The following is a 94200-nucleotide window of genomic DNA, read 5'->3' as shown; positions in this document are numbered from 1 at the left end:
TCGAGGTAGCGCTGGCCGCCGGAGACGGTGACGGACTGGGTCAGACCGGTGGTCGGGTCGGCGTCGGAGTCCTTGGTGGGGTCGTTGCCGGAGCCGCGGGAGGTGACCTTGGCGCCCTGCGGCAGCGTGGTGAGGTCGAACTGGACCTGGTAGGTGCCGTCGGGCAGCTTGTCGAACAGGTACTTGCCGTCCGCGTCGGTCGTGGTGCTGACCGGCTGGCCGTCCTTGTCGCGCACCGGCTGGCCGTTACCGTCCAGCAGGTTGACCTTGACGCCCGCGACGCCGGTGTCGCCGGGCTTCTGGACGCCGGAGCCGTCCTTGTCGACCCAGACGAAGTCACCGATGGCGTTGTTCGGCTCGGTGACCCGCTTCACCGCCACGCCGACCTTGGCCGGCTCGGCGGGCAGCAACTGCCGGCCCTCGTTGTCGGTGGCGGTGAAGGCGAAGCTGTTCCAGGCGTACTCGGTGTCCGGCGCGTCGAACGGGGCGACCATCGGCCAGGTCAGGGTGAACGACTCCCCCGAGGCCATGGCGCCGGCGCGGTGGATGCGGAACCAGGTTGCCGTCCCCGGGGCGGGGAAGGTGGTGCTCCAGACCGCGTCCGCGTTGCAGCCGGTCCGGTCGACGAGCGCGCTCTCGACACAGGGGTTGGGGTCGGTGGTGTACTCGATCACCACGGTCGGGTCGCTGCTGACGATCGCCTCGCTCAGCGACGGCGTCCAGGTGCTGCCGCGCTGCGCGTCCTGGGTGAGGACGTAGTTGTCGCCCGGGGCGGGCAGCTTGTCGTAGGCGATGAAGTCGGTGACCGGGTCCGGCGAGTCGTTGCGGACGGTCATCCGGTACGAGATGCGGCCGCCGGGGGTGGCGGTCCCGATGCTCAGGTAGTCGGAGTCGAGGTCGCCCTTCACCTCCTTGAACGAGCGCAGCACGCTCGGCACGTCCACCTGGATCTTGGAGGAGGCGTGGCAGAGCAGCTCGGTGGTGTTGCCGTTGCCGTTGAGGTCCAGGACGTCCGGGGTGCTGCCGCTGTCGGAGCCGGAGAACATGCAGGCGACCGGGTTGGTCGGCTGGTCGACGGTCACGTAGACGTCGTTGGTCAGCTCACCGGAGCGGATGCTGCTGGCGACCTGGACGTCGAAGAGCATCCGGTAGGCCAGCGGGTCGTGCAGGTAGGTCGAGTCGGGAGTGCCGGCCGGCCACTGCATCCTCAGCAGCTGGCGGCCGTCGGGGCCGGGGGTGACGGTGATCGACTCGGGGGCCTTGGCGTCCGGGTAGTTCGGGTCCGGCCGGGCGGAGCCGTCGATGTAGACGACGCCGGGCGGCAGCAGGTCGAGCAGGACGAGCGGGCGGTCCAGGTCGCGGGCGCTGCGGTTGTAGGGGATGACCTGGAAGGTGGCCTTGCCGCCGGGGGCGGACAGCTCACCGGCGACGGTGGTCTTGGCCGCGCCGAGGTTGGTCGCCTCGGTGATGGTGGTGCTGGCGCAGGCGTTGGCGTTGGCGTTGTTGGTGCCGTCGGTCGCCGAGGTGTCGACACAGTTGGTCAGCGGGACGGGGGCGGCGCGTCCGTCGTGGCCGGGGGTGGCGACCTGGGTGACCAGCTGCACCGCGTTGCCGGGGCTCCAGCCGGTGGGGATGGGGCCGTTCCAGGTGAACCGGAGGCCGTCGAGCCAGCGGCCGGCGGGGATGCCGAGGATGTCGTTGGCCGGGTCGCCCGCGCCCTCGGCGAAGGTGATCCGGCGGTTGACGGCGCCGTTGAAGGGGCTGCCGGGGTTGAAGGTCAGCCAGGTCGGGTCACCGTTGAGCCGGTACTGGAGGGTGAGCTGAATGCTGGTGGGGTTCCAGGGCTCCAGCTGGATCGACTGCGGGTAGATCCAGTTGTAGAGGCCCTCGGTGGTGCCGGCGCCCGGGTCGGTGATGGTCAGGCTGGTGGCCGGACCCGAGGTGTTGGTGGCCGACAGGCTGAAGCTGTTGATGTCGCCGGAGGTGACGGTGTCGCGCCACACCTTGCTGGCGGTCACCGCCACACCGGTGGCCGGGGGCTGGAACTGGCCGGTGGTGGTGCTGGAGGAGTCCAGCTGGGTCTCGGGGTCGGGGCCGAGCGGGTCACCCAGCAGGTCCACGTTGTTGGTGGAGGTGCTACCGGTGGGGAAGTCGGCCTCCGGGTAGTACACGACCAGCGCGCCGGGGTTGCGGCAGCCGCCGCGGCCGTTGCCGGAGACGAACGGGCCGATGTCGAAGCCCCAGGTGTTGGGACCGGGGGCGACCTGGCTCCAGCCGGGGGAGCGGCCGGTGTCGACCACCGCGCCGGGCGGCAGGGTGTCGAACAGGCGGCTGGTGTCCAGGTCGACGTTGGGCACGTTGTCGGTGGCGCAGGTACTGAACTGGTAGGTGACGGTGCGCCCGTCCTGGCTGCTGGTCTGGATGCCCTTGGTCACCGTGTACTTGGGCTCGACCTCGGCCTTGGTGTCGGCGCTCGCGTTCTGCGAGGTCTCACCGGTGGCGCTCATGGTCGCCGAGTTGGTGGAGGTGGCGCCGTTGGGGGTGGTGAAGTTGGGGTACTTCATCACCACCGTGATGGTGGCGGTGGTGCCGGGGCTGAGGTTCTGCAGCTTGATGTCCATCGTGCCGCCCATCGCGCCCGTCGCGGGCACGGTGGAGGCGGCCTGGTCGACCGAGGAGGGGTCGGGGGTCCAGCCGACGAACTGCATGTTCGCGGGCAGGGTGTCGAGAATCTGGCCGCCGGTGCACTCATTGATCGAACAGGTGTACCGGAGGGTGTAGGTGACGTTCTCCCCCGGGGAGACGGTCGCCTTGTCCACGCTCTTGGTGAAGGAGATCGCGGCCTGCGCCGGTGGGGCGATCAGGCCGCTGCCCAGGAGGGTTCCTCCTAGGAGGGCGAGAACCGAGGCGATCCGCCCGGTCCGGAAGGGAATACGCATAGCGGACAGTTGATCCGACCGCCCGCCACCCGACCGGGCGGCGCGAGCGCGGCTGACGGTGTTTCACCTTGTCAGACGAGCGTCAAATCCCACGGCCCGGTTCGGACGGGATCGGAACCGGGGCCGAGCCGGTGTGGAGGACGTCGCGGGCCTGCTCGGCGGCACGGCTGATGCTCTCGCCGACGAAGTCCATGAAGCGTGCGATGTTCTCCAGACGAACGGCCGCCGGGGTGCCGGTGCCGAGGACGCCGACCCCCTCCCGGGCGGTCTCGGCGAACCGGGCGTGGGCCTGGGCGGCGGAGATCATCGACTGGTACCAGACGTCGCCGTCGACGACGTAGCGCTCGCGGCGGCGCTCGTCGCGTTCGCGGCGGACGAGCCCCTGGGCCTCCAGGAAGGTGATCGCCTTGGAGACGGACGCCGGGCTCACCTGGAGGCGCCGGACGAGCTCGGCCGCGGTGACGCTGCCCTCGTCGGTGGTGAACAGGCAGGTCAGGACCCGGGCCATCATCCTCGGCAGGCCCTGCTGCATCACCAGGGCGGTGAACACCTCCTCGTACGCGCGCACGGCCTCGGTGTCGCGTCCGTGGGCGGTCGGCTCGGGCGGCTGAGGCCCGCGGGGGGCGGCCTGGCGGCTCCGGTGGGCGCGGCGCTCGGTGGCGCGGTGGGCCAGGTCGGCGCGGTAGGCGGTGGGGCCGCCGTTGCGCATCACCTCGCGGGTGACGGTCGAGGTGGGGCGGTCCAGGCGTCTGGCGATCTCCGCGTAGGCGAGTCCGTCGGCCACCCCGAGTGCGATCTGCTGGCGTTCCTGCTGGGTGAGTCTGCCTCCCGGCACCGCGGTCTCCCTTCGTGTGGCATCCGGCCCCCGCAGCATAGCGTTCAGTCGCCTTCAATGCAACGAATGATCGGATTGACGTTGCATTGAAAAGAGATCGGTTGCAACGATATCAGGGCATTGACCTGCCGTGATAGGCATTCTGTGCAACGTAACTGTTGAGAGATTGGCGAACGCAACGTAGCGTTCGTGATGTCGGAAACAGAAGCGGGACCAGAGGAGAGCAGCACCGTGAAGAGCTTCGCCACCACCGCCCCGATCACCGCCGTCATCGATCTGCCGGCCGGGCGGGTCCAGGTGATCGCCGCCGACCGCGCCGACGCCACCGTCGAGGTGCGGCCCGCCGAGCCCGGCCGCGGCCGGGACATCCGGACCGCGGAGCGGACCGCCGTCGAGTTCCAGGACGGCGTCCTGCGGATCGCCGCCGTGCCCGACGGCCGGCTGAGCGGCGCCGGCGCCGTGGAGGTCACCGTCCAGGTGCCCGTCGGCTCCCGGATCGAGGTGACCTCGGAGAGCACCGAGCTCCGGGCCGTCGGTCGGCTCGGTGACGTCGTCGTCGAGGGCGCCTACCGTCGGATCAAGATCGACGAGGCCGACAGCGTGCGGCTGACCGCGGTCGACGGCGACGTCGAGATCGGCCGGCTCAACGGCCCGGCCGGGATCAGCACCTCCCGGGGCGCCATCCGGATCGCCGAGGCGGTGCGCGGCGCTGTGGTGCTCCGCACCGAGTCCGGGGACATCGAGGTGGCCGTCGCGGCCGGGGTCCCCGCCGCCCTGGACGCCGGCACCGGCCACGGCCGGATCAGCAACAGCCTGCGCAACGACGGTGCCGCGGTGGTCGACATCCGCGCCACCACCTCCCACGGCGACATCGCCGCCCGGAGCCTGTGACCGGCCGGGCGCCCGGTGCCCGGCACCGGGGGCCGCGCCGCCGGCGGTGCCGGTGGTGCCCCACCCGCCCCCCGGCGGGCGGGGCGGGTCAGGACGCGGCCGGAACCGCCGCGGCGGCCGGTACCAGCCGGCCGTCGGCGAGGGTGAGCACCTCGTCGACGGCGTCGAGGGCGGCGTGGTCGTGGGTGACCAGCAGCGTGGTGCGGCCGCGGGTCGCGTCCAGGACGTCGGCGAGGACGGCGGTGGCGGTGTCCGGGTCGAGCCCCTCGGTCGGCTCGTCCAGGACCAGTACCGGCGGGTCCGCGAGCAGGGCGCGGGCGAGCAGCAGCCGTCGGCGCTGGCCGCCCGAGACGGTGGCGCCGTCCCCGCCGAGCATGGTCTCCCAGCCCTCGGGGAGGGAGTCGATCCAGTCGAGCAGCCGGGCCCGGCGGGCCGCGTCGCACAGCTCCTCGTCGGTGGCGTCGGGGCGGGCCAGCCGCAGATTGGCCCGAATGGTGGTGTGGAAGACATGGGCGTCCTGGGTCATGCCGGTGATCGCCCGGCGGACGTCGGCGCCCGCGCAGTCCCGCAGCTCGCGGCCACCGAGGCGGATGCTGCCGCCCTCGTACGGGACGAACCGCATCAGGGCCGCGATCAGGGTGGACTTGCCGGAGCCGCTGGCACCGACCAGGGCGACCCGGTGGCCGGGCGGCAGCCGCAGGCTGACACCGTCCAGGACGGCCGGGCCGTCGGGACGGTGACGCACCCGCAGGCCGGTGACCTCCACGCCGAGCGGCCCGTCGAGCGGGAGCGGGGTCGGGTCGACCGGGTCGGTGACCGGGGCCGGGGTGTCCATCAGGTCGGCGAGGCGGCGGGCGGAGGCCCAGACGTCGGCCAGCCTGCGGGCGGCGGTCGGCAGGCCGGCGAGGGCGTCGAAGGAGACCAGGGCCAGCACCGCGAGCACGGTGAGCTGGACGGCGGGCAGCCGGCCGTCCGCGTGCGCGCGCAGGCCGAGCCAGGTGACCCCGACCGTGGCCGCGGCCTGGAGCAGCAGCACCACGGCGGAGGCGAGCGAGGTGGTGAGCGCCCGGCGGTCCTCCAGGGCGGCGATCCTGGCGGTGGCCGCCGAGGTCCGGGCGTGGGCGCGCCCCCGGGCGCCGTACGCGGCGAGGTCGGCCGCGCCCCGGGTCAGGTCGACGGTGAGCGCGGCGAGTTCGGCGCGCGCGGCCTTCTCCGTCCGCCCGGTCCGGCGGGTCAGCGTGAGCACCAGGGCGGGTACCACGAGCCCGGCGAGGATCAGCAGCAGGGCGAGCAGCAGCCCGGCCGGCGGGAGCAGCGCCAGCGCGGTGCCGGCGGCGGCCGCGGCGACCAGGACGGCGGCGGTGACCGGGATCAGCACCCGGAGCAGCAGGTCCTGCGCGGCGTCGACGTCGTCGACCAGGCGGGTCAGCAGGTCGCCGCCGCGGAAGGCGGGGGTGCCGGCCGGGGCGAGCGGGACGAGCGCCTCGTACACCCGGGCCCGGAAGCCGGCCACGGCGCGGAGCGTGCCGTCGTGCCCGAGCAGGCGGTCGGCGTAGCGCAGGGTGCCCCGGCCGAGGGCGAGGGCGCGGACGGCGACGATCGCGACGGCGACGGCGGCGATCGGCGGCTGTTCGGCGGCGCGGGTGATCAGCCAGGCGGCGGTGGCCATCAGCGCGGCGCCGCTGAGTTCGCTGCCGGCGGCGGCGAGGACGGCGGGCAGCAGCCGGCGCCAGTGCGGCAGCAGGTGGCGCAGCAGGCGGAGAGTGGGGTGGGAGCCGGGGGCGGTGAGGTCGGGCATCGGAGCTCCGGGGGCGTGCGGGTGGGGCGCGGGGGTTGCGGTGCCGGGGAGAGGCGTGTCGGCCAGAGGCATGCCGGGGAGGGCGGCCGGGGCGGGGCGGGTCATGAGCGGACCAGCCCGGTGAGGTCCGCGGCGGCCCGGTGGGACGGCGCGGGCCCGACGGTGCCGGCCCGGACGGTGAGGATCCGGTCGGCGTGCGGCAGCAGGCCGGTCCGGTGGGCGACCACGATCGCGGTGCGCCCGCGCATCAGCTCGGCGGTGGCCCGGGTCACGGCGGCCTCGCTCTCCGGGTCCAGGTGGGCGGTGGGCTCGTCGAGGAGCAGCACGGGCGCGTCCTTGAGGAAGGCGCGGGCCAGGGCGGTGCGCTGGCGCTGGCCGGCCGAGAGCCCGGCGCCGTGCTCGCCGAGCACGGTGTCGTAGCCCTGCGGCAGTGCCGCTATGAAGCCGTCGGCGCAGGCGGCCCGGGCGGCGGCCCGGACCTCGGCGTCGGAGGCGTCCGGGCGGCCCAGGCGGATGTTGTCGGCGACGGAGGTGGCGAACAGGTGCGGACGCTGCGGCACCCACGCCACCTGGGCGAGCCAGGCGTCGGGGTCGAGCGCGGCGAGGTCGGTGCCGTCGACCAGGACCCGGCCGGCGCCGGGGGTGACGAAGCCGAGCAGGAGGGCGAGCAGGGTGGACTTGCCGGCGCCGCTCGGGCCGACCAGGGCCAGGTGCTCGCCGGGGTGGACGGTGAGCGAGACGTCGGTGAGGGCGGGGTCGGCGCGGTCGGGGTGGTGGACGGTGACACCGTCGAGGCGCAGCCGCGCGGTGCCGGCCTCGGGGACCGGGACCGGGGCCTTGAGCCGGAGCGGGGCGGTCGGGGCTCCGGCCTTCGGGTCGCCCGCGCTGCCGGTGCCGGTCGCGCTGTCCGTGGCGTTCGCGTTGTCCGTGCTGTTCGCGTCGGCGTCGGCGTCGTCGTCCAGGAGGGCGAAGACCCGCTCGGCCACCGCGATGCCCTCGGCACTGTCGTGGAAGGCCGCGCCCGCCGCGCGCAGCGGCAGGTATGCCTCCGGGGCGAGGAAGAGCACGACCAGGGCGGTGCGCAGGTCGAGCGCGCCGTCCAGCAGTCGCAGGCCGACCGGGACGGCGACCAGCGCCACGGACAGGGTGGCGACCGTCTCCAGGACGAGCGAGGAGAGGAAGGCGACCCGCAGCGTCCGCATGGTGGCCCGCCGGTGCGCCTCGGCCATCTCCCGCACCACCACGGTCTGGTGGCGTTCGCGGCCGAACGCGCGCAGGGTGGGCAGTCCGGCGACGACGTCCAGGAAGTGGCCGCCCAGCCGGGCCAGCAGCCGCCACTGCCGGGCGGTGCGCTGGGCGGTGTGCAGGCCGACGAGCGCGCCGAACACCGGGATCAGCGGCAGGGTGATCACGATGATCAGCGCGGAGGTCCAGTCGGCGAGGCCGAGCCGGACGACCACCACCAGCGGGACGACGGCGGTGGCCGCCATGGTGGGCAGGTAGCCGGTGAGGTAGGGGTCCAGGGCGTCGAGGCCGCGGGTGAGCAGGGTCGCGGTCTCGCCGTGCCGGCCGGCGGTCAGCCGCCGGGGGGCGGTGTCCCGCAGATGACCGGCCAGGCGGTCGCGCAGGGCCCGCTTGGTCGCGGCGGCGGCGCGCTGGGCGAGGGCGCCCCGGGTCCAGGCCAGCAGGGCGCGCAGGGCGAGGACGGCGCCGAGCGCGACCAGCGGGCCGGTCCACCGGCCGCGTCCGGCGAAGCCGTCGGCGAGCAGGCCGGCCAGCAGCTCGGCCTGGCCGACGACGAGTCCGGCGCCGAGCATGGCGAGTCCGGTGGAGATGGTCAAGTGGCGCCGGAGCGCCGGGATCTCGCGCCGCAGGCGGCGTTCGGCCGGCTTCATCCCGTGGTCCCTCCGTGGTCCGCCAGGCGGTCGGACGCCGTCGGCCGGCCGCCGCGGTGGGCTGCCGGCCGACGGCGGTCGGTCAGAAGTAGCTGGGGTGGCGCCGGCCGGTGCGGCCGCGGAACGCCCACCAGCTCCAGCCCTGGTAGAGCAGGATCAGCGGGACGACCACCACGCCGAACCCGATCAGCACCTTCAGCGTGGCCCCGTCGGCGACGGCCTCGTCGACGGTGATCCCGCCGCCGGCGGAGGCCGACAGCAGGTAGGGGTACTGGCCGGCCCCGATCAGCAGCACCGGCAGCGCGGTGGCCAGGCAGGTGGCGGTGAAGGCGAGCGCGTCGCGGCCCCGGTTCAGGTACCACCACCCGGCCGCGAGGGCCGCCACGACCAGGGCGAACAGGACCGCGGAGGTCCCCGTCCTGGTCATCGAGGCGCCGGCGCCGAACAGCGAGAGCAGCAGCGCCAGGGCTCCGGCGGCGCCCGCCGCGGCGAGCAGGGTGGCGCCGACCCGCCGGGCGGCGGCGGCGGTCCCGGGCTCCGAGCGGAGCGCGACGAAGGCCGCGCCGTGCCCGGCGAAGAGCAGCGCGGTGGCCACCCCGCAGGTCAGCGCGAACGGTCCGAACACCTCGCCGGCGCCGATGTGGAAGGAACCGTCGGCCCGGCGGGGCACGCCGTGCAGCAGCAGGCCGACCACGATGCCCCAGCACACGGCGGGCAGCGCGCCGCCGAGGACCACCAGGGCGTTCCACACCTTGGCCGCCCGCGGGCCGCGGGAGCGGCCGCGCAGCTGGATCGCGGCGTTGCCGAGCACCAGACCGGCCAGGATCGCCACGATCAGCGGGTAGAGGCCGGAGAGCAGGCTGCCCTCCAGGTGCGGGAAGGCGCCGAACATCACGCCGGCGAAGGCGACCAGCCAGACCTCGTTGCCGAGGAAGAACGGCGCGATCGCGTCGAGCGCGGCGTTCCGTCCGCCGGGTCCGGTGCCGGTCCCGGCACCCGCTCCGGTGGCCGGGACGTCGTCCGGCCGGGGACCCGCGTCGGCGGAGCCGAGGAACGGGGACAGCATCTGGGCGCCGTAGTCGTAGCCGCCCAGTACGAAGTAGCCGGCGAGCAGCAGGCCGAGGAGGGCCAGCCAGAGGGTCTCCAGGCTCATTTAGCCCAACCTTCCGTCACATCAGAGGAGTTCGTCTCGGTGCGGGAGCGGTCGGCCCGCTCAGAAGGCCGGGACCGGCTGCTTCTCGTCGGCGCCGCCGGAACCGGGCAGGTCGTCCGGGAGCGGTTCGCCGGCGCCGAGCTGGGCTCCGTCCGGGCCGCGGCGGGCGAAGCGGGTGATCAGCGTCCAGTTGGTCACCGCGAGGGCGAGGAAGATGGCGATGAACACCGTGCAGGACACGATCAGGGAGCCCTTGCTCACGTTCGAGACGGCGTCGTCCACGGTCAACTGGCCGTACACGAGCCACGGCTGGCGGCCGATCTCGCGCACCACCCAGCCGCCGACGGAGGCGATGAAGGGCAGCGGGACGATCGCGGTCATCAGGTAGGCGAGCCAGCGCTTGCGCACCAGCAGGTCCTTCAGCAGCAGGAAGACGGCGATGAAGGTGATGGTCGAGACCGTGTTGCCGAGGATGGTCATCAGGTCCATCGAGTTCTTCACCCAGCCCGTCCAGGGCAGGTAGTCCCCGGGGCCGTGCGCGGCGACCTCCTGGGCCTGCGCCGCGGCGAGGTCGCCGCCGTTCAGGATCGCGGCCTTGACCGGCTGGGTCTTCTCGATGACCGGCACCTGGAGGTTGCCCACGATGATGACGAAGAAGGAGGAGAGCATGCTCACCCAGACGCCCAGGCGCAGCGAGCTCCGGAAGAGCTCGGTCTCCTCGGTTCCCCTGGCGAAGTGCCAGGCGCTGACGCCGGCCACGAAGATGCCGCCGGTGGTGAGCGCGGCGAGCGCGATGTGGGCCAGGGCCACCTGGGCGTTGGCGTTGGTGACCAGGGCCCAGAAGTCGGTCAGATAGGCGACGCCGTCGCGGACCTCGTAGCCCACCGGGTGCTGGAGGAAGCCGTTGGCGACCAGGATCCAGAACGCGGACAGGTAGGCGGTCAGCGCGACCAGCCAGATCAGCGCGACGTGCACGCCGCGCCGCATCCGGCCCCAGCCGAAGATCCACATGCCGAGGAAGGTCGACTCGGCGAAGAAGGCGATCAGGGTCTCCAGGGCCAGCGGCGCGCCGAAGACGTTGCCCGCGAACTTGCTGAGTCCGCTCCAGCTGAGCCCGAACTGGAACTCCATGACGATGCCGGTCACGATGCCGACCGCGTAGTTGATGACGTAGAGCTGGCCCCAGAAGCGAGTCATGCGCTCCCGGACCGCGCGTTTGGCGAGGTCGCGGGTGTACGCGGCCCGGGTGTGCATGATCGCCACGATGGGGACCAGCCCCATGGTGAGGATGACGAACAGCCAGTGCACGCTGGTGGTGGCCGCGAACTGGAGTCGGGCCAGATCCGCAGCGCTCATGATGCGACCTTCCTGGGGGGCGGTTGGCCTCCGGGTCGGCGGACGGATGAGGGGTCGGGGAGGCGCCCGGGGGAAGCGGACGCGGGGAGGGGGAGGGTTCCTCGCTCGCGTGTGCAGGTGGCGGGCATCGCTGCCCGCCACCTGCGCGACGAACCCCACCGCTGACGTTAGGCGAGGATTGCTTATGCCTTCCAAGACCGGTTTTGCTATGTATGGATGACCCGTCAGGCATGAACAGAGGTGAACCGTGGATTTGCTGCAGCTGCGCCACTTCCAGACCGTCGCCCGTTTCGAGCACATCAGCCGGGCCGCGGAGGAGCTGAACGTCGCCCAGCCCTCGCTCAGCCGCACCATCGCCCGGCTGGAGGCCGAGCTGGGCTCGCCGCTCTTCGACCGGCAGGGCCGGCGGATCCGGCTCAACCAGTACGGCGTGGTGTTCCTGCGGCACGTCGACCGGGCGCTGAGCGAGCTCGACGACGGGCGCCGGGCGCTGCGCGAGGCCAGGGAGACCGGGCTCGGCCGGGTCGGTGTGGCCTCGGAGACGCTGCTGACCGTCGCCCATCTGATGGGCAGCTTCCGGGCCGCGTTCCCCGGGGCCGAGGTGCGGCTCTTCCAGTCCGACGTGGAGGAGATGGACCGGCAACTGAGGGCCGGGGAGGTCGACTTCTGCGTCGCCTCGCAGCCGCTGACCGCCGCCAATCTGGACTCGGTGGAGCTGCTGCGGGAGGAGGTGCTGCTGGCCGTCCCGCGCGGGCACTGGCTGGACGGCCGGGAGAGTGTGACGATCGCCGAGATCGCCGACGAGCCGTTCGTCACCACCCGCCGGGGCAACTGGCAACGCGCCCTGCTGGAGCGGCTCTTCGCCACCGAGGGGCTGACCCCGAGGCTGTCCTGCGAGGGCGACGAGCCGGGGGCCAGCCAGGACATGATCAGCACCGGGCTCGGCATCGGCCTGATCCCGGCGATGTCCCGGCTGGCGGGCACCGACTCGCACGTCCCGGTGGCCTGGGTGCACGTGGCCGCGCCGAACTGCTACCGGGTGCTGACCCTGGTCTGGAACCGGGACGCGTACCAGTCCGAGGCGGCCCGCCGGTTCCGTGAATTCACGGTCAGCAGGCCGCTCATGACGCATCGTCGGCCGGATCCGCGGACGGGTCGGGAGTCGGTCTGAGCGGTTCCGCCACCCGGATGATCGATCCTGGCGTGCCCCGGACTCCTTTGCTACGCTCAAAAGCGCTGCCGTGTCCTGGCCGAGGGCTTCGCGTGTCCGAATGGCCGGTATGAGATGGCGGGTTGGCAGGATCGACGATTCCTGCGGCAACCACCGGCGGCGCCGTCCTCCCTCCATTCACCCACTTGACCGGTGCCGTGTGTCGGCGTGCCCCTGTGCGCGCGCCCGGGCGCCATCGAGGAGTTCCGTCATGCCCAAGATCACGTATGTCGCCGTGGATGCGGCCGAGCGCACGATCGACGTCCCGGCCGGCACCAGCGTCATGCGCGGGGCCGTCTTCAACGACATCGACGGCATCGTCGCCCAGTGCGGCGGGAACCTGCAGTGCGCCACCTGCCACGTCTACGTCGACGAGTCGACGCTCGACAAGCCGGAGCCGGTCCAGCCGAACGAGAACGAGATGCTGGACTTCACCGCCTGCCCGCGGCGCCCCAACAGCCGCCTCAGCTGCCAGCTCACGGTGACCGAGGCGCTGGACGGCCTGATCGTGCACCTGCCCGAGCGGCAGAAGTGATGGCCGGGGAACCGCACCCCGCCTCGGTCGTCGTCGTCGGCGCCGGCCAGGGCGGCTACCAGACGGCGGCCTCGCTGCGTGAGCACGGCTACCGCGGACGGCTGGTCCTCATCGACGCCGAGGACGAACTCCCCTACGAAAAACCGCCCCTGTCCAAGGCGTACCTCAAGGGGGAGGCGGACGAGGCACAGCTCTGGCTGCGGCCGGTGAGCTACTACGCGCGGCAGTCGATCGAACTGGTCGCGGGATCGGTGACGGCGGTCGACCCGGCCGCCCGGACGGTCCGGCTGGCCGACGGTTCGGTGTACGAGTACGACCACCTGGTACTGGCCACCGGCGCGACCCCGCGCACCCTCGGCGTGCCGGGGGCCGGACTGCGCGGCGTGCACACCCTGCGCACCGCGCAGGACGCCGCCGCGCTGCGCTCCTCGCTGGGGGCGGCCCGGCACGCGGTAGTGGTCGGGGCCGGGTTCATCGGCCTGGAGTTCGCCGCGGCGGCCCGCCGGGCGGGGTGCGAGGTGACGGTGGTCGAGGCCCTCGACCGCCCGCTGGCCCGGGTGGTCTCGGCCCGCACCGCCGAGCACTTCACCCGGCTGCACCGGCGGGAGGGATCCCGGCTGGTCTTCGGCCAGGGGGTCACCGCCCTGCACGGCGACGACCGGGGCGCGGTCACCGCGGTGGAACTGGCCGACGGCGCCCGGCTGCCGGCCGACCTGGTGCTGGCGGGGATCGGGGTGATCCCGCGCACCGGTCTCGCGGCCGCGGCCGGGCTGCGGGTGAGCGGCGGCATCGTGGTCGACGCCCACCTGCTGACGAGCGACCCGCACATCTCGGCCATCGGCGACTGCGCGGCGTTCCCGCAGGTGCGTTCGGGCAACCGGCTGCGGCTGGAGTCGGTGCAGAACGCGGTCGGGCACGCCGAACTGGTGGCCGCGCGGCTGACCGGCGAGAGCCGGGGCTACCGCGAGCTGCCGTGGTTCTGGAGCGACCAGTTCGCGACGACCGTGCAGATCGCCGGCCTGGACGAGGGTCACGACACGCAGGTGGTCGTCGGCGAGGACCCGGACGCGTTCTCGGTGCTGCTGTTCCGGGGCGGTGAGCTGCAGGCGGTGGAGTCGGTCAACCGGCCCACGGACCACCTCGCGGCCCGGCAACTGCTGGACCGGGGGGTGGCGCTGAATCCGGTCGAGGCGGCCGCGCCCGGCTTCACGCTCCGGGGCCACCTGGCGAGCCGTCGGGGGGAGCCCGCCGTGCCCGTGGGCTGACCGGACGTCCGGTTGGCCGATACTCGCCCGGTCGGGCCCGTGCCGCGCCCGCGCCGCCGTACCGCGGCGCGGGCCTCCGGCAGCGGAACAAGGGATTCCGAAAACATTGGCCCCACCCCTTTCAAAAGTACGGCCGAAGAACAACCGTTTTTTTATGCCCGGACGGTTTTCGGCCATGCCGGGGGCGGGCCCGCCGGGTCCGAACCTTCACAGTTAGTTCATAAGCCGCTGTTGCGGAAACATCTGCCGGTGAGGCAGGATTCAAACAAGATCGCTTGCTTGCTCATTCACTCGTCCGAATAACAAACAGGGGATGCCACCGTGCCTGAATCCGTCAGCCCGCAGGGATTCACCGACGAGGCCGAGCTGCGCCGCCTCAACCGGGCCGTCGTAGAGCGGTACATGAAGACCCTCGGCCAGGACCGGCTGCGCCGGCACGAGCTCTTCACCGAGGACGGCGTGGGCGGCCTGTGGACCACCGACACCGGTTCCCCGGTGGCCACGCACGGCCGGGACCGGCTCGGCGAGCACGCCGTCTGGTCGCTCAAGTGCTTCCCGGACTGGGAGTGGTACAACGTCGAGATCTTCGAGACCCAGGATCCGAACCGCTTCTGGGTCGAGTGCGACGGCCGCGGAAAGATCCTCTTCGGGGACTACCCCGAGGGCTGGTACGAGAATCACTTCATCCACTCGTTCGAGCTGGAGAACGGGCGGATCACACTGCAGCGGGAATTCATGAACCCGTTCCAGCAACTGCGTGCCCTGGGTATTCCGGTGCCGGAGGTCAAGCGGACCGGAATACCGACCTGAGAAATCAATAAATAGACCGCCGGATCGGAGTACGTCGTGGAAGACGTTATACGGGAGATTCGTATCCGCGGGGCGTTGCAACAACCCGAATGGAGCGACCTACCCCAGGTCAATCGGGTGGGCGAGGCACTGGCCTCGCGTCCCACCCTGGTCCAGCCGGACGACCTTGCCACCTTGCGAACCCTGTTGGGAAAGGTCGCGCTCGGAGAAGCGCTCGTGCTGCAGTCCGGGGACTGCGCCGAGGACCCGCAGGAATGCACACGTCAACATGTGGCGCGCAAGTCCGCGCTGCTCGATCTGCTCGCGGGGACCCTCGGTCTGCGGACCGGAAAGCCGGTCATTCGCGCGGGCCGAATCGCGGGGCAGTTCGCCAAGCCCCGCTCCAAGCCCACCGAAATCGTGGACGGGGTCGAACTCCCGGTCTTCCGTGGGCACATGGTGAACGGACCGGAGCCGGACCCGGAGGTCCGCCGGCCCGATCCACTGCGCATCCTCACCGGCTACATGGCGGCCGGTGACATCGTCGAGCACCTCGGCTGGCGCGACCGCGCGGCCGGTCGCGACGTCGTCGAGCCCCTCGTGTGGACCAGCCACGAGGCGCTGCTGCTGGACTACGAGGCGCCGATGCTGCGCGTCGACGACAAGGGCCGGATGTTCCTCGGCTCCACCCACTGGCCGTGGATCGGCGAGCGCACCCGGCAGGTCGAGGGCGCCCACGTCGCACTGCTGTCGCAGGTGGCCAACCCGGTGGCGTGCAAGGTCGGCCCCGGCATGGAGCCCGACGAACTGCTGGCGCTGTGCGAGAAGCTCGACCCGTGGCGCGATCCGGGCCGGCTCACGCTCATCGCGCGGATGGGCGCCGAGAACGTGTCGGACCGGCTGCCGAAGCTCGTCGACGCGGTCCGCGGCGCGGGCCACCCCGTGGTCTGGCTCAGCGACCCGATGCACGGCAACACCGTCTCGGCGCCCGGCGGGTACAAGACGCGCCTGGTGGAGACGGTGGCGCTGGAGGTGTCGCGGTTCGTCGAGGCCGTGCGCGGCGCGGGCGGCGTGGCCGGCGGGCTGCACCTGGAGACCACTCCGGACGACGTGACCGAGTGCGCCTCGACCGAGGCCGGGCTCGGCTCCGTCGGAGACCGGTACACCTCGTGCTGCGACCCCCGGCTCAACCCGGCCCAGGCCGTCGCCGTGGTGTCGGCCTGGACCGTCTGACCGGTTCCCGCCGTGGTGTCGGCCCGGCCCTTCCGACGGCCGGCCGCCACCGCACCACCTCCTCCGCCCCGCTCTGCGCGCCCCACACCCGCCCGCGCATCAAGCAAAGAACCGGAGCCATGACCGGCATACCCCCGATCCAGTCGTACCCGTTACCGGCCGAGGGCGAGCTGCCGCCGGCCACCGTGTCCTGGACCGCCGAGGCGGACCGCGCCGTCCTCCTCGTCCACGACATGCAGCGGTACTTCCTCGACTCCATCCCCGAGAACACCAGGAACGAACTCGTCGGCAACGCGGCGCGGCTGCGCGACCGCTGCGCCGGCCTGGGCGTCCCGGTCGCCTACACCGCCCAGCCGGGCGGCATGACCGACGAGCAGCGCGGTCTGCTCAAGGACTTCTGGGGCCCGGGCATGCGTCCGGCCCCCGAGGACCGCCAGGTGGTCGACGCCCTGGCACCGGCCCCGCAGGACTGGCTGCTCACCAAGTGGCGCTACAGCGCCTTCTTCCGGACCGACCTGCTGGAGCGGATGCGCGACACCCGCCGCGACCAGCTGGTGCTCTGCGGCGTCTACGCCCACGTGGGCGTGCTGGCCACCGCGATCGAGGCGTTCACCAACGACATCCAGGTGTTCTTCGTCGCCGACGCCACGGCGGACTTCTCCGCCGAGTACCACCACTCCGCGCTGAAGTACGCCGCCGAGCGCTGCGCCCGGGTCACCACCGTCAAGGGACTGTTCGGATGAGCGGCGGCCTGCCCGGGGCTCCCGGGCCCGCCGCCGGTCCCGACCTGCCCGCCTCCGGTCCCGACCTGCTCGACGAGGTGCTGGCCGGCCGGTCGGGGGCGTTCGCGCTGCTGCACCGGCCCGGCGCGGCCGGGGGCACCGGCCCGGTGGTGGAGGTGCTGACCGGCTCGGTCGCGCTGCCCGCCACGCTGGCCGACATCCCGCTGCCCGGTGCGGAGGCGGCCGCCGCCGCGGCGCCCGTCGTCGGGGACCGGCACGAGGTGCTCGTGGTGGTCCCGTACCGGCAGCTCGCCGAGCGCGGCTTCGAGGCCGCCGACGACGGGACCCCGCTGGTCGCGATGACCGTCACCGGCCAGCAGCGGCTGCCGCTGGACCGGGCGCTGGCCCGGATCCCGGACGTGCCGACCCCGCTGGCCGGCGGTGCCTTCGACGTCGACGACGAGGCGTACGGCGAGGTCGTGGGCCGCATCGTCAAGGAGATGATCGGCACCGGCGAGGGCGCGAACTTCGTCATCAAGCGCACCTTCGTCGCCGACATCACCGACTTCGGGCCGCTGAGCGCGCCGGCGCTGTTCCGCCGGCTGCTGGAGCACGAGAGCGGCGCCTACTGGACCTTCCTGGTGCACACCGGGGAACGGACCCTGGTCGGCGCCTCGCCGGAGCGGCACGTCAGTCTCCGCGACGGCACGGCGGTGATGAACCCGATCAGCGGCACCTACCGCTACCCGCCGTCCGGGCCGACCCTCACCGGTGTGCTGGACTTCCTGGCGGACCGCAAGGAGACCGACGAGCTCTACATGGTGCTCGACGAGGAACTCAAGATGATGGCCCGGATCTGCCCGGACGGCGGCCGGGCGGTGGGCCCGTACCTCAAGGAGATGGCCCGGCTCGCGCACACCGAGTACCTGATCGAGGGCCGGACCGACCGCGATGTGCGGGACATCCTGCGCGAGACGATGTTCGCGCCCACCGTGACGGGCAGCCCGGTGGAGAGCGCCTGCCGGATCATCCACCGGTACGAGCCGGGCGGCCGCGGCTACTACAGCGGGGTGGCCGCGCTGATCGGGCGGGACGCGGCGGGGGAGCGGGTGATGGACACCGCGATCCTGATCCGCACCGCCGACATCTCCGCGCGGGGCCGGATCGGCATCGCCGTGGGCTCCACCATCGTGCGTCACTCCGACCCGGCGTCGGAGGCGGCGGAGACCCGGGCCAAGGCGGCCGGGCTGGTCGCCGCGCTCGACGGCGGGGAGCAGAAGCGCTTCGCCGGCCATCCGAGCGTGCTCAGCGCCCTGCGGTCGCGCAACGACTCCATCGCCGACTTCTGGCTCGCCGACACCGCGTCGCGCTTCCGCGCCCGGCCCGAACTGGCCGGCCGCAGTGTGCTGGTGGTCGACGCCGAGGACACCTTCACCTCGATGATCGACCAGGAGCTGCGCTCCCTGGGCCTGCGGGTCACGGTCCGCCGGTTCGACGAGGAGTACGCCTTCGAGGGCCACGACCTGGTCGTGATGGGGCCGGGGCCGGGCGACCCGCAGGAGGCCGCGCATCCCAAGATGCGCCATCTGCGGTCCGCGATCGACACCCTGCTGGCCGAGCGACGGCCGTTCCTCGCGGTGTGCCTCAGCCACCAGGTGCTCGGACTGCGGCTCGGGCTGCCGATCCGCCGCCGTGCCGTGCCCAACCAGGGTGTGCAGAAGGAGATCGACCTCTTCGGCGGCGCCGAGCGGGTCGGGTTCTACAACACCTTCGCCCTGGTCGCCGAGGCGGAGGAGTTCGCCGCCGAGGGCGTGGGCCCGGTCCTGGTGAGCCGGGACCGGGAGAGCGGAGAGGTCCACGCGCTGCGCGGGCCCGGCTTCGCCTCGCTCCAGTTCCACCCCGAGTCCGTCCTCACCAGGGAGGGGCCGCGGATCGTGGCCACCGTCCTGTCCGGACTGCTCGGTCCGGCGCGGGTCCCCGACCCCGCCTGAGCCGCCCGCCGCCCGGCACCCCCGGGCGGCCGGGCCGCCCCCAGGACCGCCGGACCGGCGCTCTCCCCCGTGAGTGCCGGTCCGGCTCCCCCTGCCCGTGGCCGCGTCGCGATCGGTCGCTCCGGCCCGGCGCACCGCGCTGTCCGCACGAGGCGCACCCGCGTCGTCCGCACGAGGCGCACCCGCGCGCTCCGGCCGGGCCGCGTCCGCGCGCCCGGCGCCGCGATGCGGCACACCCCGCCGCCGAGCCGCGGCCCGCAGTCCCAATGACGAGAAACGACGAGAGCGGGAGGACCCATGCACAAGTACGTCGTCGTCGACGCGTTCGCGCGCCGGCCCCTCACCGGCAATCCGGTGGCGGTCTTCTTCGGGGCCGACGACCTGTCCGGTGAACAGATGCAGCGCATCGCCCGGGAGATGAACCTCTCCGAGAGCACCTTCGTCCTCACCCCCAAGCAGGGCGGGGACCACCATGTCCGGATCTTCACCCCGGTGAACGAACTCCCCTTCGCCGGGCACCCGTTGCTCGGCACGGCGATCGCGCTGGGCGGGCACACCGAGGCCGACACCCTGCGGATCGAGACCGCGATGGGCGTCATCCCGTTCGACCTGGAGCGGGTGGACGGCCGGACCGTCGCCACCCGGATGCGCCAGCCGGTGCCGGTCTGGGAGCCGTTCGAGCGGGCCGAGGAACTGTTGTGGGCGCTCGGGGTGAGCGCCTCGACGCTCCCGGTGGAGATCTACCGCAACGGCCCGCGGCACGTCCTGGTCGGCTTCGAGAGCGTCGAGGCGCTGTCCAAGGTCGACCCGGACCACCGCGCGCTGGCCCGGTTCCCGGACATGGCGACCAACTGCATCGCGGGCTCCGGGACCACCTGGCGCAACCGCATGTTCTCGCCCGCGTACGGGGTCGTGGAGGACGCCGCGACCGGCTCCGCCGCCGGCCCGATCGCCATCCACCTGGCCCGGCACGGCCTGGGCGTCTACGGCCGGCGGATCGAGATCACCCAGGGCGTCGAGATCGGCCGCCCCTCGCCGATGGGCGCGCTGGTGCACGGCGAGGGCGACCGCGTCGACAGCGTCGAGGTCTCGGGCCACGGTGTCGTCACCATCGAAGGAGTGCTGCATGTCTGACCGTTCCGTCCAGTCCCACCGGCCCGACCAGCCCGACCGGAAGCGGTCCGAGTCGTTGACCGGGACGGTCGCGCTCGACTTCCCGGAGTTCCGCACCCCGCCGGCCGAGCCGATGGGCCTGCTGAACTCCTGGCTGGCGGCCGCGGCCGGGCACGGCGTGCGGGAGCCCCGCGCGCTCGCGCTGGCCACCGCCGACGCCCGGGGCCGCAGCTCGTCCCGGATCCTGGTGATCAACCGGATCACCGAGGCCGGAATCGTTTTCGCCACCCACGCCGACAGCCAGAAGGGCCGGGAGCTGCTGGAGAACCCGTGGGCGTCCGGCGTCCTGTACTGGCGGGAGACCAGCCAGCAGATCGTGCTGGCCGGGCCGGTCCGGCAGCTGTCCGACGCCGCGGCGGAGGAGCTGTGGGCGGCCCGGGCGGTGTTCACCCACCCGATGACCACGGTGTCCCGGCAGAGCCGCCCGGTGGAGGACCTCGACCACTTCGAGGAACTGCGGGCGAAGGCGCTGGAGCTGGGCCGGCCGGGGCAGCCGCTGCCCCGCCCCGCCTCCTACGTGGCCTTCGAACTCGTCCCGGACGCGCTGGAGTTCTGGGCCGACGGCACCGACCGGCTGCACGAGCGGCTGCGCTACGACCGCACCGCCGACGGCTGGGGGATCAGCCGGCTCCAGCCCTGACCGCCGCGCGGCCCGCCGCGCACCCCGACCGGCCCCGACCCCCCCGAGGAGAAGCCATGACCTCGCCACAGATCTTCACCGACCACCACGACCTGCGGGCCCGCAACCGCCGGGCCGTCGAGCAGTACCTGGAGACCGGCCCGGAGGCCCGGCTGCGCCGCTACACCCTCTACACCGAGGACGGCACCGCCGCGCTCTTCTACACCGACATCGGCCGGCCGATCGTCGTCACCGGCCGGGAGAAGCTCAGGCGGCACAACGAGCTCTCGCTCGAAGTCCTGCCCGACTGGCGGTGGTTCGACATCCACGTGTTCCAGACCCAGGACCCGGACACGGTCATGGTCGAGTGCGACGGCGAGGGCACCATCCGCTTCCCCGGCTATCCGGAGGGCCACTACCGCAACCACTTCATCCACGGATTCACGCTCCGGGACGGCCTCATCGCCGCCAGCCGCGAGTACACCAACCCGATCGAGCACATGAAGTCGCTCGGCATCGAGACCCCGCACATCAGGCGGGACTGGATTCCCACCGACTGACCCGTCGGGCAGGGAGTCCGGGCGCCGGACGCGCGCACGAAGGAGATTCGATGGAGTTCCACTCGTGTCCCAGGAAGCACGGACGGGAGGTCCCCGCGGCCGCGGGGTCCGTCCTCTGCGGCCCGTGCATCAGACAGTTGGAACGCACCCTGCGGGCCCTCCCGGAGCTGCACCGGGAGTGCCTGCACCACATCCAGACCGAGCCCCGGCGGCGCAACCCGACCCGGGTCTCCGGGAGCCGTCGCCGGGACCGGCTGAACCTGTCCGCGATCGACGCCCGCAACAACATCGTGGCGATCCTGGAGTCCTGGTCGCACTTCGCCGCCGAGCGGCTCGGCACCACTGCGGTGATCCGCTCGGTGCCGCACCTGGCCCGGTTCCTCGACCGCCATCTGGACTGGCTCACCGCACAGCCGCCGGCCGCCGACTTCGCCGACGAGATCGAGGACCTGCGGCTGGAACTGCTCAACGCGATCGACCCCGAGTCCGGCGACCCCGCGGTGCCCACCCGGGCCTGCGTGGTGGACGGCTGCCCCGGGACGATCGACGCCTCACCGCAGCACCACACCGGGGGACGGACCAGCGTCGGCTGCTCGTCCGGACATTCATGGGGGATACGCGAATGGCTCACGCTACGGCACCTCTTGGACCAACGGCGAACGGCGGCCGTCTGAGCCGGCCGCCCAGACACCGGCTCGTGCCGACGAACGTGGCCGCGCTCGCCGCGGGCGTCTCGGAGGCGACCATCCGCAAGTGGGTCAGCCGCGGCAAGATCACCCGCTACGGCACACCGGGCCGCTCGGAGTTCGACATCCAGGAACTCACCGAGATCGCCCTGCGCCGCCGGTCCTGACCGGCCACCGGCCACCGGGCCGGTTCTGAACGGCCACCGGCCACCGGGCCGGGGACACCACCCCGCGGATCCATTGCCGGGCGGGCGGGAACACCGCCCGTCAACGGATCCGCGGGTGCTCCGGGACCGGCCGCGCACGGCGGCCGGGGCGCCCGACGAGGGGCCGGGGACTCTCCGCGGAGAGTCCCCGGCCCCTTCGCCGTCAGCGCTTCTGGTAGATCCGCTTGTGCCCGGCGATGCCCGCCAGCCGGAACGGCCCGCTGGTCCCGGCCGGGGTCGGGTGGTCGCCGCCGTCGGTCGGGAAGGCCCACTCGTGCAGCTCGCGGTAGCGGTCGTGGCCGATCGGCTGCCGGCGCTCCACCGCCGCCCGGTGCGCCTCCGTCCGCAGGTGCTCCCGGTAGCCGGGCACCACCGTCCCGGCGAAGAACTCCGCGACGCTGCCCGAGCCGTAGCTGAGGAAGCCCACGGCCTGTCCGTCGAGGTCCTCCGCCCCGTCGAGCAGCGCGGCCAGCCCCAGGTACACCGACGCGGTGTAGCTGTTGCCGATCACCGCGTTGTACCCGGTGGTGCGTCCGAGGGCCCGCTCGACGGCGGCCTCGTCGGTGTCGTGCCCGGCGGAGTTCAGCAGGTGGCGGTGCGCCTTGTAGGCCATCCTGGTGAACGGCTGGTGGTAGCAGAAGGCGCCGAAGTCCTCCAGCGGCCGGCCGCCCTGCTCGGAGTAGTCCTTCCAGGTGCCCTGCACCGCCTGGAGATAGGCGCCGATGGACTCCTGGCCGTCGACCAGCGCCGCGTCCCGGTAGTTCGGCCGCCAGAAGTCCATCACGTCGGCGGTGAACAGGCCCGAGGGGTCCTCGATCCGCACCAGCGCCGGGTCCGCGGTCACCAGCATCGCCACGGCGGCCGCGCCCTGGGTCGCCTCGCCGGGACTGTCCAGCTCGTACTTGGAGACGTCGCTCGCCACCACCAGGACCTTCTGGGACGGGTCGCGGTGGATCAGGCCGAGGGCGAACTGCAGGGCGGCGGTGGCCCCGTAGCAAGCCTGCTTGAGCTCGACCACCCGGGTCGCCGACGGCAGGCCGAGCAGCGAGTGGACGTACACGCCCGCCGCCTTCGCCTGGTCGATCGAGGACTCGGTGGCGAACACCAGGGTCCGGATCCCGTCCGTGCCGTGCCGGGCGACGATCGGCGCGGCGGCCGCCGCGCCCAGGGTGACGATGTCCTCGTCGGCGGCCGGCACGCTCATCGACCGCTGGCCGATGCCCGTGTGGTACTTGCCGATCGGGGTGCCGTTGTACTCCGCGAGCGCGGTGTGCGGCAGGACGAACTCGGTGGTCGCGAACGACAGATCGTGAATTCCGGCAGTGGCCCCGTTGGACATTCCCTACACCCCGACCTTCTCGGTGTTGCCGCGTTCCAGGTGGACGTGGGCGCGCATCAGCTCGCCCGGGTTGGTCTGCGCCGCGAGCAGCGAGAGTTCGCCGCACAGCACGGTCGCCGCCGCGATCACGGCGAGCCGGCGGGCGTTCTCGCCGGGCTCGCGGTCGGCCCGGCAGCCGAGCCGGGCCAGGTTGGTCTCCACGAAGGCCAGCCCCTTGCCGTTGCCGACCGTGCCGACGATCAGGTTCGGCAGGGTGCAGGCGAAGTACAGGTCGCCGTCGCGGTCCTCGGCCATCACGACGCCCTGCGAGCCCTCGACGATGTTGGCCGCGTCCTGGCCGGTGGCCAGGTAGAAGCCGAGCAGCATGTTCGCGAAGTGGGCGTTCGCCGAGCGGATGCCGCCGGCGAGCAGGGTGCCGAGCATGTTCTTGCGGATGTTCAGCTGGACGATCTTCGCCGCGGTGGTGTGCAGCACCCCGGTGACGACCTCCCGCGGCACCAGCAGCTCGGTCACCACGTTCTTGCCCCGGCCCAGGATGCCGTTGACCGCGGTGGCCTTCTTGTCGGTGCAGTAGTTGCCCGAGATCGACCCGTAGGAGATGCCGGGGACGGTCCGCAGCAGGTGCTGCAGCAGCACGTCCGAGGCCAGGGTGGCCATGTTGTGCCCGGAGGCGTCGCCGGTGGTGAACTCGAACCGGACGAACAGCAGGTTGGCGTTGATCTCGTGCCGGACGCCGACGAGTTCGGCGAACCGGCTGCAGCCGCGCACCACCTCCTTCAGCTCCTCGAACCGGGACTGGATGCTCCGGGCGGCGGCCAGCGCCGTCCCCGCGTCGGTCGCCTCGACCAGTACCGAGCGGGTCATCCGCTCGTCCACCAGGGTGGCGACGATGCCGTGCTCGGCGAGCATCGAGACCTTGGCGCCCCGGCCCACCGAGGGCCACAGCGGCGATTCGTAGGTGGCCAGCGGGACATGGGTCTCGGTGGTGGTGACGTTGCCCGAGATGCGCACCGGACCCACCCAGCGCATCGGGACGCCGGCGATGGCGTGGTCCTCGGTCATCGGGTGCCTCCGGTGGTGGTGGTCCCGGCGGCGGAGCGCCGGGCGAACTGCGCGGGATCGATGCCGCGGTCGGCGCAGAACTCGCGCAGGGTGCCCTGGATCAGCAGGTCCCGGCCGGCCAGCGCGGCCGGGTCGGCCGCGCCGAGCATGGTCATCAGCGCCGCCAACTGGTCCAGCCAGCTCTTCAGTTGGGTGACCAGCGCCTCCACGCCCTCGTCCATCAGGGTGCGCAGGAAGGTGCCGGACGCCCCGACGCCGTTCGCGCCGAGCGCCAGGGCGCGGGCCACGTCGAGCGGGTGGCGCACGCCGCCGGAGGCCAGCACCGGCAGGTCCACGCCCCGGCTGTCGAGCAGGCAGGCGGCGGTGGACAGGCCCCAGCCCTCCAGGAAGGTGTAGTCGCGCAGGTCGCGCCGGCCGTTCTCGATCCGGGCGAAGTCGGTGCCGCCCCGGCCGCCGAGGTCGGCCACCCGCACGCCCAGGTCGCGCAGGACCAGGACGGTCTCCCGGCTGAGCCCGAAGCCGACCTCCTTGACGATGACCGGGACGTCCACGCCCTCCACGATCCGGCCGATCTGCGGCACCCAGGCGGAGAAGGAGCGGTCGCCCTCCGGCATCACCGTCTCCTGGACGGTGTTGATGTGGATCTGCAGCGCGTCGGCCTTCAGCAGGTCGACGGCGCGCCGCGCCTTGTCGACGGAGGCGGTGGCGTTGACGTTGGCCAGGACGAAGCCGTCGGGGTTCTCCTCGCGCAGCACGCTGAAGGTGCCGGCGCAGGACTCGTCCTTGAAGTAGGCGCTCATCGAACCGGAGGCGATCGGTACCCCGGTCTCCCGGGCGGCGATCGCGAGGTCCCGGTTGATCCTGCCGGTCATCTCGCTGCCGCCGGTCATCGCGTTGATGTACAGCGGGACCGGCCAGGAGAAGCCGGCGAACTCCGTGGCCAGCGACACGTCCGGGCGGTCGATCCCGGCCAGGGCGTGGTGGACGAACGTCACCTCGTCGAACTGGTTGCGCCCGACGTGGCCGTGCTGCTGCTCGACCGCGAGCCGGACGTGGTCGTCCTTGCGTTGAGAGATCATTCCTCGTTCCCTTCCGTGGCGGGACGCAGGTCCAGGGGTCGCACCCCGGCCGCGGTCCAGCGTTCGCGTAGGTGGTCGATGTCCGGCGGGGCTCCGGTGGCCCCGGCGCGGGAGGTGTGCGGGGCACGCGGGGCGTGCGGGGCGTCGGAGGTGTGCGGGGTGCGCGGGGCGTCGGGCAGCGCCAGCAGGGCGATGCCGCAGTCACCGCCCCCCGCGCCGGAGGGCTTGGCCGCGCCGCCGACGGCCTCGGCGGCGTCGCACAGCGCCGTCAGGGCGGGCGTGAAGACGCCGAGCCCGGCCTCCTCGTCGAGCCGGGCCAGCTCCCGGCGGGCGCGCCGGACGCCGTCCAGCAGCGCGGGCCGGTCGCCGTGGCCGAGCGCGTCGGCGACGGCCCGCACGCACTCGGCGCTGGCGGCCACGAACCGGCGGTGCGGCGCGGTGCCGCGCCAGGCCCCGCGGTGCAGCCCGGACACCAGCTCCGTGGTGGAGGCGGGGGTGCCGGTCCAGCCGACCTCCAGGGCCACCCCCGGGGGCGGCGGCAGCCGGCGCAGTTCGAAGCCCGGCCAGGGTTCCGCCAGCGCCCCGGCCACACCCCGGCGGCGGACCAGGTCGAGCACGGCGGCCCGGTCGGGCGCCCGGTAGGCGATCCAGCCGCCCCAGGTGCTGGCGGCCAGGTCGCCGCCGGAGCCCTTGGGGTCGAGTTCGGCCGAGGCCAGCAGCGCCAGCCGGTACCGCTCCTCGGCCGACAGCGTCAGACCGCAGTGGGCGGCCACCGCCCAGACCGTCGCCACGGTCACCGCGCCGCTCGACCCGAGGCCGAACTTGACGCCGTCCTCGTGCAGTTCGCTGCTGATGGCGATGTCCAGTTCCGGCGCCGGACGGCCGTGTTCGGCCAGCAGCCGGGTGACGGTCCGGAGCGCGGCGAGCACATGGGCCAGCTCCCGGCGGGCCCGGTCGGGGTCCTCGACCCCGACCGGATCGAGCCGGTCCCCCCGGCGGAGCCAGCGGACCGGCGCCGCGAGGAGGTCGGAGGAGACCAGCGTCCCCTCCCCGGCGGGCTCGGTGACGGTGGCGGTGACCCGTCGGTCGACCGCCACCAGGACCGCCGGGTTGCCCGGCTCCACCACCGCGTACTCGCCCGCGACGAACAGCTTGCCCGGCGCGCTCCGCACCACCGGCGGGCGGCCGGCGCTCACGCGTCCGGGTCCAGCAGCCGGGCGCCGGGACCGGGCCCGGCGAGATGCACCGAACCGCCGCCGACGGCCTCGCGGACCACCGCGGCCACCCGGTCCGCCCCGGACCGGCGGCAGAGCACCTTGACGTTGGGTCCGGCGTCCATGGTCGCCCAGGCCGACACCCCGGCGCGGCGCAGCTCCAGCACCGCGTCCAGCACGGTCAGGGAGGCCGCCGAGAGGTAGCGCACCGCCGGGCGGGCGGCCAGCATGGTGGCGTGCATCCCGAGCGCGTTCCGCTCGGCCACCTCGCCCACCGCGTCCAGGTCGGCCCGGTGCAGCGCCTCCCGCATCTCGGCCAGGTCGGCCTGGCTGGAGGCGGCCCACGGCAGGTACAGCGGTGAGGTGGCGACGGTGCGCCGCATGGCCTCGCGGCTGGACACCGCCTTCGGGCCGGCGTCGACCACCGCGACCACCAGCGCCGGGTCCAGCGCGGCCACCGGCACCGGGACCGGCTCGGCGTAGGAGCCGAGGTCGGGGTCGCCACCGTCGTCCGGCTGCCCGGCGTGCCAGACGGCGAAGCCGCCGAAGACCGAGCGCGAGGCCGAGCCGGAGCCGCGCCGGGCCAGCCGGGACAGCCCGGTGGCGTCCAGGCCGAGTCCGTACGCGGCGGCGGCGGCGGTGGCCAGCGCGGCGAAGCCGCTCGCGGAGGAGGCCAGTCCGGCGCCGGTGGGGACGGTGTTGCGGGTCTCCACGACGGCCCGCAGCGGGCTTCCGGCGCGTTCCCGGACCAGGTCCAGGAAGGCCGTCACCCGGCGGCGGGGCTCGCCCGCCAGGGGCGCTCCGTCGAGGGTCACCGCGTCCTCCCCGGCCCCGGGGGCGAGCCGGACCCGGGTGGTGGTCGGGAAGACGTCGAGGGTCATCGAGAGGCTGTCGGTCCAGGGGAGGACGAGCCGCTCGTCCCGCTTGCCCCAGTACTTGACCAGCGCGATGTTCGGGTGGGCGACGGCGGTGGCGTCCCCGGGGGCGCTCCCGGTGGCGGGGCGCGGGCGGGTGGTGGTCGGCTGCTCAGCGGCCATGGCCGGGGTGCTCCCTCAGCGGTACGGACCAGGTCTGGACGGCGCCGGCGGCGAGCAGCGCGCGGGTGACCTCCGCGGCCCGCTCCTCGGACGCCAGCGCGATCACGCAGCCGCCCATACCGCCGCCGGTGATCTTGGCGCCGAGACCGCCGGCGGCCAGCGCCGCGGCGACCATCCCGTCGATCCGGTCGGTGCTCAGGCCGCCCGCGCGGAGCAGCTCGTGGTACTCGGTGAGCTGGGCGCCGAGCTGCTCGGGGCGGTTCCCGGCGAGTGCCAGCCGGGCGGTCGCGGTCAGTTCGGAGGCGCGCCGGACGAAGGTCTCCTGGGTGCCGGGCCGTTGCCGGAAGCCCTCGCGGAGCAGTTCGACGGCGTCCTTGGTGCGGCCCGCGACGCCGCTGTCGGCGACGATGAACAGGCCGTCGCAGCCGATCGCCAGCTCCTCCGCCCGGCCGGCCCGGAACAGCAGCGGGGCGGCCGCGCCGACGGCCATCGCGTCGACGCCGCTGGCCCGGCCGTGCGCCACGTTCTCGGCGGTCTGCACCAGGTCGAACGCCTGCTGCGGGGTGACCTCGCGCTCGAACAGGTCGGCCAGCGCGTGCACCACGGCCAGCGCGCAGGCGGCGCTGGAGCCGAGGCCGCGGCCGACCGGGATCGCGCAGTCGATGATCACGTCGAGGTGCAGGCGGTCGGGCACGCCCATGGCGGCCCGGAACTCGGTGGTCAGCCGGTGCAGTCCGCCGGACGCCTGGGCGGCCTTCGGACGGGACTCGGCGCCGGTCATGGTGAGGGAGAAGTCGGCCGGGTCGGCCGGGGACTGCGCGGAGTACCCGGCGGTGGCGGTGACGCCCAGTTGCGGCAGCGGGAGGGCGAGCGCCGGGGCTCCGTAGACGACCGCGTGCTCACCCAGCACGATCGCCTTGGCCCGGGCCCGGCCGGTGCCGACCGGCCGGGCGCCGCGGTTCTCCGACAACCCCTCGGGTGCGGCGGGTAGGGACAACGAACTCAGCTCCCCGTTTCGTTTCTGCATGGAGATCGCTCATCCAGAGTTCTCGGAAGGAAGGAATCCGGTGGCGGTACGGAAAAGGGCCTGCCGGGGACCCTGTTCGGGTCCCCGGCAGGCCCGGGTGCTGCGGGCGCCGCCTGCTACGACTCGGCGACGAGCATCTTCTCGACCGGCCGCCGCCACTGGTAGTACGACTGGATCTTGTGGTACTCGCCCTTGGGCGTGACCGTCACGCCGTAGACGAAGTTGCGGCCCTCGGTGCTGTACGGGGCGTCCTGCACCAGCCGGGTGATCTGCGGGGCGACGGTCACCGGCAGCGCCAGCGGCTCGGGCGTCATGACGGAGTAGGTGATCCGCGAGATCTTCGGCGAGTCCCAGCTCAGCGTGGCGTACATGACGAACGCCTTCTCGTTGAACGTCAGCAGCTCCTCGCTCGGGGCCGGCAGGCCCAGTTCGGCGAGCAGCGAGCGGACGCCCTCGGGGGCGAAGGTCTCCCGCGGCACCCGGCCGGAGGCGCCGCCGCCGAAGTAGAGGTTCACCGTCCGGCTGCCGTAGTCGATGCCGACGGTGCTGACGATGTCCGACAGGCCGTAGCGGTCGAACAGGTCGAGGTTGGCGGTGATGCCCTCCGGCGCCGACGGCAGCGCGGCCACCTCACGGACCGTCAGCAGCCTCTCGATGGTGGGGAAGGACCAGGTCTTGGTGAACCCGGCCCGGACGCCGAAGTCGACGCCGCAGCTGTCGATCGGGAGTTCGCCGTGGACCTCGGCCAGCAGCTTGCCGACCGGGTGGTCGGTCTTCTCGGCCAGGCCGTTCGCCAGCGCGACGGCGTAGGGGTCGAGGCCCCGGGGGAGCATGGTGAACCGGCAGTCGAGGTCATCGGCACCGAGCGGGCTGTTCTGCACCCGGAAGGAGATCACCGACTCCGGCAGCACGTCCTGGTACGCGGTCAGGATCGGCCACACCGTCTCGCGCTCGAAGGGCACGTCGACCACGCGTGCGGTGCCCTCGACGGCCGCGTAGAAGTTCTCCAGGAAGGCGCTTTCCGACATTCTTCTTCCACCTGTCCAATCGTGGCGTCTGTGTGGATCGGGGGTTCGTCGCGGGCCGTGCACGGCGCGACGTCGCGCAGCCGCCAGCCGCGGGCCGGGCACCCGCGCCGGACGCGGGGCGGGTGCGTACGCCGAGGCGCACGCGGGTGGCGGACGAACCGAGGGGAACCAGTACCGTGCCGACCGAAGACCTGGTCCGACCTGCGGGGACCGGCGGTTCTGGCACTCAACACCCGCCCCCGGAACGGGTTTTGGGCAGGGTGGGCGTGCAGAAATAGTGACACGCTCCCCGGCCCGGGGCCAGGGCTCCCGGAAGTGACCTGGGTCACGCTCCCCGGGGCCGGTCCCGGGACCCCGGACGCGGGGTGGTATTCGGCGGCACGGGGCGGCCCGGTCTGGCATGATGTCCACGGTGTCGGGGTGCTAGCTCAATGGGTAGAGCAGCGGACTTTTAATCCGTAGGTTCAGGGTTCGAGCCCCTGGCGCCCCACCGACACGAAGTGCCAGGTCAGTCCTCACTGACCTGGCACTTCCCGCTTGTGGCCGGATCGCGACGCGCGGAGCGGACCCGGAACCGGGCACCGACGGGCGGGCTACTCGGTGTGCAGCACCGAGGCGATGGTCGTCCGGGCCGCCGCCCGGGCCGGGACGAGGGCGCCGAGGACGGCGATGGCCACACCCGCCAGGAGCATCGCGACCAGCTGCGGCGCGTGCCACACGTCCTTCATGTACTCGGGGAAGTCGACCACCCCGATGTGGTCCACCACGACGCGGTGCGCCACGATCCCGAGCGGGATGCCGAGCAGCCCGCCGACCGCGCCCAGCCCGGCGACCGAGGTCACCGTCATCACCACCACCTGCCGGGGGGTCATCCCGATCGACTTGAGCATGCCGAGGTCCCGGCGCCGTTCGCGGGTGTTGAGGAGGACGGTGTTGAAGACACCGAGCGAAGCGACGAGGGTCAGCAGCGCCGTGAACACCGTCGAGAAGGTGATGACGGTGGCGGTGCCGGCGTTCCCCGCGTCCAGCACCGAGGCGCTCAGACCCGGGTCGATCGCCCCGACCGCCTCGGCGTAGGCGCGCGCGTCCGCCCCGGGGGCGAGCCGTACCGTGTACTCGGTGGCGCGGGCCTCCGGTGCGAGCTGGCCGAGGGTCGGCCACGAGGCTTCCAGGGCGCGGGCGTTGCCCTCGATGAGCCGGCCCACGACGGTCACCCGGACCTGCCTGCCGTTCAGCTCCAGGGTGACCCGGTCGCCGACATCCAACCCGCGCTGGGTCAGGAACGACGGCCCGGCCACGGCCTCGCCCGCCGCGGTCGGCGCACGGCCCTCGACGATCACCCGGGAGTACGAGGAGTCGTCCCCGCGGTAGAAGTCGGCGAAGACGGGCTGGCTCTGCCCGGTCATGCCCGCCTGGGCCAGCGCGCGGGCCCGCACCCCCTCCGCGCCCGGGAGGGAGCGCAGCCGTTCCTCGATCTGCCGGTCGTCGAGCACCGGGGCGGGCCGGCCGTCGCCAGGCCCCCCGGTGTGCACCTGGATCCTGGCGCCGCCGTCCTCCTTCCCGACGTTGCCGAAGGCCACCATGGTGCTGGTCAGTCCGGTCGACAGGGTCACCGTGGTGACCCCGAGCACGATGGCCGCCAGGGTCAGCAGCGTGCGGGCGGGGCGGGCGAACGGCTGGCCCAGCCCCAGGCTGACCGGGCGCGGCAGCCGGGTGCCACCGAGCATCCGCTGGACGCGCAGCCCGCGTCCGGTCCTCGGCGCGGCGCCCGCGCTGATCGCCCGCGCGGCGGGCAGCCGGTGGGCCCGCAGGGCGGGGACCAGCGCGGCCGCCAGGACGAGGGCGGGCATGCCCAGCAGGCAGGCCACGGACACCCACGGGCTGACGCCGCCGACCGAGGCCCGGCCGACGTCGATACCGGTGAACACGACCTTCAGGATCGGCCCGGCCAGCGCGTTGCCGGCCACGGTGCCCAGCACGCAGCCCGCCACGGCCGGCACCGAGAGCATCGTCAGGTAGACGGCGACGACCTGGTTCGGAGTGAAGCCCAGGGCCTTGAGCACCCCGATGTGCCGGTACCCGGAGACGACCGCGCCGCTGACCACGTTGCCGACGATCAGGGCGGAGACCAGGAGGCCGAGGACGCCGAAGAGGGTCATGAAGGGGAGGTAGGAGTCGACCAGCGCCGAGAACGCCTGCTTGAGGTCGAGCCAGGTCTGCGCGCCGGTCAGCGACTCCGCGGGCAGTCCCGCGGTCGCCCCGGCCAGTCCGGCGCTCAGCCGGGCCTGCGTCGAGGACTCCGTGAAGCGGTAGAGCATCTGGGCCGCGGAAGGGCGCAGTCCGGCCATCTGCTCGGGGGTGACCCAGGCGCTCGCCGACCTGCTCATGCTGTTGGCGAAGCCGACGACGGTCAGCGCCGGTCCTCCGGGTGTCTCCAGCCGGGTGCCCAGCAGTTCCGTTCCTGGGGACCCCTGGACGGACCAGTTGACGACGATCTCCCCGGGTGCGGTGGCCCAGCGGCCCTCCAACAGCTCGATCCGGTCCACCGGTCCCGCCGGATCGGCCCGGCCCACCACCGTGAGGGTGCCGCCGGCCATCCAGAGCCAGTCCTCGGGGATGTCGACGACGGCCTGCCCGAAGGGTCCGGCCGCGGCCTCCACCCCGGCCTGCCGGGCGGTCCGCTCCAGTTGCTCCGGCGAGACCTTCGTGGTGTCGAAGGTCGCCACCGTATGGGCCCCGCGCTGCCCGGCGAAGGCTTTGTCGAAGGGGCTCGACGCGACGCCGATCAGGGCCAGCGCGAGCAGGACGGTCGTGGTGGAGCAGAACACGACGAGCCCGATGACGAAGGTCTGGAGCCGACGGCGCTTCACGGCCGCGCGGGAGGCACTCCACACGGCACTCACGCGCTCGCCTCCAGCACGCTCTCGCGACCGACCCGGCCGTCGGCCACTTCGATCAACCGGCTGGCACAGCGGGTGGCCAGCTGCGGGTCGTGGGTGACGATCAGCAGGGTCTGGCCGATCTGGTTCAGGTCGATCAGCAGGTCCATCACCTGCTCGCCCGACCGGCTGTCGAGGGCGCCGGTCGGCTCGTCGGCGAGCAGCAGCGCGGGACGGTTCATCAGGGACCTCGCCACGGCCACCCGCTGCCGCTCGCCGCCGCTCAGGGTGGCCGGATAGTTGTTCCGGCGTTCGGCGACACCGAGTTCGTCGAGGAGCTCCAGGGCGCGACGGCGGGCCTGCCGGGCCGGGGTGCCGGTCAGCTGCGCGGCGAGCGCCACGTTGTCCAGCACGGGCAGATCGTCGATGAGGTTGAAGAACTGGAAGATCATGCCGACGTCGCGCCGCCGGAACAGTGCCAGGCCGGTCTCGTTCAGCTTCCCGAGGTCGTGGCCCTGCACCTCGACCGTGCCGGAGGTCGGCCGGTCCAGCCCGGCCACCATGTTGAGCAGGGTGGACTTCCCGCAGCCCGAGGGGCCCATCACGGCCACCGCGTCCCCCGCCCTGATCTCCAGGGACAGGCCGTCCAGGGCCTTCGCGTCGCCGTACTCCTTGTGCACGTTGTCCAGCCGCACCACCACGGGCCGGTCGTTGTCATGATCAGTCGTCATGGCTCGAAACCTATGGCGGTGCCGGTGGACGGGGCGTCACCCACCGGATGTATCCGTCCGGGCAGGTCATCCCGGGGATGTACGGAGACCGCGTCCCCGGGATGGCGCGGAGCCCCGTGCGGCTGCGAAGATGATCACGTGGGGGAATCCTGGACGATCGGGCTGGTCATCGCCCTGGTGGCGGCGGTCGGCGCCGCCGGGTGGCTCGGCGCGGCGGCGGTACGGGCGCGGCGGCTGCACCGGACGGCCATCGAGGAGCGCGGCTGGCTGCTGGAGCGGGAGCGCGAGAGCGCGACGCGGACGGCGGTCGACGCCGAGCGGGCCAGGATCGCCGCCGAGCTCCACGACATCGTCAGCCACAACGTGAGCCTCATGGTGGTCCAGGCCGGGGCCGCCCGCGAGGTGCTGGCCACGATGCCCGCGGAGGCCGCGGCGGCGATGAGCGCCGTCGAGACCGCCGGCCGCAACACGATGACCGAGCTGCGGCACCTGCTCGGTCTGCTCGCACCCGCGCAGAACGGCGATGACGAGCCCTACGACGTCGACCTGTCGCCGCAGCCGAGCCTGAGCCGGATCGGCCCGCTGATCGACCGGATCGCCTTCGCCGGCCTGCCCGTCGAGATGCGCGTCTCGGGCGAGCCGCGCCCGCTGCCGACCGGGATCGACGTCACCGCCTATCGGATCATCCAGGAGGCCCTGACCAATGCCCTCAAGCACGGGGACGGGGCGAAGGCCGAAGTGACGGTGCGTTACGCGGACAGCCACCTGCGGGTCGAGGTGCTGAACAGCGGGCCGAGCGTCCTCTCGGGCGGCCCGGCGGCGACGGAGCCGGCCCGTGGCAAGGCGGACGGGGCGGGCCGCGGGCTGCTCGGCCTGCGGGAGCGGGTCGCCGTCTACGGCGGCGATCTGGACGCCCGCCGCCGCCTCGGCGGGGGCTACCGCGTCCGCGCCCGGATCCCGCTGGACCGGCCGTGACGACGCCCACCGCCCCGGCGCCCCGCGTCGTGATCGCCGACGACCAGGAGCTGGTCCGCACCGGTTTCCGTCTGATCCTCACCGCGCGCGGCATCGACGTGGTGGGCGAGGCCGGCGACGGCGCCGAGGCCGTGGCCGCCGCGCGCGGGCTGCGGCCCGACGTCGTCCTGATGGACATCCGCATGCCCGTCATGGACGGCCTGGAGGCCGCCCGCCGCATACTCGCCCAGTCCCCGGACTGTCGGGTGATCATGCTGACCACCTTCGACCTCGACCACTACGTCTACGCCGCGCTCGCCGCCGGAGCCAGTGGATTCCTGCTCAAGGACGTCACTCCCGCGCACCTGGCCGCCGCCGTCCACCTGGTCAACACCGGTGACGCCCTGCTCGCGCCCTCGATCACCCGTCGTCTGGTGGAGCGCTTCGCCCTCGGCGCCCCCGGAGCCGGCCCGGGCCCCGCGGCCCCGGCCGTCCACCGGGACCTGGCCGTGCTGACGCCGCGCGAGCGCGAGGTGCTCGCGCTCATGGGCCGGGGTCTTTCCAACGCCGAACTGGCCCAGGAGCTGACGCTCAGTGAGGCCACGGTGAAGACCCACGTGGCCCGGATCTTCGCCAAACTGGGCCTGCGGGACCGGGCCCAGGCTGTCGTCCTCGCCTACGAGACGGGAATCGTCTCACCGGGCGGGTCCGCCGGCACCGCCGACCCCCGCGGATAGCTCTCCGCTGTCGGGGGCCATGAAATCGGTGCGGGAGGCGGCCCCGCGGAGTTGCCCGAGCGGTTTGCGGAACAACGTACCCTGACGATCGGTTTGTATGATCCAAATCGGGTTCGTTGGGGGACATCGGACCCGCGTGGAGGGCCGGGGGCGCCGCGGCCGGGGGAGTTCGTCGGTTATTGCGACCGTCGTACGTGCAACCCGGGGGCGGTCTCGACCGTCTCTCTGTGTGCAGCGCGTCCGGTCGTAGCGGGCGCGGCGTCCGCCGGTGAAAGGTTCAGGCATGTCAGGTCAGTGGGGCGAGGGTCCGGCTCGCGGTGACGACGCGCCCGGTGCGCTCACGGCCGACGGTGCCGGCGGAACCCCGGGTGCGTCGGTGCCCGGCCCCCGGCCCGGTGGCCGCGCCGAGGCCCGTCGGGCCGCCCAGGGCAGGCCGGGAGCGGCCAAGGCCGGACCGCCCGCCCCCACGGCCACCGGCGGCGGACGGGCCGCGGCCAGGGCCGCCGCCCGCAAGCCGAAACGGGACGTCAAGAAGATCGTCGCCTGGTCCGCGGCCGGTGTGCTCGTGCTGCTGGCGGGCACCGGCGGGCTCATCTACTACCAACTCAACGGCAACATCAAGTCCTTCGACGCGGACGCGATAGCCAAGGAGCGGCCGCCGGAGGCGCAGGCCGACGCGGACGGCAACAAGCCCGTCAACCTGCTGCTGATCGGCTCCGACAGCCGGGGCAAGAACAACTCCGACCTCGGCGGCGGCGAGGACGGCGGCGCCCGCTCGGACACCACGATCCTGCTGCACGTCTACGCCGACCACAAGCACGCGGTGGGGATCTCGATACCGCGCAACGCGATGGTGCCCATCCCGTCCTGCAAGCTGCCCAACGGCAAGTGGACCAAGGGGTCGACCAGCGACCTGTTCAACGCGGCCTTCTCCACCGGCGGCACCGACGACGGCAACCCCGCCTGCACCCAGAACACGGTGGAGAAGCTCACCGGGATCCGGGTCGACCACACCATGGTGGTGGACTTCCAGGGCTTCTCGGCGATGACCAAGGCCGTGGACGGCGTGGACGTCTGCCTGCCGGAGGACATCCACGAGAAGGACCTCAACGACAAGCTGCCCAGCAAGGGCGCCGTGGTCCTGAAGAAGGGCCCGCAGAAGGTGGAGGGCCAGCAGGCGCTCGACTACGTGCGGCTGCGGCACGGCATCGGCGACGGCTCCGACATCGGCCGGATGAAGCGCCAGCAGGCGTTCATCAGCTCCCTGGCCTCCAAGATCAAGAAGCAGGGGCTCAACCCGACCACCCTGCTGCCGCTGGCCAACGCCGCCACCAGCTCGCTCACCGTCGACCCCGGCCTCGACAGCGCCGACAAGCTGATGTCCTTCGGGCTCTCGCTGCGCAACATCGACCTGCACGACCTGAAGTTCGTCACCCTGCCCTGGCGCTACCGCACCGTGGACGCGAACATCGACATCGTCCAGGCGGACGCCAAGAAGCTCTGGGACACCCTCAAGGCCGATCAGACCATCGACGGCCAGAACGCCACCGGCGAGCAGCCGGCCGAGACCCCCTCCCCGACCGTCCCGGCGTCCGCCGCGGGGACCACCCCGGCGGCAGCGGCGCACGCCGCCGCGGCGGGCTCCCCGCTGGCCTCCGAGACCGCCAGGAGCGTCAAGGTGTCGGTCTACACCGGCACCAGCGCCACCGGCATGGCGGGCAAGGCGGCCGAGCAGCTCAAGGCGGCCAAGTTCACCGCCACCGCGGTCGGCCGGGCGGACAACCTCAAGTACACGACCACGATGGTCCAGTACGGCTCCGGCCAGAAGGCGAACGCGGAGAAGGTCGCGGAGGTGTTCCCCGGCGCGGTCGTCGAGCCCGGCACCTCGCCCGGTGTCACCGTGATCGTGGGCAAGGACTTCGCGGCGGCCAACGGCGCCGCCGTCCCGGGCGCCTCCGGCAGCGCCTCGGCGGCCCCGTCCGTCCCCGCCGGGCCGCAGCCGCTGCCCAGCAGCATCGTCGCCGACGCCCGCTCGGCGGACGACAACATCTGCGACAACACCACCTACGGCTCCGGCGGCTGACCGGCGGCTGACCGGCGGCGGAACGCCCGGGCCTCCCGCCGCCCGTGCGGCTCCGCGTCGGCCGGAGGTCCACCGGGGCGCCGTCCGGTGGCGGGATCGCGGAGGCACGGCGATGGTGGGCGGTGTACGGCCGTCCGGCCGCACGGCCCGAGGCGGCCGGCGCCCGGTGGCCCGTCCGGCGGAGGACCATCGCTTGGAGGCCCAGGAATGCCCGTAGTCACCGCACCGTACAAGCCCGGCACCCCGTGCTGGGTGGACCTGATGGCGAGCGACCAGCAGGCCGCGCTCGACTTCTACCGCGACCTGTTCGGCTGGCAGGGCGAAGTCGGCCCGCCCGAGTTCGGCGGCTACGCCGTGTGCTCGCTCAACGGCAGGCCGGTCGCCGGGATCATGGCCCGCTCCGGCCCGGAGGGGCAGCCGCCGCCCCCGGTCTCCTGGACCACCTATCTGGCCGCCGACGACGCCGACGCCGCCGGGCAGGCCGTCTCCGCCGCCGGCGGCACCATCGTGTACCCCGTGACGGAGGTGGGCGACACCGGCCGGATGCTGGTCGCGGCGGACCCGACCGGTGCGGTCTTCGGCGTCTGGCAGAAGCTGGGGTTCATCGGCGCGGGTGTCGTCAACGAGCCCGGCGCGCTGGTCTGGAACGAGCTCAACACCACGGACACCGGGGCGGCCGGACGGTTCTACCAGCAGGCGCTGGGCCTGCGCCCGGCCACCGTCCAGGGCATGGACGGCTTCTTCTCGCTCAACGTCGGCGACCACACCGTGGGCGGCATGCAGCCGGTCGCGGAGTACCTGCCGCCGGGCACCCCCTCGCACTGGATGACCTACTTCTCGGTGGACGACACCGACTCCACGGTGGACGCCCTGGTGAAGGCGGGCGGCTCGGTGGTGCAGCCGCCGTTCGACATGCAGGCCGGGCGGATGGCGGTGGTGCGGGACCCGCAGGGCGCGGTCTTCGCCCTCACCTCCACCCCGGACTCCCCCTGAGTCCCGGACTCCCCCCGCGTCCCGGAGTCCCCCCGAACCCCGGAGTCCCCCCGGGCCCCGGGCGGCCCGCCCGTGCCGGCCGGGCCGCCCGTTCCCGCGACGCGCCGCCCGGAATGGGCGGTCGAACGCGCTCCGGCGGGTAAGACTGCACCCATGCTGGGGCTACCGGACGACATCCGCGCTTTCCTGTTCGACCTCGACGGGGTGCTCACCCAGACCGCCACGGTGCACGCCGCGGCCTGGAAGGACACCTTCGACGCCTTCCTGCGGGCCGAAGCCGCCCGCACCGACGGGCCGTTCACCCCGTTCGACGCCGTCGCCGACTACGACGCCTTCGTGGACGGGCGGCCCAGACTCGACGGCACCCGCGCCTTCCTCGGGAGCCGGGGGATCGAGCTGCCCGAGGGCACCGACGCCGACCCGCCGGGCGCCCGCACCGTGCACGGCGTCAGCCGGGCCAAGAACGACACCGTGCTGCGGATGATCCGCGAGCAGGGCGTCGCCCCGTACCAGGGCTCGGTCGACTACGTGCGCCGGCTGCGCGCGCTCGGCCTGCCCGCCGCCGTCGTCTCGTCCAGCGCCAACTGCCGGGACGTGCTGCGCGCCGCGGGCATCGAGGGGTACTTCGACGTGATCGTCGACGGCCTGGTCGCGGCCCGGGACGGCCTGCCGGGCAAGCCCGCGCCGGACACCTATCTGGCCGCCGCCCGGGCGCTGGGCGTGGAGCCCGCGCACGCCGCCGTGTTCGAGGACGCGCTGGCCGGGGTCGCCTCCGGCCGGGCCGGCGGCTTCGGCGCGGTGGTCGGGGTGGACCGGGTCGGCCAGGCCGCCGAACTGCGCCGCGACGGCGCCACCGTGGTGGTCCGGGACCTCGCCGAACTGATCCCCGACCCCGGTCCGCAGGCCCCCGACAAGCCCGAGGAGACACCGGCATGACCGGTCAGGAGCAGCCCTTCGTCGTCGACCCGTGGCAGGTCGTCGAACCGGGCCTCGACCTCACCTCGATGGCCCGCGCCGAATCCGTGTTCGCGCTCTCCAACGGCCACATCGGCCTGCGCGCCAACCTCGACGAGGGCGAGCCGCACGGCCTGCCCGGTACCTACCTCAACGGTGTCTTCGAGCTGCGCCCGATGCCGTACGGGGAGGGCGGCTACGGCTACCCGGAGTCCAGTCAGAGCGTCATCAACGTGACCAACGGCAAGATCGTCCGACTGCTGGTCGACGACGAGCCCTTCGACCTCCGCTACGGCGAACTGGTCAGCCACCGACGCTGGTTGGACTTCCGCGACGGCCTGCTGCGACGGTCCGCCGAATGGACCTCCCCGGCCGGCCGGACGGTCCGGGTCGACTCCACCCGGCTGGTCTCGCTCACCCAGCGGGCGGTCGCCGCGGTCGAGTACACCGTGGAGGCGGTGGACGCCCCGGTGCGGATCGTGCTGCAGAGCGAGCTGGTGGCCAACGAGCAGCTGCCCGGCGGCGCCGACGGCGACCCGAGGGCGGCCGCCGTCCTGGAGGCCCCGCTGGTGGCCGAGGCCAGCCACGCCGGCGGGACCAAGGCGGTGCTGGTGCACCGCACCCGCTACAGCGGCATCCGGGTCGCCGCCGGCATGGACCACGTGATCGAGGGGCCGGACCGGCTGGACACCGTCGCCGAGGCGGAGGAGGACCACTGCCGGATCAGCGTCACCACGGTGCTCCGCCCCGGCGAGCGGCTGCGGCTGGTGAAGTTCATGGCCTACGGCTGGTCCGCGACCCGCTCGCTGCCCGCCGTCCGGGACCAGGTGGAGGCGGCGCTGACCGCCGCCCGTTACACCGGCTGGGACGCCCTGGTCGCCGAACAGGCCGACTTCCTCAGGGAGTTCTGGGAGACCAGCGACGTCGAGATCGAGGGCGACGTCGAACTCCAGCAGGCCGTCCGGTTCGCCCTCTTCCACGTGCTCCAGGCCGGGGCCCGGAGCGAGGAGCGCGCCATCCCGGCCAAGGGCCTGACCGGCCCCGGCTACGACGGGCACAGCTTCTGGGACACCGAGGCGTTCGTCCTGCCGGTACTCACCTACTGCCTGCCGTCCGCCGTCGCACAGGCCCTGCGCTGGCGGCACACCACCCTGCCGATGGCCCGCGAGCGCGCGGTCCAGCTGGGCCTCGCCGGGGCGGTGTTCCCCTGGCGGACGATCCGCGGCGAGGAGTGCTCCGGCTACTGGCCGGCCGGCACCGCCGCGTTCCACATCGGCGCGGACATCGCGGTCGCCGTCGCCCGCTACGTCCGGACCACCGGGGACGTCGAGTTCGAGCGCGAGTACGGGCTCGAACTCCTGGTCGAGACGGCCCGGATGTGGCGCTCGCTCGGCCACCACGACGCCGCCGGCCGGTTCCGGATCGAGGGCGTGACCGGCCCCGACGAGTACAGCGCCGTCGCCGACAACAACGTCTACACCAACCTGATGGCGCAGACGAACCTGCGCGCGGCAGCCGAGTCCGCCGCCCGGCACCCGCGCGAGGCCGCCGCGCTCGGTGTCGACACCGAGGAGACGGCGGCCTGGCGGGACGCGGCCGCGGCGATGTTCGTCCCCTACGACGAGGACCTCGGCGTCCACCCGCAGGCCGACGGCTTCACCGACCACCAGGTCTGGGACTTCGAGAACACCCCGGCCGACAGCTACCCGCTGCTGCTGCACTACCCGTACTTCGACCTGTACCGGAAGCAGGTGGTCAAGCAGGCCGACCTGGTGCTCGCCATGCAGGTCCGCGGCGACGCTTTCACCGACGAGCAGAAGGCCCGCAACTTCGCCTACTACGAGCGGCTGACCGTCCGCGACTCCTCGCTCTCCGCGTGCACCCAGGCCGTGATCGCCGCCGAGGTCGGGCAGCTCGACCTCGCGTACGACTACACCGCCGAGGCCGCCCTGATGGACCTCCACGACCTCGGCGGCAACACCCGGGACGGACTGCACATGGCCTCCCTCGCCGGGGCCTGCATCGCGCTGGTGGCGGGGTTCGGCGGGCTGCGGGACCACGGCGAGGCGCTGTGGTTCCGGCCGAGGCTGCCGGCCGGGCTGACCCGGATCGGCTTCTCGCTGCTGATCCGGGACAAGCTGCTGGCGGTGCGGATCGACCACGAGGAGACCACGTACACGCTGCGCCGGGGCGACGTGATCCAGCTCCGGCACGACGGGGTGCCGGTGCAGGTGAAGGCCGGCGACCCGGTCTCGCTGCCGACCACCGCGCCGCCGGCCCAGGAGCGCTGCGCCCAGCCGCCCGGCCGTGAACCGGCCCGCCGCCAGCCCCAGGCGGGCGTGCCCGGGGGCCGGATCTCCTCCGGCCCGGAGCACCTCGCCGCCGAGTAGGCCCCGCCGCCCCGGCCGCCGCCCCCGCGTCCCCTCACTCCGACGGGTCTCCCCCGGGTGCGGGGCGCGGCGGGGCGGCGGAGGGTGCTGGTGGCGTGCGCCTCCGGCGCGCGTTCCCCGTACGTGTGTCGTCCCGGGCATGTGCCGCCCCCGGCAGCAGGAGGTCCCCCGTGGTGAGTGTGGCCGAGCAGATGGTGGCGGTGCTCCGGCAGGCCGGCGTGGAGCGGGTCTACGGCGTGGTCGGCGACAGCCTCAACCCCGTGGTGGACGCCATCCGCCGGACCGACGGCATCGCCTGGGTGCACGTCCGCAACGAGGAGGCCGGAGCCTTCGCGGCCGCCGCCGAGGCCGAGCTCACCGGCCGCCTCGCGGTCTGCGCCGGCTCCTGCGGCCCCGGCAACACCCACCTCGTCCAGGGCCTCTACGACGCGCAGCGCAGCGGCGTCCCCGTGCTCGCCCTGGCCTCGCACATCCCCTCCGGCCAGATCGGCACCGGCTTCTTCCAGGAGACCCACCCCGAGCGGGTGTTCACCGACTGCAGCGGCTGGTGCGAGATGCTCTCCACCGCCGCCCAGATGCCCCGGCTGCTGCGGATCGCGATCCAGCACGCCCTCGGCGCCCGGGAGGTCTCGGTGCTGGCCTTCCCCGGCGACGTGGCGGCGCTGTCCGCCGCCGCCCCGACCGGCACCGGCCACTTCCTCACCGAGCGGGCCGTCGCCGCCCCGCCCTGGTCCCAGGTGCAGGAACTGGCCCGGATGCTCGACGCCGCGCCCCGGGTGGCGCTGTTCTGCGGCGCGGGCGTCCGCGGGGCGCACGCCGAGGTGATGGAGCTCGCGGCCGCCCTGAACGCGCCGGTCGGGCACTCCCTGCGCGGCAAGGAGTGGATCCAGTACGACAACCCGTACGACGTCGGGATGAGCGGGCTGCTCGGCTACGGCGCCTGCCACGAGGCCCTGCACTCCGCCGACCTGGTGCTGCTGCTGGGCACCGACTTCCCGTACGACTCCTTCCTGCCCCAGGCCCGCACCGTCCAGGTGGACCACGACGCCACCCGGCTCGGCCGCAGGACGGCCCTGGAGCTCGCCGTGCACGGCGACGTCCCGGCCACCCTGCGGGCGGTCCTGCCGCTGCTGGAGCGCAGGACCGACCGGTCCTTCCTGGACGACATGCTGCGCCGCCACTGCCGGGCGCTGGAGGACGTGGTCGGCGCCTACACCCGGGACATCGGGAACCACCTGCCGATCCACCCCGAGTACGTGGCCTCGGTGCTGGACGAGGTGGCCGCCGACGACGCGGTCTTCACCGTCGACACCGGCATGAACAACGTCTGGGCCGCCCGCTACCTGCGGCCCAACGGGCGCCGCCGGGTGATCGGCTCCTTCCTGCACGGGTCGATGGCCAACGCGCTCCCGCACGCGATCGGCGCCCAACTCGCCTTCCCCGGCCGCCAGGTGGTGGCGATGTCGGGCGACGGCGGGCTGTCGATGCTGCTCGGCGAGCTGCTCACGGTGGCCAGGCACCGGCTGCCGGTGAAGACCGTGGTCTTCAACAACGGCGCGCTCGGCATGATCAAGCTGGAGATGCTGGTCTCCGGCTACCCGGAGTCGGAGGTCGACAACGGGGACGTCGACTACGCCGGGATCGCCCGGGCGATGGGCATCCCGGCCAAGCGGGTCACCGATCCGGAGCGGGTGCGGGAGGTGCTGGCGGAGGCGCTGGAACGGCCCGGTCCGGCCCTGGTCGACGTGGTCACCGACCCGAACGCGCTGTCCGTCCCGCCGCACATCACCGCGGCCCAGCTGAAGGGCTTCGCACTGGCCGCCGGCCGGACGGTGCTGTCGGGCGGGGTCGGGCGCATGATCGACCTGGCCCGGTCCAACCTGCGGAACATCCCCCGGCCGTAGGCCCCGTCCCGGCGCCACCGTTCCGTGGGCGTCGTTCTCCGGGCGCCGCCCGCCCCGGGGTGATTTGCCTCTCGGGCAAAAAGTTTGCCCGGGCGGCACAAGAGGTGTCCACTGGGCACATGACCACCAGCCCAGCCGGTCCGCCCGCCGACCTCGGCGCTCCCGGCCCCGAAGCCCCCGCCGCCGCTCCCGCGGACGACCACGGGACGCCGGAGGTGGCCGGCCTCGCCGCGAGGCTGCGCGAGCACCGGCTCGGCAGCCGCCTCACCCTGGAGGTCGCCGCCGCCCGGGTCGGTCTCTCCCCAGCCTACTTGTCCCGACTGGAAACCGGGCGCCGACAGCCCTCCCTGCCCGTCCTGCTCGGCCTCGCCCGCGCGTACGGCACCTCCGTCTCCGGTCTGCTCGGCGAGGCGTTCACCGAACCCGACCCGGTGGTGCGCGGCGGTGCGATCGAACCGGGCCGGGCCGGCGGCTGGGGCTACCGGCGGGCCGGCGCGCCCGGCCGGGCGATGCAGGCGCTGCGGGTGCACGTCCCCCCGGGCGTGCAGGACACGGTGGTCCGGGTCCACCCCGGCGAGGAGTGGTTGTACGTCCTGCGGGGCCGGCTCCGGCTGACCCTCGGCGAGCGGGTCCACCTGCTGGACGAGGGCGACTCGGCGCACTTCGACTCGCTCACCCCGCACTGCATCGCCGCCGACTCCTCGTCCGGGGTCGAGCTGCTCTTCATGCACACCCTGCTGCAGAGCCCCGGCGGGGAACTCTGCCTCGGCGGCGGCCCCGCCGCCCCGCACCACTGACCCGACGTCAGGACATCCGGAGGAGATCACCATGGCCGATCCCACCACCACCGAGACCGTGAGCCCGACCGCGACCGCGACCGCGGCCGCGACCGTGCCGGGGGTCGTTCCCGCCCCCGCCGCAGCCCCCGCCGCCGCCGCAGCCCCCGCCGCCGTGCGCGCGAAGCCGGCCAAGACCATCGACGCGGGCAAGCAGGCCAACCGCCGCATCGGCGTCCGCCTGGTGATCTACACCGTCGCCACCCATGCCTTCGCCGGCTTCATCCTGCTCCTCTTCGAGCTGGGCAACCGCAACAAGTAGCCCGCCGCCGGGGGTGGTTCAGCTCTCCCGGAGGATCCCGCAGAGGGCGTCCACGGCGGCCGGGAAGGCGTGCTCGGACGGGGTCGCGTAACCGACGACCAGGGCCGGCGGCGCGTCCGGCGGAGCGTCCGACCGGGCCGCCGAGGCGGCGGGCAGGCCGAGGGGCCGGTCGGCCGACAGTCCGGCCCGGTACCAGTCGAGCCCGGTGAGGACCAGTCCGGCCGCGCGGGCCCGCTCCAGCAGCTCCGCCTCCGGGCGGGAGCCCGGCGGCAACTGCAGGACGGCGTGCAGCCCGGCGGCGATACCGGTGACCCGGACCTGCGGGGCCCGCTCGGCCAGCGCCGCGACCAGCAGGTCCCGGCGGCGCCGGTAGTGCAGCCGGCAGCGCCGCACATGCCGGTCGTAGCGGCCCGAGGTGATCAGCTCGGCGAACGTGAGCTGGTCGGTCACCGGGCTCATGGTGTCCGCCAGGGACTTGAGCCGGGCGACGGGTTCCACCAGTTCGTCCGGGAGGGCCAGCCAGGCCAGCCGCAGACCGGGAGCCAGGCTCTTGGCGGCGGTGCCGCCGTACACCACGCGGTCCGGGTCGAGCGCCTGCATCGCCCCGAGCGGCTGCCGGTCGTAGCGGAACTCGCCGTCGTAGTCGTCCTCGATCACGTACCCGTCCTGCTCCCGGGCCCAGCGGACGGCCGCCGCCCGGCGGTCGGCGGCCAGCGCGGCGCCGGTCGGGAACTGGTGGGCCGGGGTGAGCAGCACCGCCCCGGTCCGCTCCGCGGGGCCGCCGGCCCCCAGCCCGTCCAACAGGTCGGTGCGGGCCCCGGCGCCGTCCAGCGGCAACGGGACGAGGCCGAGCCCGGCCGCCCGCAGCACCTCGCGCTGCGGCGGCAGCCCGTAGCCCTCGACCGCGATCCGGTCCGCCCCGCGCCGGCGCAGCGCGGCGGCCAGCAGGCCGAGACCCTGGCCGAAGCCGGCGCACACCAGCAGCCGGTCCGGATCGGTGCGCACGCCCCGGACCCGGGCCAGGTAGTCGCTGAGCGCCCGCCGCAGCTCGATCCGCCCGAGCGGCGAGCCGTAGTCGAAGGCGTCGTGCGGGGCGACGGCCAGGGCCCGGCGGGCGCTCGCCAGCCAGGCGCTGCGCGGGAACAGCGAGAGGTCGGGCCGTCCGGCGAGCAGGTCGTACCGCCCGGTGGGTCGGCCGCCGCCGCGGACCCCGGCCGGGCGGCCGGCGGGCCGGGGCGCGTCGCGTTCGGCGACCGTGGTGCCGGAACCCTGCCGCGAGTCGAGCCAGCCCTCGGCGGTCAGCTGCCCGTACGCCTCGACCACGGTGTTGCGGGCGATGCCGAGGTCCTGGCCGAGCGCCCGCGAGGACGGCAGCCTGGTGCCGGGGGCGAGCCGCCCGTCCTGGACCGCCTCGCGCAGCGCGTCCTCCAGGGCCGCGCGCAGTCCGGCCCCGGCGGCCCGGCGCCCGGTGAGGTCGAGGTGCAGATCGCCGCCGAACGCCGTCCACGGGGCGTGGGCGCGGGCCCCGCCGCCGGCCTCCCGGGGGGTGTCCCGCGGGGCGTCGGGAAGGGCGTCGTGCGGGGCGTCGGGGGAGTCCCGGGGGGCGCTCCGGGGGGTGTCGGGAGCGTTCCGGGGGGCGCTCGGCGCGGGGCCGGGGGTCGTTCGGGGGCGGCTCATGGCGGGATTATCGCCGCACCCCCCGCGGCCGGCCGATCTCCGATACATTGCGCCGGACGCACGACCGCGGTGGGGGTGGCGAACATGGCTGGCCGGTACGGGAGTTCGGCGGTTCCGCGGCGAAGAAGGAGGCCGGGCGGCGGGGGCTGCCTCGGCGCCTTCCTGCTGCTGCTGTGCTGCGGGGCACTGGGCTACCCGCTGGCCGCGCCGGTGCTGGTGCCGGCCCTGATGCGGGCCCAGAGCCCGCCGCTGCACGTCACCCCCGGCCAGATCGCGCTCCTGGCCGGCGTCTCCTACGCGGTCGCCCTGCTGCTGGATCGGCAGGCGGCCCGGCGCCGCCGCCGGGTCGCGCCCTGGGTGGTGCCCGCCCGGGCCGCCGTGCTGGCCGGCGCCTGCTCGCTGATCGCCCACCTGGTCGGCGCCCACGCGGTGCCGAAGGTCCTCGGCGCCCAGGACCCGGCCTCGGCGAACGGCTACGCCCTGCAGTGCCTCGCCGTCGGCGCGTTCGCCTGGGGGTGGCGGACCTGGCTCCGCTCCTGGTCCGGCGAGCTGCTGGAGCGGCCGCCGGTCCGTCCGGCCCGCACCGGCGACGGGCGCGGGTCCGCGCGCACCATCACCGTCTCCCGGCCGTCGGCGGGTGAGGTGTGGGTGGCGATGGTGCCGTTCCGGGACCGGCCGGAGGCCGCCCGGCACTACTGCGTCGTGGTGGGCGCCCGGGCCGGCTACGCCGAGGTGCTGCAGATCACCAGCAAGGACAAGGGCCACCGGGACGACTACATCCGGATGGAGAACGAGGGCTGGGACCGCACGGGCAAAGCCTCCTGGGTGGAGATCGGGATGGCGCCGCGGCGGGTGCCGTACGAGAGCTTCCTCGCCGACCACCCGCAGGGCCCGTGCCCGCCGCGGATCTGGCGGGAGATCCAGCGTCGCCAGGCCGCCCTCGGCGCCGACCGGCCGGCGCGGCCGCGCCCGGTCGGCGGCCCGGCCCCGTCCGCCCGCGGCCCGCGGCCGCCGGCCCCCGACCGCGGCCGCCGGCCCTGACCGGGATCAGCTCCAGCTGGTGCCGGCGGGCTCCTGGACGGTCGCGTTGATCCGGTTGAAGAAGTTCGTCAGCCCGATCATCAGGATGATCGCCGACAACTGCTCCTCGTCGAAGTGGTCCGCCGCCGCGTCCCAGACCGCGTCCGGCACGGCCTGGCCGGAGCGGTCGGCGATCCGGGTCGCGGCCTCGGTGAGCGCGAGCGCGGCCCGCTCCTCCTCGTCGAAGAACGGGGTCTCCCGCCAGGCGGCGACGGCGTGCAGCCGCTCGTCCGTCTCGCCGGCCTTCTTCGCCCCGGTGACGCCGGCGAAGACGCAGGCGCTGCACCCGTTGATCTGGCTGGCCCGCAGGTGCACCAGCTCCAGGATCCGGGGCGGGACGCCGCCCTGGTGCATCGCCTTGTAGATGTTCTGGATGCCCTTCATGGCGTCCGGCAGGACCATGGCGGGGTTCTTCATGCGGGCGGCGTGGCCGGTGCGGGCGGTGGCCGGGGCGGCGGAGGCGGTCGCGGTGGTCTCGGTGGCGGTGGTGGTCTCGGTGCTCATCGGTGGGTCCTCCGGTCTGGGTCGTCCGCGTCGGCGTCGGTATCGGCGTCACGCGGAGCGGTTAACGTCCGTCAAGGAACTGACGGATCCCGACGCGAGGATGTGACAGGTGGACGGGGAAGATTTTCTGGCGGAGCGGTTCGAGGAGCACCGACCCCATCTCCGGGCGGTGGCCTACCGGATGCTGGGCTCGCTGAGCGAGGCCGAGGACGCGGTGCAGGAAGCCTGGTTCAAGCTGAGCCGCTCCGACGTGAGCGAGGTGGCCAACCTGGCCGGCTGGCTGACCACCGTGGTCGGACGGGTCTGCCTGGACCTGCTGCGCTCACGGGTGGCCCGGCGCGAGGACCCGCTGGAGCACCAGGACGGGCGGGAGGTCCGGCTGCCCGATCCGGTCATCGACGGAGTCCTGGCCCTGGACCCCGAACAGGAGATACTGACGGCCGACTCGGTCGGCATCGCGCTGATGATCGTCCTGGAGACACTGGCCCCGGCGGAGCGGCTCTCCTTCGTCCTGCACGACATGTTCTCGGTGCCGTTCGACGAGATCGCCCCCATCCTCGGCCGCACCTCCGCCTCCACCCGGCAGCTCGCCAGCCGCGCCCGCCGCCGGGTCCAGGGCGCCGCCCCCGCGCCGGACGCCGACCTGGCGCTGCGCCGCGAGGTGGTGCAGGCGTTCCTGGCCGCGGCCCGGGGCGGGGACTTCGAGGCGCTGCTCACCGTCCTGGACCCGGACGTGGTGGCCAGGACCGACGCGGGCGCGCTGCGTCCGGCGGTGCTGCGGCGCGGCGCGCGCAACGTGGCGGCCGGGGCGAGCGCGTTCGGCTCGCGGTTCGTCGGACAGTCGCTGCTGCTGCTGGTCAACGGCGAACCGGCGGTGGCCACCTTCACGGACGGCCGCCCGGCCTCGCTCGCGGTGTTCACCGTGCGTGGCGGCAAGGTCGTCGCGATGCACATCTTCGCCGACCCGGAGCGCCTGGAGCGGCTCGGTCTGTCGGTCGGCTGACGCGTCCGCCGTCACCCGCCGGCCGTCACCCGCCGGCCGTGACCCGCAGGCCGTGACCCGCAGGCCGTGACCCGCGAACCGCCGACGGTTCGCGGGTCACGGCCTGCGCGCGAGGGCCGGCGGCCCCTACCCTGCCGCGGACCCGTGCGGCAGGATGTCGAAGAGATCCCGCCCGTCGATGTCGAGGCCCCGCACCCCGCTCCGACCGAAGGGTGAGAGCGCGCCGGACCGGGCGCGCGGAACGGGAGGACACCCGCGATGAAGTACCTCGCCATGATCTACGGCAACCAGGCGAAGTGGGACGCGTTCCCGGCCGATGAGTGGCCGGCGGCGATCGCCAAGCAGGAGGCGTTCAACACCAAGTACCGGGAGACCGGCGAACTCCTCGGCGCCTACGGCCTCGCCGACGCGGCCGCCGCCCAGCTGGTCCGCCGTGCCGAGGGCCTCCCGGTCGTCACCGACGGCCCCTACCTGGAGACCAAGGAGTACATGGCCAGCTTCTACCTCTTCGACTGCGAGAGCCCGGAGCGCGCCCGGACGATCGCCGCCGACATGCCGTTCGCGGACGTCGACCCGGTGGAGCTGTGGCCCGTCCTGCACGAGTCGCCGTCCCCCGACGCGGCGGACATGTGAGCGGCGGCGCACTCCCGGCACCGGGCGGCCCCGAGGGCCTGCTGCGCGAACTCGCGCCGCAGGCCCTCGGGGCGTTGGTGCGCCGCTACGGCCGGGGCCTGTTCGACGCCTGCGAGGACGCCGTGCAGGAGGCGCTGCTGGCCGCCGCCACCCAGTGGCCGGCCGAGGGCGTGCCGGAGAACCCGCGCGGCTGGCTGGTCACGGTCGCCTCCCGGCGGCTGGTCGACACCGTCCGCAGCGAGACGGCCCGGCGCCGCCGCGAGGACGCCCTCGCCCTCGCCACCCCGCAGTCGGCCCTGCTCGGCCCCGCCCCGGACGCGGCGGCCGACGCCGACCGGGACGACTCCCTGCAGCTGTTGTTCCTCTGCTGCCGTCCCGAACTGTCCGCGCCCAGCCGGATCGCCCTCACCCTGCGCGCCGTCGGTGGTCTGACGACGGCCCAGATCGCGGCCGCGTTCCTGGTGCCCGAGTCGACGATGGCCCAGCGGATCAGCCGCGCGAAGCAGACCGTCCGCACCACCGGCCTGCCCGCCGGGGAGCCGGCCGAGCGCCTCGCCGACGTTCGTCAGGTCCTCTACCTGATCTTCAACGAGGGCTACACCGCGAGCGGCGGCGAGGACCTCACCGCCCCCGAGCTGTCCACCGAGGCGATCCGACTGGCCCGGCTCCTGCTCCGGCTGGTCCCGGACGACCCCGAGACGGCCGGCCTGCTCGCCCTGATGCTGCTCACGGACGCCCGCCGCCCGGCCCGCACCGGCCCGGGCGGAATGCCGGTGCCGCTGGCGGAGCAGGACCGTTCACGGTGGAACCGGCCCCTGCTGGAGGAGGGGGTGGCCCTGATCGGCCGGACCCTGCCGCGCGGCCCGGTCGGCCCGTACCAGGTCCAGGCGGCGATCGCCGCCGTCCACAACGAGGCACCGGACGCGGAGTCGACGGACTGGCCGCAGATCCTGGCCCTCTACGACGTGCTGGAGGGCTTCGGCGCGAACCCCTTCGTCACCCTCAACCGCGCCGTCGCCCTCGCCCTGGTGGACGGTCCGGCGGCCGGCCTGGCCGCGCTCGCCCCGCTCGCGGAGGACCGGCGGTTCGCCCGCCACCACCGCCTCCTCGCCACCCGGGCCCACCTGCTGGAACTGCTCGGCGACCCGACCGCCGCCGCCGAGTACCGCGAGGCCGCCCGCCGCGCCACCAGCGCCCCCGAACGCCGCCACCTCACCGAGCGGGCCCGCCGACTGGAGACCGAGCAGTGACGACCCGAGCAGTGACGACCCGAGCAGAGATGACCCGTGCGGCGCCGACCCCAGCGGCGCCGACCGAACGCGTCGTGGAGCGCGAGGACGTCACCCTCGTCTGCCACGACCGGGGCGGCGACGGCCCGCCGCTGCTCCTGCTGCACGGACTGGCCGGGTACGGGGGCGAGTGGGACGCCGTGGCGCGTCGGCTCGCCCCGCGCTTCCGCGTGATCACCGTCGACCAGCGCGGCCACGGAGCGAGCACCCGCCGGCCCGCCGACGTCTCCCGGGCCGCCCATGTCGCCGACGTCGTCGCCGTGATCGACCGGCTGGCCCCCGGACCGGTGACCCTGCTGGGCCAGTCCTACGGAGGGCACGCCGCGATGTTGGTCGCGGCCGCCCACCCGGAGCTCGTCGAGCGCCTGGTGATGGTCGAGGCCGGACCGGCGGCCGGGGAGGCCGGGACCGTGGCCGGGATCGCCGAGTGGTTCGACTCCTGGCCCACCCCGTTCGCCGACCGGGCGGACGCGGTCGAATTCCTGGGCGGCGGTCCGGTCGGCGAGGGCTGGGCGGGCGGCCTCGAACGGCGGGCCGACGGCTGGTACCCGCGCTTCGACCCGGACGTCATGGTCGCGTCCCTGGCCGACAACACCCACCGCGCCCGGTGGCCGGAGTGGAACCGGATCACCTGCCCCACCCTGGTCGTCCTCGCCCGGTCCACCATCATCGACGCCGAGCAGCTCGACCGGATGCACCGCGACCGCCCCGACGCCGTCCTGCTGAGCGTCCCCGGCACCACCCACGACCTGCACCTCGAACGCCCGGAGGCCCTGGCGGAACTGGTCGACGGCTTCGCCCGACGGTAGGCGTTCCCACCGACGGCATCCCCCGCGTGGGAAGTCGTGGCCGCCGACTTCCTGTGCGGCTGGTGGTGGGGTGCTGGGCTGGTCATGGCTCGCCCGAGGCGTGAAGAAAGGTTTCTTCTTTGCTTGTTCTCGGCGGACTGGCGCGGGAAGTCGGTGTCGTCGACTTCCCGCGCGGCGGGGGTTCGTTGTCGCGTCTTGGGTGGGGGAGGTGTGGAGCGGCGTGGGAAGTCGTGCCCGCCGACTTCTCGCGCCGCTGGCGATCCCGCCCTTCGGGAGTGTGGCAGAAGCGATTCCGACTCTGTGTTGTGCGGCGTCAGCGTCCCGCGTGTGAAGTCGTGGCCGCCGACTTCCTGTGCGGCTGGTGGTGGGGTGCTGGGCTCGTTATGGCTCGCCCGAGGCGTGAAGAAAGGTTTCTTCTTTGCTTGCCCTCGGCGGACTGGCGCGGGAAGTCGGTGTCGTCGACTTCCCGCGCGGCGGGCGTTCGTTGTCCCGTCTCGGGCGGGGGAGGTGCGGGGTGGCGTGGGAAGTCGTGCCCGCCGACTTCCCAGGCGGTCGGAGCCGGGCGGCGGTTGGCGCTGTCACAACTGTTCGGGGGCCGGGTGCAGCCGGGTGTGGAGGTGGCCGGCGAGCGGGTACTCGGGCGGGGTGGCCGGCACGATCCGGTCGAGGCGGTACCCGCTCTTCTCGGCGACCCGGCAGGAAGCGGTGTTGTCCTCCTGGTGCAGCAGTTCGAGCCGCTGGAGTCCGCCCGGGCCCAGGGTGTCGAAGGCCCAGGCGGTGAGCGCTTCCAGCGCGCGCGGGGCCACGCCCCGGCCGCGGGCTTGGGCAGCCGTCCAATAACCGACTTCGGCGACCGGTTCGCCGGGCGAGACCCGCTTGACCACGAGGTTGCCCACCAGCGGCCCCGGCACCGCACCGGGCCCGGCCTCCAGGACGGCGAAGGCGAGCCGGTGGCCGGCCGCCCAGGCCGCCTGCTGTGTGTCGACCCAGCGCAGCGCGTCGGCCTCGTCGTCGACGACCGAGCTCGTCCAGCGGCGCAGCACCGGGTCCCGGTACGCCTCGACCAGCGCGGACGCGTCCTCACGCCGCCAGGGCCGGAGCAGCAGGGCGGGGGCGGACGAGGTGGCGTCGATGCGCAGGAGCACGGTGTCGTTCATCGGGTGATCGTATCCGCAGGGCGGTCCGACGCCTGGTCAACAGCCTTGTGACCGGCGGCCGATGGGGGTGCCGTCGGCCGATGGACGCGTGGCAGACTGGGCGGCCGACGGACAGTTCGTTCGAGTAGGACACGGGGGCGGGGATGAGCGGTCGGGGGACGGTGCTCGGCGGGCGCTACACGCTGACCGAGCGCATCGGCGGCGGTGGGATGGGTGCGGTCTGGCGGGCCGAGGACGCGGTGCTCGGGCGTTCGGTGGCGGTGAAGATCCTCCACCCGGCGCTGCTGGCGGACGTGACCTTCGCCGAACGTTTCCGCCGCGAGGCGCGCCTGCTCGCCGTGCTGGACCACCCCGGCATCGTCGATGTGCACGACTACGGCGAGGAGGAGCCGCCGGACGACGACAGCGACCGGCACGCCTACCTGGTGATGGAGTTGATCGACGGCCGTCCGCTGGACCGGGTCCTGGCGGCTGACGGCGCCTTCCCGCCCGCCCGGGCGCTCGGTCTGCTCGCCGAGGCACTGGACGCCCTGCACGCCGCCCACCGGCGCGGGGTCGTGCACCGTGACGTCAAGCCGTCCAACCTCATGCTCCGGGCCGACGGCCGGGTGACGGTCACCGACTTCGGCATCGCCAGGTCCATGGCCGGGACCAGGCTCACGGCCTCGCACGCGGTGATCGGCACCGCGCTCTACATGGCCCCGGAGCAGGCCGAGGGAAAGGCGCTCACCCCGGCCGTCGATCTCTACGCCATCGGCGTGGTCTGCTACGAACTTCTGGTCGGCAGACCGCCGTTCACCGGCGGGGGGATGCTGGAGGTGGCGCTCAAGCACCTGCGCGAGCCCGCGCCCGAGCTGCCGGGGGACATCCCGCCGGCGGTGCGCGCGTTCGTCGCGACGGCGTTGGCGAAGGACCCGGGCGAGCGGTTCGCCGACGCCGCCGCGATGGCGGCCGCGGCCCGGGCGGCGGCGGACGGCGAACGGCCGCCGGTGCTCCCGGCGCCCGCCGCCGTGAAACCCGCGGCCGTGAAGCCCACCGCCGCGCGGCCCGCCGCTGCGGAGGCCCCCGCCGAGGAGCCCGCCGCTGCCGCCCGACCCGTGGTCGCCGCCACCGAACCGGCCGGGCGGTCCCGCCGGCGGGGCTTCCTGGTGCCGGTGGTGCTGCCGATCGTGATCTCGGTCGGCACGGCCACCGTGCTGCTGGTCGACCGGGCGCCGTTCACCTCGCAGGCCCAGGAGCCGAGTTCGCCGCCGGGGGTCACGGTGACCCTGACCGCCTGGCCGGCGGGCGCGTCGCCGTCCGGGGTCCTGCCCTCGGGCCCGTCCGCGGTCCAGACCCCACCCACGACCCCGCCCACGACCGCGCCCGCGGCTCCGTCCGGCACCCCGTCCGCCGCGACCGCGAAGCCCACGACACCGTCTGCGGCCCTGTCGCCGACCGCGTCCACCACCCTGCCGTCGGCCGCCGCGTCGCGGCCGGGCGGGTCTCCGTCCGCGGCCCCGAACGCTCCGCAGCCGCCCCAGCAGTCGCCCGCCCAGGTCCAACAGCCGGCCCCGTCCGCCACCGGGGCGACCGCGCCCCAGGCCACGGCGCCCCCGGCGGCCACCGCCCCCGGTGCCGCCCCGGCGAGCGGTTGTGGCGGCACCAACTGGGGCTACATCACCAATGTCGGCGACGGCCTCCGGATGGGCCTCTCGCAGGACGGTCTCGCCGGTGGCCAGGCCGTGGTCATGGGCGGTGCGACCGCCTACGGCTGGGTGCACACCGTCCCCAGCAGTTGGCACCAGTTCAACGCCTGCAAGTTGAGCGCTCCCGTGCTGGTGCAGGAGATGGACGGCCGGGTGACGCTGTCCAACGGCTTCAGCTTCCTCACCAACTGGACGGTCACGGCCGCGACCACCCCGGGGGCCTTCTACCTGAAGGACTACATGGGCCAGAACTGCCTGACCGACAACGGCGTCGGCGCCCCACTCACCATGACCACCTGCACCCCCGGCAACAAGTCCCAGGAGTTCCGGATCCCCTAGTGGCTGCTAAGAGCTATTAGGAGCCGTTAAGGGGTGGACGCAGGTGCTGACGATGTGCCAGGATCGTGCTGCGGCCGACCGCAGGGGTCGGCCGCAGCAGGGGAGGAGCCCAGTCATGTCCCAGGAGAACCCCGAGTACGTCTCGGTGCCGGTGCCGGCCCATCTCGTCCCGGCCGTGTACGCCTTCATCGCCGAGCGCAGCGGCGTCATCGCAGGCCAGAGTGCCGGTGCGGCTGCCGTGGACCCTGTCCTCAGGTTGCCGCAGGGCGAGCAGCAGCGCCGCCGCGACGAATGGACCGTCGAGGACCTCCGCACGCTGATCAGTGACCGCCGCGACTCCGTCCAGGTGGTCGTGGCCATCCTCGACATCCTCGCGGAGCGACCCGGCACCAGGGTGGGCTACGGCGACCTGGCCGAGGCGCTGAAGCTGGACCGTACCCGACTGCGGGGCGCGCTCTCCGGCTTCACCCGCGTCCTGAAGGCCCACTACGAGCGGGAGTTCTGGCCGATGTGGTGGACCGAGGTGCCCGCGGGCGAGGGTCGGGGCAGCGAGTTCGTGTACTACGTCAGCGACGTGGTCGCGAAGCGCTGGCGCGAGGCCCGCACCGAGGTGTGAGTGGCGGCGAACGGCGTCGAGCGGCTGTCAATGCCACTCGGCGCCCGCCGTTCGCCCGGCACCGTCCGCCCCCTACCGGTCCGCGCGTCGCTCACAGCTCCACCCGCCGCCAGTCCTCGCCGCCCGGTCCCACCGGGGCCGGGGCGAAGTCGTAGCGGACGCCCGCCGGTCCGAGGGCGAGCAGGGAGACCGAGGAGGAGCCCCAGATCCGGCCGTCCCCGAACTCGCGCCGCTGGACCAGGGCGGCGGACGCGTCCAGGGGCAGTCCGTCCCCGGCGGCGAGCGGCAGCCAGTCGCCCCAGGCCCGCTCGGTGTCCCGGCCGTCGGGCAGCGGCAGCGGGCGGGGCTCGGCCTCGAACCGGGCCCGGAAGTGGTGGGCGCGGGCGGCCATCAGGGCGCGGATCCGCTCGGAGGCGGTGCGGTTCTCGGCCAGACCCTCCGGTCCGTCGTTGAGGACCACGCTCAGCCCGTTCGGCAGGTCCAGTTCGACGAGCCGGCCGTCGGCCCCGCCGCCCCAGCTCAGCACCCGGGCCCCGTCGGGCCGGACGACGACCAGGTGGAACGGGTCGTAGCGGTCGAGGTCGAGGGTGTCGACCCGGCCGCCACGGACGGCGAGCAGCGGCAGTTCACCGCGCGAGAGCCGGGCGGCCTCCGGCGCCGAGGTGCCGAAGCCGTTCAGCAGGCAGGCCGCGACCGGTCCGGAGCCCTTGGAGCCGCCCGGACCCGCGCCGTCGCCCGGCTCCACCGCGAGCCAGGTACCGCCGGCGACCAGGTCCAGTCCGCCGACCGCCGAGGGCTGTGCCGGCCAGTGGTGGCCGGGCGGGGACCAGCGCCGTCCGGCGTACTCGTCCCGCACCGACAGCAGCAGTACCGGCACCGCCGCCGACGGCTCGATGCTCACGAACGCCGTACACACGTCCTGTCCCCCAGACCTCGCCCTCCCCGCGATCCTCGCACGCCTGTTCGCCAACGGGGAGGGGGTGGGTCGCTGGGGCATCCGGGTGGTCCGGTCGTCGGGGCCCCGGGGCATCCCCGACGCCCTCCATGCCCTCCATGCCCCCGCGCCGCCCGGAGCACCCGCCCGGTGTCCACCTCACCTTTCGCGCATTTTGCAAAGTGTGACTTTGCAAAATGCGCGAAAGGTACGGATCCACGGATCCCCTTGGTCCGCCCCGCTTCCGCCCCTCCTGGCATTTTGCAAAGTCACACTTTGCAAAATGCCAGGAGAGAATAAGCGAGGCAGGTGCAGAGTGCAGGGCGGGCCGCAGCGGTCGCCTGCCCGCCACTGGAGTGGCCCACGATTTCCGCGCCCGAACGTACCGGAGTGCCAGGCCACCGCGCCCCTAGGCTGAGCGTCATGACGACCACGAACAACACGCCCGTCACGCCCGCCGCCCCCGCCGACGCCCCGGTTCCCGCGCCCGCCCAGCGCATTTCGCTCCCCGATCTGGCCCCCGACTTCTACAAGGCGATGCTCGGCCTGGACCGCCGGGCCCGCCAGGGCGTCGACCCGGTCCTCGCCGAGCTGGTCAAGGTGCACGCCTCGATGATCAACGGCTGCGCCTTCTGCATCGACATGCACAGCACCGACGCCCTCGGCAACGGCGAGCAGAACCACCGCCTGCTCTCCCTCCCGGCCTGGCGCGAGACCCCGTGGTTCACCGCCAAGGAGCGCGCCGCCCTGGCGCTGACCGAGTCCTTCACCCTGCTCACCCAGGGCCATGTGCCGGACGCCGTCTACAACGAGGCGGCCGCGCACTTCGAGGAGGCCGAGCTGGCCCAGCTGATCGCGCTGATCATCACCATCAACGCCTGGAACCGGATCGGCGTCGGCACCCGGCTCAGCCCGGCCGCGAAGTAGCGGGGCGGCCACGATGACGACGGTCGAGCAGCGGGAGAAGGCCCGCGTCCTGCGTGAACTCCACCGCCCGGGCGAGCCGTTGGTGCTCGCCAACGTCTGGGACGCGACGAGCGCCCGGCTGGTCGCGGTGGCCGGGGCGAAAGCCCTCGCCACGGCCAGCGCGAGCGTCAGCTGGGCGCTCGGCAGCGCCGACGGCGAGGGCGCCGACCGCTCGCTGGTGCTGGCCCGGACGGAGCTGATCGTCCGCGCGGCCGGCCCGTTGCCGGTCACGGCGGACCTGGAGCGGGGCTTCGCCGCGACCGCGGCCGGTGTCGGCGGGACGGTCGGGGCACTGCTCGCCACCGGCGCGGTCGGCGTCAACCTGGAGGACGGGGGCCGGCCGGTCGCCGAGGCGGCCGAGCGGATCGCGGCGGCCCGGGCGGCGGCGGACGCGGCCGGGGTGCCGCTGTTCGTCAACGGCCGCACCGATGTGTTCCTGCACGCCGGGAACGCCGCCGACCGGGACGCGCTGCTGGAGGAGGCGGTGGCCCGGCTGCGGGCCTACGTCGAGGCGGGCGCGGACGGTGTGTTCGCCCCTGGGGTGTCCGATCCGGCGGTGATCGCGGCCCTGGTCGCGGCCGTCCCGGCGCCGCTCAACGTGCTCGTCGGCCCGGGCTCGCCGTCGGTGCCCGAGCTGGCGGCGCTGGGTGTGGCCCGGATCAGCCTGGGCCCCGGTCCGGCGAAGGCGGCGTACGCGGCGGTGCGCCGCGCCGCCGAGGAGGTGTACGGGGACGGAACGTACTCCGCGCTCGACGGCGGGCTCGACTACCGGGACCTGCAGGGGCTGTTCGTCACGGGGTGAGCGCGCCGAGCGTGCCGAGCGCGCCCACGGCGTGGTTGACGACGTTTCCGTCGGAGCAGGTGGTGGGCCCGGCGCCGTGGCTGCCGAGCGCCGGGACGGTCGCGAACTCCTGCAGACAGGCCGCGGCGGACGCGAAGTCCGGCCCGGTCGCCGTGCCGCCGCCCGTGTCCGAGGAGCCCTCCCCGCCCTCGGCGAACGCGGCGGTCGGCGCGGCGGCCAGCGCCAGCGCCGCCAGCAGCAGCGCGCCGGGCCGCCGCACGCCGCTCACAGGCCGTGCCCGATCTCGCCACTGAGGCCCGGGTGGGTCATCTGGTTGGTGCCGATGGCCTCGATCTCGGTCGCCGTGCCGCCGACCACCGGCAGGTCCTTCGCCTCGTGCAGGACGAGGTCGGCGGGGGAGAGGGTCATGCCGTTGGACAGGCCGCCGAGCGCGTCCGGGGAGGCCGCGGTCGAGGTGGCGGCGGACGCGGAGGGCACGGCGGCGGCGAGACCGGCCACGGTGAGGGCGGCCAGGGTGGCGAGTTTCTTCATGAACCCCCCAACGACCCGGCCGCCCCGAGGTCACCGCTGCCCGCGCTGGATCCGGCGGGTCGGACCGTGACCCGCAGCGTGCGCACGCTGTTGCTGACGAACGAGGCGATCGGCTCCGGATCCGGCCCGTCCGCGAGCGCGAGACCGGGGTAGCGCTCGAAGAGGAACCGCAGCGCCGTCTCCGCCTCCAGCCGGGCCAGCCCCGAGCCCAGGCAGAAGTGCGGGCCGTGTCCGAAGGAGAGGTGGCGGTTCGGCTGCCGGCCGAGGTCGAAGCGGTCGGCGTCGGGGTAGTGGTCCCCGTCCCGTCCGGCGGCCGCGTACGAGGCGAGCATCGCCTCGCCGCGCGGGATCACCACGTCACCGACCCGGATGTCCTCGGTGGCGTAGCGGAGCGGGAACTGCCCGACCGGCGAGTCGTACCGCAGCGTCTCCTCGACCACGGCGGACCACGGCACCGTGCCGTCCAGCACCGTCCGCAGCTGCTCGGGGTGGGCGAGCAGGGCGCGCACCGCGTTGGTGATCAGGTTGAGCGTGGTCTCGTGCCCGGCCACCAGCATCAGCAGCAGGGTGCCGACGAGTTCCGGCTCGCCCAGCCGGTCGTCCTCCGCGCGGGCGGCGATGAGGTCGGTGGTGAGGTCGTCACCCGGTTCGGCCCGCTTGGCGGCGACCACCGAGGCGAGCAGCGCGAACAGTGACTGCTGTGCGGCGAGGGCGGCCCCGGGGGTGGCGGAGCTGGAGACCAGGGTGTCGGACAGCTCGTGCAGCTCGTCCTGCTGCTTGGGCGGCAGGCCGAGCAGTTCGCCGATCACCTGCATCGGCAGCGGGTAGGCGAAGTGCTCGCGCAGGTCGAACGCGCCGTCCAGCTCGCCGATCCGGTCGAGCAGCGCGGTGGTCCTGGCCTCGACGGCGGGGTGCAGGGCGGCCACCCGGCGCGGGGTGAACGCCTGGGTGACGAGTCCGCGCAGCCGTCGGTGGTCGTCCCCGTCGACGGTGATCATGCCGGGGACGGTGACGAAGTTGATCAGCGGCCAGCCCTCGGGCAGTCGGCCCTCCCGGAACGCCGTCCACAGCCGGGGGTCCTTGCCGACGCGCGGGTCGGCGAGGAGTTCCTGGAGGGTGTCGTGGTGGGTTATCGCCCAGACCACCACCCCGCCAGGGAGCTCCACCAGGACCGCCGGGCCGGCTCCCCGGAGCCGGGCGTTCTCCCGGTGCTGGTCGCGTCCGAAGGGGTCGAGGACGACGGGTTCGAGGACGACGGGCCCACCCCTGTCGGCGCCACCCCTGTCGGCGCCACCCCTGTCGGCACCGCCCCCGTCGGTACCGCCCCCGCCGTTCCCCCCGTCGGCTCCGACGGCCCGTGCGGCGTCCGAGGGTTCTGAGGGTGCTGCGGTACCTGCGGCGGTGTCCATGCGGAGGGCCTCTCGGGAGCTGGCGGTCGGGGCGGGGTGAAGGCGCTGTAGAGCACCGGCAGGCTGATCAGGGCACGCGACCAGGGCGACGGGCGCCAGGCCAGTTCGTGCGGGGGAACGGCGAGTTGGAGGTCCGGCAGGCGGTGCAGCAGGGTCTCGACGGCGGTCTCGACGATGATCCGGGCCGGGTGCTGGGCCGGGCAGACGTGCTTGCCCGCGCCCCAGGCCAGGTGGGCCCGGTTGCCTCCGATCGACGCGTGCCCGAGGGCGCCGGGACCCTGGGCGGCCGGGTCGGCGTTGGCGGCGGCCAGGCCGAGCACGAGCATGTCGCCGCGGGCGATGAACTGGCCGCCCAGCACGGTGTCCGAAGTGGCCCACCGGCCGGGGAAGTTCTGCGTCGGCGGATCGCGCCAGAGCACCTCCTCCAGCGCGTCGGCGACGGTCAGCCGGCCGCCGGTGAGGGTGGCCCGGAAGCGCCGGTCGGTGAGCAGCAGCCGCAGGGTGTTGCCGGTCCAGCAGATGGTGGTCTCGTTGCCGGCGACCATCATCACCACCAGGTGGTGCACCGCCTCCTCGTCGGTCAGCCCGGCCGGGTGGGCCAGCAGCCAGGAGGTGAGGTCGGCGCCGGGCTCGGCCCGGCGCCGCTGCACCAGGTCGACCAGGAGGGCCTGGAACTCCTGGTTGGCGCGCACCGATTCGGCCCCGCTGTCGGCGATGTGGCTGATCAGCCGGATGAGGTGCGCGCCCGCCTCGTCGGGCAGGCCGAGCAGCTGGGTGAAGACCAGCAGCGGCAGCCGGCGCGCGTACTGGGCGACCAGGTCGGCGGTGCCGTCGGGGCCCCAGCTGTCGATCAGCGCGTCGGCGGCGGTCTCGGTGGTCCCGCGCAACTGCCGGTGGTCGACCCGGGCGAGGGTGTCGGCGACGGCGGCGCGCAGCCGCTGGTGCTCGGCGCCGTCCAGGTTGAGCAGGGTGGGGCGCCAGGAGGTCATCGGCTGGAGCCGCGAGTCGGCGGCCAGCCGGCCCTCGGCGGGTACCCGCCAGCGGCGCGAGTCCTTGGAGAACAGCGCCTCGTTGCGGGTGAGTTCGAGCAGCTCGGGGTAGCCGAGGACGAGCCAGGACTCGACCCCTGGCTCCAGTTCGATCGGCGCCACCGGCCCGTACTGGGCGCGCAGCCGGGCGTACAGGCCGTGCGGGTCGTCGGCGACGGCGGCGCCGTAGAGCGGGGTGAGCGGCACCCCGACCGGCAGCCCGCCGGGCAGGGTGCCGCCGTGGGCCGCGGCCGGGGGGACGCCGCCGGCGGCGTGCGCGGGGCACCCGGGCGGCGGGACCGCCGTCGTACCGGGTTCGGGAACGGTCATCGCTGCGGCTCCAGGACGGAGGTGCGGTACAGGTGGTCGACGAAGTCGATCAGCAGGTCGTACGCGGCCCGCCGGTCCCGGGCGTCGCAGTACAGGATCGGCGCCCCGGGCAGCAGGTCCAGCGCCGACCGCAACTCCTCCTCCGGGTAACTCGGCGTGTCCGGGAAGGTGTTGACGGCGACCGCGAACGGGATCTGCTGCTCCTCCAGTCGCCCGAGCACGTCGAAGCTCTCGTCCGGACGCCGCAGGTCGACCATGGCGATCGCGCCGAGCGCGCCGCGCGACAGGTCGTCCCAGAGCGGCCAGAACCGCTGCTGGCCGGGTGTGCCGAACAGGTACAGCGCGAGCCGGGGGTTCAGCGTGATCCGGCCGAAGTCCAGCGCCACCGTGGTGGTGGTCTTGTCGCCGCGCCCGGTGAGGTCGTCCACACCGGTGCTCGCGGCCGTCATGGTCTCCTCGGTGCGCAGCGGGGCGATCTCGCTCAGCGAGCCGACCAGGGTGGTCTTGCCGACCCCGAACGGGCCGGTGACGAGGATCTTCACCGCGCCCTGGACGGACGGCGGCAGGTACTGCGGTGCGGCGGGAGGTCCGGCGACGGGGTCAGCGGAGTTGGCGGAGGCCAACGAGCACCTCTTCCAGAAGAGTGGTGGGCAGGCGTTCGGCCTGCGGAACGGGCGGGAGCACCTGGACGGCACCGAGGTCCCAGAGGTCACCGAGCAGGACCTTGACGACACCGAGCGGCAGCCCCAGGTGGGCCGCCACCTCGGCGACCGACAGCAGGCTGTGGCAGAGGTCGAGGATCCGCCGGTGCTCACGGTTGAGCGGAGTGTGCTCGGGGGGTTCGGGCCGGTCCGGTAACGCGACGACCAGGCTCTCGAACGCCAGCTCGGTCCGGGTGGGTCGGCTGCGGCCGCCGGTGATGACGTAGGGGCGGACCGGACCGCCGCTCACCGCTGGCCCCCCGCCGCGAGGTCGGCGCGCGGCGGGCTCGTGAGATGGGTGCCGATCCGCTCGACCAGGACCTGCATCTGGTAGGCCACCAGGCCGGCGTCCACGTCGTCGGCGGTGACCACCGCCAGATGGGCCCCGGCCCCGGCGGCGACGATGAAGAGGTAGCCGCCGCCGTACTCGATGACGATCTGCCGGGTCGCGCTGCCGGGGCCGCCGAAGCCCTGGGCGACCCCGCGGGCCAGGGACTGGAGGCCGGAGCAGGCCGCGGCGAGCCGCTCCGCGTCCTCGCGCACGATGCCCTCGCTGCGCCCGATCTCCAGGCCGTCGTTGGACACCACGACGGCGTGCCGGACCCGCGGGACGTTGACGATGTCGGCGAGCAGCCAGCCGAGGTCAGGGGTGGTGGTCATGGAAGTCTCCGGGGCGCTGGGGAAGCTGGGGGGAAGGGGGAAGGGAAGGGTCGTACGGGTCCGGCGAGCCGGACCGGGCGGCCGAGCGGCCGCCGGCGGTGCCGGCCTGGAACATCGACATGAACGCCTGGGCCTGCTGCGCCGAGCGGTACGGCGGGGCCGGCGGCGGGGTGGGGGCGGCGTTGGCGGCGTGCCGGGTGGCGGCGCGGCCGCGGCGGTGGCTCCGGCGGGGCAGCGGCGGCGGGGTGCCGCCGGCCGGTGGCGCCCCGGTGGGGGAGTGGCCGGTGGGGCCGGGGTGCTCGGTGACCGGCGGGTAGCCGGCGGCCGGCGGGTACACGGGCGGGTAGCCGGTGGCCGTCGCGGGGTCGTACGGCGCCGGGTCGTCCAGGTCGTACGGAGCCCGCTCCTGCGGCGGGTACGGGGAGTAGGGCTGGTACGGGGAGTACGGCTCGTGGACCTCGTGCGGCCGGTGCGGTTCGTGCGGTTCGTGCGTCTCGAACGGTGAGTGCGGCCGGTGCGGCTGGTACGGATCGTGTGGCTCGAACGGCGAGTGCGGTGAGTGCGGGCGGTCCGCCGGGTCGTTCGGGAACGCGGTCGGGTGGGGCAGGTCGGGCCGGGCCGGGGGGACGGCCCGCCCCCGGGGGCCGGACCGCCCGGGCGCGGCCGATCCCCCGAACACCGCGTCGCCCCGGCCCAGGCCCGGCACGGTCGGCGGCAGCGGCTCGGTGAGCAGCGCGTTCGGCAGCAGCACCACGACCCGAACCCCGCCGTACGGCGAGGGCGTGGAGCCGATGGTGACCCGGAACCCGTACTGCTCGGCGAGCCGGCCGACCGCCGCCAGGCCCAGCTGGGGCACCTCGCCGAGGCGGGAGACCTCCAGCGTGGACCCGCCGGCCAGGGCGTCGGCGGCCTTCTCGACGGCGAGTTCGGGCATCCCGACCCCGCCGTCGTCGATCTCGATCACGGCCCCGTTGTGCACCGGCATCAGGGTGACGAACACCTGGGTGCTGGGCGGGGAGTAGCGGGTGGCGTTGTCCAGCAGTTCGGCCACGGCGTGGATCAGCGCCTCGGCGGCCGCGCCGACCACGGCGGTCTCGATCCGGCTGCGGATCATCACCCGCTGGAACGGCAGGATGCGCGACTGGGCGCCGCGCACGACGTCCTCCAGCGAGACCGGCTCGGGCCAGTGCCGGCCGGCCCGGGCTCCGCAGAGCACGGCCAGGGTCTGGGCGAGGCGGGCTTGTTGGGCGGCCGCGTGGTCGGCCTTGAGCAGGCCCTCCAGCAGGGTCGGGTCGTCGTGGGTGCGCTCCATCTCGTCCAGCAGGGCCTGCTGGTCGTGCGCCATCACGAGGATCCGGCGGGCCACGCTGAGGAAGGCCCGCTGGGTGGAGGCGTTGAGCTCCTGGTCCTGCTGGACGGCGGCCAGTTCGCTGCCGCGGCGGGCGAGTTCGGCCGCGAGCCGCTCCTTGAGGCGGGTGATCTCGTCCTGCTGCCCGGCGACTCGGCGGCGCTGGGTGGTGGAGACGGCGCGGTAGCGGGCGGCGGCCACCAGGGCCAGAGCGGCGAGCACACCTGTTGCCGTTGCGCACCACTGAGTCATCGTCACGCGGCGAATTCTAGGGCGATGATCCTATGAAGGTGCGACCGGATCTCGCCAGGTGACCGGATCTCATCGATATCACGTCAATACCGCGTCGGTCCGCACTGGTTCGGAGGCGATCGGACTGTCCGTGGGCACTCGACCGGTGCCCCGTCAGCCCCGCTGGTGCACAGCCGACAAGCGGTGCAACAGGAGCAACGCGACGTCGTCCGGACGCGAACGCCGCTCGGTCACGTTCAGGGTGAGCAGATCGGCCAGCTTTTCCAGGTCCGGCCCCGGTTCGGCCCGGTCCGGGCCGGTGTTCCGCGCCCACAGCTCCAGTCCGCCGAGCATCCGGTGCACCGAATCGTCGTAGTCCTCCTCGCGGTCCTCCACCAGGCCGTCGGTGTAGGCGAGCAGCGTTTCGCCGGGCGGCAGGTACTCGACCGCCAGCGGGTACGGTCGCTCGGGGGCGACGCCCAGCGGTGGGCCGCCGGGCAGCTGCAGCTCCACCGCCCGGGCGTCCGCGGTGACCCGGACCGGTGCCGGGTGCCCGGCCCGGGCCGCCCGCAGGGTGCCGTCGGCCGGGTCGAGGGTCAGGTACAGGCAGGTGGCGAACAGCTCGGTGTCCAGCTCGGTCAGCAGCCGGCTGGTCCGGGCGAGCGTGGCGGCCGGGTCGTGCCCGTCGGTCGCGTACGCCCGCAGTCCGCTGCGCAACTGCCCCATCACCGCCGTCGCCTCGGCGTTGTGGCCCTGGACGTCCCCGATCACCAGGCCGACCCGGCCGTCCGGCAGCCGCAGCAGGTCGTACCAGTCGCCGCCGATCTGCATGCCCTCGGTGCTCGGCAGGTAGCGGGCGGCGCTGGCGATCCCGGGCAGCCGGGGCAGGGTGCGCGGCAGCATCGCGCGCTGGAGCTCGGTCGCCCGGTGGTGGTGGGTGTCGTAGAGCCGGGCCCGTTCCAGGGACTGGGCCAGGATGCCCGCGAACGAGGAGTAGAGGGTGCGGTCCTCGCGCCCGAACGCCCGCTCGGTGGCGAAGGTGATCAGACAGGAACCGACCTGCCGGCCGGAGGCGATCAGCGGCAGCACCGCCCACGCGGCCGGGGCGAGCGGGCCGCCGGTCCCGGCTCCCTCCCCGGCGCCGGTCCCGGCTCCCTCCCCGGCGCCGGGGCCGCCCTCCGCCGCGGTGGTGCCGCCGCCCTCCGCCGCGGTGGTGGGCCCGACCGGACGCCCCGGTCCGCGCCCGCGCCGGGCCGGTTCGCTGAACAGCGGGGCCGACCGGGCCAGGGCGCGCTGCATCACGCCCTCGGAGAGGTCGGCCAGCCGGGTCAGCTCGGTGCGCCGCTCGCCGCCGTAGACGGTGTGCGAGACGGGGAGCAGCCGGCCCTCGTCGACCAGGTCCAGCACGATGCCGGCCGCCCCGAGGGCCGGCCGGGCGATGTCGTTGACGGCCGTGGTGACGTCCCGGACGGTGACCGCCCGGGACAGCGCCCGGGTGAGCGCCAGCAGCAGCGCGGACCGGGCCCCGGCGGGGGAGGAGCCCTCGGCGGGACCGGCCCGACCCCCGCCCGGGGACGGTTCGCCGGCCGGACCGGGGGACCGCCCGGCCGGTGGGCCGTCCCCGGGCGGGCGTTCGCCGGGGGCGCGGCCGTGGTCGAGGTCGGCGATCAGTCCGGCGATCCGGACCGGTCGGCGGTGCACGTCCAGCATCACCTCGCCGGTCTCCTCGATCCGGATCACCCCGCCGCCCCGGCGCGGCACCCGGTAGCGGATCCGGTACGGGCCGCCGGTGTCGAGGGCCTCGGCCATGGCGGCCTGGACGTCCGGGAGGTCCTCGGGGTGGACCACGAGGTCCAGGGTGGGCGCGGGGGAGGTGCCGCCGCTGTCCGGGGCCGGTCGGCCGACCAGCCGCAGCGCCTGGGCGTCCCAGTGGGTCTCGCCGGTGACCAGGTCGCGTTCGAAGGCCCCGTGCCCGGAGGCCCGGACGGCGAGCGAGAGCATCGAGTGGGCCGTCGCGGTGGCCGGATCGCCGGCGCCGGCGCACGGGCCGGGGCGCACCCCGTTCGCCGCACCCCGGTCGGAACGGCCCTCGGACCCGGGGGGTCCGCCGGGCTCCGGGCCTTCCCGGTGTCCCCCGGTGCCGGCCCTGGCGTGCTCCAGCAGGTAGCCGAGCCGGTGCGCGCAGGCGTCCGCGAGGGTCTCCAGCACGTCCAGGTCCCGCCGGGGGACGGTTCCCCGGTGGGCGAGCGCGAGCGCCAGGACGCCCAGCGGCCGCGTGTCGACGAGCATCGGCAGGGTGGCCACGGCGACCATCCCGGTGCCCAGCCCGGCGTTCCGGTTCGGATAGTCGGTGCTGGTGCGCTCGGGGCTCAGCAGATAGGGGCGGCGCAGTCGCAGGGCCATCGCGGCGGGCAGGTCCCCGGCCGGGTCGACCACGCTGTAGCGCTCGTGGGCCCAGTCGGGCAGGCCGTGGGAGGCCGTGAGCCGGAGCATCCCGGTGGAGTCCAGCAGGTAGAGCGCCGAGCCCTCACCGGTGATCCAGCCCGGGCCCTCGGCGAGGACGGTGCCGAGCAGATCGGCGGCGCCGGTGCAGCCGAGCAATAAGCGGACGCAGCGCATGGCACTGCGCGCGGTGGGGCTGCTGCGCGGGTCCATGGGATGGCCGGCCTCTCGGGTGCCTTATGGGGCAGTTAATTCTTAATACCTTATTTCTTAATCGGGTGAGGGGAGAGTCGAACGGTGCGCCGCGGGGCGGCCGGGACGCCCGATGTGCGTGGGCCCCCGTCGGGTCCGGTACCCTTCTCCGTACGACATGCCGCCCTCGCGGTGGCGGGTCGCAACGGCGCGGGGCTATAGCTCAGACGGTTAGAGCGCTTCCCTGATAAGGAAGAGGCCACAGGTTCAAGTCCTGTTAGCCCCACACCAGTCCGAAGGGCCCGGAGCATCCCGCTCCGGGCCCTTCGGCGTTCCCGCCCCGACCGCCCCGACCGCCCCACCGCCGCCTCCGCGCGGGGCCGGGCTCAGTGGGGCCAGGCGCGCAGCCCGGCGGTCAGGACGGTGATGATCCGCTCCTGGGTCTCCCCGAGGTCCTCGGCGAGCTGGAAGGCACCGGCGGTCGACAGCGCGGCGAAGCCGTGGGCCACCGAGCGGAAGGTACGGGCCGCGTGGATCGCCTCGGAGCCCTCCAGCCCGTACCCGCGGAGCACCGCGACGATCACCCCGACCAGCCGGGCGGCCGCGGCCGTCAGGTCCTCGTCCGGCCGCGGGGCCTGCGGCAGCGCGGCGTACCGGTACGGGCGCTCGGTGGCGTAGCCGTGGTACGCCCGCAGCACGGCGGCGACCGCCTCGTCCCCGCTCCGGCCGAGGGCCGCCCCGGCGAGCCGGTCGGCCAGTTCCTCGGTGACCCGGACGGCGATCAGCCGGCGCAGCTCGGCCAGTCCGCCGCTGACGTGCTTGTAGAGCGAGGGGGTGGCGACCTTGGCGCGGGCGGCTACGGCGGCCAGGGTGAGGGCCTCGGGACCCTGCTCGTCGATGAGGGCGAGGGCGTGGTCGACGACCTGCTCGGGGGTGAGTCCGACTCGGGGCACCGTGGGTCTCCTGGTGGTGGTGGCGGCGGGCTGCGGGCGGCGTACGGGCGCGGGGCGAGGAGGGGCCGGGCGTCAGGCCAGCTCGGCGAGGAAGCCGAGCAGGGCCTCGGCGGTCGCCTCCGGGTGGTCGGCCATCGGGTAGTGCCCGGCGCCCTCGACCATCACCTTGCGTGCCCCGAGCGCGGCGGCCTGCCGGTCGGCGACCAGTTCCGGGTCGCCGAAGTCGGGGTCCTCGGAGCCCATCACCACCAGCGCCGGGCAGCGCACGGCCGAGGTCCAGCCGGTGGGCGAGGAGTCGCCCCGCACGTAGCCGCGGGTGGCGGCCCGCCGGCCCGGGGTGCGCAGTGCGGAGACCAGCCCGGCCACGTACTCCTCGTGGTCGGCGGGCTTGGGGCCGGGGAAGGCGGCCTTGCGCAGGTAGAGCCCCCAGAACGCGGGCGAGCGCACCAGCAGCGCGCCCATCGCGCGGAGCATCGCCCGCTGGAGGGCGGTCGGCGGCAGGTTCTCGACGAAGGCGTCCAGCAGGACGATCCCGGCGACCCGTCCGGGGGCGTCCCCGGCGACCCGGACCACGCTGGCGCCGCTGTAGGAGTTGCCCGCCAGCACGGCCCGGTCGATGCCCAGGTGGTCCAGCAGGGCGAGGAGGTCGCCGGCGATCGCGGCCGGGGAGTAGTCGTCCCACTGGATCGAGGACTCGCCGAAGCCGCGCAGGTCCATGGTGATCACCCGGCGGCCGGCGGCGGTGAGCAGCGGGCGCAGATGCCGGTACGCGGCCCGGCTGTCGAGCATCCCGGGGAGCAGGACGACGGGGGCGCCGGTGCCGTGACCGGTGTCGTCGAAGGCGATCCGGCCGCCGGGGAGGTCGAGGTAGCGGGTGGCGGGGGCGATGGTGCCGTTCATGAGGGCCTCCTCGGTCCGGATCGTCGGCGAGTGCCGATAGCCATAAAGCTAAGGCTAATAGCCTTAGCCGTCAAGCCCGCTCCGGACGCTCGCCAGGCCCTCTCGGAGGTCGCCCCGGGGTCGTCCCGGGGCCGACGCGGGGCCGTCCCGGGGTCCGGCCGCGCCAGGACCGGTCAGATCCCCTCCACCTTGAACGGGTCGTGCTCGCTCAGCAGCTTGTCCAGCCGGGCCTGGTCGACCCTGGTGACGAGTTCGGTGGTGTCCTGCCGGTCCCGGACCACCTTCGCCAGGGTGAACGCGGAGGTGATCGTCCAGAGCAGGCCGACGGCGAGGAAGGCCCTGGTCCACGGTTCGACCGGGAGGTAGGCGATCCCGGCGCCGAGGGCGGCGGCGGAGAGGGCGAAGGAGAGGACGGCCTGGACGTAGTAGGCGGCCGTGGTCCGTGACTGCATCGGTGCGCTCATGGCGCCCAGAATGGCCGCGCGCCCGCGGCCGCACATGAGTAGGCGTACTCAGATGCGACCCCGTTCGTTGACGTCCTCTCACGTTCGGTAGTGTCAGTTGTCATCAAACGTCATAAAACGCCCATAGGGCCACCCGATGTCCGATCCGTGTCCGGTCCTCACCAACGGATGGCTTGGAATCGGGGGACTCTCGGATTAACGTTTGATAACGCAGCGCGGTTCGTAACGCCGTAACCAGACGGCACCGTGCGCCGTCGCCTAATCCCGCCGGCCGGCCTCCGGGCAGGCCATGGGAGCCGGGGAACCATGTTCCTTGGGGTGAATCGGCCGGGTCGGGGCATTGCCCAGGCTCAGCCGTAGGAGACCTTCCTGCTCCGAACCCGTCAGCTAACCCGGTAGGCGCGAAGGAAGGAAAGGAGCGCGCCTCCGTGGCGTCGACGCACACCCAGGCACACCCGTCCGGGTCCTCCACCGGCACCCAGCTGCTCGACCATCCGGGCCCGTTCGCCGGCCACGGCGGCCCCTTCGGCGGTCCCGCCGACGAGATCGCCCCGCCGGCCGCCGAAACCAGCCGGCACCGGATGCCCCGTCAGACCCGCGGCACCGCGCCGCTGCTCGGCGTGACCGCCGTCGCCGCCACCCTGGGCGCGACCGGCTTCGCCTCCGCCACCCCGGCCGCCGCGCCCGCCGTGGAGACCCCCGACGAGACCCCGGTCGCGCTCTCCGCCGACCCCGGCCTCGCGCTCGCCGCCCGGATCCAGCAGCAGGCCGACAGCCAGCGCACCGCCGCCGAGGAGACCGCCCGGGTCCAGGCCGCCCAGGAGGCCGAGACCAAGCGCGCCGCCCAGGTCGCCCAGCAGGAGCAGGCCAGGCGCGCCGCCGAGGAGGCCGAGAAGGCCAAGCTCGCGGCCATCAAGCTGCCCGTGCGCGACTACCGGCTCTCCGCCCACTACGGCCAGAGCGCGCGCTACTGGGCCCACCTGCACACCGGCCTCGACTTCGCCGCCGACCAGGGCGAACCCGTCTACGCGGTCGGCCAGGGCACCATCACCTCGGCCGGCTGGGCCGGTGCCTACGGCTACCGGATCGTCGAGACCCTGCCCGACGGCACCGAGATCTGGTACTGCCACCTCTCCTCGATCATCAAGGGCTCCGGCAAGGTCCTCCCCGGCCAGCAGATCGGCAAGGTCGGCGCGACCGGCAACGTCACCGGCGCCCACCTGCACGTCGAGGTCCGCCCCGGCGGCGGCGCCCCGGTCGACCCGGAGACCTGGTTCGAGCAGCGCGGCGTCACCCCCTGACCCCGCCTCCCCCAGCAGGACGAGGGCCCCGGCCGCACCGGCCGGGGCCCCTCGCCGTGTTCCGCGCCTACTCCGCCGGCTCCTCCGCCTCGGCGTCCGCCCTCGTCGGCCCGTCCCCGTCGTCCGCCTCCGTCGGCCCGTACCCGTCCCCGTCCTCCGGCTCCTCGGCCGCGGCCTGCTCGTCCGCCCAGGCCGCGTCCAGCCCGGCCAGGTAGGCGTCGATCTCCGCCGGCCCCGGCTCCGGCGCCAGCTCCGGGAACTCCGCCACCAGCAGCTCCGGCAGCCCCGGCACGGTCCAGGTGCCGGCCAGCTCCAGCGCCACCAGCGCCGCCGCCTCCTCGAACGCCCCGAAGTCCCCGGCCAGCTCCTCCGGCATCGGTCGGCCCAGCGCCGTCAGCTCGGCCAGGTTCCGGTAGCTGCGCCGCATCAGTCCCTGCTCCAGCAGCCGCCGCGCGCCGTCCGTGGCCATCCCGACCGCCAGCGTCCGGCCGCCGCCCTCCCAGCCCCCGTCGTCCACCGGGTCCAGCACGCCGTCCGCCTCCAGCGCCGTGAACGCCGCCAGCCGCTCCTCCTCCGGCAGCTCCCGGAACCCCTCCAGCCAGGCCCGCACCGCCTCCCCGTCGGCGGTCTCCACCCCGTCCGCCCGCAGCAGCAGGGTGTACAGCCGGGGCCAGGTCACCAGGTCGGCCCGGCGCAGCAGTCCGGCCGCCACCTCGCCCTGCCACTCGGCCTCCGCGTGCAGCCGCTCCTGCCGCTTGGCGTTCAGCCGCTTCGCCGCCCGCCGGTGGTCGATCAGCAGCCGCACCGCCGCGCCGTACGCCAGCGGGTCCTGCCCCGGCTCGGGCTGGACGTACAGGTACAGGCGCTCGTACAGCAGGTGTTCCACCGCGGCGGAGGTGAGCTCGGGCCAGCCGTCGTGCATCCTGCCCTCGCCGAGCTCCAGCAGCGCCAGCACCGCTCGCAGCGGGCTCTCGGCGACGGGCTCGCGGCCCTCCGCCTCCGCCCAAACGAGCAGCTCGGCGGCCTTGGTGCGCGGGGCGAGCCGCAGGTCTTCGTCTTCCATAACCACGAACCGTAACCGCTGGTCGCGGGTAGGGTCGGGAGCCATGGTCCCCGTTCGTCTCACCGGTCCCAGGCTGGCCCTGCGCGAGTTCCACCACACCCCCGAGGACGTGGCCGCGCTGCACGCCGTGTTCGGCGACCCGGAGGCCACCCGCTACCTGCCGTTCGCCCCGCGCGACCTGGAGACCTGCGCCGACCAGGTCGCCCAGTTCGTGGAGGAGGCCGAGAAGGAGCGCCGGGAGGTCTACCGGCTCGCCGTCACCCGCCACGCCGACGCCGACGACCCGGCCCGGGCCGTCCCGATCGGCAACGCCGCGCTCGGCCTGCTCCCGCACGGCGCCGCCACGATCGGCTACGCGCTGCGGCGCGACGTCTGGGGCTCCGGCTACGCGGGCGAGCTGCTCGCCCTGCTGCGCGACTTCGCCTTCGGCCCGCTCGGCGTGCACCGGCTGGAGGCCCGGGTGGACGTCGACAACGCCGCCTCGATCCGGGTGCTGGTCCGGGCGGGCTTCCGGCTGGAGGGGCGGGTCCGGCACGACTACCGGGGTCCGGACGGCTGGCGCGACGCCCGGCAGTACGCCCTGCTGGCGGACGACCCGCGGTGCGGGGACGGCGGGGAGGGAACGGCGGGCAGGGGGGATAACCCCACCTCCGGTTCGGCGGGGAGCCGGATGTCCGGCGGGGGCGTGTTTTGACAGGCTTCAGAGGTCGGCGGGAGACCGCCCGACCAGCCCGCACCGCGACCGACCCGAGGGACCGTGACCCGGCCATGAGCACCCACACCATGCAGCACAGCGAGTACCAGTCGAACGACGGCCGCACCGGGTACGCCGAGAACGGCGCCGACGACCGCCGGAGCGGCGCCGTCCACCGCACCGAGGAGCCGCCGTACGCCTGGCGGGCCCCGTTCAGCTCCTACTTCTACCGGGAGGTCGGCTACACGCTGACCGGTCTGCCGTTGGCGATCGTCGGCTTCACCGTCGCCGTCACGCTGTTCTGCCTGGGCCTCGGCACCTTCGTGACGGTGCTCGGCCTGCCGGTCCTGGCCGGTCTGACCGTCGCCGCCCGGGGCCTCGGCCGACTGGAGCGGGCCCGGGTCCGCGGCCTGCTGGCCCTGGACGTCCCCGGCCCGGAGCCGGTCCGGCCCCGCCCCGGCTTCTGGGGCGCCGTCACCGCCCGGCTGACGGACGCGGCGGGCTGGAAGGCCGTGCTGTACCAGGTGGTGATGTTCCCGTGGGCGATCCTCAGCATGACGCTGTCGCTGGTCTTCCTCAGCGTCGGCTGGACGCTCGCGCTCTACCCCGCCTACCACTGGGTGTTCGCGCGCTGGACGGACTGGCCCGGCTACCGGCTCTACGACTTCACCACCGAGTCCGGCCACTACGTCTACTACATCGAGTCGCCGCTGCAGATCGCGGGCGTCTCCCTGGTCGGCCTGCTGTTCCTCTTCGTCACCCCGCAGCTGGTGCGCGGCCTGACCAACGTCAACCGCCTCGCCGTCCGGGGCCTGCTCGGCCGCTGACCCGGCTCCGGCCGGTCCGCTCCGGCCGGCCCGCTCCCACCGCCTGTTCCCGTCCCCGTCCCGTCCCCGTCCCGTCCCCGTCCCGTCCCCGGCCGGCCGATCCCCGGCCGGCCGTCTGCGGATGCGGCTCCCGACGGGCCGTGTTCGGATGGCCGCGATGGCCGACCGAACCTCCCCCGCCCCGGCCGCCGCCCTGGTGACCTCCCGTCCGCTGGACGAGTACTGCGGCCTCTTCGGCCTCACCCGGGCCACCCTCGCCGACCTCCGGGGCCCGCTGCTCGACTGCCCCGGCGGCGCCGCCGCCCTGGCCGCCGAGGCCCGTCCGCTCGGCTGCCGGGTGATCGCCACCGACCCGGTGTACGCACGGCCCGCGGAGGAGATCGCCGCCCACGCGCTGGCCGCCAGGGCCGCCATGGCCGCCGCGATGGACGCCCGCCCCGACCTCTACCCGCCCCGCCGCCACCGTCCGCCCGAGCGCTACCTGCGCAGCTGGGACCGGGCCCGCCGGCTCTTCGCGGCCGACCGTGCGGCCCACCCCGGGCAGTACGTGGCCGCCGCGCTGCCCCGGCTCCCGTTCCCGGACGGCACCTTCGCCCTCACCCTCAGCGGCTACCTGGTCTTCGCCTATCCCGACCTCTTCGGGCCCGAGTGGCAGCTGGCCGCGCTGACCGAACTGGTCCGGGTCACCGCGCCCGGGGGTGAGGTCCGGGTCCATCCGCTGTTCGACGGCACGGGCCGCCGGGCCGGCCACCTCGACACCGTCCGGCACCTGCTCGGCGAGCGCCGGATCGCCAGCGAGATCCGGATTCTCCCGCCGGCCACCGAGGGCGGCCGCCCCCGCCGGGTGCTGGTGCTCCGCCGGGTCGGCGGGAGCGGCGGGAGCGGCGGTCCGGTCGTGGTCGACCGGGGCCCGCGGCACCGCGCCCGGAGCTCGTGACCGGAATCCGGGGCACTCCCGGACCCGGCCCCGGCGAGGCGGGCGTCCGGCGGTCTCCCGGCCGTCGGCGGGGTCCTTCGTCCGGCGGTCGGGGGCCGAGCGGTCCGGTCCGGCACGGCCCGGCTCAGGCCCGGGGTTCCCCGGTGTCCGCCGCCGCTGCGTCCGTCCCCTGCCCGGCGCCCGCCCCGCTCGTGCCCGCGGTCGGCCCGCCCTGCTGCTGGGGCAGGAACACCGCCGGCTCCAGCCGGGAGAGGATCTTCTCCGCCAGCCAGCTGCGGTCCGAGCCGTAGGGGATCCCGTCCGGTGCCATCAGCCGGCCCGCCACCGCCTCCCGCAGCCGCCGGGTCTCCTCGGCCGGCAGCCGGGACAGCAGCCCGCGGGCCGCCAGCAGCGCGTGGTACTGCTCGAAGCCCGAGCGCGGGTGCTCGATCGCCTCCAGCACGCTCGGCAGGTCGCCCAGCGCCGGATCGCCCTGCATCAGCGCCAGCGCCTGGACCCGCCGCCCTTCCGAGCCGTCCGCGAACAGGTCCCGGACCTGCGCGGCCGTCAGCGCCGAGCGCCGGGCCGTCGACCGGACCTCGGCCACCAGCCCCTCCGGTCCGCCCGCCGGGTCCGTCGGCAGCATCGACCCGGGCAGATCGTCGGGCTTCCCGGTACTGGTGCCCACCAGGCCCAGGTGCTGCATCGCCCGCATCCGCAGGTCGTCCGCGCCGACCCGGTCGCCCTTGCGGTCCCGGTCCTGCCCGGCCAGGAAGAGGTCCAGCGCCCGGTCCGCGTCCGAGAGCACCCGGGGCAGCGTCAGCCGGGTGAGCAGCCAGCCGGCCAGGAAGCCGAGCAGGACGAAGTAGAGGACGAGCGCGGCGGCGAGCGGCGAGGCGTCCGCACCCCCGCCCAGGACCGGGGCGAGGGTGGAGCCGAGCTGGTCGAGCCGCTCGCCGATCGAGCCGAGCTGGGTCAGGCCGACGCCCAGCAGGACCTTGGTGAGCCAGTCCGAGACCTGTTCGAGGTTGGTGTTCGGCACGTAGGAACCGTGCGGTTCGGCGGCGCCCGCCGCGCCGGCGCGCACCCGGGGCACCCCGAACAGGAACCCCAGCGCACCGCCGACCAGGGTCGCCGCGCAGGCCACCACGAGTCCGCCGCCCAGGGCCTGCCACGGGTGCGGCCGCCCCAGCGAGAACAGCACCAGCCCCAGCAGGCCCGCGCCCGGAAGCGCTCCCGCCGCGGCCCGTCGAGCCGTCCGCCCCGCCGCCGTAGCGGCGGTCCGCCGTGTCGCCATCGCCCACACCCCCAGTGCCCGCGTCCCGCCCCTGCGGAGCGCGCGCCGACTCTAGCGGGGATGCCCCCGGGGCGGTCGCGGAAACCCGCCCCGGAACGCGGGCGGAAACCCGTCCGGGAACGCAGACGGCCCGCGGGCTGCTCCTCGGTGCCGGGCCCACGAGGGGCCGGGCGCCGAGGCACCGTGGATGTACCGGTGAGCCCGCGGGCCGGGTGACTGCTGGGAATTTCGCCTGCCGGGGACCATGGGCCCCACCCTGCACAGGCAAGGGCGGCTCTAGCGAGCAGCCACCTCACACATCCTGATGGAACTCAACTCAGGATCACCTCCTTTCAGTGTGCCGCCACTGTAGGCAGCCTCCCCGAAGGAGGGCAACGGATTTATCGCCGTCTGCTCCGCCGCCTGCTCCGCCACCGGAGCAGGTGCCGGTCGGCCGCCGGATCAGGCGGTCCGGACCTTGTCCTTGAACAGCGAGTAGTCGATCACCTGGTCGGCCGGCGGGGCCTGGACGGTCAGCGCCTTGTCGATGTCGGTGAAGTCCATCTGGCCGCCGCCCTTGCCGGTCTTCTCGATCCGGAGCGGGTACGGCTTGCCCTCGGTGGCGACGTGCAGGGTGACCTCGCCGCCGGCGCTGTTGTTCGACTTGACGCTGAAGGTCTTCGCGCCGTTGACGGTGCCGGCCGAGCCCTTGGTGATGTTGGTGGCCTTGCTCTCGTCACCGCTGCCGAAGGTCTTGGTGAGCTCCTTGAGGTTGCAGGCGGTGGTGATCTCCTTCATGTCCGGGTCGTCCTGCGCGCCGCCGATCCAGCGGCCCTTGAGGAGTTCGACGGCCTGGGGGTTCTTCCCCTCGGTGACGCTGTTCAGGAAGGCCGTGTCGGGCTTCAGGTAGACCTGCTTGCCGTCGCCGAGGAGCTCGAACTTGCCCGCCCCCGGCAGGCTCAGGGTGCCCTTGCACTGGCCCTTGGTGTCCACCGCCAGGTCGACGGAGATCCGGTCGGCGTCCTGCTCCACGGTGCCCACGACCTTGACCGAGGTGGCGCCGGCCAGGGCTTCCTTGGCCTGCTTCTGGATCTCCTCGGCGGTGAGCTTCTCGGTGTCCAGCCCCGGTGCGGCGGCCTTACCGGCTGCGGCCTTGTCGGCGGCGGGCTTGTCGTTGTCGCCGCAGGCGGTCGCCCCGGCCACGAGCAGCAGGCCGATCGCGGTGGTGCTGGCAAGGCGCTTCGACAGCATGATTGTGTGTCCTAACCCGGCGCGACGGTCCGCGTCCGAACGAGTCGTCTTTGCAACCAGTATGATCGTCCGTCCGGTCGGGTCGATTTTGGCCCCCGGTGCTGTTACCGCTCCGTGGCAGGACCGTGGCGCGGAGCGGACGCCCGCCGTCCGCTCGGGCCGCCCGCGCTCCGGAGCCGGCCGGGCCACGGAATCGCACGGGCCACGGGAACGACGAAGGCCCGGAGGACGGATCCTCCGGGCCTTCGTTGCTACTGAGTAGCGGGGACAGGATTTGAACCTGCGACCTCTGGGTTATGAGCCCAGCGAGCTACCGAGCTGCTCCACCCCGCGTCGGTGAACACAACAATACGGGGAGATCGCCCGGATGGGAAATCCGTTCCTCACGGGCCCCCGGCGGGGCCCCCGAGCCACCCGGCGAGCCGGGCGGTGGTCCGCCGCCCGAGCCGGGCGGCGAGCCGCAGGCCGCTTCGGGCCCGCGGCGTCGGCGGCCCGGCCCGCCCGGGGTGGCGGGCGGCCCGGGACCGGGCCCAGGCGGAGAAGCAGACCAGCGCCGCGAAGCAGGGCACCATCAGCACCGCGTACACCAGCAGGAAGCCGTGGGTGCCGAGATCGGCGGCGGCGTTCCAGGTCCCGTGCAGGGCCATCGACAGCACCAGCCCGGTCGGCGCCGCCAGCCGGGCCAGCCGTCGGCGCCCGGTGGTGAGGGTGATCGCCAGGCCGAGCCCGGTCAACGCGGTGAACAGCGGATGGGCGAACGGCGAGAGCAGGCCGCGCAGTACGAAGGTCTGCACGGTGCTGTCGAAGTCCCGCAGGCTGGGCGGCTCGCCGAGGCCGATGCTGTCCAGCCGCTGCTGCTGGTCGTCGGTGAACGCCCGCCCCAGGTAGAGCGCGTTCTCGGTGAAGGCGAAGCCGCAGGCGGTGATCCCGCCGAGGACGACCCCGGCGGCCAGGGTGCGCGGCCGGGACCGGGCCCGCCGGTGGCCGGTCGGCGCCCGCCGTCCGCCGGGATCCGGGGCGGGCGGGGGCGGTGGGTGCGGCAGCGGGCGCGGGTAGGGGCGCAGCCGCAGCCGGCCGCGCGCGTGCGGCCCGGTGAGCCGGCGCTCGTACCCGCGCGGTTGCCGGGGGCCGGGCAGCCGGCGCAGCACGTCGGCGCAGGGGCGCCCACCGGGCCCGGCCCCGCAGCGCAGCCGCCGGCCGAGCGGCAGCAGCAGCACGAGCAGGGCGGCGCCCTTGGCGCTCTCCTCGATCACCGGGGTGACCAGGTCGGCGCCCAGTGCCTCGCCGAGGCTGCCCTGGTGGGCACTCAGATAGGTGCTGGTCCAGCCGTTGGCGAGGATGGCCACGGTGGTGGCGGCGCAGGCGCCCCAGCCGAGGCAGAACACGGTGTGCCGCAGCGGCACCCGGGCGGTCTGGTTGAGCCAGGCGAGCCCGCCGAGCACGAAGGGCAGCGGGACCATCGCCAGCCCGAGGCCCACCAGCAGCCCGGCGGTCCCGGTCTGGCGGCGGACCAGGTGGAGGATCAGCACCCCGCAGCCGGCCAGGGTCAGGACGACCGTGGCGGTCACGGCGGAGAAGGCCGCCGGGCGCAGCGGGCGGCGGCCGCCGCCGGGGTCCGGTCCGGCCGCCGCCGGGGCGTCCGGACGCGGGCCGGGGTCCTGGGTGGCGGCGCGGCCCGGCCGGGGCACGAGCCGCTGGGCCCGGCGCCCCCGCGGCCCCGGGACGGTCCGGGTGTCGGCGGTGGGCGTGGGCGTTTCTCGGTCGTCGGCGGCCCGCACGGTGATGTGGTACCCACCGTCGGACGGGGTGCTCACCCGGCACAGGGTAGGCCAAGCCGCCGGGCGGCCGGGCGGAGTCGGGCGGAACCGTCCGCGCCGGATGCGCCCGCCGGCGCCGCCGGGGCCCGGGCGGGCGCGCCGGGTCGAACGCCCGGCGCGGTGTCAGCGGCGGCGGAACAGCAGGTCGTGCACCACGTGGCCCTTGGCGAGGCCGGCCCGTTCGAACTTGGTGACCGGGCGCCAGTCCGGTCGCGGCGCGTAACCGGGGACGGAGCCGTCCGGGTGGTCCGCCGGTTCGGTCCAGCCGGTGCCGTCACCCTCGGGGTGGAGGTTCTCCAGCTCCGGGGAGGCGGAGAGCACGGCGAGCATCTGCTCGGCGTAGGGCTCCCAGTCGGTGGCGCAGTGCACCAGCGCGCCGGGCGCCAGCCGGGGGAGGACCAGCTCCAGGAAGGACGGCTGGAGCAGTCGCCGCTTGTGGTGCTTCGGCTTGGGCCACGGGTCGGCGAAGTAGAGCCGCAGACCGGCCAGCGAGGCGTCCTGGAGCATGTCGCGGAGCAGGATCACGGCGTCACCGGCGGCGGGCCGGACGTTGGTGCTGCCGTCGCGCTCCAGCAGCCCGAGCAGGTTGCCGTGCCCGGGGGTGTGGACGTCGGCGGCCAGGATGCCCATGGCGGGGTCGGCGGCGGCCATCGCGGCGGTGGTCTCGCCCATGCCGAAGCCGATCTCCAGGGTGACCGGGAGGCCGTCGAAGAGCGCGGGCAGGTCGAGCGGGGTGCCGTCGATCGCGATGCCGTACGCCTCCCAGCTCCGGTCCAGCGCGCCCGCCTGGGCGTTGGTCATCCGGCCCCGGCGCGGCTGGAAGCTGCGGATGCGCCGCTCGCTGTGCTGGGCCTCGGTGGCCTTGTGCGGGTACATCGGCGCCGGGTACGCGGCGGGGGCCGCGGAGAGCCGGGCGGAGGGCGAGGGCTGGGGGATCGGGGCGGTGGCAGTCACAATCACCCGATTCTAAGGGGCCGCCGGGCGGGGGCCGGGGGTGCTGTGACGGGACCCACGTCCGTCGCCGGGACGGCCGGGGCGACCCGTGCCGCCCGCCTCACCGCCCGTCCTGTCGCCCGCCTCAGGGCGTGGGTCACGGTCCGCCTCACCGCCCGCCCGCGTCCAGGGCGGCGAGCGCCCGGCGGGCCACCTCGCGGCCGATCGGCAGCGAGGCCGTGGCCGCCGGGGAGGGGGCGTTCAGCACGTGCACCAGGCGGCGGGTGGAGCGCGGGTCGTCGGGGTCGAAGCCGGCGAAGGCGAAGTCGTCCAGCAGTGAGCCGTCCCGGGCCACCGCCTGGGCGCGGACCCCGGCGCCGGCCCGGACCAGGTCGGCCGGGACGACGGCCGGCAGCAGCCGCTGCACGGCCGAGGTGAACGCCCGCTTGGACAGCGAGCGGTGCAGCTCGCCCACCTCGTAGCGCCAGTGCCGGCGGGCGATCCGCCAGGTGCCGGGGAAGGCCGCGGTGCCGGCCAGGTCGCGGGCGCGGACGGTGCGCCAGTCGTAGCCCTCGCGGGCCAGCGCGGGCACCGCGTTCGGGCCGACGTGCACGTCGCCGTGCACGCCCCGGGTCAGGTGGACGCCCAGGAACGGGAACGCCGGGTCGGGCACGGGGTAGACCAGTCCGCGGACCAACTCCCTTCGTTCCTTGACCAGTTCGTAGTACTCGCCGCGGAAGGGAACGATCCGCAGGCCGGGGTCGTCGCCCGCCAGCCGGGCGATCCGGTCGCTGTGCAGGCCCGCGCAGTTCACCAGGACCTGGCAGCGGAGCTCCCCGGCCGAGGTCTGCACGGTGACGCCGTCGGCCCGGCGGGCGACCGCGCGCAGCTCGGTGCCGGTGCGGATCTCCGCCCCGGCCTCGCGGGCGAGGCGCGCGTAGGTGGCGGCGACGGCGGGGAAGTCGCAGATGCCGGTGCTCCCGATGTGCAGGCCGGCGACACCGGTGACCTGGGGTTCGTACGCGGCGATGCCCCGGCGGTCCAGTTCGGTGACCGGGATGCCGTTGGCCCGGCCGCGTTCGGCCAGTGCGCGCAGCCGGTCGAGTTCGGCCGGTCCGGTGGCGACGATCAGTTTGCCGGTGACCTCGTGCGGGATGCCGTGGGCGCGGCAGAACTCCACCATCTCGGCGGCGCCGGCCACCGCGTACCGGGCCTTGAGCGAGCCGGGCCGGTAGTAGACGCCGCTGTGGATCACCCCGCTGTTGCGGCCGGTCTGGTGGGCGGCCAGGCCGGGTTCCTTCTCCAGCACGGTGAGCCGGAGTCCGGGGCGGGCCCCGACCAGGGCGTGGGCCGTGGCCAGCCCGACGATCCCGCCCCCCACCACCAGCACGTCGACGTCGTACCGCACGGCCCGCTCCTCGCCTCGTCCGACCGCCCCCGTCCGTCCGCGATGCTGCCACGACGGCGGGGGCCGGTCGAGGGGGCCCGGGGGCGTTTCGCCCGGGCCCCGCCGGGCCCGCGCGCCGTCCGGCCGGCGGCCCGGGCGGACCCCGGCGGGAGTGCGGCCGGTCAGGCCGGGGCGACGATCACCGCGCGGGCGCGTTCGGTCAGGTCGCGGACCCGGCGCTCGCCCTGGAAGGGCTCCAGTCGGCGCAGCATCTCCACCACGTACTCGCGGCTGCGCTGGGAGGAGATCCGCCCGGCCACGTCGACGGCGCGCTCGCCGGCCGCGACCGCCGCGTCCAGGTTTCCCGCCTCGGCCTCGGCCATCGCGGAGACCACCAGCCGCAGGCCGTGCGAGCGCACGAACCCCTCGGTGGGGCGGGCCAGCGCCTCCCGGGTGAACTGGCGGACCTTGGCGGGCACACCGAGGTCGCGGAAGCACTCGGCGGCGTCGGCGGCGAGCCGGTCGTAGGCGTAGAAGTCGATCCACGACGGATCGGGATCCCCGGCGCGCGCCCGTTCGAGCGCGTTCTCGGCCGCCCCGAGCGCCGTCGCGCACGCGGCCGCGTTCCGGGCCTTGGCCTGGGCCCGGGCCTCGACCAGGTGGAAGAAGCTCATCGTCCGGGCGGTGGCCAGACCCCGGTTGCGCTCCAGCGCGGCCTGGGCGAGGTCCACGGCCTCCTCGGCGAAGCCCCGGTAGCCGGCCTGCAGGCTCATCGAGGCCAGCACGTACCCGCCGAGCGGGACGTCCGCGGCGGCCCGGGCGAGCCGCAGGGCCTGGATGTAGTAGCGCTGGGCGGCCTCGTGCTGGCCGGTGTCGAAGGCCATCCACCCGGCCAGCCGGGTGAGTTCGGCCGTCGCGCCGAACAGGGCCCGGCCCACCGCGTCGCTGTAGGAGGCGAGCAGCAGTGGTGCCGCCTCGACCCGCAGGCACTCCGGCACCATCGACGAACGCCAGTCCCCGCCACCGTACTTGGAGTCCCAGCGGCGGGCCTCCTGGGCGGCCTCGCGGAGTTTGGCGGCGTCCGAGTGGCCGACCCGGTACGAGCCCGACTCGGCCGGGGCGCGCGGAAGTTCGCGCGCCACCGAGCCGTCGGCGGGGTTGATCAGCCAGCGCGAGACCGGGGTCGCGTACGCGGCGACCGAGAAGGTGCCGGCCAGGCTGTCGCTCCAGCGGCCGCCGCCGGGGCCGCGGCGCAGATCGAGGTCGACCCGCCAGAGGTCGGTGGCGGACCGGACCGCGTCGGGGACCTCGCGCGGGAAGGCCAGGCCGAGTTCGGGCGCCGGGTCGGTGTCGCCGAGGCCGATCTCCTCCAGTGGCACGGGCCGGCCGAGCTTGCCCCCGATCGCGGTGGCGATCAGGTGCGGTACGGGGCCCTGCGGCACCATGCCCTTGCTGACCCAGCGGGCCACCGAGGTCTTGTCGTAGCGGAGCGTCAACCCGCGCTGGGCGCCGAGGTCGTTGACCCGGCGGGCCAGACCCGCGTTGCTGATCTGCGCCAGGGTCAGGAGCGTGCCGAGCCGTTCGTTCGGTCCTCGTGGGCTGACGGTCATGGTGGCGGCGGCACCTCCTGCGGCCTTGTGCGCGGGGCCCGGGCGGCACCGGGCCGAAGCTGCTGCACCTAGAGTAGTCGGACGCGTTCCGAGGGTTAAGAGGCCGCATTCCGGATGGCGGGATCGCGCGCCCGGCGCCGGGCGGCGAGCGGGTCGCGAAGTTGGTCGGGACCACCGGGATCCGGCCGCCCGGTGGTCTCCCGGCGGTCTCCCGGCGGTGCGCCGGAGCGCCGTGCTCCGGTCCCGTGTCGATGTGCGCCCGGCCGTGCCCCCTGGCCCGACCGGCTGGTCGGCGATTCGCTGGTGGTCGTGGGTCGGCCCGCCGTCGAGGACCCGGCGGGCCGGGGGATGCCGCCGCCTTCATCCCCGCGGGCGGCGGCTACGTCCGGGAGGGCATGCGGATGCCCTCCCGGGCCGAGCGACGCCTTTCGGCCATCTCGCGATGGCCATGACAGGGCGACTCGCGGAGCGGTCCGGGCCGGGGAGGGGAAGGCCCGGGCCGCTCCGGTGGAGAATCTCGTCCGGGTGTTCGAAACCCCGGAACGTCACCAACCGGACCACGCCCTACGGCAACGGCCCCGCCCGCGCACCGGAAACGACAACTCCGGTCACCGGACGCACAACCGGTGGCACCATGTCCTCTGACGGCGCGCCGGACGGGGGCAGCGGACCCGGACGCGCCGAGCGGTGCAGATCCTCGTCCGGTGGAGGCGCGATGCGGTGGCTGACGGGCTGGTGCACGGGCGCGCCCCGGCCGGGCGCACCGGCGCACGAGCCGCCCGGCGCCGTGGCCCCGATCGCCGCGCGACCCCTGTGGACCGGTCCCGACCCGCTCTGGGCGGTCGGCGACTGGCGGCCGGAGGAGATCCGTCTGGCCACCCTGCGGCCCGGGGCCGCCGCCGTGGTCACCACCGGACCCACCGCGCCCGACCCCTACGAGGCCGACCCCGCCACCGTCCGGCTCGCCGTGCTCGGCCACTGCGGCGCCACCGACGCCGAACTCGCCGCCGGCCTGGCCGGCGCCCGCGGCGGCGCCGTCCGCCACCTCACCCGCTGGCCCGGCAGCTACACCGTGGTGCTCCGCAGCGGCACCCGCTCCACCGTGCTGCTCACCGACCTGGCCGGCGCCCGGCCGGTCTTCCACACCCCGTGGGGCGACGGCACCGCGTACGCCACGGCGGCCCTGCCGCTCGCCGACCTGGTCGGGGCACCGCTGGACACCGGCCACCTGGCCGCCCGGCTCGCCTGCCCCGAGGCACCCGAGGCGCTCGGTACCGGCACCCCCTTCCTCGGGGTGCGGCGGGTGCCGCCCGGGCACGCGCTCGCGGTCCGCGGCGGGCGGCCGTACCTCTCGGGGTACGACGGGCCGGGCGTCGAGGGGGTGCCGGGGCGCGGCGAGGCGGCGGCCGTCCGGGAGCTGACCCGGGCGCTGCTGGAGTCGGTCCGGTTCCGGGTCCGCGCCAGTCCGGCCGGTCCGCCCCCGCTGCCGGCCGGTCCGTCCGCGCGGGCCAGGCTCGGCGTCGACCTCTCCTACGGGACGGCCTCCGCCACCGTGGCGCTGCTCGCCGCCGCGGTCCCGCCCGCCGCCGGACCCGTGCTGCCGACCGGTCCGACCGGACCGGCGGCGCCGTACCCGGCCGGACCGTACCGGGCGGCCGTCCCGGCCCGGACCGGGGCGGTGAAGGGCTCCTGGGCCCGCACCGCCGCCCGGCCGCGCGCCGCGTCCGAACCCGTCGCCGCCGTCACCTTCGGCGAGGCCGACGGGACCGGGACGGCCCCCGCCGCCCCGGCGCTCCTCCCGGACGTCCCGCGACTGCGCCGCACCGTGCTCGCCCCCGGCCCCGACACCCTCCCGTACGCGGACCTGCGCGCCGATCCGACCGCCGGGCCGCTCACCGACGAACCCGGGCCGGAACTGGTCACCGCGGCCCGGGTCGAGGCCCGGTTCGGGGCGGGCGGCACCGACCACCTCACCGGCTACGGCGCCCGGCAGGTCCTGGACGGGCACCCGGCCCGGCTGGCCGACCTGGTCCGGGTCGGCCGCTCCCGCGAACTCCTCTCCCCGGTGGCCGCGCTGGCGGGCGCCGACCGGGCGGCCGCCGGTGTCCTGACCGGCGCGCTGCGGACCCCGCTCACCGTGCTGCGGGCCGCCCACCGGCTGGCCCGGATCCGCTACCCGGAGGCGCTCGACGACGCCGCGGTGCGGCTGACCCTCCGCCGGACGTCCGACGGCGTCGGCACGGCCGGAGCGCGCTCGGCGGACGACCTCGCCTGGGTGGTCCCGGGTCCCGCCGCCCGCTGGCTGTCCGACGAGGCGCTCTCCGCGGTCGCGCTGCGGCTGCGCCTGGCGGCGCGCGAACCGGAGCCCGTGGACCATCCCGGCGCGCACCGGGCCCGGCACGCCCTGCACCGGCACGCGCGCGGCTTCCGCACGCTGGTGCACGCCACCGAACAGCCGGGCCAGCGCCTGCACGCGCCCTTCCTCGACAACCAGGTGATCCGTGCGGCCCGGCTGCTCCCGGACGAGGTCCGGCTCCAGCCGGGCGCCCGGCACGCGCTGCTGCACGCCGTCCTGACCGGTGCCGGCCGCACCGACCTGCCGCCCGGCTGGGGCCGCGGCCCGCGCCCCGACCGGGCCGGGACCACCCGGGCCGGCCTGCGCCTGGCCGCCGACGGCCTGGCCGAGCTCTTCGACGCGCCGCTGCTCGCCGAGGCCGGGCTGATCGACCTCCCCGCCGTCCGGGCCGCCCTCGACCGCGCCGCCGACCCGGCGACCCCGCTCCCGCCCGCCGCCCTGGCGGGCCTGGCCGACCTGGTCGCCACCGAACTCTGGCTCCGCCGGGTCCGGGCCCGCCGCCACGGCGCGTGCTGGACCGGCCTCCCGCACCCCGCCCACCCGGCGCTCTCCCCGCCCCGCCTCTCCTGACCGCGTCACGCCTGACCGCGTCGCTCCCGACCCCGGGCGCCCGACCGTCCCCGCGTGCCCGTCCGGCCCCGCTCCCGGCGCTCCCGCGACTCCCGGCGCGGCTCGGGCGCGGGGCGGCACCGGGCGGCGATCATGGCGAGCGTTCCGTCCCCTTCCCCCGCCCGGAGGCCGTGGTGACCAGTGCCGGTCCCGACCCGTCCGTCCCCGTCGTGCTCTCGGTGCTCGGGCGGCTCCCGACCGACCGCCCGCCCGGCGTGCTCGCCGCCTGCGACGGCTCGGACGGCTCGCTCTGGGCCCTGGACCGGGCGATGACCGAGGCCGAGGCCCACGACCTGCCGCTGTACGTGCTCGCCGTCGTCAATCCGGCGCCCACCGGTTACCCGCCGGGGATGGCCGAACTGGTCCAGGAGAGCGTGGAGACCCTGGTCGAGTCGATGGCGGACGGACTGCGCCGCGCGGTGGGCGCCGTCCAGCGCGCCCGCGCCCGCCCCTGCACCGCCGAGATGTCCCTCCACGTGGTGCTCGGCAATGTGATCGAGGTCCTGCTCGCGTCCTCGGCCCGGCAGCACACGGTGGTGGCCGGCACCCGGGGCAACGGCGGCTTCGCCCGGCTCCTGCTGGGCTCGGTCAGCGGGGCCCTGGTCCACCACGCGGCCTGTCCGGTGCTGGTCGTCCCGGCCCCTCCGGAGGGCTGAGCGCGCGCCGGGAATGTCCCGAGATGGTTCATCGTTCACCCATCTCGGACCCCATCCCCACCCCCCCTGGAGCCTCCGTCATGAAGGTCGAGATCTACTCCGACATCGCCTGCCCCTGGTGCTACATCGGCAAGCGCCGCTTCGAGGAGGCGCTCGACGGCTTCGCGGGCAAGGAGAACGTCGAGGTGGTCTACCGGCCGTACCAGCTGGTTCCGGACGCCCCGGCCACGGCGAGTCCGCACCGGGAGTGGCTGGCCGAGCGCTACGGCCCGCAGTCCGTGGCGATGGACGCCCGGGTCGCCGAGCTGGGCCGGGCCGAGGGCATCGACTACGACTTCGACGCCGCCCTGCACGCCAACACCTTCCTCGGCCACCGGCTGCTGCACCTCGCCGAGACCGAGTACGGCGCGGCCGCCCAGGGCCGGCTCAAGGAGGCGCTGCTCAAGGCGCACTTCAGCGACGGCGTGGACGTCGGCGACCGCACCGCGCTCACCGAGGTCGCCGTCGGCGCCGGCCTGGACCGCGACCGGGTGACGGCCTACCTCGCCGGCGAGGAGGGCACCGCCGAGGTGCGCGCGCAGCTGGCCGAGGCCCGCGAGATCGGCATCAGCGCGGTGCCGACCTTCGTCTTCGAGGGCAAGTGGGCCGTCCAGGGCGGCCAGGAGGCCGAGACCTTCCGCCAGGTGCTGGAGCAGGTCGCCACCGAGCTCGGCGAGCGCCGGCCGGCCCCGGTGCAGGTCGCTCCGGCCGGCGAGGGGTGCGCGGACGGCTCCTGCGCCGTCTGACCGCACGGCCGCTCCGGCCGTTGCGCCCGCCGCGACCGCGGTCGCGCGCGGCCGGACGGAGCACCGCTCCCGAGGCCCGCTTCAGACACACCTGAAGCGGGCCTCGGCCCAGTCGGCCATGTTCAGCGCCGACCAGATGCCGTTCGCCGGCACCACCACCAGCCGGATCGAGGTCTGCCCGCCGAGCGGCACGTGCACCGGCACCGCCGAGTCGCCCGCCCGCAGGGTGCGTGAGCTCCACAGGGTCCGCCCGTCGCCGCCCTGCACCGAGAAGACCACCCCACCGGCGGTGAGGGCCAGGTCGTCCATCCCGGCCACCGCGTCGAAGGACGCGCAGCTCCGGTTGAGGTCGATCAGGGTGGTCCCGGGCGCGTGCACGCTGATGCCGTGCCGGTGCTCGGTCCCGGCGACCGAGACGCGGTCCCGTTGCCAGAACCAGTCGCTGCCCTGTTCCCGGATGCTCGGCCGGGGCGGCGGCACCCGGTTGGGGTGGGTTCCGACCACCGGCAGGTCGTCGGCCCAGAAGTCGGTCGGCGCGGGCGGGGTCGGGACGGCCGTCGGCGACGGGGCCGGCGGGGTCGGCGTCACGGTGGGCGTCGGCACCACCACCTCGGGCACCGTCGGCAGCGGCACCTCGGGTGTCGGCACCGCCGGCGGGGTCGGCAACGGCACGGCCGGGACGGTCGCGGGCGGCGTCGGCGTGGGCTTCGGCGGCGCGGGCGTCGGCGAGGGGGCCGCCGTGGTCGACGGCGGGCTGCTCGGCGGCGCCGGTACCGGCCTGGGCGCGGCGGCGGGCGGCGGCGGAGGGGACGGCGCCGGCGTCGGCCGCTCCACCGGAACCGGGGCCGGGCTCTCCGGTGCGGGCGGCGGGGCCGGTTCCGGCGCGGGGGGCTCGGGTTCGACGGCCGGCGGTGCGGGGGCGGCCGGTGCGGAGACCGTGGGAGCGGCCAGCGGAGGCTTGGGCTCGGGCGCGCCGGTGAGCGCGTACGCGGCGACGGCCGCCGCCGCGACCGCGACGGCGGCGGCGATCCCGGCCTTCGCGGCGGTGCCCAGGCCCTCACCGGCGGCGCTCGTGGCGCCCCCGCCCCCGCCGGAGGCCCCGGCTCCCGCACCGCCCGCGGCCCCGGCCCCGCCCGTCGTTCCGGCCGCCGCGCCACCGGTCGTCGTTCCGGCCGTGCCCGCGGCGGCGCCTCCCGCCGTGGCGGCGGCGGTCCCGGCGGCCGCGCCGCCCACCGCCGCCACTCCGCCGACGGCCGCCGCGGCGGCACCGAAGCCGCCCACGCCGATCCAGACCAGCACCCCGCCGGGCAGCAGGGCGCGCAGCCCGTGGTTGATCTCGGACAGTTCCAGGCACGCGGCCGTGCACCGGTCGCACTCCTTGAGGTGCCGGCCGACCTCCGCCGAGGCGCGCTTGCGCAGCGAGCCCCGCGCGTACGCGCCGAGCCGGTTGGCGTACGCCTCGCAGTCCCGGTCCTGGCTGCCCGAGACATGGGCCTGCAGGAAGCCGGCGGCGAGCCGGTCGCGCGCCCGGTGGGCCTGGACGGCGGTCGCGTTCGCGGTCTTGCCGAGCATCACCGCGACGGTCTTGGGGGACTCCCGTTCGACCTCGGTGTGCCAGAGCACCACCCGGTCGTCCTCGGGGAGTTCGGCGTACGCCTGCATCACCATGCGCTGGTCGGCCAGCGCCATCGCCCAGGCGTCGGCGCCCGGGTCGGCCAGGTCGAGGTCGACCACGGCGGCCGAGGTCTGCGCGAACACGCTGAAGTCGTCGACGAGTTGTTCGCGCCGCTCGCTGCGGGTCCAGGCCGCCGCGACGTTCCGGACCGCGGTCAGCAGATAGGCGCGGACGGCGAACTCCGGACCCTTGCCGGCCCGCAGCGCCTGCAGGGTACGGGCGAACACCTCGCCCGCCAGGTCCTCGGCGGTGAAGCTGTCCCGGCAGCAGGTCCGGGCGTAGCGGCGCACCGAGTCCACGTGCCGGCGGTAGATCTCCTCGTACGCGGTGTCGTCGCCGGCCCGGACGAGCGCGGTCAACTCCGCGTCGGAAGGCGGCCGTTCGCCGTCGACGGGATCGGCCGGCGCCGGCACGGTGGGTCGCGCCGGCGCCCCGACGCCGACGAAGGCTTCGGGGGTGACACCGCCGCGCCCGGCGCCGGCCTGCCCGGGGACCCGGCCCTGGGGGAGCGCCGCGGCGGAGGCGGAAAGGGTCTCGCGGCCCGGCATCCCGGCCTGGTCCGGCACCTGGCCCGTCGGCACCGGACCGGGGGGAGCCCCCGACCCGCCGCCGGGTGCCCCCGGGCCGGCTGCCGGACCGTCAGGACCGCGGTCGGAACCGCCCCCGGCGGACCGCCCGAAGTCGAGGCCGTAGCCGTAGTCGTTCTGTTCCTCGGCGCTCACAACGGACCCCAGACTCCACGACAGCCCCCGTAGTGTGGCAGGGCGCGCGGGAGTGCGTGGGCGCACGATTCCCCGCCGCACGGCGCCGAGGGCGCGCGAACGGCGCGCATCGGGACATTGGCTCCAACCACGGGCAAAGGATGGCATAGCGCAGAGTTGGGCGGTAGCCGGAGCGGCCGTGACCCACTCTTCCGTGGGGCCGTCGCGGATGTGTTCGCCCCGCGCGCGGCGCCCCCGGCGCCGACGCCCGCCCCGGGCGAACGGCCCGGGGCCGTCCGCCCCGCTCACCAACCTCCCCGCCCGCGCCGGACGGTGGGCCCGGTGCGGTCCGGCTCAGCGGGCCCGCAGGCCGTCGAGCAGGATCTGGAGCAGCCGGTCGGAGGGCCCTTCGGCGGATTGTCCGTCCGCCTGCGGGGCACCCGTCGGCTGCGCGGCGTCCCCGGGAGCGGCGGGTGCCGCACCGGGCGCCGTGCCCGTCGCACCCGCCGTGACCGGACCGGCCGGCGGCCCGCCGCGCCAGGCGTGCACCGGTACCGACGCCGTCAGCACCAGCACCACGTCCGCCACGGTCACCCCGGGCCGCAGCTCGCCGGCCGCACCCGCGCGGGCCACCAGGGCCGCGAGCAGTTGCAGCAGCAGCCGCGGATCGGCGTCCGCCACCAGCGCCGCCATCTCGCCCTCGGCCACCGCCCCGACCCCGGTCGTGACGGGCCTTCCGTCCGCCTCGCCGGGCACCGGGCCCGGCACCGGACCGCCGAGCGGACCGGGCTCCGAACCGTACGCCGCGCCGGGCAGGCCGGTCGCCGTCGGCTCGTACCGCGCCGACCCGAACGCGCTGCCCGACCCGAACGGGTCCGGCGAACGCTGCTCGGGCACCCGCCCCAGTTCCTCGGCGTACCGGAACGCCTCCGGCGGCAGCAGCCGCCCGGCCCCGGTGGACACCGCCCGCGCCAGGTAGCCGGCCAGCGCCTCCCAGGCGCCCGCGCCGCCGTACAGCGATTCGCGGGCCTGGGCGGTCAGCCAGGCGACCTCCTCGGCCGCGATCCGCTGGACCAGCACCTCCTTGCTCGGGAAGCGCCGGTACACCGTGCCCACGCCGACCCCGGCCCGCCGCGCCACCTCCTCCATCGGCGCGCCGTAGCCGAACTCGCCGAACACCTCGCGGGCCGCGCGCAGCACGCTCTCGAGGTTCCGCCGCGCGTCGACCCGCAGCCGGGCGCCCGGGGACTGCCCGCCGCCCTGTGTCGTCTCACCGCCCCGGTACGGGACGGCCGCGTACGCCGCCCCCGGGGGACCGGCGGCCTCGGCGGGGCCGCGTTGCTCCGGCACCACGCCCTGGCCGGGGTGTGCCGCACCCGATCGCCCCAACAGTCGCTCCTGTTCCATCATCCCAACTCTCCCCCGCAGGCGTCCGGTTCCGGACCCTGTCGTCGCCCGCCCCTGCACCCCCCGGTGCAGCTACGCCTGAAAGAAATGACCGATGACCCATCGCTCGTGCCGTTGGTGCCGCCCGGGTGCCGCCCGGCCGCGGGTGCGGTCGCACGCTGGTCCACCCGGGCCCCGTTCCGGAGGGCGCCGCCGGGCCGATCGATGCGATCGGGCCGGCGCGTCGGCGCCTGTTCGGGGCCCCGTCCGGGAACTACCTTTCCCCGGATCACGGTCCCGCAGTCGGGTTCTCCCGCCAACACTAGAACTGGCCGTAATGACCGATCCACGGTGCGTCGCCACCAGTTGACATGGCAGTGGCCGCGCCGCCACACAATCCGACCATAGTTCACCGCCGTCCGAGGCCGAAAGTGCGTCAGAAACTCACCCCGGCAGTACTTCTGTCCCCGTCCGGCCCCAGCCGCCCCATCCGCCCCGGCACGGACTGTGGACAAGAGGGCTCCGGCGGTCCTTTATTGGGGGGCGTGATGGGGGCATGCCCGGTCGAAGGCGGGCCACGGAGCCCATCGACAGGAGGTGCGCCATCAGGATCCTGATCGTCGGCGGGGGATGCGCGGGCATGTCGACCGCGCTGCACCTCCAGCGCGGCCTGCGCGAGCGGCTCCGCCGCGGCGAGGTCCAACTGACCCTGGTCGAGCCGCAGCCGTACCTCACCTACCATCCCCTGCTCGCCGAGGTCGCGGCCGGAACCATCGACCCCCGCCACGTGGTCGTCCCGCTCCGCCGCGAACTCACCGAGTGCAAGGTGCTCACCGCCCGGATCACCCGGATCGAGCACGCCTCCCGCCGGGCCTGGGCCGACGCGGCCGGCCGGGACGAACCGCCGGCGCCGGTCGAACTCGACTACGACGTCCTGGTGCTCGCGCCCGGATCGGTCTCCCGCACCGCCCCGGTGCCCGGGCTGGCCGAGCACGGCCGGGGCTTCTCCACCGTCGGCGACGCCGTCGGCCTGCGCAACCACGTCCTGGAGCAGCTCGACCTCGCCGCCACCACCCGTGACCCGGCGCTCCGCCAGGCCGCGCTCACCTTCGTCTTCGTCGGCGCCGGCTACGCGGGGGTCGGCGCGCTGGCCGAACTGGAGGACATGGCCAGGTACGCGGTCCGGGGCCACCAGCACACCACCCCCGACGACCTGCGCTGGGTCCTGGTCGAGGCCACCGACCGGATCCTCACCGAGGAGTCGCCCGAACTCGCCGCGCACACCCTGGGCCAGCTGCGCGAGCGCAATGTGGACGTCCGGCTGCGCACCACCCTGGAGTCGGCCGCCGGCGGGGTCGTGGCGCTCTCGGACGGCAGCCGGTTCGCGGCCCGCACCCTGGTCTGGACGGCCGGGGTCCGTCCGCATCCGCTGCTGCGCGACACCGACCTCCCGCTGGACACCACCGGCCGGGTCCGCTGCCTGTCCACCCTCCAGGTGCTCGGGCCGGACGGTCGCGCGCTGCCCGGGGCGTGGGCCGCCGGGGACGGCGCGGCGGTGCCCGATCCGCACGCGGACGGGGCACCGTGCGCGCCGAACGCCCAGCACGCCTTCGCCCAGGCGGAGCTGCTGGCCGCCAATGTGCTCGTCGCGCTGGAGGGCGGCCCGCACGCGTCGGGCATCGCCGAGTACCTGCCGGGCGCGCCGGCCTGTTCCACCTCGCTGGGCCTGGGCCGCGCGGTCGCCCACACCCGGCGCGGCGGGCGGCTCACCGGCCGGCGGGCCTGGTGGCTGCACCGGGCCCGCCATCTGCGCCGGCTCCCGAGTGGCGAACGCCGGGTCCGGATCCTCATGGACTGGGCGCTGACCGGGCTGTTCTCCCGGGAGGTCGTCCCGCTCGGCCGACCGGAGCTGCCGGACCGGCCGGAGCCGGCCGACGAGCGGCCGGTGTGAGCCGGGCCGTCGGGTCCCGGCGCCGCCGCCCGCCCGGAGCGCCGGGACGGCCGCGAGGCCGACCCGACGACCGCGCCGGGCGCGGGCGACTTCCGGAATCGGGCCTCCGCCTGACAGGATCTGCCCGACCGAGTCATTACCCCGTGTGCTGACGAGTGCACAAAAAGTGATGATATGCCTGGAACCCGAGGAAGCGGCCGTCGTTTGAACCTCATGCGCTGGAGCGCCCGGCTCACCGGAGTCCCGTGGCGTGCCACCCCGCCGTCCGGGGCCGGCACCGACCGCGGCACGCCGTCCGCCGACGCCGTCGTGGTGCCCGGCCCCCGCGACCCCACCAGCCCCACCGGCCCGGTCGACCTTCCGGACGTCCTCGACCCCACCGGCGTGCTCGACCCCCACCGGCCCCAGGACCTGCGCGAGGTCCTCAACCGCATCCCCGCCCCCGTCGCCGTCACCTACGGGCCGCTGCACCAGCTCGGCTACGCCAACCGCGCCTACCGCGAACTCTTCGGCGAACGCCCCACCGGCCTGCCCGCCTGCGACGCCCTGCCGGAGCTCGGCACCCTCGGCGTGCTGCCCCTCATGGACCAGGTGATCCGCGGCGGCAGCCCGCGCAGCGTCAAGGCCCGCTGCATCCTCGGCCTCACCGGCAACCGCTACTACAACGTGTCCTGCGTACCGCTCACCCGCGAGTCCGGCGACACCGCCCCGCCGACGGCCGGATCCACCCCCACGAGTGCCCCCGGCCCGGGCCCCACCGCCGCCGACACCACTCCCACGGGTGACGACCCCACCTCCGGCGTCCTCATCTTCGCCGCCGAGGTCACCGACCAGGTCCTCGCCGCCGCCCGGCTGCGGGAGTCCGAACGCCGCCAGCGCGAGGCCGCCGTCACCCTCCAGCGCAGCCTCCTCCCGCAGAAGCTCGACCAGCCGGCCGACCTCCGGGTCGCCGCCACCTACCAACCAGGTGGCGCCGAGGCAGCCGTCGGCGGCGACTGGTACGACGTCATCGCCATCGACGGCGGCCGCACCGCACTCGTGATCGGCGACGTCATGGGCCGCGGCCTCAGGGCCGCCGCCGTCATGGGACAGCTGCGCACCGCCGTCCGCGCCTACGCCCGCCTCGACCTCCCGCCGCACAAGGTGATGAGCCTGCTCGACGGCCTCGCCATGGAGATCGACGCCAACCAGATCGCCACCTGCACCTACGCCGTCTGGGACCCGCAGCGCCGCACCCTCGGCTACGCCTCCGCCGGTCACCTCCCGATGCTGCTGCGCTGCCCCGACGGCACCGTCCTGCGCAGCGAGGAGCAGAACGGCCCGCCTCTGGGCACCGGCGGCGGCGTCCACCTCTCCCACACCCTCCGCCTGCTGCCCGGCACCACCGGCGTCCTCTATACCGACGGCCTGGTCGAACGCCGGGACGAGGACATCGACCAGGGCCTCGACCTGCTCGCCCGCACGCTCGCCGGCGCGGTCGGCGCCCCGGACGTGGTCTGCGCCCGGCTGCTCCGCGCCATGGGCGTCACCTCGGAACACGACGACGACGTCGCGGTCCTCGCCTTCCAGCTGCCCGCGGAGGAGGAGTCCCCCGAACAGTCGGCGGCACTTGACGCGGTCTCCCAAGAGGTCTAGTGTTCTTCGAGCTGCCTGGCTGGGAGCACCGGACACGCATCGGCGCGGACGGTCCCGGGGCAGCCAATCCTCTGAAACACCACCTTTTCCCGGTACGGGCCGAGGCGTGTCGTTATTTCTTTCGATACGTTCCGACTCAGGGTCTATTCGGTGTGCCTGTTTTCAAGGATTGCGGCCGGATTCGCTTTTCGGGGCGGGGATCGGCTAGAGTTTGAAACGTCGGATGGGGCGTCAAGCCGCAGAAGACACCAGCGAGTTGGACGAAGGAAGCGCCGGGAACGGCACGGAAAACATCTGATAAGCTGGGAACACGAAAGAAC

The 94200-nt window shown here is 74.6% G+C and carries 79 protein-coding genes, 3 tRNA genes, 1 pseudogene and 1 riboswitch; of the genes and pseudogenes, 42 read left to right on the top strand and 41 right to left on the bottom strand.

What is annotated here, in order from left to right; all coding sequences use genetic code 11:
• A partial coding sequence (locus ACIQ9P_RS27835) for an SdrD B-like domain-containing protein (RefSeq protein ID WP_402361744.1) occupies positions 1-2939 on the bottom strand: 2939 nt, incomplete at its 3' end.
• An 82-nt stretch (positions 2940-3021) separates the two neighbouring features.
• Positions 3022-3774, bottom strand: a complete 753-nt coding sequence (locus tag ACIQ9P_RS27830; RefSeq protein ID WP_402361741.1) for a helix-turn-helix domain-containing protein — start codon at positions 3772-3774, stop codon at positions 3022-3024.
• Positions 3775-4005: 231 nt separating this feature from the next.
• Here ACIQ9P_RS27830 and ACIQ9P_RS27825 point away from each other — a divergent pair, with 231 nt between their 5' ends.
• A complete protein-coding gene (locus ACIQ9P_RS27825; RefSeq protein ID WP_402361738.1) occupies positions 4006-4665 on the top strand; it encodes a DUF4097 family beta strand repeat-containing protein in 660 nt (219 codons plus the stop codon).
• An 88-nt stretch (positions 4666-4753) separates the two neighbouring features.
• Here ACIQ9P_RS27825 and cydC read toward each other — a convergent pair whose 3' ends face one another.
• From cydC to ACIQ9P_RS27805, 4 genes are all read right to left on the bottom strand, one after another.
• The gene (gene cydC / locus ACIQ9P_RS27820) at positions 4754-6463 is read right to left on the bottom strand and encodes a thiol reductant ABC exporter subunit CydC (protein WP_402361735.1); all 1710 of its coding nucleotides are present in this window, start codon (positions 6461-6463) and stop codon (positions 4754-4756) included.
• A gap of 101 nt (positions 6464-6564) precedes the next feature.
• Positions 6565-8358: a thiol reductant ABC exporter subunit CydD gene (gene cydD, locus ACIQ9P_RS27815; protein ID WP_402361732.1), complete on the bottom strand. Its 1794-nt coding sequence runs from the start codon at positions 8356-8358 to the stop codon at positions 6565-6567.
• An 82-nt stretch (positions 8359-8440) separates the two neighbouring features.
• On the bottom strand, positions 8441-9511 hold the full coding sequence (locus ACIQ9P_RS27810) for a cytochrome d ubiquinol oxidase subunit II (protein ID WP_402361729.1): 1071 nt from the start codon (positions 9509-9511) through the stop codon (positions 8441-8443).
• 60 nt (positions 9512-9571) lie between these two features.
• Entirely contained in the window at positions 9572-10867 is a 1296-nt protein-coding gene (locus ACIQ9P_RS27805) for a cytochrome ubiquinol oxidase subunit I (protein WP_402361726.1), read from the bottom strand.
• A gap of 247 nt (positions 10868-11114) precedes the next feature.
• On the opposite strand from ACIQ9P_RS27805, the gene ACIQ9P_RS27800 reads away from it, so the two are divergent.
• The 12 genes from ACIQ9P_RS27800 to ACIQ9P_RS27745 all read left to right on the top strand — a co-directional run bounded on the left by ACIQ9P_RS27800 (position 11115) and on the right by ACIQ9P_RS27745 (position 21817).
• The gene (locus ACIQ9P_RS27800) at positions 11115-12038 is read left to right on the top strand and encodes a LysR family transcriptional regulator (RefSeq protein ID WP_402361723.1); all 924 of its coding nucleotides are present in this window, start codon (positions 11115-11117) and stop codon (positions 12036-12038) included.
• 250 nt (positions 12039-12288) lie between these two features.
• Positions 12289-12612, top strand: coding sequence for a 2Fe-2S iron-sulfur cluster-binding protein (locus ACIQ9P_RS27795; RefSeq protein WP_402361720.1), 324 nt, complete (start codon positions 12289-12291; stop codon positions 12610-12612).
• Positions 12612-13877 (top strand): NAD(P)/FAD-dependent oxidoreductase, encoded by a 1266-nt coding sequence (locus ACIQ9P_RS27790; protein ID WP_402361717.1) that lies wholly within the window; start codon positions 12612-12614, stop codon positions 13875-13877. The genes ACIQ9P_RS27795 and ACIQ9P_RS27790 overlap by 1 nt, the downstream gene beginning before the upstream one ends.
• Positions 13878-14198: 321 nt before the next feature.
• Complete coding sequence (locus ACIQ9P_RS27785) at positions 14199-14687, top strand: PhzA/PhzB family protein (protein WP_402361714.1); 489 nt, start codon at positions 14199-14201, stop codon at positions 14685-14687.
• Between the two features lie 36 nt (positions 14688-14723).
• Entirely contained in the window at positions 14724-15899 is a 1176-nt protein-coding gene (locus ACIQ9P_RS27780; RefSeq protein WP_402361712.1) for a 3-deoxy-7-phosphoheptulonate synthase, read from the top strand.
• Positions 15900-16018: 119 nt separating this feature from the next.
• A complete protein-coding gene (locus ACIQ9P_RS27775; protein ID WP_402361709.1) occupies positions 16019-16642 on the top strand; it encodes an isochorismatase family protein in 624 nt (207 codons plus the stop codon).
• Positions 16639-18612, top strand: coding sequence for an anthranilate synthase family protein (locus ACIQ9P_RS27770; RefSeq protein ID WP_402361706.1), 1974 nt, complete (start codon positions 16639-16641; stop codon positions 18610-18612). Before ACIQ9P_RS27775 ends, ACIQ9P_RS27770 begins: the two co-directional genes overlap by 4 nt.
• Positions 18613-18909: 297 nt before the next feature.
• The gene (locus tag ACIQ9P_RS27765) at positions 18910-19746 is read left to right on the top strand and encodes a PhzF family phenazine biosynthesis protein (RefSeq protein ID WP_402361704.1); all 837 of its coding nucleotides are present in this window, start codon (positions 18910-18912) and stop codon (positions 19744-19746) included.
• Positions 19739-20425: a phenazine biosynthesis FMN-dependent oxidase PhzG gene (gene phzG, locus ACIQ9P_RS27760; RefSeq protein ID WP_402361701.1), complete on the top strand. Its 687-nt coding sequence runs from the start codon at positions 19739-19741 to the stop codon at positions 20423-20425. Before ACIQ9P_RS27765 ends, phzG begins: the two co-directional genes overlap by 8 nt.
• Before the next feature lie 56 nt (positions 20426-20481).
• Complete coding sequence (locus ACIQ9P_RS27755) at positions 20482-20964, top strand: PhzA/PhzB family protein (protein ID WP_402361698.1); 483 nt, start codon at positions 20482-20484, stop codon at positions 20962-20964.
• A gap of 137 nt (positions 20965-21101) precedes the next feature.
• Complete coding sequence (locus ACIQ9P_RS27750) at positions 21102-21638, top strand: hypothetical protein (RefSeq protein ID WP_402361695.1); 537 nt, start codon at positions 21102-21104, stop codon at positions 21636-21638.
• Between the two features lie 23 nt (positions 21639-21661).
• Positions 21662-21817, top strand: coding sequence for a hypothetical protein (locus tag ACIQ9P_RS27745; RefSeq protein ID WP_157855447.1), 156 nt, complete (start codon positions 21662-21664; stop codon positions 21815-21817).
• 202 nt (positions 21818-22019) lie between these two features.
• Here ACIQ9P_RS27745 and ACIQ9P_RS27740 read toward each other — a convergent pair whose 3' ends face one another.
• The 7 genes from ACIQ9P_RS27740 to ACIQ9P_RS27710 form a co-directional block, all read right to left on the bottom strand.
• Positions 22020-23195 (bottom strand): hydroxymethylglutaryl-CoA synthase, encoded by a 1176-nt coding sequence (locus ACIQ9P_RS27740; protein WP_402361692.1) that lies wholly within the window; start codon positions 23193-23195, stop codon positions 22020-22022.
• A 3-nt stretch (positions 23196-23198) separates the two neighbouring features.
• Positions 23199-24257: a hydroxymethylglutaryl-CoA reductase gene (locus ACIQ9P_RS27735; RefSeq protein ID WP_402361689.1), complete on the bottom strand. Its 1059-nt coding sequence runs from the start codon at positions 24255-24257 to the stop codon at positions 23199-23201.
• Positions 24254-25336: a type 2 isopentenyl-diphosphate Delta-isomerase gene (gene fni, locus ACIQ9P_RS27730; RefSeq protein WP_402361686.1), complete on the bottom strand. Its 1083-nt coding sequence runs from the start codon at positions 25334-25336 to the stop codon at positions 24254-24256. Before fni ends, ACIQ9P_RS27735 begins: the two co-directional genes overlap by 4 nt.
• Positions 25333-26532, bottom strand: a complete 1200-nt coding sequence (locus tag ACIQ9P_RS27725) for a phosphomevalonate kinase (RefSeq protein ID WP_402361683.1) — start codon at positions 26530-26532, stop codon at positions 25333-25335. Before ACIQ9P_RS27725 ends, fni begins: the two co-directional genes overlap by 4 nt.
• The gene (mvaD, locus tag ACIQ9P_RS27720) at positions 26529-27587 is read right to left on the bottom strand and encodes a diphosphomevalonate decarboxylase (protein WP_402361680.1); all 1059 of its coding nucleotides are present in this window, start codon (positions 27585-27587) and stop codon (positions 26529-26531) included. The genes ACIQ9P_RS27725 and mvaD overlap by 4 nt, the downstream gene beginning before the upstream one ends.
• On the bottom strand, positions 27577-28614 hold the full coding sequence (gene mvk, locus ACIQ9P_RS27715; protein WP_402361677.1) for a mevalonate kinase: 1038 nt from the start codon (positions 28612-28614) through the stop codon (positions 27577-27579). Before mvk ends, mvaD begins: the two co-directional genes overlap by 11 nt.
• A gap of 116 nt (positions 28615-28730) precedes the next feature.
• Entirely contained in the window at positions 28731-29642 is a 912-nt protein-coding gene (locus ACIQ9P_RS27710; protein WP_402361675.1) for an aromatic prenyltransferase, read from the bottom strand.
• Between the two features lie 417 nt (positions 29643-30059).
• Between ACIQ9P_RS27710 and ACIQ9P_RS27705 the strand changes: the two genes are divergently transcribed.
• Positions 30060-30132 (top strand) — tRNA-Lys (locus ACIQ9P_RS27705).
• 103 nt (positions 30133-30235) lie between these two features.
• Here the strand turns inward: ACIQ9P_RS27705 and ACIQ9P_RS27700 are convergent.
• Together ACIQ9P_RS27700 and ACIQ9P_RS27695 are read right to left on the bottom strand one after the other, a co-directional pair.
• Positions 30236-32545, bottom strand: a complete 2310-nt coding sequence (locus tag ACIQ9P_RS27700) for an FtsX-like permease family protein (protein ID WP_402361672.1) — start codon at positions 32543-32545, stop codon at positions 30236-30238.
• On the bottom strand, positions 32542-33252 hold the full coding sequence (locus ACIQ9P_RS27695; RefSeq protein ID WP_402361669.1) for an ABC transporter ATP-binding protein: 711 nt from the start codon (positions 33250-33252) through the stop codon (positions 32542-32544). Before ACIQ9P_RS27695 ends, ACIQ9P_RS27700 begins: the two co-directional genes overlap by 4 nt.
• A gap of 138 nt (positions 33253-33390) precedes the next feature.
• Here ACIQ9P_RS27695 and ACIQ9P_RS27690 point away from each other — a divergent pair, with 138 nt between their 5' ends.
• From ACIQ9P_RS27690 to ACIQ9P_RS27650, 9 genes are all read left to right on the top strand, one after another.
• Positions 33391-34227, top strand: coding sequence for a sensor histidine kinase (locus ACIQ9P_RS27690; RefSeq protein ID WP_402361666.1), 837 nt, complete (start codon positions 33391-33393; stop codon positions 34225-34227).
• Positions 34224-34943, top strand: a complete 720-nt coding sequence (locus ACIQ9P_RS27685) for a response regulator (RefSeq protein ID WP_402361663.1) — start codon at positions 34224-34226, stop codon at positions 34941-34943. Before ACIQ9P_RS27690 ends, ACIQ9P_RS27685 begins: the two co-directional genes overlap by 4 nt.
• A 283-nt stretch (positions 34944-35226) precedes the next feature.
• The gene (locus ACIQ9P_RS27680) at positions 35227-37026 is read left to right on the top strand and encodes an LCP family protein (RefSeq protein WP_402361660.1); all 1800 of its coding nucleotides are present in this window, start codon (positions 35227-35229) and stop codon (positions 37024-37026) included.
• A gap of 207 nt (positions 37027-37233) precedes the next feature.
• Complete coding sequence (locus ACIQ9P_RS27675) at positions 37234-38019, top strand: VOC family protein (RefSeq protein WP_402361657.1); 786 nt, start codon at positions 37234-37236, stop codon at positions 38017-38019.
• A gap of 153 nt (positions 38020-38172) precedes the next feature.
• Positions 38173-38955, top strand: coding sequence for an HAD family hydrolase (locus tag ACIQ9P_RS27670; RefSeq protein ID WP_402361654.1), 783 nt, complete (start codon positions 38173-38175; stop codon positions 38953-38955).
• Entirely contained in the window at positions 38952-41363 is a 2412-nt protein-coding gene (locus tag ACIQ9P_RS27665; protein WP_402361651.1) for a glycoside hydrolase family 65 protein, read from the top strand. Before ACIQ9P_RS27670 ends, ACIQ9P_RS27665 begins: the two co-directional genes overlap by 4 nt.
• Positions 41364-41533: 170 nt before the next feature.
• Positions 41534-43267, top strand: a complete 1734-nt coding sequence (locus tag ACIQ9P_RS27660) for a pyruvate dehydrogenase (protein WP_402361648.1) — start codon at positions 41534-41536, stop codon at positions 43265-43267.
• A gap of 119 nt (positions 43268-43386) precedes the next feature.
• A complete protein-coding gene (locus ACIQ9P_RS27655) occupies positions 43387-44064 on the top strand; it encodes a helix-turn-helix domain-containing protein (RefSeq protein WP_402361645.1) in 678 nt (225 codons plus the stop codon).
• Positions 44065-44095: 31 nt separating this feature from the next.
• Positions 44096-44365 (top strand): DUF6126 family protein, encoded by a 270-nt coding sequence (locus tag ACIQ9P_RS27650; RefSeq protein WP_402361642.1) that lies wholly within the window; start codon positions 44096-44098, stop codon positions 44363-44365.
• An 18-nt stretch (positions 44366-44383) separates the two neighbouring features.
• On the opposite strand, the gene ACIQ9P_RS27645 is transcribed toward ACIQ9P_RS27650, so the two are convergent.
• Positions 44384-46042, bottom strand: coding sequence for a PLP-dependent aminotransferase family protein (locus ACIQ9P_RS27645; RefSeq protein ID WP_402361639.1), 1659 nt, complete (start codon positions 46040-46042; stop codon positions 44384-44386).
• An 84-nt stretch (positions 46043-46126) separates the two neighbouring features.
• Here ACIQ9P_RS27645 and ACIQ9P_RS27640 point away from each other — a divergent pair, with 84 nt between their 5' ends.
• Positions 46127-47083 carry a hypothetical protein gene (locus ACIQ9P_RS27640; protein WP_402361636.1) on the top strand — a complete coding sequence of 319 codons (957 nt, stop codon included), beginning with the start codon at positions 46127-46129 and terminating at the stop codon, positions 47081-47083.
• A 6-nt stretch (positions 47084-47089) separates the two neighbouring features.
• On the opposite strand, the gene ACIQ9P_RS27635 is transcribed toward ACIQ9P_RS27640, so the two are convergent.
• Entirely contained in the window at positions 47090-47539 is a 450-nt protein-coding gene (locus tag ACIQ9P_RS27635) for a carboxymuconolactone decarboxylase family protein (protein WP_402362055.1), read from the bottom strand.
• Between the two features lie 196 nt (positions 47540-47735).
• Between ACIQ9P_RS27635 and ACIQ9P_RS27630 the strand changes: the two genes are divergently transcribed.
• The 4 genes from ACIQ9P_RS27630 to ACIQ9P_RS27615 all read left to right on the top strand — a co-directional run bounded on the left by ACIQ9P_RS27630 (position 47736) and on the right by ACIQ9P_RS27615 (position 51360).
• Complete coding sequence (locus tag ACIQ9P_RS27630) at positions 47736-48629, top strand: sigma-70 family RNA polymerase sigma factor (RefSeq protein WP_402361633.1); 894 nt, start codon at positions 47736-47738, stop codon at positions 48627-48629.
• Positions 48630-48887: 258 nt separating this feature from the next.
• Positions 48888-49262 carry a YciI family protein gene (locus ACIQ9P_RS27625; RefSeq protein ID WP_402361630.1) on the top strand — a complete coding sequence of 125 codons (375 nt, stop codon included), beginning with the start codon at positions 48888-48890 and terminating at the stop codon, positions 49260-49262.
• Positions 49259-50512, top strand: a complete 1254-nt coding sequence (locus tag ACIQ9P_RS27620; protein WP_402361627.1) for an RNA polymerase sigma factor — start codon at positions 49259-49261, stop codon at positions 50510-50512. The genes ACIQ9P_RS27625 and ACIQ9P_RS27620 overlap by 4 nt, the downstream gene beginning before the upstream one ends.
• A gap of 11 nt (positions 50513-50523) precedes the next feature.
• Positions 50524-51360, top strand: coding sequence for an alpha/beta fold hydrolase (locus tag ACIQ9P_RS27615; RefSeq protein ID WP_402361624.1), 837 nt, complete (start codon positions 50524-50526; stop codon positions 51358-51360).
• A gap of 578 nt (positions 51361-51938) precedes the next feature.
• On the opposite strand, the gene ACIQ9P_RS27610 is transcribed toward ACIQ9P_RS27615, so the two are convergent.
• Positions 51939-52517, bottom strand: coding sequence for a GNAT family N-acetyltransferase (locus ACIQ9P_RS27610; RefSeq protein ID WP_402361621.1), 579 nt, complete (start codon positions 52515-52517; stop codon positions 51939-51941).
• A 143-nt stretch (positions 52518-52660) separates the two neighbouring features.
• Here ACIQ9P_RS27610 and ACIQ9P_RS27605 point away from each other — a divergent pair, with 143 nt between their 5' ends.
• Both ACIQ9P_RS27605 and ACIQ9P_RS27600 read left to right on the top strand, forming a co-directional pair.
• The gene (locus ACIQ9P_RS27605; RefSeq protein ID WP_402361618.1) at positions 52661-54544 is read left to right on the top strand and encodes a serine/threonine-protein kinase; all 1884 of its coding nucleotides are present in this window, start codon (positions 52661-52663) and stop codon (positions 54542-54544) included.
• Between the two features lie 115 nt (positions 54545-54659).
• The gene (locus ACIQ9P_RS27600) at positions 54660-55160 is read left to right on the top strand and encodes a hypothetical protein (protein ID WP_402361615.1); all 501 of its coding nucleotides are present in this window, start codon (positions 54660-54662) and stop codon (positions 55158-55160) included.
• Between the two features lie 91 nt (positions 55161-55251).
• On the opposite strand, the gene ACIQ9P_RS27595 is transcribed toward ACIQ9P_RS27600, so the two are convergent.
• Positions 55252-56061, bottom strand: coding sequence for an NRDE family protein (locus ACIQ9P_RS27595; protein WP_402361612.1), 810 nt, complete (start codon positions 56059-56061; stop codon positions 55252-55254).
• A gap of 456 nt (positions 56062-56517) precedes the next feature.
• On the opposite strand from ACIQ9P_RS27595, the gene ACIQ9P_RS27590 reads away from it, so the two are divergent.
• Complete coding sequence (locus tag ACIQ9P_RS27590; protein WP_402361609.1) at positions 56518-57021, top strand: carboxymuconolactone decarboxylase family protein; 504 nt, start codon at positions 56518-56520, stop codon at positions 57019-57021.
• A gap of 13 nt (positions 57022-57034) precedes the next feature.
• Positions 57035-57862, top strand: a complete 828-nt coding sequence (locus ACIQ9P_RS27585; RefSeq protein ID WP_402361606.1) for an isocitrate lyase/phosphoenolpyruvate mutase family protein — start codon at positions 57035-57037, stop codon at positions 57860-57862.
• On the opposite strand, the gene ACIQ9P_RS27580 is transcribed toward ACIQ9P_RS27585, so the two are convergent.
• From ACIQ9P_RS27580 to ACIQ9P_RS27540, 9 genes are all read right to left on the bottom strand, one after another.
• Positions 57852-58130 (bottom strand): hypothetical protein, encoded by a 279-nt coding sequence (locus tag ACIQ9P_RS27580; protein ID WP_402361603.1) that lies wholly within the window; start codon positions 58128-58130, stop codon positions 57852-57854. The two genes, ACIQ9P_RS27585 and ACIQ9P_RS27580, sit on opposite strands and share 11 nt — an antisense overlap.
• Positions 58127-58393, bottom strand: a complete 267-nt coding sequence (locus ACIQ9P_RS27575; protein ID WP_402361600.1) for a hypothetical protein — start codon at positions 58391-58393, stop codon at positions 58127-58129. Before ACIQ9P_RS27575 ends, ACIQ9P_RS27580 begins: the two co-directional genes overlap by 4 nt.
• Complete coding sequence (locus tag ACIQ9P_RS27570; RefSeq protein WP_402361597.1) at positions 58390-59559, bottom strand: cytochrome P450; 1170 nt, start codon at positions 59557-59559, stop codon at positions 58390-58392. The genes ACIQ9P_RS27575 and ACIQ9P_RS27570 overlap by 4 nt, the downstream gene beginning before the upstream one ends.
• Complete coding sequence (locus tag ACIQ9P_RS27565; RefSeq protein ID WP_402361594.1) at positions 59523-61160, bottom strand: cytochrome P450; 1638 nt, start codon at positions 61158-61160, stop codon at positions 59523-59525. Before ACIQ9P_RS27565 ends, ACIQ9P_RS27570 begins: the two co-directional genes overlap by 37 nt.
• Positions 61157-61783: a GTP-binding protein gene (locus tag ACIQ9P_RS27560; RefSeq protein ID WP_402361591.1), complete on the bottom strand. Its 627-nt coding sequence runs from the start codon at positions 61781-61783 to the stop codon at positions 61157-61159. The genes ACIQ9P_RS27565 and ACIQ9P_RS27560 overlap by 4 nt, the downstream gene beginning before the upstream one ends.
• Positions 61761-62111 (bottom strand): DUF742 domain-containing protein, encoded by a 351-nt coding sequence (locus ACIQ9P_RS27555; protein ID WP_402361588.1) that lies wholly within the window; start codon positions 62109-62111, stop codon positions 61761-61763. Before ACIQ9P_RS27555 ends, ACIQ9P_RS27560 begins: the two co-directional genes overlap by 23 nt.
• Entirely contained in the window at positions 62108-62521 is a 414-nt protein-coding gene (locus ACIQ9P_RS27550) for a roadblock/LC7 domain-containing protein (protein WP_402361585.1), read from the bottom strand. Before ACIQ9P_RS27550 ends, ACIQ9P_RS27555 begins: the two co-directional genes overlap by 4 nt.
• Positions 62505-64121 (bottom strand): ATP-binding protein, encoded by a 1617-nt coding sequence (locus ACIQ9P_RS27545; protein WP_402362052.1) that lies wholly within the window; start codon positions 64119-64121, stop codon positions 62505-62507. Before ACIQ9P_RS27545 ends, ACIQ9P_RS27550 begins: the two co-directional genes overlap by 17 nt.
• A gap of 153 nt (positions 64122-64274) precedes the next feature.
• Entirely contained in the window at positions 64275-66755 is a 2481-nt protein-coding gene (locus ACIQ9P_RS27540) for a SpoIIE family protein phosphatase (RefSeq protein ID WP_402361582.1), read from the bottom strand.
• Positions 66756-66946: 191 nt separating this feature from the next.
• Between ACIQ9P_RS27540 and ACIQ9P_RS27535 the strand changes: the two genes are divergently transcribed.
• Positions 66947-67020: transfer RNA gene (locus tag ACIQ9P_RS27535), tRNA-Ile, on the top strand.
• A 100-nt stretch (positions 67021-67120) separates the two neighbouring features.
• Here ACIQ9P_RS27535 and ACIQ9P_RS27530 read toward each other — a convergent pair.
• The 3 genes from ACIQ9P_RS27530 to ACIQ9P_RS27520 form a co-directional block, all read right to left on the bottom strand.
• Positions 67121-67687, bottom strand: a complete 567-nt coding sequence (locus ACIQ9P_RS27530) for a TetR/AcrR family transcriptional regulator (RefSeq protein ID WP_402361579.1) — start codon at positions 67685-67687, stop codon at positions 67121-67123.
• A 72-nt stretch (positions 67688-67759) separates the two neighbouring features.
• Entirely contained in the window at positions 67760-68587 is an 828-nt protein-coding gene (locus ACIQ9P_RS27525) for an alpha/beta fold hydrolase (protein ID WP_402361576.1), read from the bottom strand.
• A gap of 173 nt (positions 68588-68760) precedes the next feature.
• Entirely contained in the window at positions 68761-69051 is a 291-nt protein-coding gene (locus ACIQ9P_RS27520) for a YiaA/YiaB family inner membrane protein (RefSeq protein WP_402361574.1), read from the bottom strand.
• A 245-nt stretch (positions 69052-69296) separates the two neighbouring features.
• Positions 69297-69467, top strand: a riboswitch (cyclic di-AMP (ydaO/yuaA leader).
• A 12-nt stretch (positions 69468-69479) separates the two neighbouring features.
• On the opposite strand from ACIQ9P_RS27520, the gene ACIQ9P_RS27515 reads away from it, so the two are divergent.
• Entirely contained in the window at positions 69480-70352 is an 873-nt protein-coding gene (locus ACIQ9P_RS27515) for a M23 family metallopeptidase (RefSeq protein ID WP_402361571.1), read from the top strand.
• Between the two features lie 67 nt (positions 70353-70419).
• Here ACIQ9P_RS27515 and ACIQ9P_RS27510 read toward each other — a convergent pair whose 3' ends face one another.
• Positions 70420-71415: a hypothetical protein gene (locus ACIQ9P_RS27510; RefSeq protein ID WP_402361568.1), complete on the bottom strand. Its 996-nt coding sequence runs from the start codon at positions 71413-71415 to the stop codon at positions 70420-70422.
• A gap of 43 nt (positions 71416-71458) precedes the next feature.
• Here ACIQ9P_RS27510 and ACIQ9P_RS27505 point away from each other — a divergent pair, with 43 nt between their 5' ends.
• The 3 genes from ACIQ9P_RS27505 to ACIQ9P_RS27495 all read left to right on the top strand — a co-directional run bounded on the left by ACIQ9P_RS27505 (position 71459) and on the right by ACIQ9P_RS27495 (position 73873).
• The gene (locus ACIQ9P_RS27505) at positions 71459-72109 is read left to right on the top strand and encodes a GNAT family N-acetyltransferase (protein ID WP_402361565.1); all 651 of its coding nucleotides are present in this window, start codon (positions 71459-71461) and stop codon (positions 72107-72109) included.
• Positions 72110-72183: 74 nt separating this feature from the next.
• The gene (locus ACIQ9P_RS27500; RefSeq protein WP_402361562.1) at positions 72184-72936 is read left to right on the top strand and encodes a sensor domain-containing protein; all 753 of its coding nucleotides are present in this window, start codon (positions 72184-72186) and stop codon (positions 72934-72936) included.
• Between the two features lie 157 nt (positions 72937-73093).
• Positions 73094-73873 carry a hypothetical protein gene (locus ACIQ9P_RS27495; RefSeq protein WP_402361559.1) on the top strand — a complete coding sequence of 260 codons (780 nt, stop codon included), beginning with the start codon at positions 73094-73096 and terminating at the stop codon, positions 73871-73873.
• Positions 73874-73997: 124 nt separating this feature from the next.
• Here the strand turns inward: ACIQ9P_RS27495 and ACIQ9P_RS27490 are convergent, their stop codons facing one another.
• The 7 genes from ACIQ9P_RS27490 to ACIQ9P_RS27460 form a co-directional block, all read right to left on the bottom strand.
• The gene (locus ACIQ9P_RS27490; protein WP_402361557.1) at positions 73998-75149 is read right to left on the bottom strand and encodes a hypothetical protein; all 1152 of its coding nucleotides are present in this window, start codon (positions 75147-75149) and stop codon (positions 73998-74000) included.
• A 441-nt stretch (positions 75150-75590) separates the two neighbouring features.
• Positions 75591-76379 (bottom strand): hypothetical protein, encoded by a 789-nt coding sequence (locus ACIQ9P_RS27485; protein ID WP_402361554.1) that lies wholly within the window; start codon positions 76377-76379, stop codon positions 75591-75593.
• 259 nt (positions 76380-76638) lie between these two features.
• Positions 76639-76712: transfer RNA gene (locus ACIQ9P_RS27480), tRNA-Met, on the bottom strand.
• Positions 76713-76762: 50 nt separating this feature from the next.
• Positions 76763-78193, bottom strand: coding sequence for a PrsW family intramembrane metalloprotease (locus ACIQ9P_RS27475; protein WP_402361551.1), 1431 nt, complete (start codon positions 78191-78193; stop codon positions 76763-76765).
• A 126-nt stretch (positions 78194-78319) separates the two neighbouring features.
• Positions 78320-79150, bottom strand: coding sequence for a tRNA (guanosine(46)-N7)-methyltransferase TrmB (gene trmB / locus ACIQ9P_RS27470; protein WP_402361548.1), 831 nt, complete (start codon positions 79148-79150; stop codon positions 78320-78322).
• A gap of 148 nt (positions 79151-79298) precedes the next feature.
• The gene (gene lhgO / locus ACIQ9P_RS27465; RefSeq protein ID WP_402361546.1) at positions 79299-80537 is read right to left on the bottom strand and encodes an L-2-hydroxyglutarate oxidase; all 1239 of its coding nucleotides are present in this window, start codon (positions 80535-80537) and stop codon (positions 79299-79301) included.
• A gap of 161 nt (positions 80538-80698) precedes the next feature.
• Complete coding sequence (locus tag ACIQ9P_RS27460) at positions 80699-82126, bottom strand: MFS transporter (RefSeq protein WP_402361543.1); 1428 nt, start codon at positions 82124-82126, stop codon at positions 80699-80701.
• 715 nt (positions 82127-82841) lie between these two features.
• On the opposite strand from ACIQ9P_RS27460, the gene ACIQ9P_RS27455 reads away from it, so the two are divergent.
• From ACIQ9P_RS27455 to ACIQ9P_RS27445, 3 genes are all read left to right on the top strand, one after another.
• A complete protein-coding gene (locus ACIQ9P_RS27455; protein WP_402361540.1) occupies positions 82842-85052 on the top strand; it encodes an asparagine synthase-related protein in 2211 nt (736 codons plus the stop codon).
• 173 nt (positions 85053-85225) lie between these two features.
• Positions 85226-85747, top strand: a complete 522-nt coding sequence (locus tag ACIQ9P_RS27450; protein ID WP_402361537.1) for a universal stress protein — start codon at positions 85226-85228, stop codon at positions 85745-85747.
• An 80-nt stretch (positions 85748-85827) separates the two neighbouring features.
• Complete coding sequence (locus tag ACIQ9P_RS27445) at positions 85828-86532, top strand: DsbA family oxidoreductase (RefSeq protein WP_402361534.1); 705 nt, start codon at positions 85828-85830, stop codon at positions 86530-86532.
• 81 nt (positions 86533-86613) lie between these two features.
• On the opposite strand, the gene ACIQ9P_RS27440 is transcribed toward ACIQ9P_RS27445, so the two are convergent.
• Together ACIQ9P_RS27440 and ACIQ9P_RS27435 are read right to left on the bottom strand one after the other, a co-directional pair.
• A complete protein-coding gene (locus tag ACIQ9P_RS27440) occupies positions 86614-88929 on the bottom strand; it encodes a sigma-70 family RNA polymerase sigma factor (RefSeq protein ID WP_402361531.1) in 2316 nt (771 codons plus the stop codon).
• Positions 88930-89262: 333 nt separating this feature from the next.
• Positions 89263-90297 (bottom strand): TetR/AcrR family transcriptional regulator, encoded by a 1035-nt coding sequence (locus ACIQ9P_RS27435; protein ID WP_402361528.1) that lies wholly within the window; start codon positions 90295-90297, stop codon positions 89263-89265.
• A gap of 637 nt (positions 90298-90934) precedes the next feature.
• Here ACIQ9P_RS27435 and ACIQ9P_RS27430 point away from each other — a divergent pair.
• Complete coding sequence (locus ACIQ9P_RS27430; RefSeq protein WP_402361526.1) at positions 90935-92245, top strand: NAD(P)/FAD-dependent oxidoreductase; 1311 nt, start codon at positions 90935-90937, stop codon at positions 92243-92245.
• Between the two features lie 204 nt (positions 92246-92449).
• Positions 92450-93859, top strand: a pseudogene (locus ACIQ9P_RS27425) (SpoIIE family protein phosphatase); the annotation flags it as partial.
• Between the last annotated feature and the right edge of the window lie 341 nt (positions 93860-94200).

Origin of the sequence: Kitasatospora sp. NPDC094019 (assembly GCF_044764505.1) — a bacterium.
In the GTDB taxonomy this organism is placed as follows: Bacteria; Actinomycetota; Actinomycetes; order Streptomycetales; family Streptomycetaceae; genus Kitasatospora.
This window is presented reverse-complemented; position numbering and strand designations above follow the sequence as displayed.

What these genes read in the sequence shown, in the direction of transcription:
- cydC (WP_402361735.1), bottom strand. Translation starts at nt 6,463, where the DNA reads ATGCCCGACCTCACCGCCCCCGGCTCCCACCCCACTCTCCGCCTGCTG.
- cydD (WP_402361732.1), bottom strand. Translation starts at nt 8,358, where the DNA reads ATGAAGCCGGCCGAACGCCGCCTGCGGCGCGAGATCCCGGCGCTCCGG.
- ACIQ9P_RS27810 (WP_402361729.1), bottom strand. Translation starts at nt 9,511, where the DNA reads ATGAGCCTGGAGACCCTCTGGCTGGCCCTCCTCGGCCTGCTGCTCGCC.
- ACIQ9P_RS27805 (WP_402361726.1), bottom strand. Translation starts at nt 10,867, where the DNA reads ATGAGCGCTGCGGATCTGGCCCGACTCCAGTTCGCGGCCACCACCAGC.
- ACIQ9P_RS27795 (WP_402361720.1), top strand. Translation starts at nt 12,289, where the DNA reads ATGCCCAAGATCACGTATGTCGCCGTGGATGCGGCCGAGCGCACGATC.
- ACIQ9P_RS27790 (WP_402361717.1), top strand. Translation starts at nt 12,612, where the DNA reads ATGGCCGGGGAACCGCACCCCGCCTCGGTCGTCGTCGTCGGCGCCGGC.
- ACIQ9P_RS27775 (WP_402361709.1), top strand. Translation starts at nt 16,019, where the DNA reads ATGACCGGCATACCCCCGATCCAGTCGTACCCGTTACCGGCCGAGGGC.
- ACIQ9P_RS27770 (WP_402361706.1), top strand. Translation starts at nt 16,639, where the DNA reads ATGAGCGGCGGCCTGCCCGGGGCTCCCGGGCCCGCCGCCGGTCCCGAC.
- ACIQ9P_RS27765 (WP_402361704.1), top strand. Translation starts at nt 18,910, where the DNA reads ATGCACAAGTACGTCGTCGTCGACGCGTTCGCGCGCCGGCCCCTCACC.
- phzG (WP_402361701.1), top strand. Translation starts at nt 19,739, where the DNA reads ATGTCTGACCGTTCCGTCCAGTCCCACCGGCCCGACCAGCCCGACCGG.
- ACIQ9P_RS27755 (WP_402361698.1), top strand. Translation starts at nt 20,482, where the DNA reads ATGACCTCGCCACAGATCTTCACCGACCACCACGACCTGCGGGCCCGC.
- ACIQ9P_RS27740 (WP_402361692.1), bottom strand. Translation starts at nt 23,195, where the DNA reads ATGTCCAACGGGGCCACTGCCGGAATTCACGATCTGTCGTTCGCGACC.
- ACIQ9P_RS27735 (WP_402361689.1), bottom strand. Translation starts at nt 24,257, where the DNA reads ATGACCGAGGACCACGCCATCGCCGGCGTCCCGATGCGCTGGGTGGGT.
- fni (WP_402361686.1), bottom strand. Translation starts at nt 25,336, where the DNA reads ATGATCTCTCAACGCAAGGACGACCACGTCCGGCTCGCGGTCGAGCAG.
- mvaD (WP_402361680.1), bottom strand. Translation starts at nt 27,587, where the DNA reads ATGGCCGCTGAGCAGCCGACCACCACCCGCCCGCGCCCCGCCACCGGG.
- mvk (WP_402361677.1), bottom strand. Translation starts at nt 28,614, where the DNA reads ATGCAGAAACGAAACGGGGAGCTGAGTTCGTTGTCCCTACCCGCCGCA.
- ACIQ9P_RS27710 (WP_402361675.1), bottom strand. Translation starts at nt 29,642, where the DNA reads ATGTCGGAAAGCGCCTTCCTGGAGAACTTCTACGCGGCCGTCGAGGGC.
- ACIQ9P_RS27695 (WP_402361669.1), bottom strand. Translation starts at nt 33,252, where the DNA reads ATGACGACTGATCATGACAACGACCGGCCCGTGGTGGTGCGGCTGGAC.
- ACIQ9P_RS27680 (WP_402361660.1), top strand. Translation starts at nt 35,227, where the DNA reads ATGTCAGGTCAGTGGGGCGAGGGTCCGGCTCGCGGTGACGACGCGCCC.
- ACIQ9P_RS27675 (WP_402361657.1), top strand. Translation starts at nt 37,234, where the DNA reads ATGCCCGTAGTCACCGCACCGTACAAGCCCGGCACCCCGTGCTGGGTG.
- ACIQ9P_RS27670 (WP_402361654.1), top strand. Translation starts at nt 38,173, where the DNA reads ATGCTGGGGCTACCGGACGACATCCGCGCTTTCCTGTTCGACCTCGAC.
- ACIQ9P_RS27665 (WP_402361651.1), top strand. Translation starts at nt 38,952, where the DNA reads ATGACCGGTCAGGAGCAGCCCTTCGTCGTCGACCCGTGGCAGGTCGTC.
- ACIQ9P_RS27655 (WP_402361645.1), top strand. Translation starts at nt 43,387, where the DNA reads ATGACCACCAGCCCAGCCGGTCCGCCCGCCGACCTCGGCGCTCCCGGC.
- ACIQ9P_RS27650 (WP_402361642.1), top strand. Translation starts at nt 44,096, where the DNA reads ATGGCCGATCCCACCACCACCGAGACCGTGAGCCCGACCGCGACCGCG.
- ACIQ9P_RS27645 (WP_402361639.1), bottom strand. Translation starts at nt 46,042, where the DNA reads ATGAGCCGCCCCCGAACGACCCCCGGCCCCGCGCCGAGCGCCCCCCGG.
- ACIQ9P_RS27640 (WP_402361636.1), top strand. Translation starts at nt 46,127, where the DNA reads ATGGCTGGCCGGTACGGGAGTTCGGCGGTTCCGCGGCGAAGAAGGAGG.
- ACIQ9P_RS27635 (WP_402362055.1), bottom strand. Translation starts at nt 47,539, where the DNA reads ATGAAGAACCCCGCCATGGTCCTGCCGGACGCCATGAAGGGCATCCAG.
- ACIQ9P_RS27625 (WP_402361630.1), top strand. Translation starts at nt 48,888, where the DNA reads ATGAAGTACCTCGCCATGATCTACGGCAACCAGGCGAAGTGGGACGCG.
- ACIQ9P_RS27610 (WP_402361621.1), bottom strand. Translation starts at nt 52,517, where the DNA reads ATGAACGACACCGTGCTCCTGCGCATCGACGCCACCTCGTCCGCCCCC.
- ACIQ9P_RS27605 (WP_402361618.1), top strand. Translation starts at nt 52,661, where the DNA reads ATGAGCGGTCGGGGGACGGTGCTCGGCGGGCGCTACACGCTGACCGAG.
- ACIQ9P_RS27600 (WP_402361615.1), top strand. Translation starts at nt 54,660, where the DNA reads ATGTCCCAGGAGAACCCCGAGTACGTCTCGGTGCCGGTGCCGGCCCAT.
- ACIQ9P_RS27590 (WP_402361609.1), top strand. Translation starts at nt 56,518, where the DNA reads ATGACGACCACGAACAACACGCCCGTCACGCCCGCCGCCCCCGCCGAC.
- ACIQ9P_RS27585 (WP_402361606.1), top strand. Translation starts at nt 57,035, where the DNA reads ATGACGACGGTCGAGCAGCGGGAGAAGGCCCGCGTCCTGCGTGAACTC.
- ACIQ9P_RS27575 (WP_402361600.1), bottom strand. Translation starts at nt 58,393, where the DNA reads ATGAAGAAACTCGCCACCCTGGCCGCCCTCACCGTGGCCGGTCTCGCC.
- ACIQ9P_RS27565 (WP_402361594.1), bottom strand. Translation starts at nt 61,160, where the DNA reads ATGACCGTTCCCGAACCCGGTACGACGGCGGTCCCGCCGCCCGGGTGC.
- ACIQ9P_RS27550 (WP_402361585.1), bottom strand. Translation starts at nt 62,521, where the DNA reads ATGACCACCACCCCTGACCTCGGCTGGCTGCTCGCCGACATCGTCAAC.
- ACIQ9P_RS27545 (WP_402362052.1), bottom strand. Translation starts at nt 64,121, where the DNA reads ATGACTCAGTGGTGCGCAACGGCAACAGGTGTGCTCGCCGCTCTGGCC.
- ACIQ9P_RS27540 (WP_402361582.1), bottom strand. Translation starts at nt 66,755, where the DNA reads ATGGACCCGCGCAGCAGCCCCACCGCGCGCAGTGCCATGCGCTGCGTC.
- ACIQ9P_RS27525 (WP_402361576.1), bottom strand. Translation starts at nt 68,587, where the DNA reads ATGAACGGCACCATCGCCCCCGCCACCCGCTACCTCGACCTCCCCGGC.
- ACIQ9P_RS27520 (WP_402361574.1), bottom strand. Translation starts at nt 69,051, where the DNA reads ATGAGCGCACCGATGCAGTCACGGACCACGGCCGCCTACTACGTCCAG.
- ACIQ9P_RS27510 (WP_402361568.1), bottom strand. Translation starts at nt 71,415, where the DNA reads ATGGAAGACGAAGACCTGCGGCTCGCCCCGCGCACCAAGGCCGCCGAG.
- ACIQ9P_RS27505 (WP_402361565.1), top strand. Translation starts at nt 71,459, where the DNA reads ATGGTCCCCGTTCGTCTCACCGGTCCCAGGCTGGCCCTGCGCGAGTTC.
- ACIQ9P_RS27500 (WP_402361562.1), top strand. Translation starts at nt 72,184, where the DNA reads ATGAGCACCCACACCATGCAGCACAGCGAGTACCAGTCGAACGACGGC.
- ACIQ9P_RS27495 (WP_402361559.1), top strand. Translation starts at nt 73,094, where the DNA reads ATGGCCGACCGAACCTCCCCCGCCCCGGCCGCCGCCCTGGTGACCTCC.
- ACIQ9P_RS27490 (WP_402361557.1), bottom strand. Translation starts at nt 75,149, where the DNA reads ATGGCGACACGGCGGACCGCCGCTACGGCGGCGGGGCGGACGGCTCGA.
- ACIQ9P_RS27485 (WP_402361554.1), bottom strand. Translation starts at nt 76,379, where the DNA reads ATGCTGTCGAAGCGCCTTGCCAGCACCACCGCGATCGGCCTGCTGCTC.
- ACIQ9P_RS27460 (WP_402361543.1), bottom strand. Translation starts at nt 82,126, where the DNA reads ATGACCGTCAGCCCACGAGGACCGAACGAACGGCTCGGCACGCTCCTG.
- ACIQ9P_RS27455 (WP_402361540.1), top strand. Translation starts at nt 82,842, where the DNA reads ATGCGGTGGCTGACGGGCTGGTGCACGGGCGCGCCCCGGCCGGGCGCA.
- ACIQ9P_RS27445 (WP_402361534.1), top strand. Translation starts at nt 85,828, where the DNA reads ATGAAGGTCGAGATCTACTCCGACATCGCCTGCCCCTGGTGCTACATC.
- ACIQ9P_RS27430 (WP_402361526.1), top strand. Translation starts at nt 90,935, where the DNA reads ATGTCGACCGCGCTGCACCTCCAGCGCGGCCTGCGCGAGCGGCTCCGC.